The following is a 115,343-nucleotide window of genomic DNA, read 5'->3' on the forward strand; positions in this document are numbered from 1 at the left end:
CGCAGCCCCGGTTTTCTTGGCCTTGCGGATGGCGTTCAAGCTTTCGATGAACATCAACCCGCCGACGATGCCCAGGAACACGACGTAACACAATTTGACCAGCAGATCGACCTGACCCAGCGCCTTGAGATAGTTGAACACAACCACCCCGATGGCCGCGCCGATCAGACCTCCGACCTGTAGGACCAACCCCATCTTTATGTCGACCGTTCGTCGTTTGAAATGTGCCAGAACGCCGGAAAACGACGAAGCCACAATCTGGTTCGCTTCGGTTGCCACAGCCACAGCCGGGGGGATGCCGATAAAGAACAGCAACGGGGTCATCAGAAAGCCACCGCCAACACCAAACATGCCGGAAAGAACACCGACCATGCCGCCCAGACCGAGCAGCAGGAATGCGTTGACGGAAACTTCTGCAATGGGGAGGTATATCTGCATGACCCTTGTTAGACTGTTGGGCCGTGCAAAATCAATATGCTATGCCGCCGCGCAGCAAATGGACTGATGCGCGGCGAATAACTGGACTTAACCGTCAGCGTTCCTTGACATAAGGTTCGCCGCCGGCGCGGGGGGGAATGGCCTTGCCGACAAAGCCTGCCAGAATGACAACCGTCAGAATATAGGGCAGCGCATCCATCATCTGAACCGGAATGGTAAAACCGCCCAATTCGATGCTTTGGAACCGAAGGGCAACGGCCTGAAGCAGCCCGAACAGCAGACAGGCCGCCATGGCATGCCAGGGACGCCATTTTGCAAAGATCAGTGCTGCCAGCGCAATGAACCCGCGTCCCGCCGTCATGTCCTTGACAAACCCGGCCTGCAGCGCGGTGGCCAGATAGGCACCGGCAATGCCGCACAGGACCCCACAGATGGCCACAGCCGCATAGCGCAGCCCGACAACGGACACACCGGCCGTATCCACCGCCGCCGGGTTTTCCCCGACCGCCCGCAGGCGCAGCCCGAATCGCGTGCGATACAGCACCCACCAGGTGGCCGGGACTGCCAGAAACGCCAGGTAGACCAGGATCGAGTGCCCCGATAGCAATTCGGAATAGATCGGGCCGATCACCGGCACATCTGCCATGGCTTCGGCAAAAGGGAACTCAATCGGGGTGAACCGCCCTCCGGTCAACAGAGCGGGGGTGCGCCCCCCCTGTTTGAACCAGTCCTGGGCCACCAGCACGGTCATGCCCGCCGCGAGAAAATTGATGGCGACGCCTGAAATCAGCTGGTTGCCGCGAAAAGTGATCGATGCCAGCCCGTGCAGCCCGCTCAGCACCAGAGAGGATGCAATCCCGGCCAACAGGCCCAGCCAGACAGATCCGGTGGTGGCGGCGACGGCCGCCGAAAAGAAGGCCGCCATCAGCATCTTGCCTTCGAGCCCGATGTCAAAAATCCCGGCGCGTTCGGAATACAAACCCGCCAGACAGGCCAGCAACAACGGGGTCGCCAGACGGATAGTGCTGTCGAACACCTGGATGAGTGTCAGGAAATCCATCATGCTTTCCCCCGGCGCAGCATCAGGAACAGTTTTTCGATCGGCATCCGCACCATATTGTCCAAGGCACCGGTGAACAGGATAACCAGCGCCTGAATGACCACGATCAATTCGCGTGGGATCGACGTCCACAATGCCAATTCAGCGCCACCCTGATAGAGAAACCCAAACAGGATTGCCGCCAGGAACACGCCAAACGGATGAGATCGCCCCATCAGCGCCACGGCAATGCCGATGAACCCGGCCCCTTCGGTGGAATTCAGCACCAGCCGTTCGGCTTCGCCCATGACGTTGTTGGTGGCCATCATCCCGGCCAGCCCTCCGGAAATCAGCATGGCGATCATGGTGATCTTGACCGGGCTGATCCCGGCATAGAGCGCGCCGGTTTCCGAATGCCCATAGGCGCGGATTTCATATCCCAAGCGGGTGCGCCAGATCAGCAGCCAAACCGCGACACAGGCCGCAATGGCAACCAGAAAGCTGACGTTTGCTGGCGCGGCTTTGGAGAAGGCAATGCCAAAAGGGGCCAGAATGTCATGCAGGGTGGGCAGATGTACCGCTTCGGGGAACCGGGCGCTGGCCGGGTCCATGGACCCGACCGGGCGCAGCAGGTTGACCAGAACATAGTTCAGCAATGCGGCGGCAATGAAGTTGAACATGATCGTAGTGATCACGATGTGGCTGCCGCGTTTGGCCTGAAGATAGGCCGGGATCGCCGCCCAGGCGGCCCCGAATATGGCGGACCCCAGCGCCGCAAAGATCAGCGCCAGCGACCAATGTGGCCAGGGAATATACAGACAGACCAAAGCGACGCCCAACCCGCCCAGCATCGCCTGTCCTTCGCCGCCGATGTTGAACATGCGCGCGTGAAAGGCCACGGCCACGGCCAGCCCAGTAAACAGAAAATTGGTCGCGTAATAGAGCGTATAGCCCCACCCATAGGTGGATCCCAACGCCCCCGACACCATCAGTTTGACCGCGGCAACCGGGTCTTCGCCGATGCCCAGGATCACCAGCGCCGACAGGAGGGCGGCCAGGATCAGGCTGATCAGCGGAATCAGGACCACATCGGCCCATTTTGGCATTACGTCCATGGTCAGGCGGCCTCCCCGGATACACCGGCCATCAACAGGCCCAGCTCTTTTTCGTCGGTTTCATGAGGCAGGCGTTCGCCCATGACATGCCCGTCAAACATGACCGCGACGCGATCAGACAGCGCCAGGATCTCTTCCAGCTCGACCGAGACCAGCAGCACAGCCTTGCCCTGGTCGCGCAGATCCACGATCTGTTTGTGAATGAATTCGATGGCACCGATGTCGACGCCGCGCGTGGGTTGACCGACCAGAAGCAATTCGGGATTGCGTTCGATTTCCCGTGCCACGACAATCTTCTGCTGGTTGCCGCCGCTGAAATTCTTGGCCGCGAGCCAGGGATCGGGCGGGCGGACGTCGAATTTTTCCATCTTGTCAGCAGTGTCGTCGCGCAGGGCCGCGTTGTTCATCAGAATACCGTTCTGGTATTCGGGGGTATGGTGATAGCCAAAGGCCACATTTTCCCAGGCATGGAAATCCATGATCAGCCCTTCGCGTTGGCGATCCTCGGGCACATGCGCAACATGAGCGCTGCGCCGTGCCTGACCATCTGATCCCGGACCCGACAGGGGCAGGGGGTGACCGTTCAGCCGAATGGTCCCGGTGCCATGCTGCATGCCACCCAATACGTTCAACAGTTCGGACTGCCCGTTGCCGGCAACCCCGGCGATGCCCAGGATTTCTCCGGCGCGGACATTCAGGTTGATCCCTTTGACACGCTCGACACCGGCGTCATCCACCACGCGCAGGTTTTCAATCTCAAGTACGGGTTTGCCCGGTTTTGCGGGCACTTTGTCAACCCGCAGCAACACCTTGCGGCCCACCATCAGTTCGGCCAGATGTTCGGGGCTGGTGTCAGATGTTTTGACGGTGGCGGTCATTTCACCGCGTCGCATCACCGACACGGTGTCGGTGGTTTCCATGATCTCGCGCAGCTTGTGGGTAATCAGGATGATGGTTTTTCCCTCTTCGCGCAGCCGGTGCAGGATGCGAAACAGCTGATCGGCTTCGGCTGGGGTCAGAACCCCGGTGGGTTCGTCCAGGATCAGAATGTCGGCCTGCCGGTACAGCGCCTTGAGGATTTCGACCCGCTGTTGCATGCCAACGCCGATCTCTTCGATCAGCGCGTCGGGGTCGACGTTCAATTCGTATTCCGCGGCCAGCTCTTTGAGCGATTTGCGCGCCTTGGCCAGCGACGGGCGCAGCAGGCGGCCATCTTCGGCACCCAGGATGATGTTTTCCAGAACGGTGAAGTTTTCGACCAGCTTGAAATGCTGGAACACCATGCCGATGCCCGCGGCAATGGCGGCCTGGCTATCGGGGATTTCAGTGCGTTTGCCGTGGATCCAGACTTCGCCTTTGTCGGCTTTGTAGAACCCGTAGAGAATGCTCATCAGTGTGGATTTGCCGGCACCGTTTTCACCGATGATTCCGTGGATGGTTCCGGGGGCGACGCTGATAGAGATGTCCTTGTTGGCCTGAACCGGGCCAAAGGCCTTGGAAATGCCTTTCAGCTCAATGGCGGGGGCGGTCATATGATGTCCTCGATTGGCCAGCGGCCGGATGCAGCCCTGCCGCCCCGGAAATCCCTGTTTTGAAAGGGTTTGCAGGGGGCAAGGTTGCCAGGAAGTGCGAGGCGGACAGGTGCCCGCCTGCGCGATTCAGATCAGAATTTGATCGCCGGGCAGGTGTCGTTGTCGTAATAGCTGACAACATTCAGCTCGCCGTCGATGATCTTTTGACGGGCCGCGTCCACGGCTGCCTTCATCTCGGCCGAGACCAGAGGGGCGTTGTTGTCATCCAGCGCATAGCCCACACCTTCTTCGGCCAGACCCATGTTGAACACACCGGTTTCCAGATCCGCGCCCGCCTTCATCGCGTCATAGACGGCCACGTCGACGCGCTTCAGCATCGAGGTCAGGACCTTGCCCGGATGCAGATGGTTCTGGTTGCTGTCCACACCGATCGACAGGATGCCCTCATCCGCTGCGGTTTGCAGAACACCCACACCGGTGCCACCGGCGGCTGCATAAATCACGTCTGCGCCCTGGCTGATCTGTGCCTTGGTCAGCTCCGATCCCTTGACCGGGTCATTCCAGGCCGCCGGGGTGGTGCCGGTCATATTGGCGATGACGGTGGCGTCGGGGTTCACGGCCATTACGCCCTGGGCATAGCCACAGCCAAAGTGACGGATCAGCGGAATGTCCATGCCACCGACAAAGCCGACAGTGTTCGATTTCGACGCCATCGCCGCCATCATGCCAACCAGATACGATCCTTCGTGTTCGGCAAAGCCGATCTGGCGAATGTTGGGCGCATCCAGCCAGGTGACGTCAACGGCGACGAATTTGGTATCAGGATAATCTGCCGCAACCGCGCTGAGCGGATCAGCCATGGCAAAGCCCATGGTGATCACCGGGTTGGCGCCGACTTCGGCAAACCGGCGCAGGGCCTGTTCGCGCTGGGCTTCGGATTGCAGTTCGATTTCGCGGAAGGTGCCGCCGGTTTCTTCGGCCCAACGCTGCGCGCCGCCAAAGGCCGCTTCGTTGAAAGATTTGTCGAACTTGCCGCCAAGGTCAAAGATCAGCGCAGGTTCCGCCAGCGCGGCACCAGCAGTCAAGGCCAGCGTTGCAGCAGCTCCCATCAGGGATTTCATCAGGGTCATAAAGGGTACTCCCGGGTTTGTTCTTGTTTGGAGCGGATGCGTTTTCCGCCCATGTCAGGCCAATGCCTGATCGAGTGCGACAATTTAGGACGCAGCAACAAGACAGGGTCAACCGCTTTTTTGACCTTTTGGTCCGGGATTTAAGGTGGTTTTCCTAAGGTAAGGGTCGGCTCAGGACCAAAGCGTCCACAGCGGGGCCGGATTCACGCGGGTAATACCCGCGCCGGCATCCGACCTGTGCAAAGCCGAACGCGTCATACAATTGCACAGCAGCCAAATTGTCGGCACCGACTTCAAGAAACGCCGTGTTCCCCCCCAGATCAATCGCGCGACTCAGCCAACGCGACATCCTTTCACGGGCCAGCCCCTGACGTTGAACCTTTGGGTGAGTGGCAAGGGTCAGCAACTCAGCCTCTCCGACGATCACACGCCCAAGAGCAAAGCATTGGGCGTCGCCAACCAGAAAGGTGAACCGGTCGCTCAGGAGATCCCGGAATTCATCGCTGCTCCACGGGCGCGCGTTGGCAAAGGCCGCAGCGTGGGTGTGGGCCAGCGTGTCCGGAGTCATGCGTCCAACAGGGCCGGGGGCACATCGCGCGACGGCGCGGCATCTGCCGGGCGCAGGTACAACGGCGCAGGCGGTTCGGTTGTGGTCTGGTACTGGGCGGCAGCATGGCGCGCGATCGCCTCGGGCAGGCCGAGGGGACTGGGGTCGGCATTCAGGGTCAATCCCAGGCGATCCGCCGTTGCCCGCGCGTCGTCTTCGGTGGTCAGGCGGGCCGGGCCGTCGGGCGGGTCGATGTACATCTGGCCACGCGGCGCAGCAATCGCCGGGAGCGCTCCGGGCGCGCGGCGGGCGTCAAAACCATCAACCCCGACAGCTGGGATATCCAGCCCCAACACCAAACCGCGCGCAGCAGAGACAGCAATGCGAATTCCGGTGAAATTGCCGGGGCCAATGCCGACGCCGATCGCGGTCAGGTCACGCCAGGTTGCGCCACCTTCGACCAGAACGTCTTCCAGCAGCGGCATCAACCGTTCGGCCTGACCGCGCGCCATCTCTTCGGTGCGTGAAACCAGCACCCGATCACCGGACAACAAAGCGGCCGCGCAATGCGCGGCCGATGTGTCAAAGCCGAGGATCAGTGGTTCAGACGTCATCATGGGCGTGTGCCGTTGCTCAGACGGCAACAGGGCGGACCTCGGTCACTTCGGGAATATAGTGGCGCAGCAGGTTTTCGATGCCCATTTTCAGCGTCAGGGTCGATGACGGGCACCCGGCGCAGGCACCCTGCATGTGCAGATAAACAACGCCACGATCAAAACCGTGGAAGGTGATATCGCCGCCGTCCTGCGCCACAGCTGGACGCACGCGGCTGTCCAGCAGATCCTTGATCTGATCAACGATTTCCGAATTCTCGCCGGTGTGTTCGGCATGACCTGACGCGGCGGGGCCGTCGCCTTCGATGACCGGCTGTCCAGATTGGTAATGTTCCATCACCGCGCCCAGAACCGCCGGTTTGATGTGGTCCCAATCCACGTCTTCGGATTTGGTCACTGTCACAAAATCATTTCCCAGAAACACACCTGTGACGCCATTGACGGCAAAGACGCGGCGCGCCAGCGGTGATTTGTCAGCGGTGTCGGAGCTGGGGAAATCGGCAGTACCTGCCTCCAGAACGGTCTGCCCGGGCAGGAATTTCAGCGTCGCCGGGTTGGGCGTGGATTCGGTCTGAATGAACATGGCAGTTCTCCGTTTTCGGTTGCCCCTGATATGCGGTCCACAGCAGGGTAAGTCAAGGTTTGGAATGATTCTAAACCGTGACAGCGGCGGCCAAAGCCTGTTCCAGACGGTCGTCACCCCAAAACAGATCCCCATTGGCGACAAAGCTGGGCGCGCCAAAAATGTCCAGCGCCGACGCCCGGTCCACCTGTTGGCGCAGCCGGGCTTTGATCTCGTCAGAGCGTGCAAGGTCCAGCAAGGCCACGGGCAACCCCACCGCAATCAGGCACTGAGACAGGGTTTCCGGGGACGAAATGTCCTGTCGGTTCCCGAATTGGGCACCAAAGATGGCTCTGACCAATGCCCCGACCTGATCCGGCGACTGGGCACCCGCCTGTGCTGCCAGCACCAGACGCGCTGCGCCCACGCCATTCTGCGGGAAGGGATCAGGTTTGTGAAACGCCAGGCCGCGCCGGGCACAGATCCGTTCCATATCGCGCCACATATAGCGTCCCTTGGCCGGATACAGGTTGAACGGAGAAGTCTTCCATCCCTGGGCGTGAAAGATCGGCCCCAGTAGAAAGGGATGCCAGTCGATGGCCACGCCTGCGCGGGCAGCCATCTGTTCGATGCGCATGGTGCTGAGATAGGAATAGGTCGAGGCGAATTCGAACCAGAATGCGACACGCCCGCCCATGAGAGCCCTCAGGTGATCTCTTCGAGCTTTTCCTTGCTCAAATCGCCGGGGACGATGGTGATCGGAATCGGCAGGGATCCGGACGATTTGGTCAATTGGCTGACCAGCGGGCCGGGGCCCTTGCGGTCGGTTCCGGCTCCCAGAACCAGAACGCCGATTTCCGGGTCGGACCCGATATAGTCCAAGATCTCCGGCACGGCTTCGCCTTCGCGGATCACCAGTTCGGGATCCACGTTCTGACGGTCCCGCATCCACTTCGCAAAGACTTCGAAATGGGCATGAATCCGTTCCCGCGCCTCTTCACGCATCATCGTGCCAACGCCGATCCAATGGTTGAACTCATCTGGTGGGATGACCGACAGAATCGTCACCCCGGCCCCGGTATGCGCGGCGCGCATCGCGGCAAACCGCATGGCATTCAGGCATTCTCGGCTGTCATCCAGTACCACAAGGAATTTACGCATCTCAGTCTCTCTTTGGTCCGTCTGAGATCATGACGCAATGCGCCCGACCACGCAACAACAGCCTGTAGGTCCAGATGATTTCAGCGATTGGACGCGGCCCAGTCCCAATACATCTCGCGCACGCGCCGGGTGATCGGACCAACCTGGTATTGCGTGTCGTCAAAGGCGGTGACGGGGGTGACCTTGGACATGTTGCCAGACAAAAAGATCTCGTCGGCGTCCTGGAAATCTTGGAATGTCAGCACGGATTCGTGCACCATTGTCCCATCTGCCGCCAGATTCGAGATATGGCGCGCCCGCGTAATTCCGCTCAGGAACGTGCCATTGGCGATGGGGGTGAACACTTCGCCATCCTTGACCATAAAGACATTGGCGGTTGCGGTTTCGGCCACATTACCCATGGCGTCCGCAACCAGGGCATTTGCAAAGCCTTTGGACCGGGCTTCGACCAGCATCCGGGCATTGTTGGGATAGAGGCATCCGGCCTTGGCGTTGACCACGGCGCTTTCCAGAACGGGACGGCGGAACCGGGTGCGGGTCAGCGTGGTGCTGGCGGTCGAAGGGGCCATCGGGATCTCTTCCAGACAGATGGCAAACCCGGTCTCGTCCGGTTGCGGGACGATGGCGGTCGGATCGCCATGAATGCCCCAGTACATGGGGCGGATATAGACGGCAGCACCGGGGTCATACAGCTTTAGCCCCTCACGCACGATGTCGACCATCTCGTCTGCCGTGCAGGTCGGGGTCAGCATCAGCGAGGCCGCCGAGCGGTTGGTCCGGGCGCAATGGGCATCCAGATCCGGGGTCAGCCCGTCGAACATTCTGGCACCGTCAAAAACGGTGGATCCCAGCCAGGCACCATGATCGGCGGCATGGATGATCGGGGCATTGCCGTCGTGCCAGGTGCCGTTGAAATAGGTGCGGATATTCTTGCCGGTTGCCATCTCGGACCCTCCCAGGAACATAGTGATGGCAAAAGCCTAGGTCTGGACTGGGTCAGAAGTCCAGACCCTTTTACATCAAAGCGGAGGTGCCCCGCGCCGACCTGACGTCAGGTCTTGCGCTGTTTCAACGTGGCGAGGTTGGACAGGGCGAACAGCACGGCACCAACGCAAACGATGGTTGGGCCGGTCGGGGTGTCCTGAAGATAGGAGACATAGATGCCGCTGAGCGCGGAGAGCGCGGCCAACCCGGTTGCAATGAGCGCCATACGTTCGGGGGTTTGCGCCAAGGCCCGCGCGCTGGCGGCGGGAATGATCAACATTGCTCCGATCAGCAAGGCCCCCACGACTTTGATCGCGACAGCCACCACCAACGCCAAAGCCAGCGTCAGCACCAGCTGTTCGCGGCGCGGATCGATGCCGGCGGCATGGGCCAGATCCGGATTCAACGTCGCGGTCAGCAACGGCGACCAGCGCCAGGCGAGCAACCCGGTCACCACCAGCGCGGCACTCCAGATCACTGCCAGATCGGTTTTGCCCACCGCCAGTATGTCGCCAAACAGATAGCCATCCAGATCGACCCGTACCCCCTGCAGGTACGATACGGCCACCAGACCAAAGGCCAACGCCGAATGCGCCAGCACGCCCAGCAGCGTATCCATCGCATAGCCGCGCCCGCTCAGATGGGTGACGACCACTGCCATGGCCAGCGCGACCGCCAGAACACCGACAAAGATTGATGTCGAAAAGGCCAGCGACAACGCAACGCCCAGAATGGCGGCATGCGCGGTCGCGTCGCCAAAATAGGCCATCCGCCGCCAGACGACGAAACACCCCAAAGGTGCGGCCGCCAAAGCCACGCCGATTCCGGCCAGGGCCGCGCGGACCATAAAATTGTCGAGCAAGGTCATTGGGCTGCCGTTTCTGTCGTCTTGTGATCCAGACCGTGGTCATGGCCACAGCTATGATCGTGCCGGTGATTGTGTTCATGCCGATAAAGCGCCAGCGCCCCATCGGTGCCGGTGCCAAACAGGGCCCGGTATTCCGGGGCGCTGGCCACATGTTCGGGCTCGCCTTCGCAACAGACATGCCCGTTCAGACAGATCACCCGATCAGAGGCGGCCATGACGACATGCAATTCGTGGCTGACCATCAAAACACCACACCCCAGGTCGCGGCGGACCTCTTCGATCTGCCGATAAAAGGCTGCGGACCCGGGCTGATCCAATCCCTGGGTGGCTTCGTCCAGAATCAACAGTTCCGGTTTGCACAGCAATGCACGGGCCAGCAAAACCCGTTGGAACTGGCCCCCGGACAGGCCGGACATTTGCCGGGATTCCAGATGCCCGGCCCCCGCCTGTTCCAGCGCAGCCCCGGCTTCGGCGGTGCTTACCCGTCGGGGCAGGCTCAGAAACCGGCGGACTGTCAGCGGTAGGGTTGGATCAATGTGCAGTTTTTGCGGCACATATCCGATGCGCAGCCCGGGTTTGCGGCGGACCGATCCTGTGTTTGGCCGCACTGCGCCGATAATGGATTTCAGCAAGGTGGATTTGCCAGACCCATTGGGGCCAACGATGGTGACAATTTCCCCGGCCCGCAGCGTCAGATCCACATTTTGCAAGGCCGTCAGCCCACCATGGCGCACCGACATGCCCGAGATTTCGACGAGGCTCATTGTGTTTCTTTCTCGTGCGTGCGGCAGTTGGGGCAGATGCCTTCGGCTTCGACCACGATGCGTTCGATCGTGAACCCGGCCTCTTGTGCGGTCTGGGCCAACCGTCCCTTGTCCGGATTGGCCAGTGCTTCGGCCACCGAGCCACAGGCCCGACAGATCAGGAAGGCCGGGCTGTGATCCTCACCCGGATAGGTGCAGGCGGTAAAGGCGTTGAGCTTTTCGATCTTGTGGGCAAAGCCGTTCTTGACCAAGAAATCCAGCGCCCGATAGGCCACTGGCGGTTGCGAACCCAGCCCTTCTTGACGCAGCTGATCCAGGATTTCATAGGCTCCCATGGCGTTGTGCTGTTGCAGCAGGATTTCCAGAACCCGCCGGCGCACCGGAGTCAATTGCAGACCTTGTTGGCGACAATGATCGTCGACGGCTGCAACACCCGAAGAAATGCAGGCCGCGTGGTCGTGTTGTTCGAACCCGATGGGATCCATGAGCGAAGTCTCCGCATTGATGGAGTCAGAATATTTGGTCTTGATATGTGATACTGTCACATCTATCAAGCGCGGCAATGTTATAAGATTACACTGGAGAGATCCATGCGCTTGCCTACCTCTTTGATTGCCTGTGTCGCAGCGACCTGCAGTATTGTTTCAACCGCTGATGCGGAGGTGCCGCAGGTCGTGACCGATATTGCGCCGATCCAATCGCTGGTGGCCCGGGTGATGGTGGGAGTCGGGGAGCCCGAGGCATTGTTGCGCCCGGGCGAGTCGCCGCATGATTATGCGTTGCGCCCGTCTCGGGCCCGATTGCTGGCGGACGCGGACATGGTGGTCTGGACGGGCGAGGCGCTGACCCCCTGGTTGGAGCAACCGCTCGATACGCTCGCAGGTGATGCGACGCGGATCGAACTGATGGCGGTGGAGGGCACTGTGCTGTGGCCCGTACGGGATGTGGCTGTGTTTGACGACCATCACGACGATGATGGCCACGATGACGATGGCCACGATGAAGAGGGCCACGTTGACGAGGGCCACGACGGCGATGGCCACGATGAGGGTCATGCCGATGATCACGCCGATGATCACGACGGTGATGAACAGCACGGTGACGATCACGACAGCGATCATGAAGTCGACCACGCGGCGCATATGGGAATGGACGCCCATGTGTGGCTCGACCCGGTGAATGGTCAGCTGTGGTTGGGCGTCATCGCGGCCGAGCTATCCCGTCTCGATCCTGATAACTCCGAGACCTATGCCGCGAACGCCCAAGCTGGTCAGGCGGAGCTTCAGACGGCCATGCGGCAGATCGCCGAACAGCTGGCCCCGGTCAAGGATCGCCGCTTTATGGTGTTCCACGATGCGTATCAATATTTCGACCGTCGCTTTGATCTGAGTATTGCCGCCGCAGTGATGTCTGGCGATGCGGCAATGCCCGGTGCGGCCCGGGTCGCCGAAGTCCGAAACGCAGTGCTCGAACAGGGCATCACCTGTGCCTTTGCCGAACCACAGTTCAACCCCGGCCTGTTTTCTGCCGTCTTCAACGACGGACCGGCCAATATTGCAATCCTGGATCCGGTCGGGGCCGAGCTGGCCACAGGTGCAGGGCTGTATGAGGCGGTGTTGCGCGATCTGGCAGACAACATTGCAAAGTGTTGAGCCTGCAACGCATCCGTTGAGGGCGTGAGCCACAGGGCAGCGCGGTTGGACCGGAAGACGGGTCAGCCGCGCGTGATCCACTCCTGAAAGGCCAGGGCGGCGGGCGTGTCTGCCGCGCGTGGCGTGATACAGCAGAAGTAGCCGCGATCGGTGTGCCACGTGCGTGTGCAGGCCGGTACCAGCGACCCGCTGGCCAGAAGTTCGTCAATCAGGCGTCCCCACCCCAATCCGATCCCGTTGCCCATCTGGATGGCGCGTAGATAGACCATATAGCTGAGGATCCGCTCAAAGGACCGCGGTTCGGGCGGCATCAGGTTGGTTTCGGCAAAATACAGCCCCCAGTCGCCGCCATGATCCGGGCTGGACATATGCAGGAGATGCTGGTTGGCCAGATCGGCCAACGGCAAAGGGGTATCATTCCTCAGATAACCGGGTGCGCAGACCGGTATGAGTTCTTCGTTAAAGATCATCTTGGCCGACATGCCGGCCGGGCCCCGCGCCCCGAATACCACCGTGATGTCACATAGGGCAGGGTCGTAGTCAGGGTTTTGGTCGCGGGTCACGACTTCGAGCCTGACATCGGGAAACCGCGCCTGAAATTCCGCCATGCGCGGCAGAAGGTACAGCGATGTGAACCCGATTGCGGCATTCACCACGATCACATCGTCCCTCTGGGCCTGCTGGACAGAGCGCGCGCCGTTGCGAATGGCCTCCAACCCCGACGAAACAGCCGCAAACAGGGTTTCACCCTCCGGTGTCAGGGTCAGATTGGGTTTGCTGCGCAGAAACAGTTTGACACCCAGGGCGGCTTCCAACGCGCCGATCTGACGTGAGATCGCAGGTTGTTGCACGTTCAGTTCGATGGCCGACCGCGAAAAGCTGAGATGGCGCGCGGCCGCTTCAAAGGCCTGAAACTGACTGAGAGGAGGGAGAGTTTTCATCGTTGGATCATTCCCTGACTGAATGATGATTATTCATCATTTCCGCGTTTTTTTGCAAAAGCAAGGGGGCTAGGGTTTCAGTGTCGATACACTGTGGGACCACGGCGATGCAGAAACTGGACATATTGGCGCTGGGTGGCGACGGGATTGGTCCCGAAGTGCTCGAAGCCGGGTTGGCGGTGGCTGAAACAGTCGCCGGGCGGAATGATCTGCAGCTGAATGTGCAGCATGATCTGCTGCATGGGGCGGCCTGGGACCAGCACGGAACCTTTCTGCATGACGAAACTCTGGCACGGGCGACATCTGCGGATGCGGTTCTGGTGGGGGCTGTGGGTGGGCCGCAATGGGATGATATCCGGGTCGACGGCGGCCCCGAGATGCAGGACGGATTGATGCGTCTGCGTCACGCGCTGGACAGTTTTGCCGGACTGCGTCCGGCGCGGTTCTGGGCACCGTTGGCAGAGCGCACCCCCTTTCGGCCAGGGGTGGCCGAAGATGCCGACATCATGGTTCTGCGCGAGATGTGCGGGGGCGTGATGTTCGCGCAACCGCGGGGCCAGACCCTGAGGGACGGTGTGCGCTATGGCTATGACACCGCGGCCTATGACGACCGCGAAGTGAGCCGCATCATGCGTGCCGGGTTCGAACTGGCGCGTCAGCGGTCGGGCCGGATCGTATCGGCGGACAAAGCCAATGTGATGGAGAGCTACAAGCTGTGGCGACAGGTTGCAGACGAGGTGGCCGGGGAATTCCCGGACATGGCCCTGACCCATATGTATGCCGACAATTGCGCCTATCAGATGGCCCGTGACCCGGCCGCATTTGATGTGATCGTGGGGTGCAATCTGATTGGCGACTTCCTGAGCGACCTGGCCGCGGTCGTGTCCGGCAGCCTGGGCATGTTGCCCTCGGCCTGCCTGTGTGACGTGCCGGTTGCGGGCGCGCGGATCAAAGGGATCTACGAGCCGGTTCACGGCAGCGCACCCGATATAGCAGGACAGGGCATTGCCAACCCATTCGGCATGATCCTGAGCGTTGCGATGATGTTTCGCTATACCGCCGGGCGTCCGGATCTGCAGAGCCAGATTGAACAGGCCGTCGAGCGGGTTCTGAGCGCCGGAATCGGGACGCCTGATATTGGCGGGACGCATGCGACCCAGGATGTCGCCGACGCCGTGATCCGTGAGCTTGCACCATGAGCGACTGGGATTATGTCATTGCCGGGGCCGGATCGGCAGGCTGTGTTCTGGCCGCACGCTTGTGCGAAGATCCGACCACGCGGGTTCTGCTGATCGAAGCAGGAGGTCCGGCAAAAACAATCTTTGCCCGAATGCCCGCCGGGGTCGGCATGGTGCATTCGAACCCGAAGTATGACTGGGGGTATTTGAGCACGCCACAGCCAGGGTTGAACGGGCGGCAGATCTATTATCCGCGCGGCAAGGGGCTGGGCGGTTCGTCGTTGCTGAACGGGATGATCTATATCCGGGGCAATGCTGCTGACTATGACCGCTGGCGGCAAAAGGGGCTGGTGGGCTGGTCCTATGGCGATGTGCTGCCCTATTTTCGACGCTCGGCGGGTGCGCAGCACCGTGGCGGAGAGGCGCATCATGACACCACGGGTCCGCTCAAGGTGACACCGGCAGGGAACTACGACCGGATCAACCAGGTCTTTGTCGCGGCCTGCCAGCAGGCCGGGGCACCGGTGAACACGGATTTCAATGGCTCCAGCCAGACCGGTGTCGGACGGCTGGACGTCAAGGCCAGCGGCGGGCTGCGCCAAAGCACGGCAGAGGCCTATCTGAACCCCGTTCCAAAGAACCTGACCGTGATGACCGGCTGCCCGGTGTTGAAGGTGGTGACCAAAGACCGCCGCGCCGTTGCGATTCTGACTCCGCAGGGCGAAATGCGCGCGCGGCGTGAGGTGATCCTGTGTCTGGGGGCCTTTGAAACGCCCAAGGCGCTGATGCTTTCGGGCATCGGCCCCGGTGCGCATCTGGCCGGGCATGGGATCGACGTTGTGCGGGATCTGCCCGGGGTGGGGCAAACCCTGTTTGACCACCCCAATATGCCGATGCAATTCGGCCTGCGCGACGCAAGCCTGTCGATGGCCCGGTTTCAGCGGCTGGACCGGGCGATGGTGATGGGGGCACAATGGCTGTTTTCGCGGTCGGGGCCTGCGGCCTCTCCGTTCTGGGCGTCAGCCCTGTTTCACGCGATCCGCGATTCAGAGATGCCGGAACTGGAGGTGTTTTTCACCCCCATGGTTGTGCGCGAGGATTCGGCGGTGAACCAGAAGGGGTTCAGCCTGCAATCGCTCAGCCATCTGGGCAAGGCGATGATTGCGCGGGGCAAGATCGCCGAGCCGGGGTTGCAGTTCGACATCAACCTGCTGCGCCCGCGCAGCTGCGGGCAGGTGCGGCTTGCCTCGGCGGATCCCCTGCAGGTGCCGGTGATTGATGCCGGGTATTTCAGCGATGACAGCGACTTTTTTGATCTGGTTGAAGGAATGCGGCACCTGCGCCGGGTGATGGCCCAGCCCGCCTTTGACGGTGTTGGTGATGTCGAGCTGAGCCCCGGTGCGGCCTGTCAGACCGATGAGGATCTGCGCCAGTCGATCCGCGAGCTGGTCACCACCGGGCACCATCCGGCCTGCACCGCGCGGATCGGGGTCGAAGGCGACCCGGGCGCGGTTCTGGACGGGGAATTCCGGGTGCGGGGGGTGCAGGGGCTGCGGGTTGTTGATGCCTCGGCCCTGCCTGACATGGTGAGTGGAAATATCGGCGCGCCTGTGATCATGTTGGCCGAACGGGCGGCGGATATGATCCGGGGACGTCCGCAACTGACGGCAAACGATCCAAGGGAGACTGCAGCATGAGCATGACATGCGGCGAAGCAACAATGCGCCTGTTGGCGAACTATGGTGTGACCACGGTGTTCGGCATTCCTGGCGTTCATACGTTGGACATCTGTCGGGGGCTGACAGGGGGGGGCAATTCGGGTGCGCTGCGCCATGTTCAGACCCGCAACGAACAGGGTGCCGGGTTCATGGCCGAAGGTTGGGCCCGGGCCACGGGTGAGGTCGGCGTTGCCGTGGTGATTTCCGGCCCCGGCGTGACCAATGCGGCCACGGCGTTGGGACAATGTTATGCCGACAGCCTGCCGATGTTACTGATTTCGGCAGAACCGGACAGCCATACCATTGGCAAGGGCTGGGGTGTGCTGCATGAAATCACCGAACAGAAGAAGGTGACCGAGCCGCTGACCGCGTTGTCGGCCACGGCCCGGCGCGCGGCAGATGTCCCCGAGCTGTTGGCCCAGGCGTTTTCGATCTTTGCCAGCCAGAGACCGCGTCCGGTGCATATCTCGTTGCCGATGGATGTGCAGGCCGAGATGGTCGAAGGTGATTGGCAACCGGTGCGCCTGCCGGACCGCCCGGAACCGGCAGCGGGCAAGCTGCCGACGGCGGCGGCAATGCTCAAGGACGCACAGCGCCCGGTGATCATGGTTGGCGGCGGGGCGACCGAAGCCTCTGGTGGGTTGGCCAAGGCGGTCGAACGTTGTGGCGCGGTGGTGATTTCATCAACGGCGGGCAAGGGTATCTTGCCGGACGATCACCCGCTGCACCTGAGCGGGTCGACCGTGCGCCCCGAGGTGCGCGACTATCTGGCCACGGCGGATGTGATATTGGCAGTCGGCACCGAACTGGCCGAAACCGACAGCTTTGTCGAGCGGCTGGAGCTGAACGGAGATCTTATCCGACTCGACATTGATCCCCACAAGATCAATGACTTCTACCCGGCGACATTGGGAATTATCGGTGACGCAGGGCCATCTATGGACGATCTGGCGGCCTATTTGTCAGATCATGATTGTCGGGCGGTCAGGGCCGCGGGCACGGCGGCGGTGGCGTCGATCCGTGAACAGATCCGGGCCAATCTGACTGTGTCAGAGCGCAAGCATCTGAAGTTCCTGAATGTCCTGCGCGAGGTGGCACCAGAACGGACGGTGTTTTCTGGGGATGCCTGCCAGCTGGTCTATACCGGAGCCTTTGCCTTTGATGTGCAAAAGCCGCGCCAGTGGTTCTATCCGGCCGGGTTCTGTGCTTTGGGCAATGGGCTGCCCAATGCAGTGGGGGCCAAGATGGCCCGCCCCGAAACACCGGTTGTGGTGCTCGCCGGGGATGGTGGGTTCATGTTTACCATGCCCGAGCTGATGGTGGCCGCCGAACTGGGATTGTCGCTGCCTATCATCATCTGGGAAAATGGCGGGTTGAAACAGATCCAGGACGACATGGACCTGCGCAGTATCCAGCGCGTCGGGGTCGACGGGATGAACCCGGACTTTGTTGCATTGGCGCAGGCGTGCCAGTGCCATGCGCATCGGCCAGAGAGCGAAAAGGCGTTTCGAAATGCCTTTGGTGCCGCGCTGTCGGCTGATCGTCCCACCGTGATCGTCGTACAGGAGGAGGCCGAATGGTTGAGGTGATCGCCGTGTCCCGCCCCATGCAGCAATACGGTTTCAATCGCCTTGCCTGAGATCTTTGAGGATAATCAATGACTGACGTTCGAACCTTTGGGTACTTTGTCAACAACGCCTGGCATGAGCCGGCTTCGGGACAGTATTTCGATAGTGAAAATCCGGCCGACGGTCGCGTGTGGGCCAGGGTTCCCGATTGCCGGTCGCAAGATGTAAACCGGGCGGTGGCGGCTGCCAAATCCGCCTTTTACGACGGCCCCTGGGGGCGGATGATGCCCGCAGAACGGGGGCGGGTGCTGCGCCGGATTGGGGATGTGATCAGCACGCATGCCGACCGGCTGGGCGTCATGGAAACCCGCGACAATGGCAAGCTGCCCGGGGCCATCACTCCTGGTCTGCGTTCTGGCCAGTGGCAGGTGGACAGTTGGCATTATTATGCTGGCCTGTGTGACAAGTTCGAAGGCCGGGTTATCCCGGCCGAGGCCCCCAACATCCACAATTACGTCAAATGGGAACCCTTTGGCGTGGTCGGCCAGATCCTGCCCTGGAATTCGCCATTGGGAACCCTGATCTGGAAGCTCGCCCCCTGTCTGGCGGCTGGGAACACGGTGGTTCTGAAACCATCCGAACACTCTTCCTGTTCGACGCTCGAGTTGATGGATGTGTTGCTCGAGGCAGATCTGCCACCGGGGGTGTTAAATGTGGTGACCGGTTTTGGCCGCACCACGGGCGAGCCGCTGATCGATCATCCGGATGTCCGCATGGTCTCCTTTACCGGTGGCACCGCGGGGGGGCGGGCGGCGGCCAGCATCGCGGCCCGTCAGGTCAAACCCATCGTGATGGAGCTGGGCGGCAAATCTCCCCAAATCGTGCTGCCGGACGCCGACCTGGATCTGGCCGTGAATGGCGTGGCGGCGGGGATCTTTCCGGCAGGCGGTCAAAGCTGTATCTCGGGTTCGCGCCTGTTGGTGCATAAATCCGTGATCGACGCATTCACGGACAAGCTGGTCCAGGTTGTCAAAAAGGCCCGGGTGGGGGATCCGAATGATCCCGCGACCCAGATTGGCCCCATGGCCAACCGTCCGCATTACGAGTCCGTATTGCAGAAAATTGACGCGGCCGAGGCTGCCGGGCATCGGATGCTGCTGGATGGGCGCAGCGCCTGTCGCGATCAGGGGTATTACATTGGCCCGACAATCTTTGCCGATGTGCCAAACGGGTCGGATCTGGCTCAGACCGAAGTGTTCGGCCCGGTGGTGTCAACCGAAGCCTGGGAGGATGAGGTCGAGGTGATCCGCGCTGCCAATGACACGATCTTTGGTCTGGCTGCCGGGATCTGGTCGCGGGACGTGACCCGCGCCATGCGCATGGCCGACCGGATCGAAGCCGGGACCGTCTATATCAACAACTATTTCAACGCGGCCACCCAGTCCCCGGTAGGGGGGTACAAACAGTCTGGCTATGGGCGCGAAAACGGGTGGGAGGGGATGCGCTGTTTCCTACAGACCAAATCGGTCTGGCTCTCCACCGATCCGCATCAACCCGATCCTTTTGCAGACTGATCAAATCAGAGGGTACATCACATGACACCGGACCCCACGCCCAAGGCCGGCACCTGGAACCACCATCCGGATTTGCCGATTCCGGTGTCACCAATCCTCAGTTGGCCACCGCGCCCTGTCGCCTGGATCAAATGGATTGCGCAATATTGGCTGGCGCTCAGTTCGGTCACGATCGAGCTGGCCCTGGCGTGGGGTGTCTATGCCTGGTTCCAACCCGAGTGGACCCAGATGCAGACCCTGTCTCCTGGGTGGATCGCCCAGATCTGGCTGCGCAATATCGTGTTGCTGACATTGGTGGCAGGAGGGCTGCATCTGTGGCTGATCACGCTAAAGCGGCAGGGCAGAACGCTGAAGTTCGACGCCCGCGACCAGACCGCCAACAACGGGCATTTCACGTTTCGCAATCAGGTCTGGGACAATATGTTCTGGTCGCTGATCAGCGGCGTGGGGTTTTGGACCGCCTATGAGGTGCTGTATTTCTGGGCCGCAGCCAATGGCTATGCGCCGCAGATCAGTTTCGCCGGCAACCCGATCTGGTTCATTGCCTGGCTGGTGATCCTTCCGATCTGGTCCAGCTTTCATTTCTATTGGGTGCATCGCTGGCTGCATTGGCCGCCATTGTATAAACTGGCGCACGCGCTGCATCACCGGAACATCAATATCGGTCCCTGGGCCGGGATTTCGATGCATCCGGTGGAAACAGCCATCTATTTCTCGTCCTTGCTGATCCATCTGGTCGTGCCATCACACCCGGTTCACGTGCTGTTCCATGCCTATCTGAACGGGCTGAACCCGGCGGTGTCGCATTCCGGTTTCGAAGGTATCGTGTCGGGCGGGCGCAGGCGTTTTAGTGCGGGAGATTTCTTTCACCAGCTGCACCATCGGTATTTCGAATGCAATTATGGAACCGCCGAGATGCCCTGGGATGTGATGTTTGGATCCTTTCATGACGGCAGCGACACCGCCACCCGCGCCACCCGGGAGCGCAAGAAACAGATGTACAGGTGAAGGCAATATGGCGGACCAGAAATGATGATACTCACCTCTTGCGCTGAATTTGTCGCCACTGCCGATGCACCGGCTGATGTGCACCCGATGGTGACACGGGCTGTGGCCGATTGTTTCGGCTGTATTCTTGCAGGGACCGACAGCGAGGTCGCGACACGGGTGCGTTCTGTTCTGGCCGTGGTCGGGGCGGGCAATGCGCCGCTGTATGGTGCGGGGCAGCAGGTGGCCCCCGGCTATGCGGCGCTGGGCAATGCGGTGTCGGGACACGCCTATGATCTGGATGACTGGGAGGAGCCAGGCAATACCCATCCGACCATTGTGATCCTGCCCGCGGTATTGGCAGTGGCCGAAGTCGTGCCCCTGACCGGCGCACAGATGCTGAACGCCTATTGCGTCGGGTTTGAAATGATCTGTCGGTTGGGCGAGGCGGTAACGCTGGGTCACTATACCCGAGGCTTCCATTCGACAGCGACCCTGGGTGCGATCGGGGCAGCGGCGGCCTGTGCGCGGGCCTTGGGTTTGGACAGGGAGCAATCCGCTCATGCAATGGCAATCTCTGTGTCGCAGGCAACGGGCTATACCATACAGTTCGGCTCCAGCGTCAAACCGTTGCAGGCCGGACAAGCAGCCCGAGCAGGGTTTGAAGCGGCGATGCTGGCCCGTGCCGGAGCGACAGGCAAACCACAGGTGTTGGACAGCGACCGCGGGTTCAACGGGCTGATGGGGGCCGGGACGCCTGACAGCTTTGCCCATGCGATTGCCAAACTGGGACGGCCGTGGGCTCTGCAGGAATACGGGTTGCTGATAAAGCCCTGGCCGTCGTGTAGCTATATCCATCGGCTGATGACCGCTGCGCTGGAACTGCGTCGGCAGATGGCGCATGACGAGGTGGTGCAGGTGCGGGCAACCTTGCCGGATTTTCACAAGGCAATCCTGCCCTTTGACCAGCCCACAACCCAGACCGAAGCGTTGTTTTCCGTGCCAGCCTGTGTCGCACAGGTTCTGGTCAGCGGTGATTTGACCATGGCCGACAGCGCTGCCGGTTTCTGGCAGCGCCCCGAAGTTGCCCGCCTGATCGCGGTGACCGACGTCACCACCGAACCACCACGAAATCCCGCGCTGAACTATGATCCGGCGCAACCGGATGTGCTGGAGCTGGTCGGGCAGGGCGGGCGAGTGGTGCGAGGGCAATGTGACTATCCGTTGGGGTCGCGACAGACCCCGATGTCCGATGCGCAATATGCAGCCAAATACAGCTCTATCACTGGACGGGCGGCTGCGGAGTTCACCAGATTGCTTGGCTGGCGTGACACCCAGGACATAGCGGGATTCTTTAGAAAGGGAACGACATGAGCCGAACCCGGCGTAACGGTGGGCGTGCAGCCCGCCGGATTGACCGCGCGGATGGAGCCGGGTCAGGCCCCAGCACGGCCATCTGGCCAGGGATCGAAGGGGGGCGGTATACTCCGTTTACCCGGCGCGAGATCGAGAGGGTCAGCGACACCGCCCTGCGTATCCTGGAAGAGATCGGATTGAAGGGGGCCACGCCACATTGCGTGGAAACCGTTTGCAACAATGGCGGCTCGCTGACCGAGGATGGGCGATTGCTGATGCCCGCGGATCTGGTGCGGCGGATGCTCAAGGTGGCGGGGCGGGGTTTCAAGCTGTTTGGGCAAATGCCTGAGTATGACATCGATCCGTCGGGCACCCGGATCCATCTGGGGACCTCGGGAGCCGCAGTGCATATCGTCGACAGCCTGACAGGCACGATCCGCGACTCGGCGCTCAGGGATCTCTACGATATGGCGCGGCTGGCCCAGTCGCTGCCAAATATCCACATGTTTCAGCGCACTGTGGTCGCGCGGGATCTGAGCGATCCGTTCGAGATGGACCTGAACACGGCCTATGGCTGTCTCAAAGGGACGGCGAAACCGGTTGGTGGGTCATTCACCTCAGAGGAAAACATGGAAGCCGCCGTGCAGATGATGCAGATGATCGCGGGCGGCCCCGAGGCCTTGCGTGCGCGTCCGCCGTTCTGTGTTTCGACCTGTTTCATCGTGCCGCCGTTGACATTCGCCGAAGAGGCGCTGGGCGTGATCGAATGCGCTGCCCGTCACGGCATTCCCCTGAAGCTGGTCTCGGCCGGACAGGCGGGGGCCACCAGCCCGGCGCCGCTGGCCGGAGCAGTGGCGCAGCAAACGGCCGAAGTGCTGGCGGGGCTTGTCTATGTGAATCTGTTGAACCCGGGCCACTCGGCGACCTTTGGCGCGTTGCCGTTCGTGAGCGATCTTCGCACTGGTGCGATGTCGGGAGGCAGCGCCGAACAGGGGCTGCTGATGGCGGCCTGTGCCCAGATGGCACAGCATTTCGATATTCCCTGCGCGGTGTCGGCGGGCATGACCGACAGCAAGATGCCGGATTTTCAGGCGGGCTATGAAAAAGGCGTGACCGAACTTTTGTCGGCATTGTCCGGGGCCAATCTGATTTATGAGGCTGCGGGGATGTATGGGTCGCTTTTGGGTTGTTCGTTGGAGAGCTTTGTTCTGGACAATGACATGATCGGGTCGATCCTGCGGGCGACGCGCGGGTTCGAGGTCAGTGACGACACCCTGTCGTTGGAGGTCATCCGCGAGGTTTGTGTCGATGGGCCCGGGCATTTTCTGGGGCATGATCAGACGCTGAAGCGGATGGAAAGCGACTATTACTATCCGGCGCTGGCGGATCGGCGTACACCGCAGGAATGGGCAGCCGCTCCGGACCGCGACCTGTTGGAACAGGCGCGGGCCCGGACTGAGGCGTTATTGGGGGGACCGCGATCCGAACATATTCCTGCGGAGATCGACGCTGAAATCCGCGCAAGGTTCCCCATTCGGCTACCAAAGGCAGACCTATGACCGCCACCCGGAGCAAGCTGGACCTGCAAGAGGATCAACGGGTCAATGTGAGCAAGGCCGAGGCGGTGTCCTGTATGGTCGCGATCTTTGAGCGGTTGGGCAACACGCCAGAGGTCGCGCGGTGTGTGGCCGAGCACCTGGCAGAAACGTCCTTGTCGGGTATGGAAAGCCATGGTGTGATGCGCACCCTGCAATATGCAGAGCAGATGCAGAACGGGTATCTGTCTGTCGGCGTTGACACGCAGGTTATTCGTGCTCCGTCGGGGGCCACCCATGTGGACGGTGGGGGTGGTATCGGTATCCCTGCGATGGTGCAGGCCTATGAGACGGGTATGCAGATGGCAGTGCAAACGGGTGTGTCAGCGCTGGCGATCCGCAACGTGGGCCACACCGGACGCCATGGGGCGTTTGCCGACAAGGCGGGACAAGAGGGGTTTCTGACCATCTGTGTTGGTGGGGGAAATCGAAAAAACTGGCCGCAGGTCGCACCGCATGGCGGAGCGAAGGGGCTGTTGCCAACCAACCCCTGGTGCATTGGAATTCCCGGTGGAGCACGCGGCCCGGTGGTGCTGGACTTTGCCACCTCCAAGATTGCCGGAGGCTGGATCTATGCGGCGCGCTCGGCCGGGGCGCAACTGCCGGACGGCTGCCTGATTGATCGAGATGGAAACCCGAGCCGGGACCCGGAAGCGTATTTTTCCGGAGGTGCCATTCTGCCTGCGGGTGGGCACAAGGGGTATGGATTGGCGTTGATGGGGGAGATGATTGGGGAAGCGATGCTGGGGCCGTCGTCGACCGAATGCAATTGGCTGTTGGTCACCCTTCGCTGCGACCATTTTCGCGAGACCTCTGCCATGGAAGTTGCGGCCGAGGCGGTTCTTTCGGACATGCGCAACTGTCCACCGGCACCGGGGTTTGATTGTGTCGAAGTGCCAGGCGAACGCGAACGCGACCAATATGTGAAATCTGGTGATCGGATCGCAATTCCAAAAGCAACCTGGCGGCAAATACAGGAGTTGGAAGCAGGTCTGAAAGCCTGATCCGGTCTCTGAAAGCCAAGCGCTCCCGCCCGGGAACCCAGCATCAAAGATGCAGGGCTCCCCGTTGGGCGTGGCCCCCCGCAGGCTGGCCTGCGAGGGGCGGTCGCGCGTCGATCCAGGCGCTGAGGGTCCTGTGCCGACAGGGGTTTTTCCCAATGATGCCGGGGTCCGGTCTTGGCGGACGGGGGGCGGCGCGTCATTGTGAACGCAAAACCAGAATGAGGATACAGATGACCAAATCTTTCCCCGAACAGGGTCATGATGGCCCCTATGCTGCGCCGCTGATCGTTCGTGATCAGATCGTGCGCCCGGAATGGATCGACTATAATGGGCACATGAATGTCGGCTATTACGGGATCGCCTTTGATCAGGCCATCGACAAAGTGTTTGACCACGAACTGGGGATCGGCACCGAGTTCATCAAATCAGAGGGTCAGGGGCCTTACGTGCTGCAGTCGCACATGCAATTTTTGCAGGAACTGCTGGAAGGGCAGAAATTCGACGTGCAGTTCCGTTTGATCGACCACGATCACAAACGGCTGCATTTCTTTGGTGAGATGATGCGCCAGCCTGACGGGGTGGTGTGTGCCACACAAGAAATCGTTGCGATGAATGTCGATCACGAGACAGCACGATCGACGGCCTATCCGGATTGGGCGCAGCGCCGGTTTTCGCGGATGCTATCGGACCATAAAGCCATGGCGCGTCCCCGCCAATTGGGGGCGAGCCTGGGATTGCGCCGGTAGGGAAGCACGGTGCCTGCTCTGCTCAGTTGAACTTTCAGGTGTTGACCGGATTGAAAACGGCCACAGGGACGGGCAAGCCCGTCCCTGTGGATGTCATTGATTTGCGGAGTCAGAGGAACCCGAGATCATCATCGTCGCCCTCGTCATCGGGTTCATGTGCAGACGGGTCGTCGTCCTGAGACTGCGTCATCAGCGCCATGATGTCATATAGCTCGGTGTTGCCAGCAGTTCCGGAGGACCCTCCGGTTCCACCGCTACCAGACCCACCAGAGGCGCTGGCATAGACCACGTCGTCATCCGTGCCACCGCTTGACACCGGTTCGCCCTCAAAGTCGGGCAGACCGTGGGTCGCAGCGATGCTGAAGGTTCCGCCTGTGCCCGAGCCTGAGCCCTTGGTGCCGCCCGAGCCGGAGCCCTTGGTACCGCCTGAGCCTGAGCCTTTGGTGCCACCGGAGCCTGAGCCTTTGGTGCCACCGGAGCCTGAGCCTTTGGTGCCACCGGAGCCTGAGCCCTTGGTGCCGCCCGAGCCTGAGCCCTTGGTGCCGCCCGAGCCTGAGCCATTGGTGCCACCGGAGCCTGAGCCTTTGGTGCCACCGGATCCTGAGCCCTTGGTACCACCAGAGCCGGATCCCTTGGTACCACCTGAGCCGGAGCCCTTGGTACCACCTGAGCCGGAGCCTTTGGTGCCACCGGAGCCTGAGCCCTTGGTGCCGCCAGAGCCTGAGCCTTTGGTGCCGCCAGAGCCGGAGCCTTTGGTACCACCTGAGCCGGAGCCCTTGGTACCACCCGAGCCTGAGCCTTTGGTGCCACCGGAGCCTGAGCCTTTGGTGCCGCCGGATCCTGAGCCTTTAGTGCCGCCGGATCCTGAGCCTTTGGTGCCACCGGAGCCGGAACCCTTGGTACCGCCTGAGCCGGAGCCTTTAGTGCCGCCGGATCCTGAGCCCTTGGTGCCGCCGGATCCTGAGCCTTTGGTGCCACCGGAGCCGGAGCCCTTGGTACCGCCTGAGCCTTTGGTGCCGCCTGAGCCTTTGGTGCCGCCTGAGCCGGAGCCTTTGGTGCCGCCGGAGCCTGAGCCTTTGGTACCGCCCGAGCCGGAGCCTTTGGTACCGCCCGAGCCGGAGCCTTTGGTGCCACCTGAGCCGGAGCCTTTGGTGCCACCTGAGCCTGAGCCTTTGGTGCCGCCGGATCCTGAGCCTTTGGTGCCGCCAGAGCCTGAGCCCTTGGTACCGCCGGAGCCGGAGCCCTTGGTCCCACCGGAGCCTGAGCCCTGGGGGCTGGACTCCGAAAATTCGTCAGCGAGCTTGTCGTCATACCACTGATCCAGGGTGTCTCCTTCGACGCCTCCATTGTGGTATGCGTCGCTGGAGCTCGCCGATGCGCTGGTGTCATGAGACAGGACATGCGGGTTTGCAGTGTCCGAATTCAAGACAATTGTCAGGCTGTTGAGGTCAAGATCATCCAGAGTGAGCCCGCTGCCCCACAACGTAAAGTTGATGTTTTGGGTGTTCCCAGCGGTTGAATCATCCTCAGTCCCGAATTGGATCATGCCATCAAAGTTGGATCCAACGTCAAAGCCGTTGTTCAACTGGGATACGGAATTTGCATCGAACTGGCTACCTGTGACCCCCAAGGTGTTGATATCCGGGTACAAGTTGACATCATCAAGAACGCTGTCATCCGTGAAGTTGAAAAAGATGCCATCAAGGTCGCCGACCTCTGTCAGATAGTTCGGTTGAACTTGGAAGAATAGACCTCCGCCCTGTGTGTCCAGGACCGAAATGACAACTTGCGGATCTGTCCCAACATTGATCTCTACGGGCTCTTTGGCCGGTGTTTCGCCGCCGCCACCGCCGCCACCGCCGCCAGTGGGTGGCGCTTCGCTGCTTCCGCCGGAGCCTGAACCTTTGGTGCCACCTGAGCCTGAGCCCTTGGTACCGCCGGATCCTGAGCCCTTGGTGCCGCCAGAGCCGGAGCCCTTGGTGCCGCCCGAGCCTGAGCCTTTGGTACCGCCTGAGCCTGAGCCCTTGGTGCCACCGGAGCCTGAGCCTTTGGTACCGCCCGAGCCCGAACCCTTGGTGCCACCGGAGCCTGAGCCTTTGGTGCCGCCTGAACCGGAGCCCTTGGTCCCACCTGAGCCGGAGCCTTTGGTACCGCCCGAGCCTGAGCCTTTGGTGCCGCCAGAGCCGGAGCCTTTGGTGCCACCGGAGCCTGAGCCCTTGGTGCCACCGGAGCCGGAGCCCTTGGTGCCGCCCGAGCCTGAGCCTGAGCCCTTGGTGCCACCGGAGCCTGAGCCTTTGGTACCGCCCGAGCCCGAACCCTTGGTGCCACCGGAGCCTGAGCCTTTGGTGCCGCCTGAACCGGAGCCCTTGGTCCCACCTGAGCCGGAGCCTTTGGTACCGCCGGAGCCTGAGCCTTTGGTGCCGCCAGAGCCGGAGCCTTTGGTGCCACCGGAGCCTGAGCCCTTGGTGCCACCGGAGCCGGAGCCCTTGGTGCCGCCCGAGCCGGAGCCCTTGGTGCCGCCCGAGCCCGAGCCCTTGGTGCCGCCGGAGCCTGAGCCTTTGGTGCCGCCTGAGCCGGAGCCCTTGGTCCCACCTGAGCCGGAGCCTTTGGTACCGCCCGAGCCTGAGCCTTTGGTGCCGCCTGAGCCGGAGCCTTCGGAGGGCTCGTCCTCAGAGCCGTATTTGCTCAAAAGGTGTTCCTTGTACCATTGGTACAGGCTGTCCCCTTCGACACCCCCATTGTGGTACGATTTTGTACCGGAACCGTAGGAACTCCAACTCATCGCGCACACCCTCCAAAAAACGTCCATTGCCTGCAACCTGGCAAACAATTCCAACAGCGGCCAAAGTTTGGCCCTCGTGTTTGCAGGGCTCATTTGACCAGCCTCGACGCTACAAAGCGGGCACGTTTGAGGCAATTTTTCGCCACATTTGTCGGGAAACATGCTGCAATACCGGCGAGTTAGCGAAACAGTGTTTGAGAAATCGGGGATATTGGTTCGGGGCTGACATCAATGGGGCCGAATTTCTTGACCTACGTAAAAGCTGAGCGATTCGACGAGGGCCGCAGATCTGTCCAATTCGATCCCGAAAAATGTCTCAATTCCGATATACTCATTGCTGGGTAAGGGGTGCTGCGCCTGATCGTCTGCGCGGTCATTAGAGATCAATTGTGTGAAAGGGTATGCCGTGTCCGAGAGTTCCAACAGCAAACGCATTGCGCGCATTGTGGAATGTGCCGAAGAGCATTTTGGCAAGGAAGTCGAACGCGTAACGGCGCCCGGTGGCGAGGGGAGATCTTCGTTTCGATTGCATTTTGACGACCGGGACGTGATTGCGACGCTGCGCCCAAATTTTCGCAGAACCCACCTGGAAGCGCATGTTCTGAACAGTTTGAACACATACAGTTCGGATTTGCCCCGCGTGCTGGGAGTCGTCGGGGAAATCTTGTTCCAATCCGATGTGGGTCGGCGCCGCTTGAATCAGGAAATCGTGCGTTGCCCGGCCGGGAGCCAGAAGGACCTGGCGGCAGAGGCGGTGGCCGGGATCTTTCGGATCCACGCGGCGGCGCGCAAGACTGATCTGCACAAAATGATGCCGCATCTGGGCAATAATGCCGAATGGATCAGCAATCTCGTGGATGCTGTGGATGCATTGCAACCCTATTCCCAGGGGATTTCGGGCGATTATGATCGCGCCGCGGTGGGAAATGCGATTGCCTACCCTGGCAAACAGTTCGTCAAATGGGATTGCCGGTCCGGCAATGCCGCAATTGGTCAGGATGAACGGCTACGCTGGTTCGATTTTGAGTATTCCGGTTTGCGTCATGGTGCCGAAGACTTTGCCTGGCTGATTGGGGACGAAGCCTGGCCAATTGCGCCGGACGTTATGGTCGACATCATGATTGATGCCTATGATCATGAATGCGGCCATGAAATCTCGGACTATCTGGAATATATGTCGGTTTACCTGACACTTCACGCGGTGCAGCGGTTCAAGCTGATCGTTAAGGAAGCCAAAAAACGTGGCTGGCTCTCCAAGGAGAGAGTGCGAAAATATGATGATGCGGGGGTTCATCCCGAGTTTGCCGTGCAAATTTGCAAAGTTGGACAGTATTTTGCAGCGCAATCTCCGCTCACAGCCCCCTTGTCCCGCAATTTTGAGGGAGCAGCGCGCGCGTTCAAAGAGATCCTGCGCGACGGCTCTTCGTTGAAGTCGGCCTGAACCATGAATGCAGCGGCAAAAACCCCATTGGCAGGCGCAAGCGACGACAGCTTGCGTGTGTTCAGCTTTGATACTTTGGATCGGATGAAACGCATTCGCGAGGATTGGCAGCTTCTGGAGCGGCGCGATCCAGAGGCGACGATCTTTTTGTCCTGGCGTTGGATGGCGGCCGCGTTTGCGGCAAACCCAGGCAGGTGGCGCGTTATCGCCGTGTATCACGCCGGGCGGCTGGTCGCGGTTCTGCCGCTCAAGTTGCGGGTGCATTGGAGTCAGACCCGCGCCCGCTTGCAAACCGAGATAGAGGCCGGAGGCAAGCTGGTCGGATCGGAATACACGGGATTTTTGTGCGACCCCGAATGGCAGGATCTGGCGCTGCGGGAAATGGCGCAGCATGTTCAGACAATGCCCTGGTCTGAACTGTCGATCCGTTACGTGGAATCCCAGGACCGTGCCAGCACGTTCATGACGGCGTTCCCCAGAGCCGCATTCAGCACCCGGTGGCGAGAATACAAGATCAACCAAGGCCAGATTGATAACTTGCTGTGCCCGCGAATTGATCTGCCGCCGACACATAATCTGTTTCTGGCGATGTTAAAAAGAAACACACGACGGCAAATCCGATTGGCCACCAAAAGGGGTCTCGAGACGGGCGAAATGCGTGTCACCTGGCCCGAGGGCGGAGAGTTGAAAGAGGCGATCCGCATATTGTTGCGGTTGTGGATGCAGCAGTGGGAACCGTCAAAAGGACGAGAGGCTGCATTTGTGACATCGCGCAACTATCTGCATGGTTTGGGAACTGCCTATCGGATGGGGACCTTGCGTATGCCGGTGCTGTGGAAGGGCGACCGTCCGATCGCGACATTGGGCAATGTTCTGGACCCGGCGCGCAAACGGATGCACGTGTTGGTCACAGGGCGGGATGTCACGATCCAAGACAATTTTGTCGGACTTCTGCTGCATTCCGAGAATATCAGGTGGGCCATCGAAAACGGGATCAAAGTCTATGATTTTGGCCATGGGAACGAGCCGTACAAACATCGCTTTGCCGCCCAGGATGTGCCGGTGCATTTCTTGTCTGTTCGCCGCCGGGATGTTGCGCAGGTGACGGACACTTTGGACCCGGCCTGTGTGCCGATGGGGCTGGAACGTGTGGTTGCCTATCTGGAAAATGACAAGATCGAACGCGGCCTGGAGATCAGTCGGCAACTGGCCGAAGTCGCCCAGAAACGGGGCAGGTGACACGTTGGCCGGCTGACATGAGCGTCACAATCCCATCTGGCGGACGGCCAGATCACGCATGATCTCTTCGGAGCCGCCGCCAATGGCCATGACTTTTACTTCGCGATAGATCCGTTCGATCCGGTTGCCCCGCAAATAACCAGCACCACCCAGGATCTGCATCGCCTCGGAGGCGCAGAATTCGCAGGCCTTGGAGGTGAAGAATTTGGCTTTGCAGATTTCGGCCACGGGCATGGGCCCCGTGTTTACCTTCCAACAGATCATGTTCAACCAGGCTTCGACCGCGTCGATGCGGGCCGAGATCTCGGCGATCTTGTGGCGGATGACCTGATGTCGGATCAGGGGCTTGCCAAAGGTTTCGCGCTCCTGCGCCCAGGCAATGCTGTCTTCGAGACAGGTTTTCATCATCCCCAACATTCCGGCGATCAACCCGACCCGCTCCAGATTGAAATTCTCCATGATGGCTAGAAACCCGCTATTTTCTGCGCCCATCATATTGGTGGCGGGCACCCGCATGTCGTCAAAGAACAGCGTCGCCTGATCCGAACACCACCAACCCATCTTGCGGGGCAGGGCGCTGCGCGAGAACCCGATCGTGTCCGATTCGACAAAGAACAGCGAAATACCGGTCAAACCGTCGCCCCCGGTGCGCGCGGCAACGACAAAGTAATCCGACGTCATGCCACCAGTGATAAAGGTCTTGGAGCCGTTTAGAACCCAATGGTTGCCGTCGCGGTGCGCCCGTGTCGTCAGATTGGCCACATCCGACCCCCCGCCCGGTTCGGTCACGCCCAGGCTGGATCCTTTGCGGCCTGCGATAATGTCGGGCAGAACCCGGTCCTGGATATCGGAATTGGCCAGCCGGGCAATGGGCTCGATCGAGATCATCCGCCCGTTGATTGCCGCGGCGACCCCGCCGGCCCCACAGCGGGCCAACTCTTCGCTGTAGGTTGCGCGCATGAAACAATCATCGAACCCCAGCCCGCCATGTCTTTCGTCTATGCCGAACCCCCAGATCCCCAACGCGCCCGCCTTTTGATGGAGCGCCCAGGGGACCGCGCCTGCCTCGTCCCAGGTATCGCAATGGGGGGTAATCTCCTGCGCGACAAAGCTTTGCATGGTGTCGCGAAAGGCCGAGCGTTCCGGTGTGTCAAAGGGCGAGGTCATCCGGTTTCCTTTTGTATGGCCAGCAAATGCGGTGCCATGATCCGGGCAAAGCGGTGCACCATCTTGTTGATCACGGTCGGGTCGGCTTCGTATGGGGCATGTGTATGCAGCCCGCGCATGAAACTGCGGCAGATCGACCACAACAGCGTCAGGTCTTCGGCCTCGCCCGTCGCCGCCTTGTACAGGTGGGCGATGTTGCGGTTGAAGTCGGTGTTATAGGCCTGCAACGCCGGGGTGATCCGCTGACGTAGAGCATCATCGGTGCGCGACGCGACCAGGATCTCCATCAGCGCACGCCCTGGGCGGGTGTTGATGACTTCGGACCAAAGACGGAGCAGGTCCTCGGAAATGTCCTGATCCGGGCCTTGGTGGTGGATCAGCCCAAGGTCTCCAGTCTCAGTCTCAGGTCCACGCACCGGAGCCAACAGGCGCTCAAGGGTCTGCGCCATCATCTCTTCCTTTGATGGGAAATGATGCGTCAATGCCCCGCGCGACACCTGCGCCTGGGATTGCACGCGATTGATCGAGGTTTCGGAATACCCGACTTCGTCCAGGCATTGCACCACAGCCGAAAAGATCCGCCCGCGCGTGCGCGCAGTGCGGTCGGGATTGGCGGTGCGTGTGACGTTGGGTTCGGCTCGGGTTTTCATTTGCGTACGCCTATTCTTTGGATCAGATATAAAACAGAACGATCAGTCTGTTCAATCACTCAGACGCAGCGGAACGACCACCGTCAAACCAGGAGACGCAAATGCAACAAGCCGAAGATTTCCGCGCCGAAAGCCGGGCCCTGGCGGCGATTCTGAACCCTCTGTCTGCGGATGACCTGCGCCAGCCGACCCTGTTCAAAGGGTGGACAATCGAGGATGTCCTGGGTCATTTGCATCTGTTCAATGTCGCGGCCGAAACATCGTTGTCCGGTGCCGAAGCATTTGACGTCTTCATCGCGCCGATTGTTCGGGACATGCAGGCGGGCAAGACGATTTTGGAATGTCAGTTTCCCTGGCTGGGTGGTCTGGACGGGCGTGATCTGTTTGACGCCTGGATGGCCGGAGCGGAAAGCTGCGCGGATGCATTCGCCAAGGTAAATCCCAAAGAGCGGGTGAAATGGGTGGGGCCGGACATGAGCGCGCTCAGCTCGATCACGGCGCGCCAGATGGAAACCTGGTCGCACGGACATGAAGTCTTTGACGTGTTGGGGCTGGATCGCTCTGAACAGGACCGGATCCGAAATATCTGTCATCTGGGTGTATCGACCTTTGGCTGGACCTTTATCAACCGCAAGGAGCCGGTGCCCGAGCCCATTCCATATGTGCGCCTGACCGGGCCATCGGGCGCGGTGTGGGAATGGAATACCCCGCAGTCGGACAACGCGGTTGTCGGATCTGCTGTGGCGTTTGCCCAGGTGGTCACCCAAGTGCGCAGTATTCAGGACACCGAATTGCGGACCACGGGCGCAGTCGCTGAACACTGGATGTCAGTTGCACAGTGTTTTGCCGGCCCTCCGGTCACCCCTCCGGTCAAGGGCGCGCGCCACAAGGCCGGATGACTCAGGTGCCCAAACGGTGCCACGCAGCGGTCAACCCGGCCAATGTCATGCGTTGGGCATCTGCAATGGTCGCGGCCACCCCCTGTTGGCCCAATGCGGCGGCATAAGGCGCGCTTTGGGTGTCATCGCCGATGACGGCCAGATTCTGGCCCAGCCAATAGGGCCGCGCGGCGGCCAGCTCGGCCCCGATCAGAAGCCCCATCAACCGGGCATGTGAGTGCGCCGGCGCAGGAGCATTCAGGGCCATGTTCGCCTGAACTTCGGCCATCCGCGCGGCCAGCCGTTCGGGCTTGGACATTGCATCCGATACGGCGTCGGCCAGGGTGTCACGATCCCAGTCAGCGTCAGAAAACGCCGCTTCCAGTCCGGGCAGTTCAGCCAGCGCACCAAGCGTCGACAGGGTCAGGAAACTTTGAAAGCTGACAACTTCGCCGGCGCTGATCTGGGCCCAGTGGGTCTGTGCACCGGGAAGGCAGATCACCCCATCCCAATCCGTGTTCAGCGACAGGAAACCGGCGACGCGGATCGCTGCATTGTGCATGATCGCGCAAGGCGCGTTTTGGCTCAGCCCCGGGAGCGCATGTAAAACAATCCGTGTGTGCCGATCCGTATCGGTTCGGGGAAGCAGATCCAAAGGTTTGCATGGCACCTGGATTGGCCGAATTTCGGTATCGCCGCTCAGGACGACTGGCAGGGGGGCTGGCGTCAGCCAGCTGGAGGTCAGCGATACCAGATCTGCGACCACACCGGCAGGCCCCGACGGGCAGGACAACATTTGCAATGGATCGCCACCCTGCATGGGCCAGGCTCTGAGCTGGCACCCATCAAAGGAGGCGGCAATCCAATCGGCCCGAAATGTGTCTTGGCTCATGTGAGTTTCCCTTTTGGCAGAGCTTTCCCGTGCCCCGTTCTATGGCTCGCCCGGTGCGAGGGCAATTGCGTGATTCCGCCCGTTGACCGGTGCTGTTCCTTGCTCCGAGGTGCCCAATTTTGACGACTTTGCCAAAATTCACGGGTGTTGGTGTGAGGGATGTCCCACAATTTCACGCGGATTGTGTCCATTTTCTGCCTGCCTTCCAGCTCTGTGGCAGACGCGACTCAGCATCGGTGACAGCTGATTCTGTGTCGGGTTCGTTTAAAATACAGGAACAATACGTGTATAAATCTTTGAATGTTTCGTTAACCATCTCGTATAAAGGGAAGAAAACAAGGATATTCCCACTGGAAACAAACTGTTTCTGTGCAATTTCTTATAAATGCTCCGGGGACTGATAAATTCAACTTAGGCAATTTTGGGGCGGAAACCCGGCTCAAATGCGCAGGGATCAAAATTTCGGACACATGGGGGTGTCGTTCGGGAATTGGCCCAAAAGTTCGAATGTCGCGTTTCCAGTCCGCTTTTGCACTCTGGGGGCATTTTGGTTTTCTTGTCGTGCCGAAAGGCATCTCTCCAGCCGGGTAACCGGCTGCTGCTTGGGGAGCGTCATGAGTAGTTTGATTCGCACGAATGCTGTTGTGTGGGCTGCCGGGTTGAAACGCGATGGCGCGCGCCGGATCAGTGCATCGCTGACCATGTTCCTGCCCTTGCATAGGCGGGAATTGTCGTTGGAAGCAGCCAATATCAATGGTTCTGTCCCCCTGTACAATCCGGGTGAGCCCGAGCCGGCATCGACAATCGGCAACCACGGGATCTATGCCCAGCATGGCAAACGCATTTTGGACCTGGTGCTCATCCTTCTGGCGCTGCCAGCAGTGTTGTTGGTCACCGGATTGTGTGCGCTGGCGTTGTGGATCGAAGGGGGGCAGCCCTTCTATCGACAGGACCGGTTGGGGCGCGATGGGAAACGGTTCAAGATCTTCAAATTGCGGACCATGGTACGGGACGCTGATGCCAAACTGGCAGACTTGCTGGCCAAGGATCCGGAATTGCGCCGTGAATGGGAAACGACCCAAAAGCTGAAAACTGACCCGCGGATCACCCGAATTGGCGGTTTGCTGCGCCGGACATCTTTGGATGAATTGCCACAATTGTGGAATGTTGTGCGCGGTGAAATGAGCCTGGTTGGGCCACGACCCATGCTGCCGGAACAGCTGCCGTTGTATGGCAACCATGCCTATTATTATGATCTTGAACCCGGAATCACCGGAATCTGGCAGGTGTCGGCCCGAAATGAGAGCTGTTTTGCCCATCGGTTCGAAACCGACGCGCAATACCACCGAGATCTGTCGCTGTCGTTGGACATAAAGCTATTGTGCAAGACAGTCGGCGTTGTGCTCCGGGGGACCGGATATTGAGAAACCGGATATTGAGAAAGAAGAGCGGATCAATTCCCGTTCAAACAATGGTTTGTGTGCGCCTGGGGGCTGGCCATGCTAGAATATGCAAAGGATGCTGGCGATGAGAGATTTCGAATCTAGCGATCTGGAAGACTATTTTGCTGAGGCAGCCCATCTGGAAGACACGGAGGCCATGACAGAACAAGGTTTCAAACGGTTTCGACGCAAGAACCGCCCCCGTCCCATGCCGGACGCGCGGGTGAGCAAGGATATTCGGGACCCCCAGGCCAACCTTAGCCCTGTTGTAGACGAGGAACCTGAATTCAGGATCCAGTTGCCTGCCCCGACTCCGGAACCTTGGGAGCTGTTGCGGCAGGTGCCTTTGGGGGTGCGTCGCCATATTTTGCGCCGGTCATCGCTGATCAGCTTTTTCCGGGAGGATCCCGCTGCAAAACAGTTTGATCTGCTGCGTACCAGGTTGTTGAAAACGCTCAAGGAACGCGGCTGGAGCCGGGTCGCCGTGGTGTCGCCGACCAGCGGATGCGGGACCACATTTGCTGCGACCAATCTGGCACTCAGCCTGTCGCGTGTTCCTGAAATTCGGACTGTTCTGATGGATCTGAACCAGCGCGATCCCGGTATCGGTGACGCCCTGGATATTCAGGCGTTGGGGGACATGCCCGGTTTCTTGATGGGCGAGGTGCCGTTGCAGCATCATCTGGTACGGTGCAGTGAAACACTGGCCGTCGGTATTGCTGGCGCAGCGGATCGAAATGCTGCGGAAATTCTGCATGATCCGCAGACAGCCGAAACGCTGGACCATATGCGCGACGCGCTAAAGGCCGATGTCGTCCTGTACGATTTGCCCCCCTTGTTGGAGCACGACGATCTGATGGCGTTTCTGCCGCAGGTGGACGGTGTTTTGCTGGTTGCGGATGGTCAGACAACCACTGCGGCTGATCTGGAAGCATGCGAGAGAGTGCTCGACAACCAGACACAATTGCTGGGCGTCCTGCTCAATCGGGGACGTTGACGGGTTGATTGGGCACGATCTCTTTCCCATGTTCTCCTTGCATATGTCATAGTTTTGCCGGGATGCTGTGGTGAAACCCAAGACGTACCTGGGGCATGTTGTGCATCCGGGATGTAGGAAAGAGCAGTATGGGTCCGTTTCAGTCTATTCATGATGTCTATGATATGCTCCGTCGTCGCGCGGTGCTGATTGCTGTCGTGTCGATTGTCGGAACCGTAGCCGCGCTGTTTGTCGCGCTGAGCCAGCAACACATGTACCGTTCGGCCGAAGTGATTCAGATCGCGCAGCCCCAGATTGCTGATGAATTGGCAAAATCAACGGTCGATGGATCGTCTGCGCGCCGGTTGCAGTTGATTGAACAGCGGCTGATGGCACGCAGCAATGTGCTCGACGTTATCGAGAAATACGGGCTGTTCAAGGATGTCGGGGACCAAAGACCCAACCATCTGGCCTTTCTTCTGCGCAGCTCGGTTCGGATCGAAGGGGTTGCTGCGGCGCGGGAAGGATATTCGGATGATGGCACGATTTCCATTCTGACGGTGTCCGCCGAAATGCCAACGGCGCTTCAGGCCCAACAGATTGCCCATGAATTCGCTCAACGCACCATCGAACTGAGCCAACAGGCCCGGATCGACCAGGCCAAGGCAACTCTGACCTTTGTTGCCCGACAGGAAGGGGCATTGTTTCAGGAACTTGCCGCGCTCGAGGAGGAAATCTCTGAATTTCGCAAGGCCAACAATGCGTCCTCTTCGACAAATGTCGAATTGCGGGCCGGCGAAGTGCAAACCCTGAACGAAGGCTTGCTGGATATCGCCCGTGAAGTGATCGAAATCCAGCGCGCTGCCGATATGGCAACCAAGACAGAGCGCCCTGCCACAGCCAAGCGGTTGTTGGCGGAATACGAAGAACGTCTGGCCACATTGGCTGAGCAACGCGATTTGATGCGTGATCGCAAGGAGGCGCTGGAGAAGGTGCTGCAGACGTCTCCTCAGGTGCAAAGCCAATTGGAGTCCTTCGAACGCCAGGCCGAACAGCTGCGGGATCAACTGGGCGCGATGCGCAGCCGCCGGACAGAGGCCGAAATCGGGTTCCGGCTGGAAACCGCCAGGCAATCCGAACGTCTGATGGTTCTAGAACCGGCAAATCTGCCGGAGTACCCGTTCACAGGCAGCCGCAAGATGTTGGCGTTGGCCGGGATGATGGCAAGCATTCTGGCCGGGTTGGGTTTGGCCGTCCTTCTGGAATTTCGTGATCCGGTGTTGCGGACTGCCCATCGGATGGAACAGAAAACCGGTTTGAAACCCGTGGTGACCATACCGGTGATCAACAAGGGCACCGGGTCGCGGGGACTTTTGTCCCGGCTGTTCGGACGCAGACCACGTGGACCTGCCTGACCCGTTGTTTCGGACGTCTAGTGACTGACTTTTTGCCCCAGGGCCTGGACCATGTCGGGGATCATTCCGGCGTGGTACGACAGGATCAATCCCGCGATCCCGCCAGCGAGAACCAGACATAACAGGTCATGCACCGGATCCCAGACCTTGTGTTTTGTGGCCAGCCAGATCAGCACAGGATAGGCCAGGAGCATCGACACCCCCAATGCGGCGATCCCTCCCAGAACCCCGAACCAGCTGAGCCCCAGCAAGAACAGGATGGTCTGAATGATTGCCCGGCTGGCGGTGAAAACAAAGAACCCGCGACTGTCACCAGCGGCCAGCGCCGCCGGATCATAGGTCAGCCCAATGACGGCCGGGATCATGGCAATGGCAATCAGGCTGACCATAGGGCCGGACAACATGTATCGTTCGTCATACAGAAGATCGACCAACCACGGGCCCGCAAAGGCAACGACAAGCAGCAACGACAGGATGGCACCGCTCAGGCCAAACCTAAGCCATCGTTGATTGCGCCAGTTGTCGCGGGATTCGGTCGCCGGTTTTTCGCGGTACACCGGGATCAGCAGCCGTTGGTTGATGGCATAACCCAGCAGCATGGGAAAACTGGCAAGAAAAAAACCGATATTGTACAGACCCAACACTTCGAGCGTCACAAATTTCCCCAAGAACAGCCGGTCGCCCTGGCTGGTAAAGAACCAGCACGCTGTCGACAGGAAGATCCATTTGCCAAAATGCAGCTGTTCGTGCACGGCCTTGGCCTCCCAACGGAAACGGTTCTTCATGCCTGGCAAAAAGGCTTGGGTGAGAGCCAGCGTCACAAAGGCCTGGAACACGCCACCCAACACCAGCGCGATCACCGATTGCGTGATCACCGCCAAAACCACCATCGACAGAATGCCGAGCGCCTGGCTGATCAGATCCAACGCCGTGACACGACCCACCAGAAGGTGACGGTGGGCGGTTTCAACCCGCGTCGGCATGAACCCGTTGATTGCAAGGCCAACGCCGGCAATCGGCAGGTACACCATCAGATCCGGCTCGTTGTAAAACTGTGACACGGGCCAGGCGAGCAAGGCGGTTGTGGCCCATAGGATCAACCCGCGCACCACCTGAATGCTGAAGGCGGTGTTCAGGAAATCCGGATCGTCGCCCCGATCGCTTTGGGCGATCGCGGCATTGATTCCGGTATCGGAAAACAGGGTCAAACCCAGTATCACGACGTTGACCAGAGCCATCAGACCAAAGGCTTCGGGGAACAGTAGCCGTGCCAGAACCAGGTTGGCCGCCAGCCGCAGGGCCTGGCTGCCGCCATATCCGATCATCAACCAGGACGCGCTGCGCAGGACGCGGGCCATCAGGCTGCCACCTTTGAATGCTGTGGTCACTCGGTTCATGTTTGCCTTTTCTGCCCGGCCTTGGTCTGGCACGAATCTTACGCGCCTTGGGGCTTTGGTACAGCCCGAAAACCGGGAAATTCGAGTTCGACGGGCAAATAATCTGAAACAAATTCCGCCAGAGGCGCTGATTGGCGCTGTCTGCTGCGTTCGAACCGGGCGTCTGTGTGTTAATCTTGGACTGCAGGCTGGCGTCGGGTTAGTCTGCGCAGAACCCTTTGATCTGGTGTACGCTTTTGAAACTTGGCTATATCCTCAATACCTATCCGCAACCTTCACACAGTTTTATCCGGCGCGAAATTCAGGCGCTGGAGCGTCAGGGGTTTGTGATCGACCGCTTGGCAATGCGCCGTGCGTCCGTTGGGTTGGTGGATCCGCAGGATCAGGCCGAGGCAGACCGGACCCAATATGTGCTGGATGCCGGGTCGGTGGGATTGCTGATGGCGTTGCTGGGCGTTCTGTTGCGCGGCCCTGTCCGGGGGATTTCGGCGCTGGTATTGACCTGGCGGATGGGGCGGGTTTCGCATGTGGGGGTGTTGCGGCACGTGATCTATCTGGCCGAAGCGGCCTGGGTTCTACGGCAGTGCCAAAGGGCTGGAATAGCACATTGTCATGCGCATTTTGGCACCAATGCCGCCGCCGTGGCCCTGTTGTGCCGAACCTTGGGCGGGCCGCCGTTCAGCTTTACGACCCATGGACCCGAAGAATTTGATGCACCAAGGGCATTGTCTTTGGGAGCCAAACTGGATCATGCGGCGTTTGCAGTCGGGGTCAGCCAGTTTGGACGCAGCCAGTTGAGCCGTTGGGCGGGTTTCACCACCTGGGAGCGGCTGCATGTGGTGCATTGTGGGATCGAGCCGACCAAGTTCGTGGAGCCGGTCGCGATGCCCGAGGGGCCGGTGCAATTGGTGTCAATCGGCCGGTTTGTGGAGCAAAAAGGGCAAATGGTCCTGGTCGAGGCCATGGCGCGGGTGCGCGACAGCCATCCCAACGTGCATCTGACCCTGGTTGGTGACGGTGAAATGCGCGCTGAACTGGAAACGGCAATAGACCGACATGGGTTGACTGATCGGATCACGTTGACCGGCTGGGTGTCGGAGGCCGAGGTAACCGCACGGCTACAAGGCTGCCATGCGCTGGTGATGCCCAGCTTTGCCGAGGGGTTGCCGATGGTGGTGATGGAGGCAATGGCTGCACAACGCCCGGTCATTGCCACCTATGTGGCGGGGACGCCTGAGTTGGTGCGCGATGGCGAAACCGGATGGTTGGTCCCCGCAGGCGATTGTACGGCGCTGGCTGCGGCAATCGTACGGGTGGCTGACACGGGCATCACCCGGTTGAGCACCATGGGACGGGCTGGATATGCCCGGGTGATGCAGCGCCATGACGTGGATACCCAAGCGGCAAAGCTGGCCGGTCTGTTTCGCCAGTCCGGCCCCTGAGACGGTCAGGGCCCACAGGTAACTTGCTATACGCACGGTGCAAAACTGGGCACGCAGAGCTCCCGCCCGTCGGTGACGCATCAAAGATGCGCCGCCTCCCGTTGGGCAGGGCACCGGCGGCAAAGCCTCCGGTGCGGGCGCAGACCAGACGTCAGTTCCGTGCCGGACCCGCCCGGGTCCGACGATGGACGTGGTCATCGCCCGCGAACCCATCGGGTTTGTGAGGCAAACAAGGGGGTTTTCACGGCCACTGCCACCAGTGCGTAAATGATGAACCCCAGGGGATCACCCAGCGCCAGTGGCGCGATCTGACCCGTTGTGGCAGGGGCAGGCGTCTGGTTCGGGATCAGCATCGGGTAGCGTTCTGCGATCTCTTCGACCCCCTTGTTCTGACGGCGTCGTACCCGGGTCAGCCGGGCAAACCCTTCGACCATGGGCCAGTCGTAGCCGGCGGGTACGCCGATCCGTTCGGACGGCGTGAACTGCAGCCGGGCAAAGGTGTCGTCGGATATGATATCCGGCCATTGTTTCCACCGCGCGCGCCCCGCTGCATTCATCGCAAACACCCCGAACCCGGGGGCGGTTTCATTCAGGAACGGCAGCTTTTGCCAAAACCGCGCATAGGTGCGCGTCACCCAGCTTTGCGCTGGCGAAACTCGGGGATGTCCGCTGGCGTAACATGGCACCGTGGTATCGAGCGCCGTGGCCAGCTGGGGCAGGAGGTCCGGGTCTACGGTCACATCCGCATCCAGATACACACGTATCTGCCCCGTTGCTGCCCGGTCCCCACAGTTCAGCGCATTGAGTTTCCCCCCCTGCTCGAGGTCCAGCACCCGCAAGGTCCATCCTTGTGCTCTGGCCTGATCCTGAAAGGTCTGTGCTGTTTGGACTGTTGCATCGGTACAGCCGTTGGCGAGGACCAGTACCTCGCAGGTCGTCTCACTGCAAAATGGCTCTGACGCCAAAAGCGCGCTGAGGCAGGGACCAATATAGGCAGCTTCGTTATGGGCCGGGATCAGCACACTCAGGTTCACTTGGCCGCCTCCAGCGCATCCCATCGCGCCGTGGTGTCATCGAGATGACGCAAGGCCCCCCAACTGCCCCATTTTGTTGGGGCCATCACATCATTGAATGCGGTGAACACACCGTCAGACAGGGTCGCCCAGCCCGCCAGAAGTTCTTCGTACAAGAGCCCCATCTCGGGGCTGTAATTCAGATGGATGAAAAACGCGGTCAATTCGGGGTCATCGACCATTGGCCCGACACCGACCACATGCGACCCCGCTTCGTACAGAACAAGCTGCATACCGTTTTTTTCTGCCACGTCAGCCTGATACGGAAGGGTCGTGTTCAACAGCTCAGCCAGGGACGTGCGTAGATCACCGCTGGAAGAGCCATCAAGCAAGTCGTCCCAAGCCAGTGAAACAGCCGCATCAAAACGATGCGCCGCGACATACTCCTGTTGTTCCTGCGCGCTCAACCCCTGATCCTGAGCCTGCTTTTGTGCCCGTGCGAGACTGTCGGCAATCCACCCTTTGACCAATTCATAATGTTCCTGGGTGCCGAGCATGTACCCAAAATATCCTGTCATCGCGTAGGCGTCGAACAGATCGGCCGGGCGCGGGCGACCTGGCTCTTCGGCGCGCCACAGAGGGGCTTCCAGCACCTGCTCTTCGAGCCCCATCCATCCGGTTTGGCTGGACAGGACACGAACCAGACTGTCGGATGCTTCGGGGCCAAAAACCTCGGTCCAGATGGCCGCAATTTCGATGGCACGGGCGGCGTAATACTGTAACCAGGCATCCGGTGTGTTCCATCGGGCCCGGGCCTGTTCATCAGCCCAAATGGCCTGTTGAAACTGCCAGTTCCAGACTTCGTTCGAATACTCCAGATAAACGCGCCGACCGTTTGACAAGGTGGGTTTTACGATTTCGGCCCAGTTTCTGGCATATTCGTCATCGGCCAGATGAGGCATGGTGATCCACAGATCGGTATCCACCTGATTGGCCAGGGCCACGATAATTTCGGCAGGCACACCGATGTGAGCCCAGGTGTAATCATCCGGGCGCGGGCGATCTTTCCAATGGCGCTGGGTGGAATTATTGGTGTGCATCCAATCCATGAACCGCAACAGCGCAAATCCCTCGAGGCGCTTGAGCCAGAGAGGGTTGAATATTTCTCCGGCCTCGTAGGCGGCGATGTTGTCCAGTTTGACAACGGTAATGTTGCGCACGTAATCGCCCTTGCGGGCGCGATCAGTGCGTTGAATGCGGATGTCGACGGATCCCGGACCGGGGGTAAAGTCGAATGTCACTTCGTTCTTGCCATAGCGCACTTTGCTGGCGCGCCCTCCGACTTCGACGATGCCATTGCCATCGAACCCCAACCGATAGCGCCCGGCGGCAGAGCTGGCTTCGGGGGGTAGTCCGGTCAGGATGACGGTTCCGATCGAACCCAGTTCGGGCGGGATTGCAACCGGCCAGCCATTGGCATCCAGATAATCAGCCGCTTTCAGGTCTTCATGAGAGGCACCGCCCCATTGCCGCGGCAGATGCCCGATCCACGAACGCGCGGTCTTGAACACGTCGATAAACGGTTGCTGGGTGCCCCAATCGGTGACGCCAGCCAGATTGACGGCCATTTGACCGCGGTCGGTTTGGGGTGTTTGTGCTGTTGCAACAGTCGCCAGCATCAGGCCGATGGCGATTATCAGGCGGGTGAGAAATTTCATCGGGCCACCCCGGTCTTGGGCAGCGAGGTGACAACGTCCCAGACAACCTGTTGCATCAGCGCGGCAGCCTCGGCCAAGGGCGCATCGGCACGGGTGCCATCAGCGCGGGACAATTGATGTGGCAGACCAACGGGCGACCTTTGGTAAAGTACGGCGAAATGGGTCAGGGCGATCAGATATGCCCCCTTGTCGTTCAGGTGAATGGTATCAAGCGTGCCATCGTCATTGCGCGCAAACAGATCCTCGGGACCGCTCAGGTCGCCGATGCCTCCCTGTTCTGTCACGATCCGGGCAAAACGGGCCATGACCTGCCCAGCGGGGATCAAACGGGCCGGGCGGTTCCCGGCCTGGGGCAGATCTGCCAGCAGGATCTGATCCTCCCAATGGCGGCTCAAGTCGTCGTCCAACCGGTTGAGCCACCCCTGAGGGTCGTCCAGACGGTGCCAGGTTTCATAGAGGTAAACCCGTGTATTGGGGTTGGAGAGACGGGCCAGGTCAGCCCACAGGGAGAAGTATTTGCCGCTGCTGTGGTATTTGATGGCGTCACGGATTTCGACCATCTCAGTCAGCACCACGGCGTCATAGTCGCCAGAAGCAATCGCGTCGCGTGCAGGGCGAAAACGGGGGTGCGCATTTTCCGTTTCGAACCCGTTGATCGGCAATTCGGGTTCCCAATGTTCGCGCAGCGAGGTGCCCCATCCCAATTGGCTGCCATAGGCGTGGTCCGCGCCCGCCAGTTGTGCCAGCATGGCGGGCATGTCGCGCCCCACCAGCGAGTGACCCAGATGATAAACCGCCATAGGCCCCTTTGGGGCAGGCAGCGCGGTATAGGCCTGTTCGATTTGGGCGGGGGAGGGTTTGCGACCTACGCTGAACCACCACCAGGTCACGCCAGCCAACGCCAGCAACACCAGAACTATTCCAAGACGGAACATGTCAGACGGCCTCCATTTCAACGCCAGTCACCAGAATCCCCTGTCCCATGGCAAAGCGCCCGTTGAACCGATGCCCAGTGGCAAAAGGGGCGACATCGCGCTGTAACCGTGCAGTAAAACGGCACTGCGCCAAATCCCATTCGGTTTCCATCCCGGAAAAGCCGAACACTGTGCGGCTGTAGGGATATTGCGCTTTATAGGCTGCCTCCTTGGCGGAAAAAATCAGTTTGGCCAGACGCAGCGGGTCCGCCTGACTCGCCAGCCAGACCTGTTCCCGAGGCAGGCAGATTTCTGACAGCAGTTTTTCCTTCAGCGGTGTGTCCTCTTCGACATCAACGCCAATACTGTGAACCGGCGCACGCCGGCCCACAACGGCAATGGCACAGGTGGTCGTATGGGTCAGACCGCCTACAATTCCGTCGGGCCAGATGGGCGCACGATCAGATCCGACACGCACCGGGGCGGCAGGCACGCCGATCTGGGCCATGGCAATGCGCACTGCATGGCGCCCGGCGGCAAATTCACGGCGGCGTTTGTCGACGGCGCGCGGTGACAGACCCGCGATCTCCTCGGCCATTGGCGCGGGGGCCTGGGCCTGGGGGTCGGTCACCGCCACGCCAAGCGAGGCAGAGAAAAGCGGCCGGACAAGGTCCAGCCGCGCTTTGGTTCTGTCTGTCACGTCTGTGATCATCCGGTCTTGGTCCGCCGTCCTGCCCGCATCGCGCGGCGCTTCGACATGGTCTGGGACTTGTCGATCGTGTTTTGCGGATCTGCTGTTTCCGGTTCTACCGGGCCTCCGGTCAGCTTGTCCACATGTGCTGACAGGGCACCCAGCACCGGAAAGCGGAAAATGTCCGTGATCGACAGTTTCACCGCGCCCAGATCATCGCGAATTTCCCGATGTGCCTGTACGGCGAGCAGCGAATGCCCCCCCAGATCAAAGAAATTGTCGTCGTCGCGAATATCCGTCAGGCCCAGGATCTTGGCCCATATACCACCAATTCTTGCCGCAGTGCCTTGGATCGGCGCGCTGACTGTGGTCTCGGTTGGTTTGCGGATCGGTTGCGGATCTGGCAGCGCCTTTCGGTCTATTTTCTTGTTGGGCGTCAAGGGCATGGCATCCAACGTCACGATGGTCGAAGGCACCATGATGTCCGTTAGAGTTGCCGACAGATGTGCCCGCAGCGCGTTTTCGGAAACCGGTGCGTTGGTCGTTACATACCCCACCAGCCGTTCGTCTCCGCCCGCCATCTGCCGCGCCAGCACCACGGCAGAGGTCACCCCTGCAAAACGGCTCATGGCGGTTTCGATCTCGCCCAGTTCGATCCGGTGGCCGCGGATTTTGACCTGGTGGTCCGTGCGCCCAAGATAGGCCAGACGCCCATCAACCCGCCAGCGCACCAGGTCTCCGGTGCGATACATGCGTGCCGATCCCTGGGCAAAGGGGTCGGAGACATATCGGTCTTTGGTCAGATCGGGACGTTGCCAGTACCCGGCGGTCACGCCCGCGCCACCGATATACAGCTCGCCCGGTGCTCCGGTCGGCACGGGATGGCCCGTTTCGTCCAGCACATAGACGGCCGTGTTGCCAACGGGTTTGCCGATGTCCGCAATACCGCGCGGTGCCGCCCCCAAGGTCTGTGTGGTGGACCAAATTGTCGTTTCGGTCGGCCCGTACATATTATGAATCTGCGCGCTGGTACAGGCGTGCAGCTCGGCCACCAGATCACCGGACAGGGCTTCGCCCCCGATCAGCAGGTGTTGCAGATGCCCCAAGGCAACCCGTGCCTGATCATCGGCAGCAATCATGCGGGCCATCGACGGGGTGCATTGCATATGGGTTACGGTGTGGCGCTGGATCTGTGCCGCCAGGGAATGGTCGTCCATTGCCAATTCGCTTGGCGCGTTGGCCAGTCGCAGCACTTCGGCCAATGGCTTCAGCCCTTCCAGAACCACATCCGGCGCGATGCCATAGTCGATCAGACAGGCAATTTCATCCACCCCGATGCGTTTGAGATCCTCCGCGCGGCGCACACCATCGTCGATCGTGCCAAACAATCCGGAATCCTCGAAATAGCGTTCAAAGGCGAAGTCCAGAATGGCCTCGAGTTCCGCGTCGCTGAGAATGCCCAGGTCCATTTCATAGGGGTTGTTCACACCCTTGGGTTTTTTGAACGCGGGAAACGCCCAGGCGTATTGTTTGATCAGTCCGGCGGCGGCGCGCAGATAATCCTTCATCGGCTCGCGCGCCACATCGCGCGCCTGTTCGCGGGTGTCGGCCAGATAGGTATGCAGCATCAGTGTGACGGTGAAATCGTCCGGGTTGTGTCCGGATTCGCGCAGCGCCTCGTGATAGATGCGGATCTTGCCCGCGACTTCGTCAATGCTTTGGCCCAGCAGGTGGGTCAGCACATTGGCACCGATCTGCCCGGCCTCGCGCCAGGTGTCAGGGTTGCCGGCGGTGGTGACCCACAGCGGCAATTCCTTGGAGACCGGGCGCGGCTGGGTGACAACGGTGTGCATGCTGCCGTCCTTGCGCGGGAAATCCACGGCTTCGCCCCGCCACAATTTTCGCAGGACGTCGATGGTTTCAAACATCGCCGGTTTGTTCTGCGGAGGGGTGTTTTCGGGGCGCAGGACAAAATCATCCGGCTGCCAGCCCGACGCAATGCCCAGAGCGGCGCGGCCATTGGTCAGATTGTCGATCACGGCCCATTCTTCGGCAATGCGGGCCGGGTGGTGCAGCGGGGCAACGCAAGAGCCTGCGCGGACACTCAGGTTTTGGGTGACGGCGGCCACGGCTGCCCCGGTGACCGAAGGGTTCGGATAGGGGCCGCCAAAGGCGTGAAAATGCCGTTCCGGGGTCCAGACCGCATTGAACCCATGCGCGTCGGCAAATTTGGCACCTTCCAGCAGCAGTTCGTATTTCTTGGGACCGGGACCGTCGTCATTGCCCCAATACATCAGGTTAAAGTCCATCCGCCGGTCTGACACAGTGGGGGCACCGTTGGACAGGGTCAGGCGGCTTTCGTCGCTGGACAGCACCACGCGCAACCCCCGCGCCAGAGTCCAGAACAGTTCGAGCACCGAAATGTCAAAGCTGAGGCTGGTGACAGCGAGCCAGGTGTCACCGATCGCATGGGGAATGCGCGTGTCCATCGCGGCAAAGAAGTTCGACACATTGGAATGACGAACCATGACGCCCTTTGGCGTGCCGGTCGAGCCGGAGGTATAGATTAGATAGGCCAGATCCGCGCCTGTGGCACCGCCATCCAGATTGTCTGCGCTGGCGTCCGCCGGGGCGGCATCCAGGATCAGACATTGGGCCTGATGTGGTGGGAGCGTGTCCTCCAGATCGGCCTGCGTCACGATCACCTGTGCGCGGCTGTCCGTGATGTAATGGGCGATCCGGTCCGCCGGATAGGATGGGTCCAGCGGAACATAGGCACCGCCAGCCTTGAGAATGGCCAAAGCGCCGATCAACAGATCTGGGGAGCGCCGTGTGTAAAGGCCAACATGCGATCCGGGTTTGACGCCCATCGACTGAAGCCGCTTGGCAGTCGCGTTTGCACGCGCATTCAGAGCTGCATATGTCAGGGCGTCTCCCTCGAAAATCAACGCGGTGGCATCAGGTGTGCGCTGTGCCTGAGCCTCAAAGGCGGCGTGAATGGTCAGGTTGGCGTCAAATTCGGACGCTGTTGCATTCCAGTCGCGCAACAGACGGGCGCGTTCTGTGTCAGGAAGGATCGGCAGTTCGGCCAACGTCTTGTCGCCGACGCCATCTGCGATCGCATTCAACAGCAGCTCCAGCCGGGCGGCCAACAGGGCCAGCGCCGTTTGATCCATGTGCGCGCCATCCGCATACAGCCGGGCGGTGTCTCGGGTGATCGCAAGGGTCAGGACGCTGCCGGGCAGTGGGGCGTCGTAGTTCAGAGAAAGGGCAATGGCGGGCTGGGAAAATCCGGCAAGATTTGGATCTCGCGCGACCAGATCACAGGGCCAGCCACCGTCATCCAATGCGACTGACAGAGCCGTGTCGAGCGCGATCGTCAGATCCGTGAACCGCTGATCGCGCCGGGCCTGAAGCGGGCGCCATCCCGTGACATAACCCGGGCGGGTCTGGTGTTGCATTTTGTCCGTGGTAAGGGCGATGTCGGTGATGTCTTCGCCTGTGTTGCGCAACGCCCAAGCGAGCGTCGCCGCGGCGATCTGGCCCGTGCCCAGCGTACCTGGCAACAGCAGTTCCCGAGCTAGCGTTCCGGTCTTTCCCGTGTCGTGGGTCAGGGGGGCTGTGGTCGGGCGCATCTGTTGCAGGGCCGCGCGCGCGCGGGTTTCACCGGGCAAACAGCGGGTCAGCCCGTCTTCCAAGGCAGCGGCCAGGGCTGCATCGGGCGAGGGCAGGGCTTGCCCGACCTGGGTTTTTCCGGACAGGTCAAAACTCTGACCAAAGGCATCGCGCAATTCCGATAGACGGACAGCACCATCGCCGGTTGCAATGGTCAGGCTGTCGCCTGTGCCTTCGATCACGCTGCCCGGCGCGCCGTGTCCCAGCGCATGGGCGGCCTGAGATACCAGAACGACCTCGCCCGCGATTTCGATCTTGGGACAGGTGAGCGGGTTCCAATAAGGTCCTGTGTCCAGCGCATTGACCAACGCCAGAATATCAGTCGTATGATCGGTGAAATCAATCCGCCCAGCGGCACGGGGGCGGTCATTTCGACCGTGATAGCTGCGCTGGCTCAGATCCTGAGACGTGCGATCGAGCCCCCCCGATTCAAGTTGCGTAATTACAGCACCAAAGCTGTCAAGCCCGGCGGCGTAGCATTTGGAATTGAGTGAAAATGCGGTTTCACCTTCGGCAATGTCGAACATCCGCTGTTCGACGATGTCGCCGGTGTCGATGCCCGGTTCCAGCATGTGCCATGTGATGCCAAAGCGGTCATCGCCGTCAATCAGCGCCCAGACAGGTGCATTCAACCCCGCCCGCCGTGGCAAAGGGCCGTCGTGAAAGTTCAAAGCACCCCGCGCCGGCAGCGCCAGGATGTCGTCGGACAGCAGGCTGAGATTGGCGATTGAAAACAACCAGTCAAATGGCCCCGCCTGAGCCAAATCCGAAATCTGGTCCAACACCGGCAATCCCTTGCCGCTGGCCCAATTGCGGATGTCCGCGTCCTGAGACACCACCGCGCGTATCCTGTGGCCCTTGTCCAGCAGCGCATCGCTGCAGCCGATCAGCAGGGATTCATTTCCGATGACGACACAGGAAAAAGCGGTCATTTGGGGTCCTCCGAAACAAGGGTGGAGTGGGAAGGCTCACGACGGGTGGTGGGATGGCGTCGTGCTGTCGCGCGTATGGAATGGGTGATCAAATCGCCCAGAAAGCCCGGAGGGTCGGCCTGGGGTTTGGATTGGATCAGGCACCGTGTCTTCCAGATCAGGGTGCCGCTGATCCGGGCCAGGGTCGCCAACGTCGCATAAAGACGTCCGTGGGTCTTGGTGAAATAATGCAGGCGCGAATCGAACCAGTATTGCGGCGTACGTGCCCAAGTCTTCATTCCAGTCGAAGCCGAGCCGATATGGATCACTTCGCTGGCTGGCAAGTAATGCGTGGACCACCCGGCACGGGCGGCACGGTGGCACAGATCGGTTTCCTCGTAATACAGGAAAAACGTCTCATCAAAGCCGCCGACCTCTTCGATCACTTCGCGACGGATCATCAGGCTGGCTCCTGCTGTCCAATCGACGCGGGTTTCCTGTGTCGGGATGCCCATCGGCACAACAGCGTTCTTCAACAGGCGCGAAAACACCCCGGTGCGTGCCGCGCCTTCGAATTCACCTGCAATTGTGGGATAGCGAAACGCAGTGCAATGGGGTTCCCCATCGACGCCCTGTAAATAAGAGCCGACCATACCAGCGCCGGTATTGGCCATCAGGAAGTCCCGCAACAGCCGCATGGCACCGGGTTGCGGGAAAGCATCGGAGTTCAACAGGTAGAAATAGTCGGGATCTGCCCCATTCGACAGCGGGGTGGCAAAGCCGATGTTCATCCCGGCCCCAAAGCCGCCGTTGTGGTCCGATGCGATCACCCGCAACCGTCCATCGTCAAACCAGCCGTGTTCCTGTGCCGTGTCGCGGATCAGCTCATAGCTGCCATCGCCTGAATCATTGTCGATCACCAATACTTCGCCCGGCACCGTACGAATGTCGCGCAGAGCGGTCTCCATACATCTGAGCGTCATGTCCGGAGTGCGGAAATTCAGGATGATGATTTGGATTGTCGGCTCTTTCATGCCATCACTCCGCAGCTGCGGCGACCGGCGACGCCAAAGGCGACGGCGGAGCCGGGTCGGCGGCATCCAGAACCGTGCGCACATGGCTGGCCAGCACACTGACATTGGGCACCAGAACCATGCTGTCATGATTACCGGGGACTTCGATCACCTTGGTTTCTGGGGCCCAACGGGTCCAGCCGTTGTCGTCAAAAACATATTCCCGCGCGGCGGAAACCCATTTCTGGTCCGAAACCTTCCACTTGCGATCCAGCGGCGGGCGGAACAGGGTCAGGGGTCCAGCCCAATCAGCCATCGCATAGGTCGACAGGGCCTGACGAAAGGCCAGCTCGATCTTGCGGTTGTTGAATTCAGGCTGGGTGCCGTCTTGCGGCGCAACGCTTCGGCGTTTTTCGATCTCCCAACGGATCCGATTGCCCAGCCATTCCGAAAGATATCCGATCCCCTTGTTGCGCAGTTCCTGCAGTTTGATCATCGCCTTGTCGCGCCGCGTCAGATCCGGGCGCATCGGCAAAGGCGTGTCCAGCAACACCAGAGAGGCGACCGCTTCGTCGGTTGCCTTCAATTGGCGCGCCATTTCAAAGGCAGTGATGCCGCCGCCAGAAAAACCACCCAGATGATAGGGGCCGCTGGGTTGAATCTGGCGGACTTCCAAAAGGTAATCCTGAGCGGCCCTGCACATGTCAGTATGCGGTTCGTCGTCGCCGATCAACCCGCGGGCTTGAAGGCCATAAACTGGGCGGTCATGCCCGACAAGCAATGCCAGCTGGCGCAGGTTCAACACATTGCCGAACATGCCAGCCACCAGGAAGAACGGGCGTTTGCCGGTGCCATCGCCGGGGTGGAGTTTAACCAGATGCGAGAACTGTGGTTTGGTCGCAGGGGTCTCGTCGGTTCCCTGGGGATCTTCGCTGACCGTGATGCCGCCGCCGGTCTGCTGGATCACCAGATCGGCGAGCCCGGCCACGGTGGGGGCCTCGAACAGGATCGAGATGGGGAATTCCACATCAAAGCCGCGCTTGATCTGGGCAAAGAGCCGCACCGCGATCAATGAATGCCCGCCAAGATCAAAGAAGCTGTCGTGGATGCCGACTTCGGTCACCCCAAGCAACGCGGTGAAAAAACCGGCAAGGGTTTCTTCGACCGGATTGGTGGGTGCCTTGTAATCATTGTCCAACTGGGGGCGTTCAAAGCTTTGGTTTTCGGACGTGTCGGTCTGTCCGGATTGAGCGGCCTGTTTGATGAGCGCGGGCAAGTCCAGAGAGGAAACCACCACCTGCGGCTGCGCAACGGCGATGGCCCGGGCCAGAGCCTCGGCACCTTCGGATTGGTTGATGCCATTGGCGATATTGTGGTGCAGGCGTTGTTCTTCGGGCGACAGCGGCTGGGCGTTGGCATGTACTTCCAGCCCCAGGTCGGCGGCTGTGGCATCTGGACGTGCCGGTTGCGCCAGTTCCAATCCCTCATCGAGCCGTTTCATCTGGAAACCCGTGATGGCCACACACACAGTTCCCTGAGTGTCGCTGATCGTGATGTCGAAAGTGGCGAACCCGTCGCCTGAGGATGGCCCCAGGCGCACATGGCTGAGGCACTCTTGTGGCAAGGGAGAGAACACCTGGATTGCGCCATAAGACACCGGTACCCACAGCATCCGTCCCTGATAGCCGGGGATCAATTCCATTGCCCAACCTGTGGCCAGATCCATCACTCCGGGGTGCAACAGGCACCCGTCATTTCGGGCGGCATCGGGGAGGGACAGGCGGGCCAGACCCTCACCTTCGCCCAGGGCGGTTTCAGTCAACACATGCCACCGCGGTCCGAATTTCAGGTGCGCCTCCTGTGGCGAGCGCAACCGGTCCCCCCGGGGCTGCACCGGAGCCGCACAGCGCGCGGCAATGTCCTGTGGGTTCAGCGTGGGCTGTTCACCGCCTTCCAGCAGCAAAGATCCCTGGGCATTCAACGCGTATCCGCCATTGGGTAGGGCCGCGTGCACAGAAAAGCCAAAGCCCGATTCTGTCGGTTCGAGCCGTATGACGGTTTCCCGCGCGTGTGCATCCTCGACATTCAGCGGACGGAAAAAATACAGATCCCGCAAGGTGAACCCGGCGTCTATGCCACGGGCCCGCAGGGCCTCGGCTGCCAGTTCGATATAGCCGGTACCGGGCATCAGCGCGGTACCATCTTTCAGCCGGTGATCATTCATTACCCAATCGGATGCGCCGGAAAACTGCGAGACAAAGATCGGCTGGCCCTTGGCGTCAAATCCGGCGCTGTCCAACAGGGGTGCATCGCATGGGGTATGCGCGCTTGGGGCGGTTGGATTCTGGCGCGCGGTCTTGGCCTCGGCGGCCATGCCAACGTCGCTCCAGACGCCCCAGTCAATGGCCAGGACCCGCGTCCGCCCACCTGTGCGATGTTTGGCATAGGCGTTGAGATATTCATTGGCGGCCACGTAATCCACCTGACCCGCAGGACGCGTGACAGTCGAAGAGGACGAAAACAGCACCATCAGGTCGATTGAGCCGTCCGGGAACAGATCATCCAACACGCGCAGGCCGCTGACCTTGGGGGCAAAAACCTGGGCAATTGCGGCGTCTGTTTTGGTCAGGATCGGGCCGTCGTCAATCTGACCCGCGCCATGCAAGACGCCGGTGACCGCGCCGAATGCGCGGGCGACCTGATCCAACGCATCCTGCATCTGGTCGCTGTTGCAGACGTCAGCGGCCAATGGCAGAACCCGGCCGGATCCGATCTGTTCCAGCTTTTGTATGGCCTGGATGCGGCGGGCCGTCCGGTGCGCCGGACTATGTGAGCGCAGGAACTGGTCCCATTGATCGCGTGGCGGCAACCCGTCACGGGACAGGAGAATGACATTGGCATCAAAGTCCTGCATCAGATGCGCGGCAATGGTCAGACCGATGCCGCCATAGCCCCCCGTGATCAGATACGTTCCGTTGCGCTGGAAGGCGGGTGTTTCGGGGACGGGCAGGGGCACCGGGTGCCAATCCTGCACCAACCTTTTGTCGTCGCGCCAGGCGACGGTTTCATTGGCGGGCTCTCCCATCAACTCTTCGAGCAGCCGGGGTGTCATGTCCGGCGGTGTGTGCCCGCGCATCCGGGCCAAAAGACCGGTTTCGATCTGCGCCGTTTCGATATCCACCCAAGCGCAGGTGAACCCAGGAAATTCGCGCGGTATGACGCCAACAGGACCGGAGATCATCGCCTTTTCGGGATAGGGCAGCGCTTCTGCCCGCACCTGAGCGGCACCCGTGGTAAACACCTGCAGGTGTGTCCCCCCAGGCATATCCACCCCAGCGAGGGCCTGAGCCAGATGTGTCAGGCTGTGAAATCCCATTTCGAGATTCCGGTCAAAGAACGACGATCCGGGACGAAAGCTCTCGTCTTCGGTCACCAACCAGAAATGGGCAATCCGATGCGGCAGCTGGTTTGCGGCGGCAAGATCTTGCAGCAGCGCTTCATATCCTGGCAATCCCTGTTCGGGTGCCAGAACATAACGGGTGTCGGACAAGCGGGCAAAAGTGTCACCAGAGTGGACCCGGATCACGTGATGGCCAGCCTGGTCCAGTCGGTCTGCGGCAGCGGCCGCGACACCGGCATCATCCATGAACATCAGCCAGGTCATCTGGCTCTGTGACAGGTCGGACACCACGTCCAACGTGCAATCCGCAAACCGAGGGCGCCAAACCGGGCGGTGCCCCCAATCTGTCAGGTCGGTGACCCGTGCGGGCAGGGCTGCGGCCTCGGCGTCGATCTGCTTGCCGGGTTCGATGAAATAACGGCTGCGTTGGAAGGCGTAGGTCGGCAAAGGCAGACGGTGGCGTTTCGCCTCGCCCCAAATCTGATCCCAATCAGCTTCGATCCCACAGGCCCAGAACCGCCCGATCACCTCCAGAAAATAACTATCGTCGCCAATGTCCTGATCCGGGTGACGAAGCGCGCTGAGCACCTGCCCCGGGGCCACAGCCGGATGCATCTGTGCCAGAGTGCTGAGCGCCTTGCCGGGCCCCACTTCCAGGAACACCCGATCCGCGCGCGAAGCCAGGGTTTCAATGCAATCCGCATACATAACGGTATTGCGCAATTGGCCGACCCAATAGGAGGGATCCCTTGCCTGTTCCGGTGTAAGCGCAATTCCTGTTCGGTTCGAGATGATTGCAATATTGGGCGTATTCAGGCGCAATTTTGACAAAAAGTCGCCATATTTCTGCAAAATGGGATCCAGCATTCGCGAATGGGCGGCAATGTCGATCTGAATGCGTTGGTGGTCGATGTCTTCTGCGGTCAGGCGATCGGACAGACGCTCCAATGCCTCCTGTGGGCCACTGACAGCCGTCAGGTCGGGAGCGTTGACGCTGGCAATATCCAGATCGTCACCGATCCGTGCCTGCACGTCTTTCAATGGCAGGGAAATCGACAACATCCCGCCTGCGGGAACCGTGTCAAACAGACGCCCGCGCAACAGAACCAGGTCTATGCAGTCCTCAAAATCCATGACCCCGGCCAGACAGGCCGCGGTGTTTTCGCCCATGGAATGGCCAACCAACGCCGTCGGGTGAACACCCCAGCTGATCCATAGCTGTGCCAGCGCGTATTCGACGATCATGATCAGGGGCAATTGCACTGATGGCTGTTTCAGCCGCTGGTTTGCGGTCCCTTCGTCCCCCGGTTCGGGCAACCATATGGCGCGAATGTCATAGTCGAGTTGAGTCTGCAGGTGTTCCAGCCCGCGATCCATCCAATCGGCGAATACTGGTTCAGTTTCATACAGGTCCCGTGCCATACCGGCATATTGGGCACCGCCACCCGGGAACATGAACACCACATCCGGGTTGCTGCCCAGGCGGTCATGGGTATGGAGGCTGCGCGGATCGCCAGCCTTGAGAATGTCGGCCGCTTGGGTTGCCGTCTCGGCCACAAGCACCCTACGTTTGTCAAACCCGCGCCGACCCTGTTTCAGGGTCCAGGCCACATCGGCCAGATCAACGTCCGGGTTGGCACGCAGCCAATCCTCCAGCCGCTGTGCGTTGCCATCCAGAGCGGCTTTGGATTGGGCTGACAGGCACAGAATGTGAAACGGGAAATCACTGTCTTCTGATGCGCCCCGGTCGGGCGCTTCTTCGATGACCGCATGGGCATTGGTCCCACCAACCCCCAAGGCATTTACAGCCGCCCGACGCGGTCCCTTGTGCGACGTCCAATCCGTCAACCTGTCATTCACCCGGAACGGCGAGTGGTCAAAATCAATGGCCGGGTTCGGAGCTTCGTATCCCAAAGATGGGGGGATCTGTTTGTGGTGCAGCCCCAGCGTGGTTTTCACCAGGCCGGCAACGCCCGCTGCGGTGTCCAGATGGCCGATGTTGGTTTTGACCGATCCAATCCGGCAGAACCCGGTTTCCTCCGTGGTGTCGCGATAGGCCTCGGTCAGGGCGGAAACTTCGATCGGGTCGCCCAAATAGGTGCCGGTGCCATGGCATTCGACGTAATCGACCGTGTCAGCCGGGATATTGGCATTGGCCAAAGCCTGGCGCACGGCGGTAGCCTGACCATCAACCGAGGGGGCCAGATAACCCGCCTTGGCTGCGCCATCGTTGTTCACGGCAGAGCCTTTGATTACCGCCCAGATGTGATCGCCATCTGCTATGGCATCTTCCAGCCGGCGCAGCGCAACCGCGCCCGCGCCAGACCCGAACACCGTGCCCTGAGCCCGGTGATCAAAGGCGTGACAATGGCCATCCGGCGACAGGATTTCGTTTTCCTTGTACAGGTAACCGCGCCCCTGTGGCAGTTCGATGGTCACCCCCCCCGCGAGCGCCATGTCACAGTCGCCATCCCTCAGCGCCTGACAGGCGTAGTGCACCGCGACCAAAGACGTGGAGCATGCGGTCTGGATGTTGATGGAGGGCCCTTTGAGGTCAAAGACGTGGCTGACGCGTGTGGTCAGGAAATCCTTGTCATTGCCGGTATGGCGCAGCAGGAACATGCCGACATCATCGACCAGATTGCGGTTTGAACAGATGTTGAAATAGAAATAACTGCCCATGCCGCAGCCGGCATAGACACCGATGGGACCGTCCAGGCTTTCCGGTGGATGGCCTGCGCTCTCCATGGCTTCCCAGGCGACTTCCAGAAACTTGCGATGCTGGGGGTCCAGGATTGCAGCCTCCTTGGGCGAAAACCCAAAGAAATCGGCGTCAAATTGATCGAACGCATCGAGCAGGGCCGCCGAGGGTACATAATTGGGATCTGACAGGTTTTCGGGGCGCTCACCAGCAGCCAGCAGCGCGTCTTCGTCCATCACTTGGATCGATTCCACGCCGTTTTTCAGGTTGTCCCAGAATTGCGCCGCTGATTGGGCACCTGGAACACAGACCGACAATCCGACGATTGCGATATCGCCGAGCGCTTTGGTCCTGATGTCTTCATTTGCCATCATTCACCCAATTCATCATCAGATCATTGTCTCTTTGCAGGCCATGTCCCGATGATATCGGGGAGCATAGCCGGGAAACAACGGTTTCAAAACGTCCCGTACAACCGGGGCACACAGGAACCTGAAATCAATGTAAAAATATCAGGTACATTGAATGTGTGTCCTTTCGGGTTGTCAACAAATCTAAAAATCTCAGGGCATTGAGGCCTGAGTGTGGACAATATATGGTCATTTTTGCCCCATTTCATCCTGCCAGATTTGTTACAACAGGTTGCGTGGACGAGAGGGGTCACGGGGCCCACCCATGATCGGGCCATCGCCAAACAGGGACGGGCGGTCCTTGGAAACACCTGATTTCAATCGTTCGACATAGCCCAAGATTGCACCGACGCACATCCAGGTATAGGTCGTTAGCGTCGCGTTCAACAGCATGTCGACCATGGTGACAGCAACGATCAGCGAGATGGCCGAGACCTCGGGGCTGGGCGGGGTGCGGGCGTCAGTACGCAACCACAACAGCCAGACAGGCAAAGCCAAAAGCCCCATTTCGGCCACATACCCGACCCAGCCAACAGTTCCAAAGACAATGATCCAACGCCCGTCGGGAATGGTAACGGATTCCCGAGAACGGATGTCCACGATCAGGTTTCGACTCCATCCTCCCCAACCAAACCAGGGCTTTTCATGGGCCCGATTCATCAGGATTTCTTCGTTCAGCGCGCGATACGCCAGCGACTCGGCCCGGTCTGGGTTGAACTCCTGGGCCTGGGCAATGATGGCATCCATCGGCACCATGCCCAAGTTGCGCAGCATAGGATATGCAACCCCCATCAGCACGAGAAACACTGCCAACCGCAGCTGCCATTGGGGCGACAGGAACAGGATGACCGGAACAAAGCACAGGCCATACAATTGCGATGCCAAGCTTTTGCACAGGATCAAGGTCATGAAAAGCCACACAAGCGCGACAAGCCAACGGGTTTTTTCGTCCTGATCCAATACAGACCGGGCCAATGCGGCACAGGCCATCGCGGCTGTAGTCATGAAAAAGGCAACCCACAGGCCATGTTGCAGAAAGACAATGGGCCGGAACCCGCTGCCTCGGATCATCTGCGTGAAATCATGCTGAAAAAACCCATAGACCCAGATGTTGATCTGCGGGCTGAACCGGATTTCAAATAGCGCTGGAACAGAGTAAATCAGCGCGCCAACCACAAGGGCAAGCAGCAATTCGCGCAGCCCGTGATCAGACGACAAATAGGCGCGTCCCAGGAAAAACGGCAACAGGACAATGAACTGATTGATCGTGACCGATCCCAGGTCCCGCCAGGTCAGGCCAGGCAGATGGGTCATGATGATCTGGATCGGATAACTGTTTTCGATGACATCGGCCAACAGAGGGTCGGTATTGGTGAACACCGTAGCAATGGTGCTGAGCAGAAACACGATAATCAATACGCGGGCACCACGGGACGAAGACCACATCGGCACCGGCTTTTTCATCATAAAGACGCACAGGACAAAGGCTGAAATCGCCGAAATCGTGTGTTTGTCCATATCCGGGACCAGGGGCAGATCGAATTCAGCGACCGGTGGCAGGATCAGGTACCCCCCCAGGATAGTCCAAATGATCGCCCGTTCCAGCGGGAGCCGCCGGAACAGAACGACCGCAATCAGCGGCCATATTAGGAGCATGGTAAAGGCCAACGCGTTGGGCATGTGGCTGCTTTCGTGAATTCGGGTCCCTGAAGAGCATAAGTTGCCTGCGCATCTGGGCAACCCTGTGGCTGGAACATGACAATATGGCAACGGCTGGCGGCAACCCCCGTCACGAGGTTTGCGCCAGTCGGGCAGAGGCCCTAAACCGCTAGGGGAATGGGTGTGAGGTAATCCGAAAGTGCAGTTCCGGTTCGACGGTGAAGTGATCGAAGTGAATATGGGGGATTGGACCATGCTGTCTGCGGCCATCCAACAGCGGTTCGCGGCGCGGCGCGGTTTTGCACTTGCAACGATCAATCTGGACCATCTGGTGAAGCTCAGGGCCGACGCGGCGTTTCGCAGTGCCTATGCCGGGCAGGATCTGGTGGTTGCGGATGGCCATCCAATTGCCTGGTTGTCGAAAATTGCGGGCGACCCGGTGTCGGTGTTGCCAGGATCGGACCTGGTGTTGCCCCTGTGCCGTTTGGCTGCTGCACAGGGTGTATCGCTGGCTTTGGTGGGCAGCACGCAAGCCGCCTTGCAGGATGCGCGCGCGTATTTGACGGCAAAAGTGCCGGGCTTGCACGTGGTTCTGTGCCTGTCGCCCAGCCAGGGTTTTGATCCGCAAAGCGACGAAGCGGATCGCGTGTTACAGGCCGTTGCCGACAGCGGAGCCCGGTTGTGTTTTCTGGCGCTGGGTGCCCCCAGGCAGGAACGGCTGGCCTTTCGGGGCCGGGCCATTGTACCGGATGTCGGGTTTGCCTCTGTTGGAGCGGGACTGGACTTTTTGGGCGGTCATCAACAGCGCGCCCCTTCCTGGGCCCGTCGGTTTGCGTTGGAATGGCTTTGGCGGGCACTGAACAATCCGCTGCGTCTGGGGCCGCGGTATCTGCGCTGTATTGCGATCCTGCCAGGGCAGGTGTTTCAGGCGCTCAAACTGCGGATGCAGTAACTGGCCGTGGTCGTGTCATTTGTATTCGATCAGACCGCGTTTTGAGGCCCGACGTTTATGCCACAGGAATTCCAGCGCGCCCTGCGCCTCGGGGAATTTGGCAACCACGGTAAAAAAGGCGGTCTCCAGCCCGAGGCGTCTGCTCAGGCGCAGCACTTGCGTTGGATAAAGCAGCAAGAGCGCCCAGCCCATCGGATGCAATACAGCAGACACAACAGCCGCAACCGGTAGGGCTACGCCCCAGACCAGAGCGCGTTGCGTTTCGCGGACCCAATGGCGTTCTGGTGGTGCCCCATGCAATGCCGCGCCTTCAGCAAAGGCAAACCCGGCTCTCCGGCTGCGTTGCCACCATTGAGAAAACCGCAGAATCCGGGCGTCATGGCGGGTCATTTCGGCGTTGATCCTCTGAATGGTCCACCCCTCCTGACGCAGCCGCACACAAAGTTCGGGTTCTTCGCCAGCGATCAGGTCATCGCGGTATCCGCCAACCTGGCGCAACGCCTCGCGGCGCATCATGGCGTCGCCACCACAGGCCAGGGTCTCGCCCACCGGCGTGTCCCATTCCCGATCACAAAGCCGGTTGTAGACCGAATCTTGCGGGGCCTGTTCGCGTCGCCGCCCGCAAACCACGGCGACTTTGGGCTGGTCACTTAGGACGGTGGCTGCGGTTGCGACCCAACCTGGGTCGACCGTACAGTCTCCGTCCACCAATTGCACAAAATCGCCCGGTGGCAGCTGCGCGATCCCGGCGTTGCGGGCCCGTGCAGCGGTAAAGGGGCGCGTCAGATCCAGCTCGACCACCGTTGCCCCCAGATCGCGTGCGTGTTCGACGCTGCCGTCTGTTGACCCGCTGTCCACATAGACGATCTCGCGCACCTGTCCGGTCAGGGACCGCAGGCAGGCCAGCAACCTGTCTCCTTCATTGCGACCGATGACGACCGCGTCGATCCTTGCTTTGTCCGTCATCGTCCAACCGCATAGGCTTGCATCAGGCGTGGCGTTGCTGCGGCATGCAACTGCCCGTTGGTCGTGCGCGAGGCGGCGGTCAAACGCCCCAGCGACCAGGCATCGGCCACGTCGACCCGATGGCCGCGGTCTCGCAATGCGTCAATCACCATCGGTCCAAATCCGGGCTCGATCAGCAGCGCGCCGGGATTGGCAATTCGGGGGTAGAACGAACTTTGGGCGTGATCAATGTGAAACAAAGGTTCATCTATGGTGGATTGCAAACCCATCCTGCCATGTACCAATCGCAACAGATAGATCAATTGCCATTGGTCCTGTTGGTCGCCGCCCGGAGTACCAAAGGCCAGCATACGCCCATCAGGATCACGGGCCATCGACGGGGACAGGGTTGTGCGAGGGCGCCGCCCGGGTGCAAGAGATGAAGGCAGCCCGTCTTCGAGCCAGAACATCTGGGCCCGACTGTTCAATGGCATCCCCAGCCCCGGCACCACTGGCGAGCTTTGCAGCCAACCACCCGAGGGGGTCGCCGACACCATGTTGCCCCAGCGGTCGACCACGTCCAGATGGCAGGTGTCGCCGCGTCGTTCGCCCAGATGTGCCATGGTCGGCTCCCCCGATCCGATGGTTTCGCCCGGATCAAAGGGTTGGGCCGCGCGGGCAATGGCGGCTCGGGCCCAGGCTTCAAACCCGTGCAGTTCGCCGGGACGCTGTTCGTTGCTGGCCGTCTGTGCCATCAACGTGCGGCGCTGATTGGCATAGGCGGGCGACAAGAGCTGGGCCAGGGGGATATCCGTATGTGCCGGGTCGCCGTAGTACGCTTCGCGATCGGCAAACGCCAGTTTCATCGCCTCGCTCACCACATGGGTAAAATCGGCCCCTGTCAGGTTCATGCGGTCCAGCGGTAAACCCGACAGCAGGTTGAGCGACTGCAACAGAAGTGGCCCTTGGCTCCAGACCCCACATTTCCAGACATCCCAGCCGTGATAAGTGGTCGAAGTCGGCTGTTCATAGGTGGCCGACCAATCGGCCATGTCCTGTCCTGTCAGCACGCCCCTGCGTCGGGCCCCGCCACCGTCCATCAAACAGGCCGTGCGGACAAATTGGTCAATTCTGTCTGCGACAAAGCCCTGATAGAAGGCGCGTCGGGCGGCATCAATCTGGGACGTGCGGCCCTGGGCCGATCCTGCCTCGGCCAGCAATCGTTCCCAGGTGTCGGCCAAATCGGGGTTGGCAAACAGAGATCCGGGCGCTGGGGGACGGTCGCCAGGCAGCCAAGTGACAGCAGAACTGGGCCATTCGGTGCGGAAAAAATCGGCCAGTTCGGTAATCTCTGTCGAGACCCGGTGCAAAACAGGATGGCCGGTGCGGGCGTAATGAATGGCGGGTTCCAGAACGTCCGCCAAGGGCAACCGACCATGGTCACGCAACATCACCATCCAGGCGTCAAACGCACCTGGAACCACCGTGGCCAACAGGCCGGAACCGGGGATTCGGTCCAGCCCCTGATCACGGTAATGGGCAATGGTTGCCGCCGCAGGCGCAACCCCTTGTCCACAAATGACCGTCGGGCTGTCTTCGCCTGCCGGCCAGATCAATACGGGCATGTCCCCCAGCGGTCCATTCAGATGTGGTTCCACCACCTGCAGAACAAACCCCATTGCGGCCGCGGCATCAAAGGCATTGCCGCCGATTTCAAGCATCCGCATTCCGACAGTCGATGCGATCCAATGGGTCGACGTGGCCACCCCGAACGTGCCCGCGATTTCCGGGCGAGTGGTAAAGGGTGGCGCTGACTGCATTCAATAATCCCGTTCGAAAAAGAGCCCGATACTGGATTCCCCTATCGAGTTTACAGACCCTTTTGCCGTCACGTTGTCGGTAATATCAAGGTTCAGCTTCAGCTCGGTTTCCCCGCGCGTGTTGACCGTGAAATTGGTGTACAGCCCGTCCGCCAGATAAGCGCCGGCGCCAAATTGGGCTGCGCCGCTGCTGTCGGTACCGACATCGACGGTATCGGCACCCAATTCTTCGCGAACCTTTTTGCCGCCAGCATCTCCACGGCCGCTGAGCCGCGCCACCGAAGTCGCCAGCTGCGCCAGCGCCAGGGGCGACATATCTTCGATATTGGTTCCGAAAAGCAAAAGGGCCAGCACCTCTTCGGTGGGGCGTGGAGGATCCGATGTTGCCGTGACCTCGGGGGCCGAGATTGGCCCTGAAATATCCAATGTGGCGGTGCCGCTGTCGGTATTGGTGCTGGATTCAAATTCCAGATACGGCGTCAGATCGCCTTGCAGCGTCACGAGACCCTTGGTCAAATCCAACCGTCTCCCCAGGAAGTCAAACGTGCCGCGGATCAATTCGATCTGGCCTGATGGAACCAGATTTGCAGCTGTGCCGCCGATCTTGATTTCACCGCCCAATTCAGCCTGCAAGCCACGTCCGCGGGCAAAAACCTTGTTGGGGGCGCTCAGCAACAGGTCCAACCCGATATCCGGCCCGCTGCCAGACGATGCCGTTTCAATCAACCCGGCGCGGCTGCGGGTGCGCCGGGCAGAGGCCGGTTCGTTCACGTGACGGATCGGCGGAATCGGTGCCGTTGTTACCGACCCTGAGACGTTGGCCAGATTGATTTCGGTATCAGAAAAAGTAACCGTTCCGGCCAGATCGCTGCGACCGGTCAGGGCACCGCGATAGGACAGGCGTCCGTTGGCGGTGGTGGTGAACACCAGATTGTCGGTCACGATCCAGTCATTCAGCGCAATATCCAACCCGGACTGAAACGGAGCCTGGAGTGCCACGGGGCCAGACACCTGAAAATTGCCACCGTTGCGCGAGACACCGCTGACTTGAACTGTCGCGGTGGACGCTGCCAGCCGAACGTCGGCGGCCAGATCGTTGATGCTTTGTTTGGCACCTGGCAGGGCCAGCGACGTCCCGCCGGTTGTGATCGTTCCGCTCAGTGCATCAAGCGACGGTGTCCCCTTGAGCGCGAGATCGAATTCGGCAATGCCTTTGACAGTATTGGGTTTGATGAACAGGTTGGCAGCATCCAGCCGCAGCTGGCCCTTGGCTGTCATGTCGGCGGTGCCGGTGGGTTCATCCCAGCTGCCAGCGATTTCTGTTGCGATGCCGGCCGGGCCAGTGGCCTTGGTGTCGATTTGCCAGACACCATCGCGGCGACTTGCGGTGCCCTGGGCCGTCAATGTTCCCGCGATTTCCGGGAAGAACCTCTGCAACTCCGAAAGTGTCGCGTCAAAGTTGAAGTCGGCCTGACCGTCAAAGGTCGCAGAGCCATCCAATGCGGCATAGGAGGTGTGCGGCCCATCCAACCGCATGGTCCCGGTCAGGGTATTGTCCTCGCGTGTGACATCGCCCCCCAGCGTCAGGGGACCGGATACCCCCGGCACGAGCGGGGCCAGATCGAACAGCCGGGCATCCAGCCGCAACTGGCCGTCCCGGCTGGAAAGCGTGCCATTGGCCGTGGCCTCGAACCCGGTGGCCGAGAGCGCAAATTGGTCGATGGAGATACCATCTGCCCCCCGCTCAGCCTTGAGCTTTAGGGTGCTGACCCCGCTGAGCATCGGGTCAACCTGTTCGATATTGGCGCTCAGATCCTGGGCCAGCATGTTCAGCTCAACCCCATAGGTCCCCGACAGCGGTGCGCCGGTTGCGTCGATGTCGGCGGTGATCCGGCCGCCCAGATCCTGCCCGGCAACCCCGGAGAACCGCGACAGATCCGAGGCGACCAGACGCAGCGCTGTGTCGAATTCCAACCCGCTGTCCAACCCTTTGAGTCCGAAATCACCCTGTGCTCCATAGCCGTCGCCGCGCAAAGTCATCTGACGCAGGCGGAACGCCTCGCCATCGGTCAAAAGGCGGGTATCCAGTGTAATATCGCGTCCCACGGCCTGGTTCAGGTCCTGATCCGTGAATGTCAGCCCCTCCAGCGCAGCAGTCAACTGTGCGTCCAAGGCAAGTCCGGCGCTTTGGTCCAACGTGCCGCTGAGCGTGATGTCGGCCGCGTTCAATGAGGTGTCCGGGCGGGAAAGATCCCGCAGGGCGGCGACCAGTTCGAAGGCATTGCCGCTGTTTTTGTCTTTGATCAGGTTCAGCGACGCCCCGGTGATCCGCGTCGGTGGCCCCGACAGCGGCAGCAAAACAGTGGTAGCGCTGGGGACCGGCCGGACCTCTGCTTTTAGACGGGCCTCGTTCAGCTTGCCACCAGGGGCCATGGACATCTGTCCTGACAGATCCAGCGCAGCCGAGCGCAGGTCAAGCCGATCCAGCCGGATTGATCCGTCGGGGTCACTTTGACCTTTGACGTCCAGCCGGGTGTCGGTTCCAAAGAAGGGGCGATACTCTTCGGGCATCAACGCGGTGACGTCGCCGCCCAGATCGGCGGAAAAGCCAATACTGTTTGCCGCTTCGGGATCATCCGAGGGCAGGGCCTTGAGCGCGACCTGACCTGCGAGACGGTCCTGCCCGTTGGTCGCCAATGTGATGTCCGAGGTGAAATCCGCGACCGGACCGCTGCCTTTGGCCGTCAGCGCAATTGCCGGTTTTCCGGGGAGCGAGATGAGTGAGGAGGCCAACCCACCGGCCCCTTCGATCAGGGCCAGATCCAGTGTCAGTTGGCTGGTTTCATTGGCAAATCCGGCGATCAGATCAAACCGGTCCCCTTGTCTGTCCAGACGTTTGACCGCCAAAGACGTGTCCAATGTGCCATCGGCCAGCTGCAACGCGCCTTTGAGCGACAGCAGAGCAGGTTCACCAATCAGAGCTTTGCCCAAAATGACCGACTCCACCCGCAATTCTCCCAGCTCGATGGCAACGGGCAGTTCAGGCAGCTGAAACGGTTGTGCTTCGGGGCTGGGCAGATCGGCCGGGGCATCCACCGGATTGGGCGCGCGGGTTACTTCGATCTTGTCGGCCCCCAGCGAATTGACCGAAAACCGGCCCCGCAGCAAAGCCAACCGATTCCAGTCCAGTTCGGCACCGTGCAGGGTCAGCCAGATTCCATCGTCGTCCGCCACGGTGATCTGTTCGATCGTGGCACGCGAGCTAAAGGTACCCTCAAGCCCCTTGACCTTGATCGTGCGGCTGTCACTGGACAAGGTGTTCTGCAGGAAATCGACCAGCAGCCCACCGGCTTCGTCTTCCTCCTCGGCAGCGAGATCCATCGGAACAAGGCTGAGGGCGGCGCAGAAGCTATATGAAAGAATACGTTTCAAAATGCCTGTCCGATCCCAATGTAAAATTGCAACCCGTCGCTGGTTGGTCCGCTGGTCGGATACGCGAGATCCAATCGCAGTGGCCCAAAGCCCCCCAGATCATAGCGCACACCGATACCGGCCCCGGAATGTTGGGTCGAGCCCCCCGTGACAAAGGCATCCCGACCGATCAGCCCCACGTCATAAAACCCGACGAGCGAGATTTTTTCGCTTACGTAGCCACGGATTTCGGCAGAGCCTGCCAGATAGGACCGTCCCCCCGCACTTCCCGTGCCCACCGGAATACCCAGCGATTGATAGGGTTGCCCTCTGACGCTGCCCGCCCCGCCTGAAAAGAACGACATCGTCGGAGAGACGTCTTGCAGCGAGGGACCAATGATTGACCCAAGCTGAAGCCGTCCCGCAATCACCAGCCGTCCGTCGTTGCCGCCCAACCGCCGGTACATCCGACCGTCGGCCGTCAGGCGCAATCCGGATGCGGTGCCGTCATACCCGGCATAAGGCATAGCTGTCGCATTCAGGAAATAGCCCTTGGTGGCGCTGACCTTGCTGTCCCGTTTGTCCATTTCCAGACGCAGAGGAACGCCAAAGAATTTGAACCTGCGATTGGTGCCGAACGCGTCGTCGGCCAGAATGGTCGATCCGATCAACGCGGCCTCGCCAAACACGCCTTTGGAGAACTCGCGCCGTACCCCCATCCCCAGCAGACCCTGGACCGCCGAATAGTGCAATTCGTCCAGACTTTCGACTTCGGCCAGGTAATAGGTGTTGTCATCCGGGCCCAAAGTGTCGGGACGATCCAGGCGCAGGCCTATGCGCCCGCCAATGTCGGTATTGCCACCGATATTGGTGATCCGTGATTCAAATCGTAGCTTCTCGGCCCCGCCAAACAGATTGCGGTGCATCCAATTGGCCGTCAGATCCAACCCCTCGTTCGAGCTGAGCTCGGCTCCGAATGTCAGACGACGCTGCGGCAAATCTGCGAACTCGGCGGTAAAGTCGAGCGAGCCATCGGGGTTCGGGGTTTCTGCTTCACGCAAGGCCACCGACGCAAAGGTGCCGGTGCGCCGCAGTCGGGTGCCAACCAGCTGTGCCTGGTCCGGGGAAAAAACCTGGCCCGTCGGGAAACCGGCAATCCGCTGGATCGCATCGGGGCGAACCCGGGTTTCGCCGGTCAGGTTCAAGTTGCCAAAGGTCAACTGTGGTCCCGGAGACAGTTGAATGTCGGCGTCTATGGTGTCCGTTGCGTGGTTGGCAGTGATCCTCTGAGCGCCGACACGGGCCTTGGCGTGACCGGCGTTGCGCCAGGCCTGTTGCCCGGTGACCGCCGCGTCACGAATGGCACCAGTCCCAGCCGTCTGCCCAGTTGCAAAGGTAGTCGGCAATTTGGTGTCGGGTGGCAATGGGGCGACGCGGGTCAGACCAAAGGTAAAAAGGCGTCCGGGATCAACCGTGATGGCGATCTTGTTGACTGCGCCGGGCGGATTCAATGGCGGAATTGTCGCCGCTTCGCGCCCGTCCAATCGGATGTTGACCGTGGGGCTGAAATATCCGGCGTTGTACAGCACCTGAACAAGCGTTCTGTAATCCGAGAGTGACGCGGCCAGCAATTCCTGAACCGTGTCCAATCCCTGGGTCTCGGCACCCATGATTGCTGATGACCCAATCAGCTGTTCTCGCAGTTCGTCAGTCGATTGCGGCGCGCTCAATGTGGTTTCGACAGCGTCTGACGGCGGGGCCGATACGCACAGAATGGCTGACGAAATTGCCAGCATCAGGGCGCGAGAACGAACGCGCACAGGTAACAACACCATGAATTTGGCTCCAGGCTGCCCACAGATAGCGTGCCCTCCTGTGGTGGGAGAGACTCACTTCAGGATCATGGGTAGCACACAAGATACGGGGGCAGAAGCAGGCAAAAAGGCGATCTGGCCTCAATACCTTGTAGTGTGAATTTTCGGCAAGAGATTGCCGAAAGATGAAAACTTCGGGGTTCGTGCAGGCGATGCAAGGCGAGGGCGTCTGTAAATCGGCGTGCTGCATCAGCATAGGGCTCGTTTGAGGGAAGTCGGATCATGCGGGCCATGATCCGATCAACGCCGGGAGCGATGCTCCCGGCGTTTCCTGCAAGTCGGAAGGCAATCCGTTGTGACAAGGAAAAAGGCAAGCGCAGAGGCAACGGCAGAGGCAGGGGCAGAGGCAGGGGCGCGTGCAAGGGCTGGGCGCCGGCAGGACGTTTCAGTTTCTGTACCACCTTGGAACAATTTGCAGTGGCGGTTGGTGGCGGATAGCGCGGATAGTGACGGAAACTGGCCGATACAGCATGACGCTGGGTTGGATGCGCCCTGGCGTAAGGGGCAGGCCTGTCAGTGCCCCAGATGTCTGCAGGCGATCAAGGATTTTCGGATCGCGCCTTGCGGCGCAATCCGACGAGCGCCGCGCGCAAAGCGCGCGGCGCTTGGCCCAACGGAAGGATGTCTCCGCAGGAGACGGACGACGGGCGGGAGAACTGCAATGCTGGTTTGTTTTTGCCTGACCAGGGGCTCGATCGTCAGGTCAGGACCCGGCCTGTTCGTACCAGCGACGAATGGTCAGACGATCTTCGGGTTCCATATAGGTGACGTTTGCAGGTGGCATTGCGTGAGTAGCCCCCGCCTGGAGATAAATGGCGCGTCCCTGGCGGGCAACGTCGGTCTCGGTTTCCAGCAGAACCCCTTTGGGGGCTTGGCGAATGCCCTCCCAGAATGGTTCGCGTGCGTGGCACATGGAACAATTGCCCTGCACCAATTCGTGTACTTCTTCGAAGCCGTCTGCCGCCAGCAGGATAGAGGCCGGACCGCTCAGAGCTGCCTCTTCCTCGTCCCCATACTCCATAGGTGCCGAGGACAGGGCGATGATACCCAAGAAGAGCAGGGCGGTCAGCCCCCATGTCCAGACCGGGTTCCCGGCGCGGGCGTGGCGGGTGTTGAAATAATGGCGAATGGTGACACCCATCAGAAATACCAGCGCAGCGATCAGCCAATTGTATTGCGTGGCAAAGGCCAGCGGATAATGGTTCGACAGCATCAGGAATATCACAGGGAGGGTCAGATAATTGTTATGCGTCGACCGCAGTTTCGCGATTTTGCCATACTTTGGATCCGGGGAACGCCCCGCCTGCAGGTCGGCCACGACGATCTTTTGGTTGGGAATGATGATGAAAAAGACATTGGCGCTCATGATCGTGGCAGTAAAGGCTCCCAGATGCAGCATCATAGCACGGCCGGTGAACACCTGGTTCAACCCGTAACCCATCGCCACCAGTAGCAAAAACAGCAAGACCATCAACAGGGTGGGCTGTTCGGCCAGTCCAGATTTGCACAACCGATCATAAACCAGCCAGCCGATTGACAGCGTTGCCGCTGAAATCAGAATGCCTTGCCACAGCGCCAGTTCGGCTTTGGATTGATCAATCAGATACAGCTCTCCGCCCACCCAATAGACCACCATCAACAACGCAAACCCGCTCAGCCAGGTGCCATAGCTTTCCCATTTGAACCAGGTCAGATGGTCCGGCATGTCTTCGGGGGCCACCAGAAACTTGCGGATGTGATAAAACCCGCCACCGTGGACCTGCCATTCTTCGCCATGGGCCCCAACGGGCAGGTTGGGGGCCTTGCGCAGACCCAGGTCCAGCGCAATGAAATAAAAGGATGAGCCAATCCAGGCGATGGCGGTGATCACGTGAAGCCAGCGGATTGCAAATCCCAGCCAGTCCCAAACCAAGGTCAATTCAAACATTGAGCCCTCTTTTTCGATTTCTGTTTTGCCGTCAGCCTAGGCAATCGTGGCTTTATTCGGTATTCCATGATAGTCTCTAACTGTATCAAAAAATCCAGAACAATGTCATATCTCGATAACATCCGAACTTTTGTCCGCGTTTACGAACTGGGCAGCATGTCAGCCGCAGGGCGCGACCTGCGCATTTCACCTGCGGTCACATCGGCGCGGATCTCTCAGCTCGAGGATTATCTGGGCGTTCGGCTGTTTCAACGCACAACCCGGAACCTGACGCCAACGGAACAGGGGCAGGCGTTTTATGGCGGCGCAGTGGCAGTGCTCGAATCTGTGGACGAAGCCGAAGCCAAGGTGATGAACCTGACGGATGCCCCGCGTGGGTCGCTGTTTGTGGCGGCTCCTTTGGGCGTCGGGCGACGGCTTGTCGCGCCACAGGCCCCTGCGTTTCTGAGCGAATATCCCGAAATTTCCCTGCGTCTGCGATTGTCCGACCGGGTGGTGGATCTGACCACCGAAGGTTTGGATCTGGCGTTCTTTTTGGGGCAACCCGAAGACAGCACGCTGCGCATTCGAAAAATTGCCGATTGCCGTCGGGTTTTGGTCGCGGCACCCGATTATGTGAAACGCCGGGGAATGCCTGAGTCCGGTGAGGATCTGGTGCGCCAGAAACATGATTGTCTCAGCCTGCGGTATCCGGGCGCGAGCGAGTTTCAATGGATGCTGGACACGTCGGACGGACCCAAACGGTTTGCGGTGACCGGGCGGTGTGAATGTGATGATGGTGATGTGCTGACGGATTGGGCGCTGGCTGGCCAGGGGGTGGCGCTGAAACCGGTGTTCGAAGTTGCCGACCACCTGACGGCAGGTCGTTTGATACCCGTTGCCCAGGCAACGCCGCCTGTGTCGGTGCAGATGGCGTGTCTGTATACCCATCGCAGGCATCAGGACCCCAAGACCCGATTGTTCATGGATTTTATGACCGAACGAATGGCCCGCACGGTCAAGGACGCCGAAGCCATGACCGAAACACTGCTTTCGCACCCCTGAGCCCACGCGCGGCTTGCACCTGTCGGGAAGGGCCGCGGTTTGAGAGCCGGCGATGCGTCTGGACCCGCGCAACCCAAACAGCCGTGTATCCGAGTGAGCCTGAACCTGCGCCGCGGTAACCGTGCCGGGGTTCCGAACCGTCTGGATGGAGCACAGCTATAACGTCAGGGACGCAAGGACTGGTTTTGCCTTTGTGCTGACAAGGTGGCAGAAGGGACCACGGCGCAATCCGACCATATCCCAACAGCTTCATCGGACCAGGAGTTCTGATCTGGCCGGATTGGGAAGCGCAGAGTTCGGCCCGGGCGGTTTTCTTTCCCTCGCTTTTGCGGGCTGGCGCGGGTCCGGTCGGTTGTCAGGATTTCTCATATCGGACCCAACCGAGCCTTTGGGGCTCCGAGGGAGCGGCGGCGAATTTCGTAGTTGTCGGGGGGCGGGCTGCACCGAGTTTCGAATTGCGCCTGACGGCACCATCCGACCCGCACCGCGTGCACCGCACGCGGTGCCCGGCCCAACGCAGCCTGCGGCCTCTTTGATGCTGCATGATGGGGCGGGAGCCCCCCGGGATCAGCTGCCGCGATAGGTTGAGTATCCATAAGGAGAGAGCAGCAGCGGCACATGGTAGTGGGCGGTTGCATCGTTCATGCCAAACCGGATTGGAACAATGTCCAGAAACATGGGCTCGGCCGCAGCCTGGCCACTTTCCCGCAGATAGTCACCGGCGTGAAAAACCAGTTCATACTGCCCGGTTTCAAAGCTGGCGACGTCCAAAATAGGCGCGTTTGTCCGGCCATCGTCATTGGTGTCCATTTCACCCATCTTGACCCGCGTCTCGCCGGTCCAGCGGTACAATTCAATGCGCAGCCCATTGGCCGGGCAGCCCCGCGCCGTGTCCAGAACATGCGTGGTCAGATATCCGCTCATCCGTTTTCCTTTCCTGACCCAATGTGGGTTTTGTCTATTGGTGTGCCTGAACCGGATCATCATCACAAACCCATGTTGCACGACAGTGTTTTTCGGAATTTTTGAAAAACCTCGGTGATCTTCTGTCATATTAAGGTTTGGAACTTCGGAGAACAGTATGACCAGATACCCGCGTGACATGATCGGCTATGGAGCCACCCCTCCCCAGGCAAGCTGGCCGGGAGGCGCAAAAATTGCTGTCCAGATTGTGCTGAACTACGAAGAAGGCGGTGAAAACTGCCTCTTGCACGGAGACGCGGCGTCCGAAGCATTCCTGTCCGAGATCGTGGGAGCCCAGCCCTGGCCCAACCAGCGCCATTGGAACATGGAATCGATCTATGAATACGGATCACGGGCCGGGTTCTGGCGGCTGCACCGGCTGCTCAGGAACCTGCCGGTCACGGTTTATGGTGTGGCAACAGCATTGGCGCGGTCCCCGGATCAGGTGAATGCGATGAAGGAGGCGGGTTGGGAAATCGCCTCTCATGGTCTCAAATGGATTGACTACCGCGATACGCCAGCCGAGGAAGAGGCAGACCACATACGGGAAGCCATTCGCCTGCATACCGAAGTGGTGGGCGAGGCACCGCGCGGCTGGTACACGGGCCGGTGTTCGGATCAGACGGTGCGTCTGGCGGCCGAAACCGGGCAATTTGACTATGTGGCCGATACCTATGCAGATGATCTGCCCTATTGGATGGAGGTCGGGGACCGCCAGCAATTGATCGTTCCCTATACGCTGGACACCAACGATATGCGCTTTGCTGCACCGCAGGGGTTCAATTCGGGTGACCAATTCTATTCCTACCTCAAGGACAGCTTTGACGCGCTGTATCAGGAAGGCTCCGAAGGGGCCCCTAAGATGCTGTCCATCGGTCTGCACTGTCGGCTGGTCGGGCGCCCGGGTCGTGTCATGGCGCTCAAACGGTTCTTGGAGTACGCGCAATCGCATGCGGATGTGTGGTTTGCGACACGTCTGGACATCGCCGAACATTGGGCCGCATTGCACCCTCCGATCGAACGGGTACGACCCAGCCAGATGAACCAGGAGAGCTTTGTCGCCAACTATGGCGGGGTATTTGAACATTCCGCCTGGATTGCCGAGCGGGCCTTTGAATTGGAATTGGGACCGGCACATGACACGGCAGGGGGATTGCACAATGCGCTGTGCCGCATGTTCCGTTCTGCCACCCAAGCCGAACGGCTGGGTGTTCTGAATGCGCATCCGGATCTTGCGGGTAAGCTGGCTCAGGCCAAACGGTTGACCGCAGAAAGCACGTCCGAGCAGGCCTCGGCCGGGCTGGATGCGCTGACAGATGCAGAACGCCACTCATTCACCGAACTTAATCAAGAGTATGTGAGTAAGTTCGGCTTTCCCTTTATCATCGCCGTTCGCGATCATGACAAGGCATCGATTCAATCGGCATTTCAACGCCGGATCAACCAAACACGAGAGACCGAATTTGCCGAGGCCTGCCGTCAAGTCGAGCGGATCGCCGAAGTCCGGCTGCGGGATATCTTGCCATCATGAGCCAGCACATTCGGATCCAACCGATTTCAGCACAGGCCTTCGCCCCGTTTGGCGACTTGATAGAGTGTACAGGCCCGCCGGATAAGCTGATCAATCAGGGGCAATGTGGCCGGTATCATGATCGGGCCGGGCTGGATTTTGTCGATGGGCGGGCCGGGTTGAGCCTGTTTCACGCCAACCCGCGGGCGCTGCCCTATGAATTGGAACTGGTCGAGCGTCACCCGGAGGGGTCTCAGGCCTTTATCCCGATGTCGCAGCACCCGTTTCTGGTTATTGTTGCCCCCGATTGTGACGGGCACCCTGGCACGCCGCTGGCGTTCGAGACCGAGCCGGGGCAGGCGATCAATTTCCACCGGGGCACCTGGCATGGGGTGCTGACCCCATTGCACGCTCCCGGACTGTTTGCCGTTGTGGACCGGATCGGTCCCGGCGAAAATCTTCAGGAGCATTGGTTCGACGCACCCTATGTCGTTGTGCGCTCCTGAAGTTCGAGGCCGCCAATACAAAATCAAAAAGAAGCGGCAAGACCCCCATGGACCAACAGGGAGATGTGAACCATGGCCGATACTTCGATTGGGACGCCGGATCAGCTGCGTGATCCCAACTATACACCTGCCTTGCACAAGGCAATTCCATTGGGCATCCAGCATGTACTGGCCATGTTCGTCTCCAATGTCACCCCTGCCATCATTGTGGCAGGAGCCGCCGGCTTTGGCTTTGGGTCCAACTCTCCGGATTTTCCGGAGCTTTTGTACCTGATCCAGATGTCGATGCTGTTTGCCGGGGTTGCGACCCTTTTGCAGACCTTGACGGTCGGGCCGGTCGGAGCCGCGCTGCCGATTGTCCAGGGAACCAGCTTTGCGTTTTTGCCGATCATGATCCCGCTGGTGGCGGGCAAGGGCGTTGATGCACTGGCTGCGCTGTTTGGTGGGGTCGTTATTGGCGGGCTCTTTCACGCGCTTTTGGGGTTGGTGATCGGAAAGGTTCGATTTGCACTTCCTCCGCTGGTGACCGGGCTGGTGGTGACAATGATCGGCTTGGCGCTGGTGAAGGTCGGTATTCAATATGCCGCCGGAGGTGTTCCCGCGATTGGTACACCCGAATACGGGTCGCTGCTCAACTGGTCTGCGGCTTTGGTCGTGATCGTGGTGACCTTGGGGCTCAAGTTCTTTACCCGTGGCATGTTGTCTGTTTCGGCTGTGCTGCTGGGTCTGATCGCTGGCTATATCTACGCGCTGTTGGTGGGCATGGTCACGTTTGAAGCCATCGGAACAAGCTGGAGCCGCGCCGCGTCCTTTGCGTTGCCCGTTCCGTTCAAATACGGGTTTGAATTCTCGGCAGCTGCCATCATTGGATTCTGTCTGATGGCCTTTGTCTCGGCGGTGGAGACCGTCGGGGATGTCTCGGGGATCACCAAAGGTGGCGCTGGGCGCGAAGCCACGGACCGCGAAATCGAAGGCGCAACCTATGCCGATGGTGTGGGGTCGGCGGTGGCAGGTCTGTTCGGCGCTTTTCCCAATACATCCTTCAGCCAGAACGTCGGGTTGATCGCGATGACGGGCGTGATGAGCCGGCACGTGGTGACATTCGGAGCGCTGTTTCTGATCCTGTGCGGGCTGGTGCCCAAAGTCGGCTCGATCATCCGTACGATCCCCATCGAAGTTCTGGGGGGCGGGGTGATCGTGATGTTTGGCATGGTGGTTGCGGCCGGGATCTCCATGTTGTCCGACGTCGATTGGAACCGACGAAACATGGTTGTCTTTGCGATTTCCCTGTCGATCGGGCTGGGACTGCAACTGGAGCCGGGCGCGGTTCAGCATCTGCCGGATACGTTGCGGATCCTGATGACCAGCGGCCTGTTGCCTGCCTCTGTGATCGCCATCGTATTGAACCTGATCCTGCCAGATGAATTGGCTGGAGAATCCACGGAAGAAGTTTCGGGGGGAATGGCCGGTCGCGGAACAGGCAGTTTGCCTCGGGACTAGGTCGTCGATCAGCAACGGTGGGCTCCCGCCCGCCGGGATTGTTTTTCAAACAAACCCGGCCGTTGGGCCAGGCAGCGCATGGGAGTCCCCATGCGCTGTGGCGCTGTGATCACCGCGGGTCGATTGTCATCGGAAAGCGGAACGCATTTGGATAGCGGGTGGTTCTGTCTTCCGTTATCGCACCCGTGATGCGGGGATGGCTTTGACATTGGCTTGGGAGTTTGGGTGGGGCATTCTGTGGCGGCCAACCACCATGTCGCCAGCTTTAGTTGGCAGCCATATGTCTGGCGACGTCCAACATGCGGGCAGAAAACCCCCATTCATTGTCGTACCAGCCAAACACCCGCATTTGCCGATCCCCCACGAGACGGGTTTCAGGGCCTGCAATGACCAAAGATTCCGGTCTTGCACGCAGGTCCGAGGACACCAATGGCTGATCGGTCCACCCCAGAACATCAGAGGCGGCAACACCGGATTGCAGGGCGTGCATCAGTTCCGGTTCTTGGACTGGCTGGTTGACCCGGACAATCAGATCCACCGCAGAGACGCTGGCCGTGGGCACCCGCAAGGCGGCGCCGCTGATGCGGCCCTTGAGGTGGGGGAGCACCTCGTCGATCAGATGGGTGGCCGAGGTGGTGGTCGGCACCATCGATAGCGCTCCGCCACGGGAGCGGGCAAAATCGCCGCGCGGAGCATCCACCATCGGTTGCGAATTGGTGTAACAGTGGATCGTCGTCATATGGGCACTGTCGATTCCGGCGATCTCGTCGATCAATCGGACCAGCGGTGCCAGCGCATTGGTGGTGCAAGAGGCGTTCGACACGATCCGCGCGCCATTCAGGCGTTCATGGTTCGCGCCCAGAACCACGGTTATCTCGGCCGCCGGTGACGGCCCCGAAATCAGCACCTTGCGTGCCCCCGCAGAGATGCCGCGTTCTGCGACGTCGGATGTGCGTGCGATGCCGGTGCATTCCAGAACCACGTCCACGCTGCTCAAATCAACATTGGTCAGGTCTGGTTCGTGGCTCATTGCGATGGTGCGACCCAAAACGCGCAGGGCATTGTCCCCATGGTCGACCGGGTGCGGGAAGGGACCAAATGTGCTGTCATATTGGAACAGATAGGCACACATGTCCAAAGGTGCGATATCGTTGATACGCACCACCTCTATGCCGTCACCGCGGGGCGTGGTCAGGATCTGGCGCAAGATGGCGCGACCGATCCGTCCGAATCCATTGATAGCCAGTTTCATGTGCGAAACTATGGCAGGGGTTCTGACGGACCTCAATGAAAAGCGACCCGCTGATACGCTGGCTGAATTGTACCAAATCTCCACCGCCCAGGCGGCCCGTTGTACAGGCCGTCAGGTGTGGATCAGGTCACCTGAGGCAGACGAGCTTTGCCATAAAGACACCGCTGATCAGCTGATACATGGAGGGGAAATCCACCTTGCACCCGGTGGCCCCCTTGTAGGCGCGCATCGCCTGATGTGTGCGTGTACGTGCTGGCGGGCCATAAGGGTTCAGCCCATCAACGCCATAGGGCGCGCGGGTGGCGCTGTAATAGTCGGGCATGTCGTCGACCGCCGCGACGGTCCAGGTGCGACCCCAGACATTGACGCTGATGCCGTCGTCCTTCAGGTTTTGAAACAATTCCCCAGCAGACACGCTGCTGCAGGCCAGTGACATAGCCAGAGCCATACCGATTATACGCATGTGTCACCTCGTTTTTTTCAGCAATGACAGCAGTATAACCGGATGCAATGGAAACGCAATTTTTCAGGTCACATCGTTTTCAACCACAGGGTGTGGGTCAACGTGCCAAACCCAGCGGCATGTGGCGGTTGACGTCCTTGTACAGCAAATAGCGGAAACGACCGGGCCCACCCGCATAACAGGCCTGTGGGCAAAAGGCGCGCAGCCACATGAAATCGCCGGCCTCGACCTCGACCCAATCACCATTCAGCCGGTAAACCGCCTTGCCTTCCAGCACGAACAGACCGTGTTCCATAACATGGGTTTCCAGGAACGGGATCACACCGCCCGGTTCGAAGGTGACCACCGTCACATGCATGTCATGGCGCAGGTCGTCAGGGTCCATGAACCGGGTTGTGGCCCAGACGCCATTGGTATCGGGCATTGCGTTCGGGGCAATGTCACGTTCATTGGCAAAGAAGGCTTCGGGTTTGTCGATCCCAGGCGCTTCTTGCCAGATCTTGCGGATCCAATGGAAACCGGCGGCCTCGGGGCCGGAATTCCGGATCTGCCAGGTGCTGCCTGCCGGGAGATAGGCAAAGCCGCCGGGGTCCAACGTCGTCTGACCCCCATCAACGGTCAGGACAATCTGGCCCGCAGTCACGAACACCGCACCCTGCGCGGCTGGGTCTGTTTCAGGATGCTCGGACCCGCCACCCGGTTGCAATTCGACTATGTACTGGGAGAAGGTCTCGGCAAACCCGGTCATCGGGCGGGCGATCACCCACATGCGCATTCCCGTCCACCCTGGCAGAAAAGACGTCACAATGTCCCGCATTGTGCCCCGAGGGATCACCGCATAGGCGTCAGTAAAAATGGCACGATCGGTCAAAAGCTGGGTCTGACCGGGCAAACCGCCGGTTGGGGTATGGTACTGGCTCACGCAGGTTCTCCGGGTATTTCGAGTTGCGTGATCATGCTGGGAAACACAGGTGGGATCCAAGGCGGTTTGGCGCGATAGCATTCTTCGCAATTTTTTGAAGATCAGCCAGGTGGCCGAGTTTTAGCCGAGTATTAGCCAAGCGCAGACCTCGGGGAGGGACGGTTTTGGGCATGGACATTGCCGCCAACACCATGGCACCTTGGGCTGGAATTATTGTTTCGTGATTGGAGTTTGGAAATGAAACGCTTGGCCGTAGCGATGATCATGTCTTTGGCGGTGTTTGGTCTGCCCGAAGCTGGAACAGCCAAATCCCTGTCTCGGATGTTGGCCACAAGCGGCCTGTCACCCGAGGATCTTGATGCCATGGGGGGTGCGTCCCGATCTTTGTACGCCGCTGCGGGCACAGCCATTGGCGCGACGGCGACATGGAACAATCCAAAAACCGGCTCGCATGGGGTGGTCAAGCTGGAGAAGCGTTCGGGCTCTTGCGCGACCTTGCTGCACAGCACCTATCCCAATGGGCGCGAACAGGGGCTGCCGCTGCGCACACGTCAGTGCCAGGGCGCCGATGGAACCTGGCAACTGCAACCCTGACGTTTTGGTCTCAGGGTCTGTGCGGCACACCCGCATGTTTCAGATCCGCCGCACAGGTGTGCAACAGATCACAGATCGCTTGGTGGCTGGCGCGATCCATCGTGCTATCGGGGCTTGAACTGCCCACGACCAAAGGTGTTGGGCCTCGACTTGCCACTGGAACGGCGAATCCGGTAATGCCGGGTTCGAATTCTCCGCAGGTGATACATTGGGCGGTTTGTGCCGCTGTGTGAATTTGGGCGCGAATGGCATTCGGATCGCGCAGTGATTGGGAGGTGTGGGTGACCTGCGCCCCAGCTATCAGCGTTGCGTCAACCAGCCAGTCGGGCGCGCTGGCCAGCAACATTCGTCCCAGGCTGGTATGCAGCACCGGCAAATGCGATCCAACAGTAAACCCATAGGACACAGGCCCGTCGCTGACTGTCGATTGCGCCAATAACAACACCCGATCCTGATCCAATGTTGCCAGAGTGATCTCGGCCCCCAAGTGCCGCGCATGGTGGTTCAGAACCGGCTGGACCAAGCGGCCGAATTGGTTGGCCTGCAGGAATCCTCCCGCCAAGGCCAACACCCGGGGGGCCAATGAAAACGCCCGCCCGTCCTGACGCAGATATCCCTGGGCGACCAACGTCAAAGCTCCACGCCGCGTCGTGGCCCGATCCTGTCCAGTCAAACGGGCCAGATCAGCCAGGGTCAATGACGGAGCCCCCCCATCAAAGCAGGCCAGTACAGCCAACCCTTTGGCAAAGCTGGCAGAAATATTCCGGTCTTGGGGTGTGGTCGGCATAAGTGTCTCCACCACCAGTGCCGACTCGCTTGACAGGGCAAGGGCGCGGTGGTCAATGTGGTCGTATATGGATCACATTGTGCGCAATACGAACATTTGTCAATCCGGGGGGCAGCCATGATCAGCCAGAAACTCAACGACAGCCTGACACGTGTCGGAGCGGGGACGGACGCGGGCGAAGTCCTGCGCCGCTATTGGCAACCTGCCGCATTGGTTGATGAACTGGACCAGGGTCGACCGGTTGTACCTGTGCGGCTGTTGGGCGAAGACCTTGTGCTGTTCCGGGACAGCGCCGGGGAACTGGGGCTGATCGGGCGGCGGTGTCCGCATCGTGGTGTGGACCTGTGTTACGGTCGGCTCGAAGACAATGGTTTGCGCTGCCCGTTTCACGGCTGGCATTTTAACCGCACGGGCCAATGCGTGGAACAACCCGGCGAGCCCGAAGGTTCGCGCATGCATGAACAGATCACCACCCCCGCCTATCCGGTGGTTGAAAAGAACGGCATCATCTGGGCCTATATGGGGCCGGGCACGCCGCCTGATTTCCCGAATTTCGATTGTTTTCGCGCGCCGACAACCCATGTGTTCGCGTTCAAGGGGCTATGGGAGTGCAATTGGCTGCAGGCGCTGGAAGTTGGCATTGATCCGGCACACGCGTCCTTTTTGCATCGGTTCCTGCAGGACGAAGATCCGGCCGACAGCTATGGCAAACAATTCCGCGACAAGGCGGCCAATACCGATATCCCGATGACCCGGTTGCTGCGCGAATACCCGCGCCCGGATATCGAGGTTGAGGACACAGACTATGGTCTGAAGCTGACCGCGCTGCGCCACCTGGACGATGGGCGCACCCATGTCCGGGTCACAAACCAGATTTTCCCTGAAGCGATCTGTATTCCGATGTCGCGCGAAATGACGATTACGCAATGGCATGTGCCGATCGACGACGAAAATTGTTACTGGTATTCGATGTTCACCAGCTTTGACAAACCCGTGGACAAGGATCTGATGCGGCAACAGCGGCTCAAGGAGCATGAGCTGCCCAGCTATGCGCCCCGCAAGAATGCCCGCAACAATTATGGATATGACGCCAGCGAACAGGCGACAGAAACCTATACCGGCATGGGGTTGGACATCAACGTGCACGATCAATGGGCGGTGGAAAGCATGGGTGCCATTCAGGACCGAACCGCAGAACATCTGGGCAAGACCGATGTGGGCATCATCCGCAATCGCCGCCGGCTGCGCGCAGCCATTGCTGCGGTCCAGGAGGGGCGCGATGCAGATCTGCCGATGCGTGGCGATGTGACGGCCATTGTCGGCCCGGTTTCCAACGATGCTTTGGCCGATAATGGCGACCTGGAGCAGGCGACGTGCGAGAGCGATGCCGCGCGCCGGAACGCCTGTCCGTGGGACGCGCAAATCTGATCGAACCACGCTATAACAACAGCACAAGTAGGGGGACTGCGGGATGAAGGACGATCAGGCATCGGGTGCGTTGGCCCGCATGGGGCTGTGTTCGCAACACAGACGCGCGGCCATTGACGAGGTTCTTTCGCGTCTCGAACAGGACGGCATTGAAACCGTTCGGGTGCTTTTTGCCGATCAACACGGGATCTTGCGGGGCAAGACGCTGGTGGCAGGTGCCATGGCCAGCACATTCGCCAATGGCATGAAGGTGCCTTCGACACTGCTGCTCAAGGATACGTCGCACCGCACCGCCTTTCCAGTCTGGTCCGAGGATGCCGGTGTGGGCGGAGGCATGATGCAGGGGGCCAGTGATGTGTTGTTGGTACCGGATCCGGCAACATTTCGGACGCTTCCCTGGTCTTTGCATTCGGCCTGGGTGCTGTGTGATGTGGTGTATCCGGATGGTCGCCCTGTGCCCTTTGCCAGCCGTACGATCCTGTCCCGCGCTGTGGACCGGTTGGCGGATCAGGGGCTGGGGGCCACAATCGGGTTGGAGGTTGAATTTCACATCTTCCAGCGGGTGGATGATGCCTGTGATCATGCGTCTTCGACCATGCCTGGCGCGCCAGTGCAGACGCGCAATCTGACCCAAGGCTATCAGTTTCTGACCGATGCCCGCTATGGCGAGGCCGAGGCCATCCTGGACGATCTGCGACGTGCGGCCCAAGGGATTGGGCTGGCGGTGCGATCTGTCGAGATCGAGATGGGCCCCAGCCAGTTTGAGTTCACCTTTGAGCCTTCGGACCCGATAACCCAGGCGGATGCCATGGTGATGTTCCGCAGCCTGGTCAAACAGGTCTGTGCCTCACAGGGGCTGCATGCCAGCTTTATGCCCAAACCCAAGCTGGAGAATTCCGCCGCCAACGGCTGGCACGTGCATCAATCGTTGCGGGATCTTGCGTCGGGGCGCAATCTGTTCATGCCCGAATCCGGAGATGAGCTGAGCGTTCATGCAAGCGCCTGGATCTCCGGGTTGCTGGCCCATGCCCAGCAGGCTTCGGTGCTGATCGCTCCCACGGTGAACAGCTACAAGCGCTATCAACCCTTTCAGCTGGCCCCCAATCGGGTGCAATGGGGGCGGGACAACCGGGGCACCATGCTGCGGGCATTGATGGATGCCGGGAACCCGGCCAGCCGGATCGAAAACCGTGCACCCGACAGTGCCGTCAATCCCCATCTGGCGATTGCAGCGCAATTGATTGCCGGGCTGGATGGGGTGACCAAGGGATGGGTCGCCCCCGCACCGACGGTGACACCATATGACGATGGGGCCGACCGGCTGCCTACCAGTTTGGGTGCCGCGATTGCCGCATTCGACCAGTCCGAGCTGTTCCGCACGACCCTGGGTGATCACTGTGTCGATTATCTGGTGCAATTGAAACGGTTCGAATGGGACCGCTATCTGGCCACGGTCAGCGAGTGGGAGCAGGCAGAGTATTTCAACCTTCTTTGACCGGCGCTTCGGGCCTGTGCAAAGCGCTGTGCGACGATTGCATTTGCTCTTGTGAGGTTGAGAACGTGACACTACCGTATGCCTGTGCATACGGGGGGGTGGCGGCTCCTGAAATTTACCATATGCCCCGGAACTTTATCATTTGCAGGTCTGGCCTGCACGAGACAAAAGACCCCACGCCTCCCGGTTCTTTGCGGGACGGCGCAGGAAACAGGAAGGATCTCCTAATCATGAAATACACCGAAGAACACGAATGGCTGCTGCCCGAAGGCGATCTGATGGTAGTGGGCATTTCGGCCCATGCGGCAGAGCAGCTGGGCGATGTGGTATTCATCGAATTGCCAGAGGCGGGAACCGAAGTAACCAAAGACGAAGAAATCGTGGTGATCGAAAGCGTCAAGGCGGCCTCTGATATTCTGGCACCTCTGGATGGTGAAATCGTCGAAGTGAACGAGGCATTGATTGATAGCCCGGGCAAGGTCAATGAAGACCCAACCGGGGACGCGTGGTTTTTCAAGATGAAGGTTTCGGATATGTCGCCGATGGATGATTACATGGACGAAGCGGCCTATAACGATTTCATCGCCTGAACCGCAGCGATTTCAGGAATACGGAGACGGGCCCTGCGGGGCCCGTCGCTGTTTTGAGTTTTCCGTCTCTCTGCAAGAGACGAAAAACCGTGGGCGCGTGGGGTGACATTTGCGCTTCCACTGTGCGGAATAACGTTCCGTCACGCGGGTAGACAGCCCGGACCGGGATGCGCCATCGTGCAGACAGCACAGGCGAGCGCGGGTTCGCAGTTTTGGTTGGAGGCATTGCGGTCACATGGATATGAATTTTGGGATGCGCGCGGAAAATCGCGCTTTGTTGGATCGCGTGGCCGTCATGGTGCGGGATGAAATCATGCCGCTGGAAGAAGAATATCAAGCGGAAATCGCCAAGGGCGACCGCTGGCAGTACACTGCCCGCCAGACTGAGATCCTGGAAGGATTGAAGGCGAAGGCCAAGGCTGAAGGGTTGTGGAACTTCTGGTTGACGGACAGTGACCGCGGCTTTGGGTTGAGCACTGTGGAATATGCCTATTTCGCCGAGGAAATGGGGAAGACGCCCTTGGGTGCTGAAGTGTTCAACTGTTCAGCGCCCGACACCGGCAATATGGAAGTGTTCGAGAGATACAGCAGTGACGGGCTGAAAAAACAGTGGCTGGAGCCATTGCTGGACGGGCAGATCAGGTCGGCCTATCTGATGACGGAACCGGATGTGGCCAGTTCCGACGCAACCAATATTTCGATGTCCTGTGTGCGCGATGGTGATCACTATGTGCTGAATGGCGAAAAATGGTGGGCGTCGGGCGCTGGGGATCCGCGCTGCAAGGTGTATATCGTCATGGTCAAGACCGGCGGCGACGATTTGCCAGTGCACAAACGCCAGTCGATGATTGTTGTGGCAGCCGACAGCCCCGGCATCGAGACGCTGCGGCCAATGGAAGTCTATGGCCATGACGATGCACCTCACGGTCACATGCACATGCGGTTTACGAATGTGCGGGTGCCAGCGGAGAACATCCTCTTGGGCGAAGGACGGGGTTTTGAGATTGCACAGGGACGTTTGGGGCCCGGCCGCATCCACCATTGCATGCGCGCCATCGGACAGGCCGAGTCAGCGTTGGAGCGGCTGTGTCGCCGATCGCTGCAGCGCGAGGCCTTTGGCAAGAAGCTGGCCCATCTTGGCGCGAATTACGACATCATCGCCGAATGCCGGATGGAAATCGAAATGGCCCGTCTGCTGTGTCTCAAAGCGGCCTGGTATATGGATCAGGGCGATGCGCGTGCGGCGGCCCCCTGGATCAGTCAGATCAAGGTCGTGGCACCCCGGGTTGCATTGAAAGTGATTGATGAGGCGGTGCAGATGCATGGCGGGCAGGGCATATCCCAGGACACGCCGCTGGGCATTGCCTGGACACATGTGCGCACCTTGCGGCTGGCCGATGGGCCGGATGCGGTGCATCGCCGTCAAGTGGCCCGCGGTGAATTGAGAAAATACACCCAGGAAAAAGTCTGACATGGGCATTTTTGTTCCCGAAATGTTCTGATCTATGTTAAGGGTCCTCTGAGTAGATCAGGAGGCCCTTATGCGTACGCAAACCGAAAAATTCGATCGTTTCAAAGCCCTGCATTTCGCCGACACGGCCTTTGTCATGCCCAACCCGTGGGATGCGGGGTCGGCGCGGATATTGGATGCTCTGGGGTTCGATGCTCTGGCCACCACCAGCGCGGGGTATGCATTCTCTACAGGCAAGCGAGATTCCTTTGCCGGGTTGGGACGCGACGAAATCCTGATAAATGCCGCTGGGATCGTTGCGGCCACTGATCTGCCGGTATCGGCTGATCTGGAGGATGGGTTTGGCGCATCTCCACAGGCCTGTGCAGACACGATAGCACTGGCCTGTGATATCGGGCTGGTAGGGGGATCAATCGAGGATGCCACGGGCGATGAAACGGCCCCGATTTATGGGTTGTCCGAGGCCACAGACCGGGTTGCTGCGGCAGTAGAGGCGGCGAAAGGACGCCCGTTCCTGCTAACCGCGCGGGCCGAAAATTTTTTGTGGGGGCGTCCCGACTTGGACGATACGATCCGACGGCTTCAGGCGTTTTGTGACGTCGGCGCGGATGTGCTTTATGCTCCCGGTCTGCCGGATCTGGATGCGATCCGGACCGTTTGCAACGCTGTGGACAAGCCGGTGAATGTCGTGATGGGGTTGCAAGGGCCAACCTATAGCGTGGAGGAGCTGTCCAAGGTCGGTGTCAAGCGGATCAGCGTTGGCGGCTCCATGGCGCGGGCCGCATTGGGCGCGCTGCGCCGCGCCGCGCTGGAAGTGCGTGAGACAGGGACATTCTCTTATGCTGCCGACGGATACCCGGGTGCAGAACTGGCGCAACTGATGGAGCAGGGCAAAGCCCCGGACCGCCAGTAGATCATCAATCCATTGCTTCGATGATGGCGATGTCGGCGTCACATGCCCCGGCGCGTTGGGACCGCGCGGCCCTGTATTCGGCCGAGTCATAACATGCACGGGCCTGATCAATGCTGTCGAATTCGATGATCACCCGGCGGTGCCAGTCCCGCCCTTCCAGCGCCACCGCCGCGCCACGGGCCAGAAACCGCGCTCCGAATTTGGCAAAGGCCTCGGGCGCGATGGCCTGGTATCCGGCGTAGGCGTCTGGGTCGGTGACCGAGACATTGGCGATCCAATAGGCTTTGGGCATTGTTCAGCTTTCTTTCGGGGCGTTGGCCAGCAGGCGTTCAGCCACGGCGGTGGCGTCGTCCAGGTGGTTGTTGACGGCGGTCTGCGCAGCATCCGCGTCACCCGACAGGATCGCATCACAGATCGCCCGCATGTGCGCCGGACCGGGTTGGCTGCGGTCCTGTGTGGATAGGGTCATCATTCGCAACCGGCTGATCCGCCCATTCAGACGTTGGACGATTTCCCAAGCCACATTGTGACCGGCACCGTCAAAGATTACCGCATAAAACCCGGCTGTGGCCCGGAACAACGCGCCGGGGGTTTGTTCGTCAAATCCGGCTTTGAGCTGGTCCAGCGCCTGTTCCAATCGCCTGCCCAGTTCCGGCGTCATCCGTTTGGCACAGGTGCGCGCGGCGGCGGTCTCCAACATGCGTCGGATGTCATAGATCTGGCGGGCGTCGTCCCAACTCATCCTGGCGACGATCGGGCCGCGACCGGGCAGGATTTCGACCAGCCCTTCGGCTTCGAGGTACCGGATGGTTTCGCGGATCACCGTGCGACTGACCCCCAATTGATCACACAGGGGGCGTTCCACCAGCCGATCACCGGGCTTGAAATGGCCATCAATGATCGCCTCGCGCATCCGGTCCTGCACGATGTCGCGCAGGGTGGCGGGGGGGTGTTCGATCTTGGTCAGGGGCGGGTTTGACATAGGAACGGGATAGCAGCGGGGTCAGGGTGGGACAAGTTGATATTGACATATGGTATGATGGTATACCATCTTACGTCAACAGAATCACGTTTCTCAAAAAGGTGCCGAAATGCCCGCCGAAATCCGCAAGACGCTGCTCCATGTCGAAGAAACCCTGATCGAAGGGGGCAAGGCCGCGCCAGTGCCGTTGAAGATGATTGCAGCGGTGGCGGTGATCCGGAACCCTTGGGCGGGGCAGGGGTTTGTTGACGACCTAAAACCGGCGATCCACGATTGTGCGCCCGGTTTGGGCGAGTTGTTGACCGGTATGGTCATTGAGGCCGCCGGGGGCGGCGACAAGGTCGAAGGTTACGGCAAGTCCGCCATCGTCGGAGTGAATGGCGAGGTTGAACATGGCTCGGCCCTGATCCACACTCTGCGGTTTGGCAATTTCTATCGCGAGGCGGTGGGTGCAAAATCTTATCTGTCGTTCACCAACACACGTGGCCCGGCCAACGCGCCACTGCACATCCCGCTGATGGACAAAAATGACGGGGGGCGACGCAGCCATTACCTGACCATTCAACTGTCAGTCGCTGATGCGCCGGGTCCGGATGAAATCGTGGTGGCGCTGGGCGCATCGATTGGCGGACGCCCGCATCACCGCATCGGAGACCGCTATCAGGATCTCAAGGATCTGGGCCATGACGTCGACAATCCTGCAGCTGTCTGAACCCTTTGGTCGGGTCGCCTATCGGGTGGCCGGGCAGGGCGCGCCGGTCGTGCTGATCCACGGGGTCGGCATGCAATCGGCGGCCTGGGGGCCACAGATGGACGCCCTGTCGGCAACCCATCGGGTGATTGCGCTGGACATGCCGGGGCATGGGGGCAGTGACCCTGTGGCCGCAGACGCGGATCTGCCCGTCTTTGTGGCCTGGCTGGATGCGGTCTTGACCGCCCTGGGTCTTGGGCCTGTCAATCTGGCTGGTCATTCCATGGGCGCGATGATCGCGGGTGGCTATGCAGCGTGTCACCCTGACAAGGTCGCGCGGGTGGCGTTGCTGAACGGGGTTTTCTGCCGGTCGACCGAGGCGCGACAGGCCGTCGTCGCGCGCGCCGAGGATATTCGCAAAGGTCGGTTTGACTTGCAAACTCCGCTCAAACGCTGGTTTGGCGACAGTCCGATCGAGCAAGCCGCCCTGGACAAGGTGGCAGGGTGGTTGTCGTCCGTCGATATTGACGGATATGCCACTGCATATGCAGCCTTTGCCGCTGGTGACAGCACCTATGCCGACCGGTTTTCTTCCATTGCCTGCCCGCTGTTGGCGCTGACCGGGGATGGGGATCCGAATTCGACACCCGCGATGGCCCACGCCATGGCCGAGGCCGCGCAAAACGGGCGGGCGGTTGTTTTGGCCGGACATCGGCATATGGTCAATCTGACGGACCCTGATGCCGTGACGGATGCCCTGCGGGAGTGGCTGGAAACGCCCGCGACCGGAAAGGACGCAGCATGACCGACAAAGAAGCCTGTTTCGATCCCCGCGCTTTGCGCAATGCCTATGGTGCCTTCATGACCGGAGTTACCGTGGTGACGACCCGCGACGGTGACGGCAATCCGTTGGGGTTTACGGCCAATTCGTTCTCTTCGGTTTCGCTGGACCCGCCATTGGTGTCGATCTGTTTGGCAAACACGTCGCGTAACTATGCGGCTTTTTCCACGGCGAATGGGTTTGCCGTCAACATCCTGTCCGAGGGGCAAAAGGAAGTCTCCAACACCTTTGCCCGCCCGGTTGACGATCGTTTTGCCGCAGTCGACTGGCAGTTTGGTCCGCAGGGGTCACCAGTGTTTGATGGCGTGTCGGCCTGGTTTGACTGTTCGATGTTCAAAACGGTCGAAGCCGGGGACCATCTGATCCTGATCGGTCAGGTTCAGGCGTTCGAAACATCGACTGCGCCGGGGCTGGGATACGCCCAAGGGGCTTATGTGACACCGGCGGCTGAGGCCAAAGCGGTGAACAACAAGGCCGATCTGCTGATTTCGGCCCTGATCGAACGCGACGGTAAAATCCTGTTGACCGACAATGGACATGGGCGTCTGACCTTGCCCGAAATGCCCGTGGGCAAGGCCGGGGCCACCGCCACATTGAAACAGCTGATCGACGGGATCGGCATCACGGCCCAGCCCGGGTTCATCTATTCCGTTTACGAAGACGAAGCGCGCGAACACCAACATATCTCGTTTCTATGCCAGGCCGCCGAGGGTTCGCCCTCGCGCGGGGTTTTTACCGACCTGACCGAAACCACGCTGATGGACATTGCTGACCCGGCCATGTGCACCATGCTGGAACGGTTTGCCCGGGAAAGCCGCATGGGCAATTTCGGGGTATATTATGGCAACCAGATCCGCGGCGAGGTCCGCCCGATCGTCTCTGACAAGTGAGCAAGACCAATGAAGTTTTCCCTGTTCGCGCATATGGAGCGCATATCTCCGGAAGATGACCAGAAGCGTCTGTATGACGAATTCGTCGAATTGTGCAAAATCGCTGATGCAGGCGGGATGCATGCGGTTTGGACCGGGGAACATCATGGGATGAACTTCACCATCTCTCCCAATCCATTCCTGAATCTGGTGGATCTGGCCAACAAAACCCAAAACGTCCGCTTGGGGACTGGCACTGTGATTGCGCCATTCTGGCACCCGATCCGTCTGGCCGGCGAGGCGGCGCTGACCGATATCATCACCCAAGGCCGCCTGGACCTGGGCATTGCGCGGGGCGCCTACAGCTTTGAATACGAACGCATGATGCCAGGCATGGATGCCTGGGAAGCAGGCCAGCGCATGCGCGAGCTGATCCCGGCCGTTCAAAACCTGTGGAAGGGGGATTATGCACAGGAGGGTGAATTCCACAGTTTCCCGAAAACCACGTCATCGCCCAAACCGGTGCAAGCGGATGGCCCGCCGATCTGGGTCGCGGCGCGTGACCCCAACAGCCATGATTTTGCCGTGGCCAATGGCTGCAACGTCCAGGTGACGCCGCTGTGGAAAGGGGACGGTGAAATCGCCGAGCTGATTGAGAAGTTCAACGATGCCTGCGCCAAACACCCGAATGTGAAACGGCCCAAGATCATGTTGCTGCAACATACCTATGTGGCCGACAGCCCCGAGGATGTTGAGTTGGGCGCGGTCGAGCTTAACCGGTTTTACAACTATTTTGGTGCCTGGTTCATGAACAAGCGCGAGATCTCGCAGGGTTTGATTGATCCGCTGTCGGACGAGGACATCGCCGCACATCCATTCTATTCCCCCGAGGCGATGAAACGCGATTTGGTGATTGGCGAAGCGGGCACGGTGATCGACCGGCTCAAAGGGTACGAAGCGTTGGGCTATGATGAATATTCGTTCTGGATCGACAGCTCGATGAGCTTTGAGCGCAAAAAAGCTTCGTTGGAACGCTTTATCAGCGATGTGATGCCAGCCTTTGACTAAGGACAGATGATGCAACAGTTTCAGCAGTATATCGGCGGTGTGTTCTCGGCGGGGATCTTTCAGTTTCCCAGCATTGATCCGGCTGACGGCCAGACCTGGGCCATGATGCCCGAGGCGGGTGTGGAAGGGGTGAATGCCGCTGTCGAGGCCGCGCAGAATGCGTTTGTCTCGCCCGAATGGGCGGGAATGACGGCGTCTGCGCGGGGCAAACTGTTATTGCGACTGGCCGATTTAGTGGCTGAAAATGCGCTGCGGTTGGCTGAGCTGGAAACCCGCGACACAGGCAAGATCATCCGTGAAACCCGCGCCCAGATCGCCTATGTCGCGGAGTATTACCGCTATTACGCAGGGCTCGCCGACAAGATCGAAGGCGCGCATCTGCCGATCGACAAACCGGACATGGAGGTCTGGTTGCGCCGGGAGCCTTTGGGGGTGGTCGCGGCGATCGTTCCGTGGAATTCACAGCTGTTTCTATCAGCGGTCAAGATTGGTCCTGCGCTGGCCGCGGGTTGTACTGTGGTGCTCAAGGCGTCCGAGGATGGCCCGGCCCCGATGCTGGAGTTTGCCCGCATCTTTGATCAGGCCGGATTTCCAGCGGGTGTGTTGAACATTATCACAGGGGGCCCCGAAGTGGGTGCTGCCCTGTCGAGCCACCCAAAGGTCGCCCATGTGGCATTCACCGGTGGGCCGTCGACAGCGCGCCACATCGTGCGCAATTCGGCGGAGAACCTGGCTTCCACCTCGCTGGAGCTGGGCGGAAAATCCCCGTTTATCGTGTTCGAGGATGCCGATTTGGACAGCGCTGTGAATGCGCAGGTGTCGGGGATTTTTGCCGCCACTGGCCAAAGTTGTGTCGCCGGCTCGCGGCTGGTTGTCCAGAATTCGATCAAGGACGAATTCCTCGCGCGTTTGTGCGAAAAGGCGCAAAAGGTGGTCATTGGGGCCCCTGATGATATGGCAACCGAGGTCGGGCCGCTGTGTACCGCGCGACAGCGGGACAACGCAGTCGCGTTGATCGCGCAATCGGTGGAGCAGGGTGCCCGTCTGGTCACGGGCGGGGCCGCGATTGACGGACCGGGGTTTTATTTTCCGCCTACCATTCTGGATTGTGCTGACGCGCCGGATGCGGCCTGTATCACCAATGAATTCTTTGGTCCGGTACTGTCGGTTCTGGGCTTCGAGGACGAAACCGAAGCGTTGGAAATTGCCAATACCACCGAATTCGGCCTGGCCTCGGGGGTGTTTACCCGCGATCTGACCCGCGCGCATCGGATGATCCGGGGCATTCAGGCCGGGATTGTCTGGGTCAACACCTATCGCGCGGTCAGCCCGATCGCGCCCTTTGGCGGTCACGGCCTGTCCGGTCACGGACGCGAAGGCGGGCTGCAGGCGGCGCTGGATTACACCAAGATGAAGGCGGTGTGGCTGCGCACCAGCGACGATCCGATCCCGGACCCTTTTGTGATGCGCTGAGCCATCACATCAGACGCTGCCGGCCTGTTCAATGACCAACACCCGCGCGACCCCGCGCGGGTGCGCCATATGTGCGTCCCCGTCCCGCGCGTGAAAGATATCGCCTACGTTCAACTGCACAATCTGCTCCTGCCCGTTCTGGCGGGTGTGCATGTCTACCTGGCCGTCCAGAACGACAAAAACCTCGGGCCCGTCATTGATGTGCCAGATATATGGCGCATCGGTCCAATGCAGCCGAATGCTGGCATCATTAATCCGTTCAATATCACAAGCGCCCCAGGCGACATTGGCGGAAAACTCGGTTGGAACAATTTTTCGCATTGGATTATCCTGCTGCTGATCTGTCTGCGCAACCTATCAGGAATTTCTGCTGCCCCCAGATTGCGAACCGACGGAACAGGCCTGCGAAACGGGGGAAATGGTGTATGCAACCTGATCGGACAGACAAACGCATTCTCGCCGTGCTGGAACGCGACGCCCGCACCAGCGCCGCAGCCATCGGTCGGGCCATCGGGCTGTCCCGCACGGCGGTTCAGGACCGAATTTCCCGGATGGAAACTGCCGGTCTTTTGCTGGGATACAGACCTGTCATAGCTCCGGACACGGTGACCGGAATTCGGGTGGTGATATTTGTTCAGATTGCAGAACGCCCGTGTGATCCGGCGTTGGATTGGCTGTCATCCCTGGTGGGGGTGACAGATGTGTTTTCGATTTCCGGGGAAATTGACGCCATTGTGCATGCCATACTGGCCTCTCCCGAGGAGCTGACGCGGTTGAACGACCGGATCGGTGCCAACCCGATGATTGGGGCGGCGCAGTCTCAGATGGTGTTGCAAAGCCGCTAGGGGCCAGTGATCAGGCGAAGGGATCTGACGGATAGCCGACCCGCGCCAGATACAGCCCATGTCCCGGACACACCGGTCCGCAGGCAGCGCGATCCCGGGCCTTGAGCGCTGTTTTGACATCACTCGGAGCCCAGGCTCCGGCCCCAACCCGTTCCAGCGTTCCTACGAAACTGCGCACCTGGTTGTGCAGGAACGACCGGGCGCGAACATGAAACCGGACTTCGGGTCCAGAAAACCCCTGCACGCGTTCAACCGACAGTTCGTCCAATGTCTTGAGCGGGCTGGCCGCCTGACAGATTGATGAGCGGAACGTGGTGAAATCATGTTTGCCAATCAGGTGGTTGGCACCCTCCTGCATGGCATCAACATCCAGATCATGGCCCAATTGCCAGACCTGCCCCCGGTCATGGGTGGCGGGCGCACGACGGATCAGAATGCGGAATAGGTATTGCCGTTCAATGGCAGAAAACCGGGCGTGCCAATCATCGTCAACGCGGACACAGGCCACGATGGCAACCGGGGCGGGCTTCAGATGATAGTTCAGCGCCTCGGACAGGCGGAACGGGTCCCAGTCCTTGGTCATGTCGCAATGGGCCACCTGGCCCAACCCATGTACGCCTGTATCGGTGCGCCCTGCGGCAGCAATCGTATGGTCGCGCGGTTCCAGACGGGCCAGGGCAGCTTCTATGGCACCCTGCACCGACGGCTGGTCCTTTTGGCGCTGCCATCCGGCAAAAGGCGCCCCCTGATATTCTACTTTCATCGCGTAACGTGGCATGATTGGGCCTTAGCCTGCGCGGACGTGCCGGGCAACCCCGAAGGCAGATCGCAAGGGCGCGCCGCCCCCCTTTGCGTTGTGCTAGGACTGGTAACTGGGGCCGGTGCGCCCTATCTTGGGCGCATTGGATTTTGGACGGGACACGACATTGGTCATCACATCGCTTGCCGACAACGTCATGCGCGGGGTGGAAACGCTGGGCGATACCGTATCCGAGACCTTTTTCGAACCGACCATCCGATTGGGTGTGACCGGATTGGCGCGCTCGGGCAAGACCGTGTTCATTACTTCGCTGGTGGCCAACCTTTTGAAGCGGGGGCGGATGCAGCAGCTGATAGCCGCGCGTCAGGGTCGGATCGAAGCTGCCTTTCTGCAACCTCAGCCGGATGTCACAGTGCCCCGGTTCGATTATGAAACACATCTGGGGGCGTTGACGTCACACACGCCGCAATGGCCAGACAGCACAAGGGCCATTTCGGAACTGCGTCTCAGCCTGAGGGTGCAGCCCTCTGGGCTGTTGTCGGGATTGCAAGGCCCGCGCACCATCCATCTGGATATCATTGATTACCCGGGTGAATGGCTGCTGGATTTGGGGCTGCTAGAGCGCAGCTATGACGCGTGGTCCACAGATGTCCTGACCCGGATCGACAAACGCGACTGTGCGCAGGATTATATCGGGCTGGCCCGCCAGATCGACCCGAGCGCCGAACATGAGGAGCCAACAGCACAAACGCTTGCCCGCCAGTTCACCCAGTATCTGACACAGGCGCGACAGGAAGGCTTTTATGACTGCACCCCTGGTCGGTTTCTGTTGCCTGGCGATCTGGCGGGATCTCCGGCGCTGACATTTGCGCCGTTGCCGGTCACCACGGGGTCTGTCCGAAAGTCGCTGCACCGCGAGATGGAACGCCGCTTCGAAGCTTATAAATCCCGTGTGGTAAAGCCCTTTTTTCGCGATCATTTTGCCCGGATTGATCGCCAGATCGTTTTGGTCGACGCGTTGGGTGCCATCCACTCCGGCCCGCAGGCCGTCGAAGACATGCGTCGGGCCATGGCCGATATACTGGGTGCGTTTCGCCCGGGGCGAAATGCCTTTCTCACCCGGCTCGTGCGCGGCAAACGGGTCGAGAAGATCCTGTTCGCAGCCACCAAGGCAGACCATCTGCACCACAGTCAGCATCCACAGCTGACGGCCATTATCGAAGCCCTGACCCAGGAGGCCCGCGAACGGGCGCGATTTGCCGGGGCGGCCACGTCGGCTATGGCACTTGCCGCTCTGCGTGCCACGACCGAAGAAATGCGCCCCCACAACGGTCACGATCTGGGCTGTGTGCGGGGAACGCTGTTGGACAGTGGAAAACAGGCGGCCTTTTACCCCGGCGCTTTGCCCGATGATCCCACACATCTGCTGGGACCGGCGCGCGAAGGCGCCCAAGGCTGGCTTGACAATGACTTTCAGGCGATGCGGTTTGCTCCCGCCAGATTGACGCTGAAACCGGGTGACGGGCCGCCGCATATTCGGTTGGACCGAGCCGCCGAGTTCCTGATCGGAGACCGGTTATGAGCCTGCATATCCGCGCAGCCTTTCCCACGGATGCGGGGGAGACCGGAGATATCCTGTACCGGTTCCAGGAATCCACGGCCTGGATGCCAAAACTGTATACATCGGCGGAGATCATTGCCTTTTGTGGTGCCATGATTGACCGCGGGTGGGTCACAGTGGCCGAAGACGACGGGCAGGTGATCGGATTTCTGGCTCGGGACGGCGAAGAAATTTGTGGCCTCTATACCTTGCGCGATGGACGGCGCAAGGGTGTGGGAAAGCTATTGCTGGATCATGCCAAGACGCAGAGCAAACGCCTGACGCTGCGGGCGTTTCAGGCCAACATCGGGGCACAGCGGTTTTATCGGCGCGAAGGGTTTGTGGTCACGGGGCAAAGCGACGGGAGCGCCAATGACGAAGGCCTGCCGGATCTTGCCTTTGTTTGGCCCGCGCCGATGGTTTTGGCACCGGAGATCCGGTTGGACGCCCGTTCGAAGCCCAAGGCCGAGGCCGACACCAGAACCAGGGAGAAAAAGCCGTGAGCAAGGGGCCTGTTCTGTTCGATTTGGACGAGAGCGACGACACGCCGGAGGTGGATGTGGCAGCGGCTCCTCCCGTGCCTGACTTGAACCTGTCCGGGCGGCCTGATCGTGCGGGCGCAACAACCGTGGCGATGCAGATGGCCGGCACCAGACCATCGCGGCTGGCACGTTGGTTCTGGGGACTTCTGGTTTCGATCATCCTGGCCGCCGTCGGGGTTGCGGCCTGGGATTTCGCTGTCGGCCTGTTGGACCGCTGGCCGGTTCTGGGATGGGCCGTGGCAGGGGCGATCGGGGTTCTTTTGGGTCTGGCCGTGGCCATTTCTGTGCGCGAATTGGCGGCGCTGGCACGTCTGCGTCGGGTGGAGACGTTACGAACCCTGGCTGATGCTGCCGTGGGAGATGTCGCGGCTGCCCGGGCTTTTGGCACCCGTTTGTCGGCGTTCTATCAGGGGCGGAGTGATCAGGATTGGGGGCGGGCACGGTGGCGGGAACATGCGGATCAGGTGTTGGACGCCGACGCCTTGCTGGACCTGGCGGAAACCGAGCTTTTGGCACCATTGGACCGTGCAGCTCTGATCGAGATCGAACGTGCCGCCCGACAGGTGGCCACGGTCACCGCCTTGGTGCCTTTGGCTTTGGCGGATGTTGTGGCTGTGCTGTTGAATGCCTTGCGGATGACCCGCGCGATTGCTCAGATCTATGGTGGGCGGTCAGGCCTGTTTGGCTCTTGGCGTCTGCTGCGCGCAGTTCTGGCGCATCTGGCGGCAACCGGCGCAGTGGCGATAGGCGATGACCTGCTTGAATCGGTGCTGGGCGGGTCCGTTCTGGCCAAGCTGTCGCGCCGGTTCGGCGAAGGTGTAGTCAACGGAGCCCTGACCGCGCGCGTTGGCATTGCAGCGATGGAAGTTTGCCGTCCGATGCCGTTTTCCAAACCGCACCGGCCCAAAGTCAAATCGGTGATCAAACGGGCGTTGGTGGGGCTGTTCGATCGCAGCCCATCCTGATCAGAACAGGGTGGGAGGGGCGTCTTTGGGTTGGCGCATGGACACCACCCCCATGCGAAACCCTTCGCCGATCCGGCGCGCCAACGCATCCCAACGGACCGCGATTTCGGCAGGCAGCTCGGCGTTTAACACCTCACAGAACAGGTCCAGCCACATCGGAAAATGACTGGCCTGAATCTCGGGGGTGGACACATGAACCCGCATCGGATTGCCGTTATAGCTGCCTTCGCGCAGGATCGCATTGCGCCAGAACCCGGCGATCTTGGCCTCGTGGCTGGGCCAATCGCCGATATGGGCCGCAAAGACGGGACCCAGGGTCGGATGTGTTCGGATGCGGGCGTAAAATACGCCCACCACCCGTTCGATCTCATCACCAGTGATGTCGAATTTTCGCAATGGATTGGGCGGCGTGTCAGTGGCGGGATGTGTCATGACGCGGTCCTGTTTTGTGTCCTGATGACATAAGCCTCGCAGGGGCGGTTGAAAAGCCGCTTTGACCTGACGCAAGGCCGCAGGTTCGGCGTTGGCGCAGGATAACGGCACCGCCAGCCGCCCTCCAGGAGCCAGCCATGCCCGAACACAGCCATGATCCCCAGTCGATCGCCGCCCGTATCGGATCACCACCCGGTCGGGGCGTGTTGCGCGACCTGGTCTATGGCGGGATCGACGGGTCGGTCACCACCTTTGCCATTGTGGCAGGGGTGGCGGGGGCCGGGTTGTCCCCGTTCATAATCGTGGCCTTGGGGTTGGCGAATGTTTTGGCCGACGGTTTTTCCATGGCAGCAGGCAATTACTCTGGCACCAAGGCCGAACTGGACAATATCCGCCGCCTGCGCCAGGTGGAAGACCGCCACATAACCCGCTATCCCGAAGGTGAACGCCAGGAAGTCCGCGAAATCCTGACGCGCAAGGGGCTGACCGGGGACGTGTTGGAAGACGCGACGCGTGCAATCACCGCCGACCGGGATCGCTGGATCGACCTGATGATGGAAGGCGAATATGGGATGGGGGGTGTCGACCCGCACCCGTTGCGGGCGGCTTTGGCGACCTTCGCAGCCTTTCTGGTGGCCGGGATGATCCCGCTTTTGCCGTTTCTTCTGGGGCTACCAGGGGCATTTGCCCTGTCGGCCTGGATGACAGGGGCAGTGTTCTTTGCCATTGGTGCGATGAAGAGCGTCTGGTCATTGGCACCCTGGTGGCGATCCGGTCTGGAAACACTGGCAATTGGCGGCGCGGCAGCGGCGATGGCCTATGGGGTTGGTACCCTGTTTCACGGATAGATCCGGGCTGGACGCCCGGCTATTTCCGCCTAGTGTTAGGCGCGTTACAGCAGTCAGGAAGCGGCGAGATGCAGCAACGGGTATTGGTGCTCGGATCCTATGGGTTCATCGGTGCGGCTGTGGTGCGTGCCTTGCGGGGTGCAGGATGCATCGTGACCGGGTTGGGGCGCGCGCCGCGTCGGGTGGATCCGGGTTATACGGTCCTGACAGGTGATTTAAGCCGGATGTTGGAGCCGGCGGATTGGCAGCCGGTTCTGAAGGACATCGACCTGGTGGTCAATTGCGCCGGTGCCCTCCAGGATCAGCGTCCCGGAGAGTTGGAGGCCGTGCATCACCTGGCCATTGCCGCGCTGGCCAAAGCTGCGGGCGCACGCGCTATTGAGATCGTTCAGATCTCGGCTGTGGGAGCCTCCCGGCACGCCAGCACAGAATTCATGCGCTCCAAGGCGCGCGGGGACGCGGCGCTAAGGGCTTCTGACGCGCGTGTCTGGGTGTTGCGCCCGGGGCTGGTTTTGGGTCCAACGGCTTTTGGGGGAACGCTGTTGTTGCGGACGCTGGCAGCGGTGCCGGTGGTGCAACCCATTGCGATGGCGGATGCCCGGATACAATCCGTTGCGTTGGACGATGTCGCGCGGGCGGTTGTCGAGGCCGCCACCGGATCCTTGCCACCCGGGCAATATGATCTGGTCGAAGAGGCGGCGCAGCCATTGAACGTGGTGGTTCGCGAAACCCGAAGGTGGTTGGGATTTGCCCCAGCGCGCTGGACCTTGAACATGCCGGGCTGGATCACGATTGGTATCAGCACAGCCGCCGATCTGTTGGGGCGGTTGGGGTGGCGCTCGCCTTTGCGCAGTACGGCAATCCATGTGCTCCGGGATGGCGTCTTGGGGGACCCGGGGCCCTATCTGGCGGTAACCGGTCGCCCCATGACTGCGTTGGCGGCGACCTATTCGGGGTTTGATGCGCACCGCGAAGACCGTTTGGCGGCGCGGATGGCTGTCTTGATGCCCGTCGCCGTGACAATGCTGAGCTTGTTTTGGTTGGTCTCCGGGGTGATCGGCCTGTGGCAGATCGAACGGGCTGCCGAAACATTGGTTCAGGTTGGCTGGCCCGGCTGGGTGGCAAGGGTGAGTGTCGCAGGTTGGGCGGTGGTGGACATGATGCTGGGGCTGGCCATTCTGTATCGGCCCTGGGCTGGGCTGGCTTGTCTGGGGATGGCGGCGGTGTCGGTTTTCTATCTGGTCAGCAGCGCGGTTTTGACGCCCGCCCTGTGGTCGGATCCACTGGGCCCGATGGTCAAGGTGGGGCCGGGTCTCATTCTGGCGCTGATCACCCATCAATTGCTGGAGGACCGTTGAATGGACCCAGAGCTGATCCTGCGGTGGTTGCATGTTATCGGGGCCTGTGTGCTGCTGGGCACTGGTGCGGGCATCGCGTTCTTTATGCTGATGGCCCATCGCAGTCGCGATCCGCATGTCATCGCCCATACCGCAGGTGTCGTGGTGCTGGCGGATCTGCTGTTCACGACAACGGCGGTGATCGCGCAACCGGTGACCGGCATTTTGTTGGCCTGGCAGTTGGGTTGGAGCCTGGGTGAGGCGTGGATCACGCTGTCACTGGGTCTTTATGTGGTGACGGGGGTGTTCTGGCTGCCGGTGATCTGGATTCAGATCCGTCTGCGCAATCTGGCGCGTCACGCCCTGGCCACGGGTACCGATCTGACGCCGCGCTATGATCGGCTGTTTGCCATCTGGTTTGCCTGCGGGTTTCCTGCTTTTGCCGCGGTGATGGCCATTGTTTGGCTGATGCTGGCGCGCCCGGATATTGGCTGGCCGATCTAAGGGGGCAATGACACGTCCGAACTGTCGCAACCGCGCCCTCTGGACGCTGCCTGGAACTGCGCCTATAACGCGGACCAAGATGTTAGGCATGGCCATCATTATTCGAATTATATCCCCGGCTCTCTGATCATACGAGACGCCGGGCAAAGGTGTTTGAGACCTCGCACCGACCGAACCCAATTCCCACCGACACGATCATCCAAAGGACGCCACACATGTGCGCCGACACGCCTGAAACGCCCGAATACAAATCTACGCTGAACCTGCCTAAAACCGATTTTCCAATGCGCGCAGGTCTGCCCAAGCGCGAACCCGCATGGCTGGACCGGTGGGAACAGATTGGCGTCTATGACCGCTTGCGCGAAAAAACGGACCGCACACCGTTTATCCTGCATGATGGCCCTCCCTATGCCAACGGCAACCTGCACATCGGTCACGCGCTGAACAAGACGATCAAGGACATGATCGTACGTTCGCATCAGATGATGGGATTTGACGCGCGTTACGTGCCGGGTTGGGACTGCCACGGTTTGCCGATCGAATGGAAGATCGAAGAGCAATACCGCAACAAAGGCAAGGACAAGGACGAAGTTCCGGTCATCGACTTCCGTCAGGAATGCCGCAAGTTTGCCGAAGGATGGGTCGACATCCAGCGCGAGGAATTCAAACGTTTGGGGATCACCGGCAATTGGGTCAATCCCTATCTGACGATGGATTACCACGCCGAGGCGGTGATCGCTGGCGAATTCCAGAAGTTCCTGATGAACGGCACTCTGTATCAGGGGTCAAAACCCGTGATGTGGTCGCCAGTGGAAAAAACCGCATTGGCCGAGGCCGAGATCGAATATCACGATCACAAAAGCCACACCATCTGGGTCAAATTCCCGATCGCTCAGGCGATTGGGCCGACCGGCGCAGACGTGGGCCTGCAAGGTGTCGATGTCGTGATCTGGACCACCACCGCCTGGACCATCCCATCGAACCGCGCCATCGCGTTTAACCCGGCGCTGTCTTATGGCCTGTACAAGGTCACGGCAGCCCCCGATGGCAATTGGGCGAAAAAGGGCGATCATTACCTGCTGGCTGACAATCTGGCCGCAGATGTGATGAAATCCGCCAAGGTCGACGAATTTGTGCGCAAACGCGATATTCCGGCGGAACAGCTGGACCTGATTTCCTGTGCGCACCCGTTCAAAGGGGTCGATGGGGGCGAAGGGGAGTGGGACTATAAGGTTCCGATGCTGCCCGGCGATCACGTCACCGACGAGGCAGGGACCGGATTCGTGCACACTGCGCCCAGCCATGGTGCAGATGACTATGTTCTGGGGGTCAAACATGGCCTGCAGATGACTTATAACGTGATCGAAGATGGGTCATTCCGTGCCGACCTGCCGCTGTTCGGTGGCGAAGTCATCATCACGCCCAAGGGCAAGGAAGGCGGAGCTAACACCGCAATCATCAACAAGCTGGCCGAAATCAGCGCCCTGATCGCCCGCGGACGGGTGACGCATTCCTATCCGCATTCCTGGCGTTCCAAAGCGCCGGTGATTTTCCGCAATACGCCACAGTGGTTTGCTGCCGTGGACCGCGAGATCGCAGACGGCATGGACCAATATGGCGGTACCATCCGCCAGCGGGCGCTGACCTCGATCGACGAGCTGGTGAAATGGACGCCCCAGACCGGGCGCAACCGCCTGTTCTCGATGATCGAAGCGCGCCCGGATTGGGTGCTGTCGCGCCAACGCGCCTGGGGCGTGCCGCTGACCTGCTTTGTCAAGAAGGACACGCTGCCGACGGCACCGGACTTTCTGTTGCGCGACGAGGCCGTGAACGCCCGTGTGATTGAAGCTTTTGAGGCCGAAGGCGCTGATGCGTGGTATGTCGAAGGCGCCAAGGAACGGTTCCTGGGCTCCGACTACAATGCGGAGGAGTGGGAGCAGGTCTTTGACGTGCTGGATGTATGGTTCGATTCCGGATCGACCCATGCGTTTGTGTTGCGTGACCGCGAAGACGGTGCCCCCGATGGCATCGCTGATGTCTATATGGAAGGCACCGACCAGCACCGGGGATGGTTCCATTCGTCGCTGTTGCAGGCCTGTGGCACCAAGGGGCGTGCGCCCTATCGCAATGTGGTGACCCACGGGTTTACGCTGGATGCCAAGGGCAACAAGATGTCCAAATCGCTGGGCAATACCATCGTGCCGGAAAAGATCGTCCAGCAGTATGGTGCGGACATCCTGCGTCTGTGGGTGGCCCAGACGGACTATACCGCGGACCAACGGATCGGGCCGGAGATCCTGAAAGGGGTGGCGGACAGCTATCGCCGCCTGCGCAATACGATGCGGTTCATGCTGGGCGCGCTGTCCGATTTTACCGAAGCCGATCGGATCGAAGACCCGGCTGATATGCCGCCGCTGGAACGCTGGGTGATGAGCCGCATGGCGGAATTGGACGAGGTCGTGCGCAAAGGTTACGCCGAATTCGACTTCCAGGGCGTATTCAGCGCGGTGTTCAACTTTGCCACTGTGGATCTGTCGTCCTTCTATTTCGATATCCGCAAGGACGTTCTGTATTGCGATGGCGACAGCACCCGTCGCCGTGCCGCGCGCACGGTGCTGGATCTGTTGTTCCACCGTCTGACCACCTGGTTGGCACCGGTTCTGGTGTTCACCATGGAAGAGGTCTGGCTGGAACGCTTCCCGGGCGCGCAAAGTTCGGTGCATCTGGTCGACTTCCCTGAAACTCCGGCCAGCTGGCGCAATTCACAGAACGAGGAAAATGTGGCTCGGGTGCGTCGTGTGCGCCGTGTGGTGACGTCGGCTCTGGAAATCCAGCGGCGTGACAAGGTGATTGGCTCCAGCCTGGAGGCGGCACCTATGGTCCATGTGGAAGACGCCGAAACCCGCCGTTTGATGGCATTGGTGGATATGGATGATGTTTGCATCACCTCAGGCCTGACGGTCAGCGCGGATCCGGCACCGGATGAAGCGTTTCGCATGCCGGATATCACCGGGGTCGCGGTTGTGTTCGAAAAGGCCGAGGGCGAAAAGTGTCAGCGATGCTGGAAGATCCTGCCCGATGTGGGGCAGCACGCACATGTGGGTGTCTGTGGCCGGTGCAATGACGCGTTGAACTGAGCGTTCCAGAGCGTCTGTCGCCCGATCTGTGAAGCTCTCGATGGGTGAAACAGATCGCACTTGTTTCCGCAACACGGGCCGGGACCCCCATCGAGGGGGTCCCGGCCCGTGTTCTTTGATCCCGAAGGATCAAAGAACCGCTCTTGTCCGATTGCACAACATGCGACAGGGTAGGGGAATGCCTATAGCGTCCTTAGATACCCCCATCGGCCCGCTGAGCGTTGAAGAACGCGACGGAGAAATCATACGGGTTGGCTGGTCGTGGGAAGGTGCCGACAGCACATCGGTTCTGAACAAGGCCCTTGCGCAGTTGCGGGCCTATTTTGCCGGTACGCTTGAGCAGTTTGATTTGCCCTTGCAGGTGCAGGGGTCCGATTTTCAGCGGGCAGTTTGTGATGCGATGCTGGCGATCCCGTTTGGTGACACCCGTACCTATGGCGAGATCGCCAAAGAGCTGGGCGCGCCGCCGCAGCCTGTGGGCAATGCCTGTGGCGCAAATCCGATCCCGGTGATCATCCCGTGCCATCGGGTTCTGGCGGCCAACAGCCTGGGTGGGTTTTCCGGCATGGGCGGGGTCGAAACCAAGGTGGCCTTGCTGCGCCACGAAAAGGCGGCGGGATTGCTGATCTGAGCGTCGAGCGCCCCGGCCCTGTGGCCAAATTGCCGTTTTGACCAAGATGTCCGGACATTTGATCCAGAACAAGGCGGCTTGACGTGCAAACGTCTGAAATCGCACTATTCCACATCCAAGCACGCAGATTGAACGGGAGAACCGCCCATGACTTCGGACCGGGTCGCGCTGAAACAGGCCATCCAAGACAGGATTATGTCATTGGAAGAGGCCGAATTGGCCTCTGCCATCGCGCATTACGAGGCGTTCCTGAAGGACTCCCTGTTGGATGACCGCGAAGGTCATGACAAGGACGATTTGGTCGGTGCCCGCGAGAATGCCGATCTGGCCGCTGCCTTTGACCATCCGGTCCAGGCGCATCATGCCAAGATCGACGTGCTGGAAAATCTGGATTTTTCGATGACCGACAGCGTGCGCCCCGGTGCGGTTGTCCGGTTCAATGGTCGCAGTTTTGTTGTTGCGGTATCGACGACGCGTTTCGAAGTCGACGGTCAAACCTATATGGGCATTTCTCAGCAAAGCCCGATCTACAAAGCCATGGCCGGGTTGGAAGCCGGTGATACCTTTGTGTTCAACGGCAAAGACGTCGAGATCGAAGACGTTTTTTGAGAGCCCGTTCGCGGCAGATGGAAACGGTTCTGTCTGGGTATGCCAAGGATGCAGCAACGCTGATCTCGGCCTATGAAACGCTGTCGTCGCGGCAATTGTATGAACCTGTTGAGACCTGGCTGCCCGATCGGCCTGCGACGGTACTGGATCTGGGGGCAGGCACTGGGCGGGATGCTGCTTGGTTGTGTCAGCAGGGGCACCAGGTCTGGGCGGTCGAACCTGTGTCGGCCTTTCGCCAGGCGGGGCAGATTCTGCACAGCGCTCAGCGGATCACCTGGGTCGACGATCAATTGCCAAGCTTGAGTCGTACATTGTGTTTGGGACAACGGTTTGATCTGATTGTCGCCAATGCGGTTCTTCACCATCTCCGCCCCATGGATCGCAACGCCGCCATGCAGGTGGCCTATGATCTGATGGCACCCAAGGGGCGTTTGATCTGTTCGCTGCGTCACGGGCCAACGCCTAGTGCCCGTCCGGGATATCCTGTTTCAACACCGGATTTGGTCTGCCATGCCACGACATGTGGTCTGAAGCTGTGCGCTCATCAGGCAAACCTCGAATCGCATCAGCCCAACAATCGAATGTCCGGTGTCAGTTGGGATTGGCTGGTGTTTGTTCGGGAATGATCTGTTGGGCGATGCCGGCGAACAACAGGTAGATCGATGTCACGACCAGCCCCCAATGGGCCCAGCTCTCGGGATGGAAATCCACCCAGGCAGCCCAGCCGGCAAAGAAAGTCCAGGCCAGAGCCATTGGTAATGTTATCTTTCGCCAGCGTTCTGTGCGCACGGGATGGACGAATTTTAATGGCAGGAACATGGCGATGGCCACCAAGGCTACCAACACCAGGCTGACCCAGAAATTCGGCTCGAGCGCAAAAATCACCAGCACAACCATGTTCCAGCAGCCTGGAAATCCCAAAAATGAATTGTCCTTGGTCTTCATCCGGGTGTCGGCAAAATACATCGCGCTGGCAAAGGTGATGACGATAATCGCAAACCACCCGGTCCACCCGTCCATTAAACCGGACTTGAACAGGGCAAAGGCCGGAATGAACACATAGGTGAGATAGTCGATGATCAGGTCCAACAACACCCCGTCGAATTCGGGTGCGTATTTCTTGACATGGTAATGGCGGGCCAATGGACCGTCAAATCCGTCCACAACAAAGGCCACGACGAGCCACAGGAACATCAGGCTCCATTTTTCATCGACGGCTGCCAGCATGGCGAGCATGGCAAAAACAGCGCCGGTTGCAGTAAAAAGATGGACGGAGAGGGCACGCAATTCAGGGGTCATGTCCCCGTCATGGCCCATGCTGCGCCGGGATGCAAAGCAAAAAACCCGGAAAAATGCCCGGGTTTTTCATGTGAGCGCAAAAAATTCAATTCGAAGAGACGCGAACCTCTTCCAGCGGATAGGCCAGGCTGTCCTGGTCGGCCCAACCGATGTGGCAGTCATGGCAAAAGCTCTGTTTGAACTTCATCGGTTTGCCATTGGGTTGGATGCCACCATACAGCCAGTCATCTGTTTCAGGCGCGCCGCCGGCGGCCAGTTTGGTCATCAGAAATAGGGGGCCGATGCGCGCCGCCTTTTTCTTCTTGGAGATGGTAATGCTTTCTTTGGCCAGAACAGATCCAGCAGGCATTTTGACGCCTTGCTCTTCGAACTTCAGATATTGTTCGGCTGCGATCGGGTTGGCAAATGTCTGCAACAATCGGTTGCCATGTGGTCCCGCCACGGCGGGGCGCGTGCTGCTGATCGTCCAGTTGCGATAATTTTGTGCGACCTTGTTGCCCTGTTTGGAATAGCCGGTGACCATGGCGTCCTTCATGCAATCATACAGTGCCACCACCTGCGCCTCTTCCAGATCAAAGGCAGATTCGACGTCCACCGGACAATCGGCCGCTTGGGCAGCAGCACCACCCAGCAGAACAACAAAGGTAGCTGCGGAAAACGTGGTTGCGTGGTTCATTTCTGGACCCTCCCGTGGGATGTGTTGCGCCTGATGCCTCAGCGTTGGCGCAAACGGCGATCATATCAATCCGCAGAGAGGACACGATTTTACACTTGAGGGTGACGGGTGCGTGAGACCAGCGAAACCTGACGGACGGAGAGGGGGGCTACACCATCGGCATCATGCCTTGGGGTGCGTGCGTTGATAGACTTCCATCAGATGGGCCGTGTCGACGGCTGTATAGGTCTGGGTGGTCGACAGAGAGGCGTGTCCCAGCAGTTCCTGTATGGCGCGCAGGTCGCCGCCTGCTTCGAGCAGATGCGTTGCAAAACTGTGCCTTAGCGCATGTGGGGTGGCTGTTGACGGCAATCCCAGCTGCGCCCGTGTCCGGGCCATAACGCCCTGAATTATGCGAGGATTGAGCGCACCACCGCGAATGCCGCGAAACAACGGGTCCTCGGGTTTCATGGGATGCGGGCACAGACGCAGGTATTTGTCCACAGCGTCACGCGCGGCTGGGAGCACCGGCATGATCCGTTCTTTGTCGCCCTTGCCGATGATGCGCAGCACGGGTGGCAATGGGGCGTCCTGACCTTTCAGGCCCAGGGCTTCGGAGATGCGCAGCCCACAACCATAGAGAAGAGTGATCACCGCAAGATCCCGAGCCGCAACCCAAGGACGTTCAGACTGAAGCTCGACGGTGTCCAGAACCGCGCGGGCGGCGTCCTGTGCCAATGGCCGGGGCAGTTTTTTGGTGAATTTGGGGGCGCGGGTCGACAGCACGGCGGTGGGTTCGAACCCTTCCCGCTCAGCGAGCCAGCGGTAGAAGGTCTTGACCGCGGACAGCTTGCGGGCCAGTGATCGTGCGCTCAGACCATCGGCGCGGGACCGGGCCATCCAGGCCCGCATATCAGATACGGATATGCGCGAGATCGCAGCCAGCCCCTGTTGGCCGCCGTGGTGATTGGTCATGAACCCCAGAAAATCGATCACATCGCTGTTGTAGGCCGCAATCGTGTTTTCAGACGCGTCGTTCAGCGCGGCCTGTCCAGTCAGCCATGATTGTAGTGCATCCCGGCACGCCGGGGAAATGAGAGGGGGAGGTGTTTGGCTCACGACAGCCAGTGGCGCATCGACCGTTCGAAGACGCCAGCAAAGAAGGTGAGAAGATCCGTGCCCTGTTGCGGAGAGAAGTGGTGGGGGTCTTCGGCACCCATTACCAGCAGGCCGGGCAAACGCCCGTTGCCCAGATCCAATTTGAGGCAGGCTTCGGACCGGATCCAACCGGCTTTGGGTCCATAAATTCGCTCAGCACCGCTTTGGATCTGGCGCAGGGTGACCTGGCGGGACCGACCATTGCGATCCTGGGTCAGAAACCCGTCGATGAAACCTGGGGCGGCAACGCGCAAAACCCCGTCAAGCCGCTGAACGGCAGGGTCCTGATCATTCTGGACGGATTCCAGCACCAGCGATATGGCGTCAACCCGCAGAGTTTCGGCAACTTCGCCGCCGAGATCCCGTAGGAAGGTTTCGAACTCCATCGGATCCAGCATGCGCAGTATGGCACGGTGGATCTGATTGGTGCCGGCCAGGTTTTCATAGGCCGCAGCAATGACCGAACGATGGGTGTCTTCGAGCCGGTCCAACCGCGCTTCGAGACGGTCCATTGCGATGCCGCGCAGGTCAATGATGTTGCCGCCCATGATGCGTTCATTGGCAGCAATCAACGCGTGCATGATCGCCTTGTCATCCAGAACAGCGTCTGGTTTGGCAATGATCGCATCGCGCAATGTATCTTCCAGTTTCGGGCTACTGCTCATGTCTGCCTCTGTTCGTCTTTTTTCTGGTTTATAGCACGAGTTTCGGGCTTGGCTGCCGGAAAATTCCCGCGGAATGGTAAATTTTGGGTAAATCTGGGCTCTGATGACCAGGGTTTCACCTGCGACCGCGGCGCTCCCGCCCGGTTTTGCTGGATCAGAGATCCATCAGGCCCGGTTGGGCCGGGCGCATCGCACCAGGGCGCGATGCGTGCGCTGAATGGGGAGGCCGGGAGTTCGATCCGACAAGGGGGACAGCGCGGCAAGCCGCGCTGCCAGGCCCAAGGCCCGAGTAAGCCCGGCGAAGCCGAGGTTGCGAGGGGCACGGGAGGCCCCCGTTCTTGTATCGCGCGTCAAACCTCGCGCGACGAACTCCAAGCGCCTTTGGTTCAGAGGATCTTGATATCGGCCGCTTTGATGTCCGCCAAAAAGGCGTCCAGCCCCTTGTCGGTCAGCGGGTGGTTGATCATAGATTTGATGACCCCAGGAGGTGCAGTCATCACATCCGCGCCCAAACGTGCGCTGTCCAGAACGTGGTTCACGCTGCGGATCGACGCAGCCAGGATTTCGGTGTCAAACCCGTAGTTGTCATAGATGGTGCGGATGTCGGCAATCAGCTCCATACCGTCCAGGTTGATGTCATCCAGACGTCCGATGAACGGCGAAATAAATGTCGCGCCTGCCTTGGCTGCCAGCAGCGCCTGGTTGGCGGAAAAACACAGAGTGACATTCACCATGTGACCATCGTCGGTCAGAGTTTTGCAGGCCTTGAGCCCGTCCCAGGTCAGTGGCACCTTGACAGCAATGTTGTCCGCGATCTCGAGCAGTTTGCGCCCTTCGGCGATCATGGTCGCGGAATCGGTGGCTGTTACTTCGGCGGACACAGGCCCTTCAACCAGATCACAGATCTCCTTGGTGACTTCGATGATGTCACGGCCGGATTTCTTGATCAGCGACGGGTTGGTGGTCACGCCGTCCACCATGCCCAGATCGTTCAGCTCGGCGATTGCGTCGATCTCGGCGGTATCTACGAAGAATTTCATGTGGCAGTCCTCTGAATGGGTTGGCCTTGGTCGCGCCAGCCTTTACCTCATGTAGGTGAACGGGACAACAAGGCGGATAACGTGAGCGGGCAGGCGGCCACACAAGAGTTCTTTCATCAAGGTGAACGGGTTGGCGTTCTGACGACGCAACCCCTTGATCGGCTGTTGGATTACCGTGCACCCGAAGGCGGCTGCTTCCTGGGGGCCTATGTCGAGGTGCCGTTGGGTCCGCGCAAGGTGATCGGGGTGGTTTGGGGCGCAGGTGCCGGAGATTTCGATTCGGCCAAATTGCGGTCCGTGATCCGGGTGCTGGATGTGGCCCCCATGCGTCAGGAAATGCGCCAATTCCTGGGGCGGGCTGCCGATTACACGCTGACCCCGATGCCTGCGATGCTGCGGCTGGCGACCCGCGCCCCTGGATTGAGCGACCCTCCTTCGATGCGCAAGATCCTGCGGCGGGGCGACAAAGACCCGGATCGGCTGACGGATGCGCGCACCCGGGTGCTGGAGGCCATCGAACACTATGGCGGCCTGGCCTTTACCACTGGCGAGCTGGCCGAGATGGCCGGGGTGACACCTTCGGTGGTCAAGGGTTTGGTCAAACTGGGGGCCCTGCGCGAAGAGGATACCCCGCGCGACGTTCCTTACCCCACCCTGGACCCGCAGCTGCCGGGCAAAGAGCTGACGCAGGATCAGGCCGATGCCGCAGGCCAGTTGGCCGAAGGCGTGGCGTCCGGGGCCTACGGCACCACGCTGCTCAAAGGGGTGACGGGATCGGGCAAGACCGAAGTCTACCTCGAGGCCGTGGCGGCCTGTCTGCGCAAAGGGCGGCAGGCGTTGGTGTTGTTGCCCGAAATCGCGTTGACCGCCGAGTTTCTGACACGGGTCGAGGCCCGATTTGGCGCACGCCCCGCCGAATGGCATTCTGGTGCCACCATGACCGAACGACGCAGGGTCTGGCGTATGGTCGGACAGGGGGGCGCGCAGCTGGTTGTCGGCGCGCGCTCGGCGCTGTTCCTTCCGTTTCGGGATCTGGGTTTGATCATTGTCGACGAAGAACATGACACCTCCTACAAACAAGACGATGGGGTTTTGTACAACGCCCGCGACATGTCGGTGCTGCGCGCGGCGATGTGTTCGGCACAGGTGGTGCTGGCGTCGGCCACGCCATCGCTGGAAAGCTGGACCAACGCCGAGGCCGGAAAATACACCCGCCTAGATCTCAAATCCCGGTTTGGCGTGGCCGTCATGCCAGAGATGCGCGCGGTCGATATGCGCAATGAACAGATGCAACCCGCGACCTGGATTTCACCGACCCTGCGTCAGGCGATGCGCAGCCGGTTGGAGAAGGGTGAACAATCCCTGCTGTTCCTGAACCGGCGCGGTTTTGCGCCTGTAACCCTGTGTCGGGCCTGTGGCCAGCAGGTGGCCTGTGATCACTGTGATGCGCGCATGGTTGAGCATCGCTTCTTGAAGCGCCTCATGTGCCATCAGTGCGGCGAGACCAAACCGCTGCCCGAAGAATGCCCGTCCTGCCATGTTGCTGGCAAGATGGCAGCCGTCGGGCCCGGCATCGAACGTCTGGGAGAAGAGGCCGCCGGGGTGTTCCCCGAGGCACGGATCGCGGTGTTGAGTTCGGATCTGTTCGGATCGGCAAGGGCGCTGAAACAACGGATCGAAGAGATAGCTGCTGGAGAGGCCGACATCATCCTGGGCACCCAACTGGTGGCCAAGGGACACAATTTCCCTTTGCTCACGCTGGTCGGGGTGATTGATGCGGATCTGGGTCTGCAGGGGTCGGACCTGCGCGCCGCCGAGCGCACGTTTCAGCTGATGCGCCAAGTGGCGGGTCGCGCTGGCCGGGCAGAACGCCCCGGTCAGGCGTTGCTCCAAAGCTTTCAACCCGAACATCCGGTGATCCGTGCAATCCTGTCCGGTGATGAGGAGAATTTTTGGCGCGCGGAGGCCGCCGAACGTCATGCCGCCGGGGTGCCGCCATTTGGACGAATGGCCGGGATCATCCTGTCCGGTGGTGATGTGGCGCAAGTGTTCGATCTGGGGAATACGCTGGCACGCAACGACGGCCCCCTGCGTCAGATTGGGGCGCAGCTTTTTGGCCCGGCCCCGGCCCCGATTGCCCGTATTCGTGGGCGTCATCGGGTGAGATTACTGGTCAAGGCGGCCAAAGGCGCGCCGATTCAGGACGCGGTGTCGCGCTGGCTGGCCCCTATTCGGCTTCGTGGGGATTTGCGGTTGAATGTCGACATCGACCCGCAAAACTTCTTTTGAGAAGAAAAGGCGGGGGCGCTGCCCCCATCGCCTTTGGCGATTCCCCCGGGATATTTAGGGCCAGATGAACAAAGGATCCCTTCTTCATCTGGCTGGAAATATCCCGGAGCGCGAGGCAGAGCCTCGCCAATCTCTTAGGCCGCCACAGGCTCACCGCGCTGGTCGACCAGAAAATCGGTGATCATGGCACCGACCCACATAAAGAACAGCGCGGCCCAGGCGGTGCCCACAAAAATCGACCCACCGGTTACGCCCGCACCGATGGCGCAGCCGCCAGCCAACATGCCACCGAATCCCATCAAAGCGGCACCGATCATTGCCTTGCGCATGGTGACTGGGCCGTCAAAGGCCTGGATCTTCATTTCTCCGGCCAGCCCCGCCGAAATCATCGCGCCAATGAACACACCTGGTACCAGGCCCACGTCGAATTCCAAGATGGCGTTGCGGTCGAGGAAATACATCAGCGTGTGGGCTGAGGGGCCGGTAAACGTGGCGCTTTCGATTTGAACCGGGTCAAAGGCCACCTGGGACAGCCCGTAGGTCAGAACCCACCCCAGAGCCACGGCAAAGCCGACGCCAGAGGCAAAGATCAGCCGCGACGCGCCGATTTGATGTTTGCGGGCCAGAATCAAGGCCAGAACGGCAAAACCGGCCCCGATCAACAGCCCGGCATAGGAGGGCAGGCCAACCGTAGCGAGCAAGTCCATGTTGCGCCCGCCGTCTGTCACCCAAAGCATGGCCAGCCTGTCACGAACAGGTGAAAGTATTCCAGTGAGGCTCATCTGTGCCACGACGGCAAAAATCATGCCCGAGACCACCGAGCGCAGGTTGCCGGTCGCTGCCAGTACCAGCAATCGCCCGGAACAGCCCCGCGCCAGAACCATGCCAGCACCAAACAGCAAACCTCCGATCACCGCGCCGGACCAGCTGCCGGGAACCGCCATCATGCGGGCATCGGCGCTTTCCATCAGCCCCAGCAGCTGCGCGCCCTGCACCCAGACCATTGCAGTCGAGAAGGTGAGGAACCAGACTGCGACCTTGTCCTCCATCTTGCCACGGGCAAATTCGACGGTGGCGGCGCGCAGACAGAACCGCGACCGTTGCGCCGCGATGCCGAACACGATGCCGGTGATCAGCCCGAACAGCGCAGCCGTCGGCGCTTCGCCGATGCGTTCGACCAAGGTCACGAGATCCATGGGTCCCTCCATACATGCATTGATCGCAATGTATTTGTGTGAAGGGGATGTCTCCTTGATCCAGATCAGGTCAGGCGAGGTCAAGGCAGGGCAGGGGCGACAGGCGCGCCACAGCGGGCAAGGTCATGCCTCGTGCTGATTTTCTGAGCAAAGATCCGGTCGTCGTGTGAGGTCAACGTCTATTGACGTTCTTGCTTGTGGCGAGAGCCCTACTTTGGAGATGGCGCATGGAGAACCTGCGTCTGGCGTTCGTGATCAAGGCTGTACCGTCTCGGAGCCTGCGGCGATCAGCGCCGCCATGCCGCCATCTATGAAGGAGACATTCTCGAAACCCATCGTGGTCAAGACGTTGGCCGCCGCAGCGCCCCGATAGCTTGGAGCGCCACCACAGGTCGTGAAAATGCGCCTTGAGCGATCTTGCAACTCTGGAGATCTGTAGTCACTTTCCAGGTCCGCCATCCAGGCAACAGCGCGACCGGGCGCAGGAAGCGCGCGTGGGTTGATCCCCGTTGTTTCCATTTCAGCCGTATCTCTGACGTCGACGATCAATATGTTGGAGTCCGCTTCCATTGCAGACAATGCGTTGGCTGGTGAAATCGGTTGAGCGTTGGAAATCTCTTGGGTCTCCATTTGCGCAAATGTCAGTGCCATCTTGCGGTCCCCCCTATCGGTTTCTGCTCAAACACTAACACTTTATGACTGAGCGACAAAATTTTACCCTCCCAGGGACCTGCCGGCCCAGATGCCCAGACATCGAAATGTACGGGTTTGATGTGGCAACACCCTTGCTCCCGCCCGGACTTTTAAGCGGCTTCCCGCAAAATTGCTGCTGAGGGGCACAGGCGGGGCAGAGCCCCGGTATCTAGCCGGTCCAAACACGCTCCTGTTTACGCACGGGTGCCGATTTCGTGTAGTGTAGGGCACCGTCAGGTCAGGAGATGCACATATGAAACGCTTGTTCCCCTCTCTGCAAGAGACTGCGACTTTGGGCAGTGTCTTTCGCAGATTTCCCGCAAAGCTTGGGCCATTGGTGGCACAGTTGAATCTGGTTATGCGCGGTGAAAGTGACCTGACCATTGCGCAGCGTGAATTGATCGCGGCCTATGTTTCGGGATTGAATGCCTGTGCATTTTGCCATGGGGCGCACAGTGTTCATGCTCAGGCATTCGGGGTTGATGTGGGCGTGATCGAGGCCGTAATCCAAGACCCCCTGTCAGCGCCTGTAGACCCGAAGCTCAGACCGATCCTGTCCTATGTGTCCAAACTCACACGGACTCCGGCTATGATGATCGAAGAGGACGCCAAGGCGGTATATGATGCAGGTTGGTCCGAGGACGCCTTGTTCGATGCAGTTCAGGTTTGCGGGTTGTTCAACATGATGAACCGTATTCTGGAAGGAACCGGTATAACCGAATACTATCTCGATCCCGAGAACGTCGAAGAGCATCAGCTCGCGCCGTTGCGAAGCGAGGAGTGTTATACGGAATTCGGGCGTCAGAACGGCGTAACCGACTGAATGCACTGGTGGGATATGCACATCGACCGTGCACCGCAAAAGGCGCGCAGGTCCGTGTGGTGGGGATCTGGGCCCGATCATGGAGTTCTCCGGGCGGTGTCGCAAATATCTCTGCGCATGGGTGCAGACCGGCTGTGCGTCGCCTGATTTCCCCTATCCAACTTCCCGGGACAGGCGTATGTGCGAAGGATGACCCAGTTCGTTCCTCTTGCCCAAGCCAAGGACCTGCCGCTGTGGCGCAGGCCAGTAGCTCTGTTGTTTGTGACAGCCATGGCCATGCCAATTGCGTTTTACGCCTGGTATGCCCTGCTGAACAATTTTGTCATCGAAGCTGCAAATTTCGATGGGGCCGATATCGGCCTGTTGCATACGGTACGCGAAATCCCCGGCTTTGCCGCTATTGGGGTGATCGCCATTCTGTTGTTTGTACGCGAACAGGTGTTGGGGCTGGTGTCGCTGGCGCTGTTGGGAGTCGCCACGGCCTTTACCGCCTGGTTTCCGCATCTGACCGGCATTCTGACGCTGACATTCCTTAGTTCGCTGGGGTTTCATTATTTTGAGACGGTAAATCAGTCGTTGCAGCTGCAATGGTTGCCCAAGAACAAGGCCCCGCAGATGATGGGCTGGCTGATGGGGGCAGCATCGGCGATGACGTTGGTGGTGTTCGTGCTGATCGTGCTGATGTGGGAAACACTGAACCTGTCTTATAACATCGTGTTCATGGTGGCGGGCGGCGTAACTGCGTTGATCGCGCTGGGCAGTCTGGTCGTCTATCCCCAGTTTGAGGCCGAGGTGGTCCAGAACAAGACGATGGTGCTGCGCAAGCGCTATTGGCTGTATTATGCGCTGCAGTTCATGTCCGGGGCGCGGCGTCAGATATTTATGGTATTTGCCGGGTTCATGATGGTCGAGCGCTTTGGCTTCGAAGTCCATGAACTAACCAGCCTGTATCTGATCAATCTGGTGATCAACATGATTGCCGCACCGTTTCTGGGCAAAATGGTCGGTCATTTCGGTGAACGCCGTGCGCTGATCCTGGAATATGTCGGGCTGACCATCGTGTTCCTGGCCTATGGCGGGGTGTATTGGTTTGGATGGGGCGTCATGCTGGCAGCGTTTCTGTATGTGGTCGACCACATACTGTTTGGCTTTGCACTGGCGTTGAAGACCTATTTCCAGAAGATCGCGGATCCTGCGGATATTGCTCCTACGGCGGCCGTGGCTTTTACGATCAACCATATTGCGGCAGTGTTTCTGCCAGTGGCGTTGGGGTTGTTATGGGTTGTGTCTCCGGCGGCGGTGTTCGGGTTGGCGGCCTGTATGGCGCTGACCTCGCTGGGGTTGTCGATGCTGATCCCGCGCCATCCTGAGGCAGGCAATGAAACGGTGCTGACCAAATACGCACCGGCACCGGCGGAATAATGGCCGCCGTGCAGGAACAGCAGGGGCGGTTCCTAACCGGATCGACCATGGGGCATGTGGTGCGCATGACCTTGGCCGGGGCGATGGGGATCACCTTTGTGTTTCTGGTGGATGCGGCGAACCTGTTCTGGATTGCCAAGCTGGATCAGCCGCGTCTGATGGCCGCCATTGGGTTTTCCTTTGCCATTCAGTTTTTGTCGGTCAGTTCGGGGATCGGGTTGATGATCGCGGCCACGGCGTTGATCTCGCGCGGGATTGGCGCGGGCAAGCGCGGGTTGGCGCGACGACAGGCGACCAGCGTCGTAATTCTGGCGTTTGTTGTGCAAAGCCTGGTTGGTCTGGTAATTCTGGTCTTTCGTCATCAAATCCTGGCGCTGTCGGGGGCGACCGGGGAAACCGCCGCGCTGGCAGCGCGGTATCTGGCCATGACCGTTCCGACGCTGGGGGTTATGGCGGCGGGGATGATTGCCAGCGCCGCCCTGCGGGCCGAAGGCGATGCGATGCGGTCGATGTCGGTGACGCTGGCCTCGGGTGGGGTGGCAATGATTATCGACCCGATCATGATCTATGGGCTGGGCATGGGGCTGGATGGTGCGGCCATTGGCGTCGTGGTGTCCCGGTTCATCATGCTGGGCGTGGCGATCTATTTTGCAACTGTCAGCCACGATCTGCTGGCCCGCCCGCGCAGGCGGGACTGTTGGGG

The 115,343-nt window shown here is 60.1% G+C and carries 98 protein-coding genes (2 of these 98 running past the window's edge); 48 read left to right on the forward strand and 50 right to left on the reverse strand.

Annotated elements, in window-relative coordinates; translation table 11 throughout:
- The 14 genes from K3727_05270 to K3727_05335 all read right to left on the reverse strand — a co-directional run.
- On the reverse strand, window positions 1–438 hold the 5' end (the start) of the coding sequence (locus K3727_05270; GenBank protein UWQ92212.1) for a sulfite exporter TauE/SafE family protein. Its footprint begins 483 nt before the window's first position; 438 of the gene's 921 nt are visible here — the first part of the coding sequence; its start codon is at window positions 436–438; its stop codon lies off the left edge, out of view.
- 94 nt (window positions 439–532) lie between these two features.
- A complete protein-coding gene (locus tag K3727_05275) occupies window positions 533–1,498 on the reverse strand; it encodes an ABC transporter permease (GenBank protein UWQ93273.1) in 966 nt (321 codons plus the stop codon).
- The gene (locus tag K3727_05280) at window positions 1,498–2,592 is read right to left on the reverse strand and encodes an ABC transporter permease (GenBank protein ID UWQ92213.1); all 1,095 of its coding nucleotides are present in this window, start codon (window positions 2,590–2,592) and stop codon (window positions 1,498–1,500) included. Before K3727_05280 ends, K3727_05275 begins: the two co-directional genes overlap by 1 nt.
- 2 nt (window positions 2,593–2,594) lie before the next feature.
- Window positions 2,595–4,124, reverse strand: a complete 1,530-nt coding sequence (locus K3727_05285; protein ID UWQ92214.1) for an ABC transporter ATP-binding protein — start codon at window positions 4,122–4,124, stop codon at window positions 2,595–2,597.
- 131 nt (window positions 4,125–4,255) lie between these two features.
- Window positions 4,256–5,254, reverse strand: coding sequence for a BMP family ABC transporter substrate-binding protein (locus K3727_05290; protein ID UWQ92215.1), 999 nt, complete (start codon window positions 5,252–5,254; stop codon window positions 4,256–4,258).
- Between the two features lie 154 nt (window positions 5,255–5,408).
- Window positions 5,409–5,822 carry a GNAT family N-acetyltransferase gene (locus K3727_05295; protein ID UWQ92216.1) on the reverse strand — a complete coding sequence of 138 codons (414 nt, stop codon included), beginning with the start codon at window positions 5,820–5,822 and terminating at the stop codon, window positions 5,409–5,411.
- Complete coding sequence (gene tsaB, locus K3727_05300) at window positions 5,819–6,415, reverse strand: tRNA (adenosine(37)-N6)-threonylcarbamoyltransferase complex dimerization subunit type 1 TsaB (GenBank protein UWQ93274.1); 597 nt, start codon at window positions 6,413–6,415, stop codon at window positions 5,819–5,821. The genes K3727_05295 and tsaB overlap by 4 nt, the downstream gene beginning before the upstream one ends.
- A 19-nt stretch (window positions 6,416–6,434) precedes the next feature.
- Window positions 6,435–6,998: a NifU family protein gene (locus K3727_05305; GenBank protein ID UWQ92217.1), complete on the reverse strand. Its 564-nt coding sequence runs from the start codon at window positions 6,996–6,998 to the stop codon at window positions 6,435–6,437.
- 70 nt (window positions 6,999–7,068) lie between these two features.
- Entirely contained in the window at window positions 7,069–7,674 is a 606-nt protein-coding gene (locus tag K3727_05310) for a 2-hydroxychromene-2-carboxylate isomerase (GenBank protein UWQ92218.1), read from the reverse strand.
- A gap of 8 nt (window positions 7,675–7,682) precedes the next feature.
- Window positions 7,683–8,138, reverse strand: a complete 456-nt coding sequence (locus K3727_05315; protein UWQ92219.1) for a universal stress protein — start codon at window positions 8,136–8,138, stop codon at window positions 7,683–7,685.
- Window positions 8,139–8,218: 80 nt separating this feature from the next.
- On the reverse strand, window positions 8,219–9,082 hold the full coding sequence (locus tag K3727_05320; protein UWQ92220.1) for a branched-chain amino acid aminotransferase: 864 nt from the start codon (window positions 9,080–9,082) through the stop codon (window positions 8,219–8,221).
- Window positions 9,083–9,189: 107 nt separating this feature from the next.
- Entirely contained in the window at window positions 9,190–9,990 is an 801-nt protein-coding gene (locus K3727_05325; protein UWQ92221.1) for a metal ABC transporter permease, read from the reverse strand.
- The gene (locus K3727_05330) at window positions 9,987–10,754 is read right to left on the reverse strand and encodes a metal ABC transporter ATP-binding protein (GenBank protein ID UWQ92222.1); all 768 of its coding nucleotides are present in this window, start codon (window positions 10,752–10,754) and stop codon (window positions 9,987–9,989) included. The genes K3727_05325 and K3727_05330 overlap by 4 nt, the downstream gene beginning before the upstream one ends.
- Entirely contained in the window at window positions 10,751–11,239 is a 489-nt protein-coding gene (locus tag K3727_05335) for a transcriptional repressor (GenBank protein ID UWQ92223.1), read from the reverse strand. The genes K3727_05330 and K3727_05335 overlap by 4 nt, the downstream gene beginning before the upstream one ends.
- A 105-nt stretch (window positions 11,240–11,344) precedes the next feature.
- On the opposite strand from K3727_05335, the gene K3727_05340 reads away from it, so the two are divergent.
- A complete protein-coding gene (locus tag K3727_05340) occupies window positions 11,345–12,406 on the forward strand; it encodes a zinc ABC transporter substrate-binding protein (protein UWQ92224.1) in 1,062 nt (353 codons plus the stop codon).
- Between the two features lie 62 nt (window positions 12,407–12,468).
- On the opposite strand, the gene K3727_05345 is transcribed toward K3727_05340, so the two are convergent.
- Window positions 12,469–13,347, reverse strand: coding sequence for a LysR family transcriptional regulator (locus K3727_05345; GenBank protein UWQ92225.1), 879 nt, complete (start codon window positions 13,345–13,347; stop codon window positions 12,469–12,471).
- Window positions 13,348–13,454: 107 nt separating this feature from the next.
- Here K3727_05345 and leuB point away from each other — a divergent pair, with 107 nt between their 5' ends.
- From leuB to K3727_05390, 9 genes are all read left to right on the forward strand, one after another.
- Window positions 13,455–14,546: a 3-isopropylmalate dehydrogenase gene (gene leuB, locus K3727_05350; GenBank protein UWQ92226.1), complete on the forward strand. Its 1,092-nt coding sequence runs from the start codon at window positions 13,455–13,457 to the stop codon at window positions 14,544–14,546.
- Entirely contained in the window at window positions 14,543–16,222 is a 1,680-nt protein-coding gene (locus K3727_05355; protein UWQ92227.1) for a GMC family oxidoreductase N-terminal domain-containing protein, read from the forward strand. The genes leuB and K3727_05355 overlap by 4 nt, the downstream gene beginning before the upstream one ends.
- Window positions 16,219–17,832 carry a 5-guanidino-2-oxopentanoate decarboxylase gene (locus K3727_05360; protein ID UWQ92228.1) on the forward strand — a complete coding sequence of 538 codons (1,614 nt, stop codon included), beginning with the start codon at window positions 16,219–16,221 and terminating at the stop codon, window positions 17,830–17,832. The genes K3727_05355 and K3727_05360 overlap by 4 nt, the downstream gene beginning before the upstream one ends.
- A 68-nt stretch (window positions 17,833–17,900) precedes the next feature.
- The gene (locus tag K3727_05365) at window positions 17,901–19,385 is read left to right on the forward strand and encodes an aldehyde dehydrogenase (GenBank protein ID UWQ92229.1); all 1,485 of its coding nucleotides are present in this window, start codon (window positions 17,901–17,903) and stop codon (window positions 19,383–19,385) included.
- A gap of 21 nt (window positions 19,386–19,406) precedes the next feature.
- Window positions 19,407–20,393: a sterol desaturase family protein gene (locus K3727_05370; protein UWQ92230.1), complete on the forward strand. Its 987-nt coding sequence runs from the start codon at window positions 19,407–19,409 to the stop codon at window positions 20,391–20,393.
- A 21-nt stretch (window positions 20,394–20,414) separates the two neighbouring features.
- On the forward strand, window positions 20,415–21,746 hold the full coding sequence (locus K3727_05375; protein ID UWQ92231.1) for an MmgE/PrpD family protein: 1,332 nt from the start codon (window positions 20,415–20,417) through the stop codon (window positions 21,744–21,746).
- Window positions 21,743–23,287 (forward strand): trimethylamine methyltransferase family protein, encoded by a 1,545-nt coding sequence (locus tag K3727_05380; protein UWQ92232.1) that lies wholly within the window; start codon window positions 21,743–21,745, stop codon window positions 23,285–23,287. Before K3727_05375 ends, K3727_05380 begins: the two co-directional genes overlap by 4 nt.
- A complete protein-coding gene (locus K3727_05385; protein ID UWQ92233.1) occupies window positions 23,284–24,327 on the forward strand; it encodes an Ldh family oxidoreductase in 1,044 nt (347 codons plus the stop codon). Before K3727_05380 ends, K3727_05385 begins: the two co-directional genes overlap by 4 nt.
- Before the next feature lie 230 nt (window positions 24,328–24,557).
- Window positions 24,558–25,073, forward strand: a complete 516-nt coding sequence (locus tag K3727_05390) for a thioesterase family protein (protein UWQ92234.1) — start codon at window positions 24,558–24,560, stop codon at window positions 25,071–25,073.
- Between the two features lie 109 nt (window positions 25,074–25,182).
- On the opposite strand, the gene K3727_05395 is transcribed toward K3727_05390, so the two are convergent.
- Entirely contained in the window at window positions 25,183–27,855 is a 2,673-nt protein-coding gene (locus K3727_05395; GenBank protein UWQ92235.1) for a hypothetical protein, read from the reverse strand.
- Window positions 27,856–28,261: 406 nt separating this feature from the next.
- Between K3727_05395 and K3727_05400 the strand changes: the two genes are divergently transcribed.
- Both K3727_05400 and K3727_05405 read left to right on the forward strand, forming a co-directional pair.
- Entirely contained in the window at window positions 28,262–29,296 is a 1,035-nt protein-coding gene (locus K3727_05400) for a hypothetical protein (protein UWQ92236.1), read from the forward strand.
- A gap of 3 nt (window positions 29,297–29,299) precedes the next feature.
- Window positions 29,300–30,535, forward strand: coding sequence for a GNAT family N-acetyltransferase (locus K3727_05405; protein UWQ92237.1), 1,236 nt, complete (start codon window positions 29,300–29,302; stop codon window positions 30,533–30,535).
- A gap of 24 nt (window positions 30,536–30,559) precedes the next feature.
- On the opposite strand, the gene K3727_05410 is transcribed toward K3727_05405, so the two are convergent.
- The gene (locus K3727_05410; protein ID UWQ92238.1) at window positions 30,560–31,702 is read right to left on the reverse strand and encodes an acyl-CoA dehydrogenase family protein; all 1,143 of its coding nucleotides are present in this window, start codon (window positions 31,700–31,702) and stop codon (window positions 30,560–30,562) included.
- Window positions 31,699–32,352, reverse strand: a complete 654-nt coding sequence (locus tag K3727_05415; GenBank protein ID UWQ92239.1) for a TetR/AcrR family transcriptional regulator — start codon at window positions 32,350–32,352, stop codon at window positions 31,699–31,701. Before K3727_05415 ends, K3727_05410 begins: the two co-directional genes overlap by 4 nt.
- A 101-nt stretch (window positions 32,353–32,453) precedes the next feature.
- Between K3727_05415 and K3727_05420 the strand changes: the two genes are divergently transcribed.
- Window positions 32,454–33,251: a TIGR03084 family protein gene (locus tag K3727_05420; protein UWQ92240.1), complete on the forward strand. Its 798-nt coding sequence runs from the start codon at window positions 32,454–32,456 to the stop codon at window positions 33,249–33,251.
- 1 nt (window position 33,252) lies between these two features.
- On the opposite strand, the gene K3727_05425 is transcribed toward K3727_05420, so the two are convergent.
- On the reverse strand, window positions 33,253–34,122 hold the full coding sequence (locus K3727_05425) for a 2-dehydro-3-deoxygalactonokinase (GenBank protein UWQ92241.1): 870 nt from the start codon (window positions 34,120–34,122) through the stop codon (window positions 33,253–33,255).
- A gap of 701 nt (window positions 34,123–34,823) precedes the next feature.
- Between K3727_05425 and K3727_05430 the strand changes: the two genes are divergently transcribed.
- The 3 genes from K3727_05430 (at window position 34,824) to K3727_05440 (ending at window position 37,955) form a co-directional block, all read left to right on the forward strand.
- The gene (locus K3727_05430; protein UWQ93275.1) at window positions 34,824–35,546 is read left to right on the forward strand and encodes a sugar transferase; all 723 of its coding nucleotides are present in this window, start codon (window positions 34,824–34,826) and stop codon (window positions 35,544–35,546) included.
- Between the two features lie 103 nt (window positions 35,547–35,649).
- Window positions 35,650–36,561 carry an exopolysaccharide biosynthesis protein gene (locus tag K3727_05435; protein UWQ92242.1) on the forward strand — a complete coding sequence of 304 codons (912 nt, stop codon included), beginning with the start codon at window positions 35,650–35,652 and terminating at the stop codon, window positions 36,559–36,561.
- 128 nt (window positions 36,562–36,689) lie between these two features.
- Window positions 36,690–37,955 carry a DUF874 domain-containing protein gene (locus K3727_05440; protein ID UWQ92243.1) on the forward strand — a complete coding sequence of 422 codons (1,266 nt, stop codon included), beginning with the start codon at window positions 36,690–36,692 and terminating at the stop codon, window positions 37,953–37,955.
- A 17-nt stretch (window positions 37,956–37,972) separates the two neighbouring features.
- On the opposite strand, the gene K3727_05445 is transcribed toward K3727_05440, so the two are convergent.
- Entirely contained in the window at window positions 37,973–39,352 is a 1,380-nt protein-coding gene (locus K3727_05445) for an oligosaccharide flippase family protein (GenBank protein UWQ92244.1), read from the reverse strand.
- 236 nt (window positions 39,353–39,588) lie between these two features.
- Between K3727_05445 and K3727_05450 the strand changes: the two genes are divergently transcribed.
- Window positions 39,589–40,794: a glycosyltransferase family 4 protein gene (locus tag K3727_05450; GenBank protein UWQ92245.1), complete on the forward strand. Its 1,206-nt coding sequence runs from the start codon at window positions 39,589–39,591 to the stop codon at window positions 40,792–40,794.
- A gap of 194 nt (window positions 40,795–40,988) precedes the next feature.
- Here K3727_05450 and K3727_05455 read toward each other — a convergent pair whose 3' ends face one another.
- The 8 genes from K3727_05455 to K3727_05490 all read right to left on the reverse strand — a co-directional run bounded on the left by K3727_05455 (window position 40,989) and on the right by K3727_05490 (window position 58,920).
- Window positions 40,989–41,852, reverse strand: coding sequence for a glycosyltransferase family 2 protein (locus tag K3727_05455; protein UWQ92246.1), 864 nt, complete (start codon window positions 41,850–41,852; stop codon window positions 40,989–40,991).
- Window positions 41,825–43,525 carry a hypothetical protein gene (locus tag K3727_05460; protein ID UWQ92247.1) on the reverse strand — a complete coding sequence of 567 codons (1,701 nt, stop codon included), beginning with the start codon at window positions 43,523–43,525 and terminating at the stop codon, window positions 41,825–41,827. Before K3727_05460 ends, K3727_05455 begins: the two co-directional genes overlap by 28 nt.
- Window positions 43,522–44,460, reverse strand: a complete 939-nt coding sequence (locus tag K3727_05465; protein UWQ92248.1) for a hypothetical protein — start codon at window positions 44,458–44,460, stop codon at window positions 43,522–43,524. The genes K3727_05460 and K3727_05465 overlap by 4 nt, the downstream gene beginning before the upstream one ends.
- Before the next feature lies 1 nt (window position 44,461).
- Window positions 44,462–45,151: a 4'-phosphopantetheinyl transferase superfamily protein gene (locus K3727_05470; protein UWQ92249.1), complete on the reverse strand. Its 690-nt coding sequence runs from the start codon at window positions 45,149–45,151 to the stop codon at window positions 44,462–44,464.
- Window positions 45,148–49,737, reverse strand: coding sequence for an LLM class flavin-dependent oxidoreductase (locus K3727_05475; GenBank protein UWQ92250.1), 4,590 nt, complete (start codon window positions 49,735–49,737; stop codon window positions 45,148–45,150). The genes K3727_05470 and K3727_05475 overlap by 4 nt, the downstream gene beginning before the upstream one ends.
- Window positions 49,734–50,750, reverse strand: coding sequence for a glycosyltransferase family 2 protein (locus K3727_05480; protein ID UWQ92251.1), 1,017 nt, complete (start codon window positions 50,748–50,750; stop codon window positions 49,734–49,736). The genes K3727_05475 and K3727_05480 overlap by 4 nt, the downstream gene beginning before the upstream one ends.
- A gap of 4 nt (window positions 50,751–50,754) precedes the next feature.
- Complete coding sequence (locus K3727_05485) at window positions 50,755–57,204, reverse strand: SDR family NAD(P)-dependent oxidoreductase (protein UWQ92252.1); 6,450 nt, start codon at window positions 57,202–57,204, stop codon at window positions 50,755–50,757.
- A gap of 258 nt (window positions 57,205–57,462) precedes the next feature.
- Entirely contained in the window at window positions 57,463–58,920 is a 1,458-nt protein-coding gene (locus tag K3727_05490) for a hypothetical protein (protein ID UWQ92253.1), read from the reverse strand.
- Between the two features lie 217 nt (window positions 58,921–59,137).
- Here K3727_05490 and K3727_05495 point away from each other — a divergent pair, with 217 nt between their 5' ends.
- On the forward strand, window positions 59,138–59,851 hold the full coding sequence (locus K3727_05495; protein ID UWQ93276.1) for a WecB/TagA/CpsF family glycosyltransferase: 714 nt from the start codon (window positions 59,138–59,140) through the stop codon (window positions 59,849–59,851).
- Window positions 59,852–59,866: 15 nt separating this feature from the next.
- Here the strand turns inward: K3727_05495 and K3727_05500 are convergent, their stop codons facing one another.
- The 5 genes from K3727_05500 to K3727_05520 form a co-directional block, all read right to left on the reverse strand.
- Window positions 59,867–60,817, reverse strand: coding sequence for a glycosyltransferase (locus K3727_05500; GenBank protein ID UWQ92254.1), 951 nt, complete (start codon window positions 60,815–60,817; stop codon window positions 59,867–59,869).
- Window positions 60,814–62,616 (reverse strand): gamma-glutamyltransferase family protein, encoded by a 1,803-nt coding sequence (locus K3727_05505; protein ID UWQ92255.1) that lies wholly within the window; start codon window positions 62,614–62,616, stop codon window positions 60,814–60,816. The genes K3727_05500 and K3727_05505 overlap by 4 nt, the downstream gene beginning before the upstream one ends.
- Window positions 62,617–66,048: a translocation/assembly module TamB domain-containing protein gene (locus tag K3727_05510; GenBank protein ID UWQ92256.1), complete on the reverse strand. Its 3,432-nt coding sequence runs from the start codon at window positions 66,046–66,048 to the stop codon at window positions 62,617–62,619. It lies immediately after the preceding gene.
- Entirely contained in the window at window positions 66,045–67,862 is a 1,818-nt protein-coding gene (locus tag K3727_05515) for an autotransporter assembly complex protein TamA (GenBank protein ID UWQ92257.1), read from the reverse strand. Before K3727_05515 ends, K3727_05510 begins: the two co-directional genes overlap by 4 nt.
- Window positions 67,863–68,604: 742 nt before the next feature.
- The gene (locus K3727_05520; GenBank protein ID UWQ92258.1) at window positions 68,605–69,828 is read right to left on the reverse strand and encodes a urate hydroxylase PuuD; all 1,224 of its coding nucleotides are present in this window, start codon (window positions 69,826–69,828) and stop codon (window positions 68,605–68,607) included.
- A 102-nt stretch (window positions 69,829–69,930) separates the two neighbouring features.
- Between K3727_05520 and K3727_05525 the strand changes: the two genes are divergently transcribed.
- A complete protein-coding gene (locus tag K3727_05525; GenBank protein ID UWQ92259.1) occupies window positions 69,931–70,872 on the forward strand; it encodes a LysR family transcriptional regulator in 942 nt (313 codons plus the stop codon).
- A gap of 567 nt (window positions 70,873–71,439) precedes the next feature.
- On the opposite strand, the gene uraH is transcribed toward K3727_05525, so the two are convergent.
- Complete coding sequence (gene uraH, locus K3727_05530; GenBank protein UWQ92260.1) at window positions 71,440–71,796, reverse strand: hydroxyisourate hydrolase; 357 nt, start codon at window positions 71,794–71,796, stop codon at window positions 71,440–71,442.
- 157 nt (window positions 71,797–71,953) lie between these two features.
- Here uraH and puuE point away from each other — a divergent pair, with 157 nt between their 5' ends.
- From puuE to K3727_05545, 3 genes are all read left to right on the forward strand, one after another.
- Window positions 71,954–73,366, forward strand: coding sequence for an allantoinase PuuE (gene puuE, locus K3727_05535; protein UWQ92261.1), 1,413 nt, complete (start codon window positions 71,954–71,956; stop codon window positions 73,364–73,366).
- The gene (locus tag K3727_05540) at window positions 73,363–73,851 is read left to right on the forward strand and encodes an ureidoglycolate lyase (GenBank protein UWQ92262.1); all 489 of its coding nucleotides are present in this window, start codon (window positions 73,363–73,365) and stop codon (window positions 73,849–73,851) included. Before puuE ends, K3727_05540 begins: the two co-directional genes overlap by 4 nt.
- Before the next feature lie 72 nt (window positions 73,852–73,923).
- Window positions 73,924–75,351 (forward strand): purine permease, encoded by a 1,428-nt coding sequence (locus K3727_05545; GenBank protein UWQ92263.1) that lies wholly within the window; start codon window positions 73,924–73,926, stop codon window positions 75,349–75,351.
- Window positions 75,352–75,616: 265 nt separating this feature from the next.
- Here K3727_05545 and K3727_05550 read toward each other — a convergent pair whose 3' ends face one another.
- The 3 genes from K3727_05550 to K3727_05560 form a co-directional block, all read right to left on the reverse strand.
- On the reverse strand, window positions 75,617–76,603 hold the full coding sequence (locus K3727_05550; GenBank protein UWQ92264.1) for a glyceraldehyde-3-phosphate dehydrogenase: 987 nt from the start codon (window positions 76,601–76,603) through the stop codon (window positions 75,617–75,619).
- A 127-nt stretch (window positions 76,604–76,730) separates the two neighbouring features.
- The gene (locus K3727_05555; protein ID UWQ92265.1) at window positions 76,731–77,066 is read right to left on the reverse strand and encodes a hypothetical protein; all 336 of its coding nucleotides are present in this window, start codon (window positions 77,064–77,066) and stop codon (window positions 76,731–76,733) included.
- Window positions 77,067–77,163: 97 nt separating this feature from the next.
- A complete protein-coding gene (locus K3727_05560) occupies window positions 77,164–78,069 on the reverse strand; it encodes a (S)-ureidoglycine aminohydrolase (protein ID UWQ92266.1) in 906 nt (301 codons plus the stop codon).
- Window positions 78,070–78,225: 156 nt separating this feature from the next.
- On the opposite strand from K3727_05560, the gene K3727_05565 reads away from it, so the two are divergent.
- Entirely contained in the window at window positions 78,226–78,582 is a 357-nt protein-coding gene (locus tag K3727_05565) for a hypothetical protein (protein ID UWQ92267.1), read from the forward strand.
- 10 nt (window positions 78,583–78,592) lie between these two features.
- Here K3727_05565 and K3727_05570 read toward each other — a convergent pair whose 3' ends face one another.
- The gene (locus K3727_05570; GenBank protein ID UWQ92268.1) at window positions 78,593–79,369 is read right to left on the reverse strand and encodes a helix-turn-helix domain-containing protein; all 777 of its coding nucleotides are present in this window, start codon (window positions 79,367–79,369) and stop codon (window positions 78,593–78,595) included.
- Between the two features lie 117 nt (window positions 79,370–79,486).
- Here K3727_05570 and K3727_05575 point away from each other — a divergent pair, with 117 nt between their 5' ends.
- From K3727_05575 to K3727_05595, 5 genes are all read left to right on the forward strand, one after another.
- Entirely contained in the window at window positions 79,487–80,797 is a 1,311-nt protein-coding gene (locus tag K3727_05575; GenBank protein ID UWQ92269.1) for an aromatic ring-hydroxylating dioxygenase subunit alpha, read from the forward strand.
- Window positions 80,798–80,840: 43 nt separating this feature from the next.
- A complete protein-coding gene (locus K3727_05580; GenBank protein UWQ92270.1) occupies window positions 80,841–82,292 on the forward strand; it encodes a glutamine synthetase family protein in 1,452 nt (483 codons plus the stop codon).
- A gap of 230 nt (window positions 82,293–82,522) precedes the next feature.
- A complete protein-coding gene (gene gcvH / locus K3727_05585; GenBank protein UWQ92271.1) occupies window positions 82,523–82,882 on the forward strand; it encodes a glycine cleavage system protein GcvH in 360 nt (119 codons plus the stop codon).
- Window positions 82,883–83,117: 235 nt separating this feature from the next.
- Complete coding sequence (locus K3727_05590) at window positions 83,118–84,353, forward strand: acyl-CoA dehydrogenase family protein (GenBank protein ID UWQ92272.1); 1,236 nt, start codon at window positions 83,118–83,120, stop codon at window positions 84,351–84,353.
- Between the two features lie 70 nt (window positions 84,354–84,423).
- Window positions 84,424–85,266 carry an isocitrate lyase/phosphoenolpyruvate mutase family protein gene (locus K3727_05595; GenBank protein UWQ92273.1) on the forward strand — a complete coding sequence of 281 codons (843 nt, stop codon included), beginning with the start codon at window positions 84,424–84,426 and terminating at the stop codon, window positions 85,264–85,266.
- A 4-nt stretch (window positions 85,267–85,270) separates the two neighbouring features.
- Here the strand turns inward: K3727_05595 and K3727_05600 are convergent, their stop codons facing one another.
- A complete protein-coding gene (locus K3727_05600; GenBank protein ID UWQ92274.1) occupies window positions 85,271–85,558 on the reverse strand; it encodes a DUF1330 domain-containing protein in 288 nt (95 codons plus the stop codon).
- A 3-nt stretch (window positions 85,559–85,561) separates the two neighbouring features.
- The gene (locus tag K3727_05605; GenBank protein ID UWQ92275.1) at window positions 85,562–86,248 is read right to left on the reverse strand and encodes a GntR family transcriptional regulator; all 687 of its coding nucleotides are present in this window, start codon (window positions 86,246–86,248) and stop codon (window positions 85,562–85,564) included.
- Window positions 86,249–86,357: 109 nt separating this feature from the next.
- On the opposite strand from K3727_05605, the gene K3727_05610 reads away from it, so the two are divergent.
- The 5 genes from K3727_05610 to K3727_05630 are packed head-to-tail and all read left to right on the forward strand — an operon-like array spanning window position 86,358 to window position 91,190.
- Window positions 86,358–86,960 (forward strand): amino acid synthesis family protein, encoded by a 603-nt coding sequence (locus tag K3727_05610; GenBank protein ID UWQ92276.1) that lies wholly within the window; start codon window positions 86,358–86,360, stop codon window positions 86,958–86,960.
- On the forward strand, window positions 86,932–87,744 hold the full coding sequence (locus K3727_05615) for an alpha/beta hydrolase (protein ID UWQ92277.1): 813 nt from the start codon (window positions 86,932–86,934) through the stop codon (window positions 87,742–87,744). The genes K3727_05610 and K3727_05615 overlap by 29 nt, the downstream gene beginning before the upstream one ends.
- Window positions 87,741–88,670 carry a flavin reductase family protein gene (locus K3727_05620; protein ID UWQ92278.1) on the forward strand — a complete coding sequence of 310 codons (930 nt, stop codon included), beginning with the start codon at window positions 87,741–87,743 and terminating at the stop codon, window positions 88,668–88,670. The genes K3727_05615 and K3727_05620 overlap by 4 nt, the downstream gene beginning before the upstream one ends.
- Before the next feature lie 9 nt (window positions 88,671–88,679).
- Window positions 88,680–89,717 carry an LLM class flavin-dependent oxidoreductase gene (locus K3727_05625; protein ID UWQ92279.1) on the forward strand — a complete coding sequence of 346 codons (1,038 nt, stop codon included), beginning with the start codon at window positions 88,680–88,682 and terminating at the stop codon, window positions 89,715–89,717.
- A gap of 9 nt (window positions 89,718–89,726) precedes the next feature.
- The gene (locus K3727_05630) at window positions 89,727–91,190 is read left to right on the forward strand and encodes an aldehyde dehydrogenase (protein ID UWQ93277.1); all 1,464 of its coding nucleotides are present in this window, start codon (window positions 89,727–89,729) and stop codon (window positions 91,188–91,190) included.
- A gap of 9 nt (window positions 91,191–91,199) precedes the next feature.
- Here the strand turns inward: K3727_05630 and K3727_05635 are convergent, their stop codons facing one another.
- Window positions 91,200–91,511, reverse strand: coding sequence for a cupin (locus K3727_05635; protein ID UWQ92280.1), 312 nt, complete (start codon window positions 91,509–91,511; stop codon window positions 91,200–91,202).
- A 104-nt stretch (window positions 91,512–91,615) separates the two neighbouring features.
- Here K3727_05635 and K3727_05640 point away from each other — a divergent pair, with 104 nt between their 5' ends.
- The gene (locus K3727_05640) at window positions 91,616–92,035 is read left to right on the forward strand and encodes an Lrp/AsnC family transcriptional regulator (GenBank protein UWQ92281.1); all 420 of its coding nucleotides are present in this window, start codon (window positions 91,616–91,618) and stop codon (window positions 92,033–92,035) included.
- A 10-nt stretch (window positions 92,036–92,045) separates the two neighbouring features.
- On the opposite strand, the gene truA is transcribed toward K3727_05640, so the two are convergent.
- Window positions 92,046–92,813 (reverse strand): tRNA pseudouridine(38-40) synthase TruA, encoded by a 768-nt coding sequence (gene truA, locus K3727_05645; protein UWQ92282.1) that lies wholly within the window; start codon window positions 92,811–92,813, stop codon window positions 92,046–92,048.
- A gap of 148 nt (window positions 92,814–92,961) precedes the next feature.
- On the opposite strand from truA, the gene K3727_05650 reads away from it, so the two are divergent.
- From K3727_05650 to K3727_05660, 3 genes are read left to right on the forward strand one after another with little or no spacing between them, the layout of a single operon-like run.
- Entirely contained in the window at window positions 92,962–94,377 is a 1,416-nt protein-coding gene (locus tag K3727_05650) for a YcjX family protein (protein UWQ93278.1), read from the forward strand.
- A complete protein-coding gene (locus K3727_05655; protein ID UWQ92283.1) occupies window positions 94,374–94,898 on the forward strand; it encodes a GNAT family N-acetyltransferase in 525 nt (174 codons plus the stop codon). Before K3727_05650 ends, K3727_05655 begins: the two co-directional genes overlap by 4 nt.
- A complete protein-coding gene (locus tag K3727_05660) occupies window positions 94,895–95,902 on the forward strand; it encodes a TIGR01620 family protein (GenBank protein ID UWQ92284.1) in 1,008 nt (335 codons plus the stop codon). The genes K3727_05655 and K3727_05660 overlap by 4 nt, the downstream gene beginning before the upstream one ends.
- Here the strand turns inward: K3727_05660 and K3727_05665 are convergent, their stop codons facing one another.
- Window positions 95,903–96,334, reverse strand: coding sequence for a group III truncated hemoglobin (locus tag K3727_05665; GenBank protein UWQ92285.1), 432 nt, complete (start codon window positions 96,332–96,334; stop codon window positions 95,903–95,905).
- A 137-nt stretch (window positions 96,335–96,471) separates the two neighbouring features.
- Between K3727_05665 and K3727_05670 the strand changes: the two genes are divergently transcribed.
- The 7 genes from K3727_05670 to K3727_05700 all read left to right on the forward strand — a co-directional run bounded on the left by K3727_05670 (window position 96,472) and on the right by K3727_05700 (window position 104,026).
- Complete coding sequence (locus K3727_05670; protein UWQ92286.1) at window positions 96,472–97,182, forward strand: VIT1/CCC1 transporter family protein; 711 nt, start codon at window positions 96,472–96,474, stop codon at window positions 97,180–97,182.
- A 68-nt stretch (window positions 97,183–97,250) separates the two neighbouring features.
- Window positions 97,251–98,540 carry an SDR family oxidoreductase gene (locus tag K3727_05675; GenBank protein UWQ92287.1) on the forward strand — a complete coding sequence of 430 codons (1,290 nt, stop codon included), beginning with the start codon at window positions 97,251–97,253 and terminating at the stop codon, window positions 98,538–98,540.
- Window positions 98,541–99,023 carry a DUF2269 domain-containing protein gene (locus tag K3727_05680; GenBank protein UWQ92288.1) on the forward strand — a complete coding sequence of 161 codons (483 nt, stop codon included), beginning with the start codon at window positions 98,541–98,543 and terminating at the stop codon, window positions 99,021–99,023. It begins immediately after the preceding gene.
- A 215-nt stretch (window positions 99,024–99,238) separates the two neighbouring features.
- Window positions 99,239–102,160 carry an isoleucine--tRNA ligase gene (gene ileS, locus K3727_05685; GenBank protein ID UWQ92289.1) on the forward strand — a complete coding sequence of 974 codons (2,922 nt, stop codon included), beginning with the start codon at window positions 99,239–99,241 and terminating at the stop codon, window positions 102,158–102,160.
- Window positions 102,161–102,338: 178 nt separating this feature from the next.
- Window positions 102,339–102,791, forward strand: coding sequence for a methylated-DNA--[protein]-cysteine S-methyltransferase (locus K3727_05690; protein ID UWQ92290.1), 453 nt, complete (start codon window positions 102,339–102,341; stop codon window positions 102,789–102,791).
- A gap of 147 nt (window positions 102,792–102,938) precedes the next feature.
- Entirely contained in the window at window positions 102,939–103,400 is a 462-nt protein-coding gene (locus tag K3727_05695; GenBank protein UWQ92291.1) for a GreA/GreB family elongation factor, read from the forward strand.
- Window positions 103,397–104,026: a methyltransferase domain-containing protein gene (locus tag K3727_05700; protein ID UWQ92292.1), complete on the forward strand. Its 630-nt coding sequence runs from the start codon at window positions 103,397–103,399 to the stop codon at window positions 104,024–104,026. Before K3727_05695 ends, K3727_05700 begins: the two co-directional genes overlap by 4 nt.
- On the opposite strand, the gene K3727_05705 is transcribed toward K3727_05700, so the two are convergent.
- The 5 genes from K3727_05705 to fsa all read right to left on the reverse strand — a co-directional run bounded on the left by K3727_05705 (window position 103,992) and on the right by fsa (window position 108,217).
- The gene (locus tag K3727_05705; GenBank protein UWQ92293.1) at window positions 103,992–104,699 is read right to left on the reverse strand and encodes a CDP-alcohol phosphatidyltransferase family protein; all 708 of its coding nucleotides are present in this window, start codon (window positions 104,697–104,699) and stop codon (window positions 103,992–103,994) included. The two genes, K3727_05700 and K3727_05705, sit on opposite strands and share 35 nt — an antisense overlap.
- 85 nt (window positions 104,700–104,784) lie before the next feature.
- A complete protein-coding gene (locus tag K3727_05710) occupies window positions 104,785–105,375 on the reverse strand; it encodes a cytochrome P460 family protein (protein ID UWQ92294.1) in 591 nt (196 codons plus the stop codon).
- A 162-nt stretch (window positions 105,376–105,537) separates the two neighbouring features.
- Window positions 105,538–106,473, reverse strand: coding sequence for a tyrosine recombinase XerC (locus K3727_05715; protein UWQ92295.1), 936 nt, complete (start codon window positions 106,471–106,473; stop codon window positions 105,538–105,540).
- Window positions 106,470–107,177 (reverse strand): DUF484 family protein, encoded by a 708-nt coding sequence (locus K3727_05720; protein ID UWQ92296.1) that lies wholly within the window; start codon window positions 107,175–107,177, stop codon window positions 106,470–106,472. Before K3727_05720 ends, K3727_05715 begins: the two co-directional genes overlap by 4 nt.
- Window positions 107,178–107,563: 386 nt before the next feature.
- The gene (gene fsa / locus K3727_05725) at window positions 107,564–108,217 is read right to left on the reverse strand and encodes a fructose-6-phosphate aldolase (protein UWQ92297.1); all 654 of its coding nucleotides are present in this window, start codon (window positions 108,215–108,217) and stop codon (window positions 107,564–107,566) included.
- Window positions 108,218–108,232: 15 nt separating this feature from the next.
- On the opposite strand from fsa, the gene K3727_05730 reads away from it, so the two are divergent.
- Window positions 108,233–110,506, forward strand: coding sequence for a primosomal protein N' (locus tag K3727_05730; protein UWQ92298.1), 2,274 nt, complete (start codon window positions 108,233–108,235; stop codon window positions 110,504–110,506).
- Window positions 110,507–110,640: 134 nt separating this feature from the next.
- Here K3727_05730 and K3727_05735 read toward each other — a convergent pair whose 3' ends face one another.
- Together K3727_05735 and K3727_05740 are read right to left on the reverse strand one after the other, a co-directional pair.
- Window positions 110,641–111,702: a YeeE/YedE family protein gene (locus K3727_05735; protein UWQ92299.1), complete on the reverse strand. Its 1,062-nt coding sequence runs from the start codon at window positions 111,700–111,702 to the stop codon at window positions 110,641–110,643.
- A 255-nt stretch (window positions 111,703–111,957) separates the two neighbouring features.
- Window positions 111,958–112,353, reverse strand: coding sequence for a hypothetical protein (locus K3727_05740; protein UWQ92300.1), 396 nt, complete (start codon window positions 112,351–112,353; stop codon window positions 111,958–111,960).
- A 295-nt stretch (window positions 112,354–112,648) separates the two neighbouring features.
- Between K3727_05740 and K3727_05745 the strand changes: the two genes are divergently transcribed.
- From K3727_05745 to K3727_05755, 3 genes are all read left to right on the forward strand, one after another.
- Window positions 112,649–113,218 carry a peroxidase-related enzyme gene (locus K3727_05745; GenBank protein UWQ92301.1) on the forward strand — a complete coding sequence of 190 codons (570 nt, stop codon included), beginning with the start codon at window positions 112,649–112,651 and terminating at the stop codon, window positions 113,216–113,218.
- Window positions 113,219–113,407: 189 nt separating this feature from the next.
- Complete coding sequence (locus K3727_05750; protein UWQ92302.1) at window positions 113,408–114,640, forward strand: MFS transporter; 1,233 nt, start codon at window positions 113,408–113,410, stop codon at window positions 114,638–114,640.
- Between the two features lie 47 nt (window positions 114,641–114,687).
- Window positions 114,688–115,343 carry the beginning of an MATE family efflux transporter gene (locus tag K3727_05755; protein UWQ93279.1) on the forward strand. The gene runs 703 nt beyond the window's last position, so only the first 656 of its 1,359 coding nucleotides appear in the window; its start codon is at window positions 114,688–114,690; its stop codon lies off the right edge, out of view.

This window comes from Rhodobacteraceae bacterium M382, from assembly GCA_025141015.1.
GTDB classification, from domain to species: Bacteria; Pseudomonadota; Alphaproteobacteria; order Rhodobacterales; family Rhodobacteraceae; genus Aliisedimentitalea; species Aliisedimentitalea scapharcae.

Excerpts from the sequence above, each read along its gene's own strand:
- K3727_05275 (UWQ93273.1), bottom strand. The coding sequence starts at position 1,498 with ATGGATTTCCTGACACTCATCCAGGTGTTCGACAGCACTATCCGTCTG.
- K3727_05280 (UWQ92213.1), bottom strand. The coding sequence starts at position 2,592 with ATGGACGTAATGCCAAAATGGGCCGATGTGGTCCTGATTCCGCTGATC.
- K3727_05285 (UWQ92214.1), bottom strand. The coding sequence starts at position 4,124 with ATGACCGCCCCCGCCATTGAGCTGAAAGGCATTTCCAAGGCCTTTGGC.
- K3727_05290 (UWQ92215.1), bottom strand. The coding sequence starts at position 5,254 with ATGACCCTGATGAAATCCCTGATGGGAGCTGCTGCAACGCTGGCCTTG.
- K3727_05295 (UWQ92216.1), bottom strand. The coding sequence starts at position 5,822 with ATGACTCCGGACACGCTGGCCCACACCCACGCTGCGGCCTTTGCCAAC.
- tsaB (UWQ93274.1), bottom strand. The coding sequence starts at position 6,415 with ATGACGTCTGAACCACTGATCCTCGGCTTTGACACATCGGCCGCGCAT.
- K3727_05305 (UWQ92217.1), bottom strand. The coding sequence starts at position 6,998 with ATGTTCATTCAGACCGAATCCACGCCCAACCCGGCGACGCTGAAATTC.
- K3727_05310 (UWQ92218.1), bottom strand. The coding sequence starts at position 7,674 with ATGGGCGGGCGTGTCGCATTCTGGTTCGAATTCGCCTCGACCTATTCC.
- K3727_05315 (UWQ92219.1), bottom strand. The coding sequence starts at position 8,138 with ATGCGTAAATTCCTTGTGGTACTGGATGACAGCCGAGAATGCCTGAAT.
- K3727_05320 (UWQ92220.1), bottom strand. The coding sequence starts at position 9,082 with ATGGCAACCGGCAAGAATATCCGCACCTATTTCAACGGCACCTGGCAC.
- K3727_05325 (UWQ92221.1), bottom strand. The coding sequence starts at position 9,990 with ATGACCTTGCTCGACAATTTTATGGTCCGCGCGGCCCTGGCCGGAATC.
- K3727_05330 (UWQ92222.1), bottom strand. The coding sequence starts at position 10,754 with ATGAGCCTCGTCGAAATCTCGGGCATGTCGGTGCGCCATGGTGGGCTG.
- K3727_05335 (UWQ92223.1), bottom strand. The coding sequence starts at position 11,239 with ATGGATCCCATCGGGTTCGAACAACACGACCACGCGGCCTGCATTTCT.
- K3727_05340 (UWQ92224.1), top strand. The coding sequence starts at position 11,345 with ATGCGCTTGCCTACCTCTTTGATTGCCTGTGTCGCAGCGACCTGCAGT.
- K3727_05345 (UWQ92225.1), bottom strand. The coding sequence starts at position 13,347 with ATGAAAACTCTCCCTCCTCTCAGTCAGTTTCAGGCCTTTGAAGCGGCC.
- leuB (UWQ92226.1), top strand. The coding sequence starts at position 13,455 with ATGCAGAAACTGGACATATTGGCGCTGGGTGGCGACGGGATTGGTCCC.
- K3727_05355 (UWQ92227.1), top strand. The coding sequence starts at position 14,543 with ATGAGCGACTGGGATTATGTCATTGCCGGGGCCGGATCGGCAGGCTGT.
- K3727_05360 (UWQ92228.1), top strand. The coding sequence starts at position 16,219 with ATGAGCATGACATGCGGCGAAGCAACAATGCGCCTGTTGGCGAACTAT.
- K3727_05365 (UWQ92229.1), top strand. The coding sequence starts at position 17,901 with ATGACTGACGTTCGAACCTTTGGGTACTTTGTCAACAACGCCTGGCAT.
- K3727_05370 (UWQ92230.1), top strand. The coding sequence starts at position 19,407 with ATGACACCGGACCCCACGCCCAAGGCCGGCACCTGGAACCACCATCCG.
- K3727_05375 (UWQ92231.1), top strand. The coding sequence starts at position 20,415 with ATGATGATACTCACCTCTTGCGCTGAATTTGTCGCCACTGCCGATGCA.
- K3727_05380 (UWQ92232.1), top strand. The coding sequence starts at position 21,743 with ATGAGCCGAACCCGGCGTAACGGTGGGCGTGCAGCCCGCCGGATTGAC.
- K3727_05385 (UWQ92233.1), top strand. The coding sequence starts at position 23,284 with ATGACCGCCACCCGGAGCAAGCTGGACCTGCAAGAGGATCAACGGGTC.
- K3727_05390 (UWQ92234.1), top strand. The coding sequence starts at position 24,558 with ATGACCAAATCTTTCCCCGAACAGGGTCATGATGGCCCCTATGCTGCG.
- K3727_05395 (UWQ92235.1), bottom strand. The coding sequence starts at position 27,855 with ATGAGTTGGAGTTCCTACGGTTCCGGTACAAAATCGTACCACAATGGG.
- K3727_05405 (UWQ92237.1), top strand. The coding sequence starts at position 29,300 with ATGAATGCAGCGGCAAAAACCCCATTGGCAGGCGCAAGCGACGACAGC.
- K3727_05410 (UWQ92238.1), bottom strand. The coding sequence starts at position 31,702 with ATGACCTCGCCCTTTGACACACCGGAACGCTCGGCCTTTCGCGACACC.
- K3727_05415 (UWQ92239.1), bottom strand. The coding sequence starts at position 32,352 with ATGAAAACCCGAGCCGAACCCAACGTCACACGCACCGCCAATCCCGAC.
- K3727_05420 (UWQ92240.1), top strand. The coding sequence starts at position 32,454 with ATGCAACAAGCCGAAGATTTCCGCGCCGAAAGCCGGGCCCTGGCGGCG.
- K3727_05425 (UWQ92241.1), bottom strand. The coding sequence starts at position 34,122 with ATGAGCCAAGACACATTTCGGGCCGATTGGATTGCCGCCTCCTTTGAT.
- K3727_05430 (UWQ93275.1), top strand. The coding sequence starts at position 34,824 with ATGTTCCTGCCCTTGCATAGGCGGGAATTGTCGTTGGAAGCAGCCAAT.
- K3727_05435 (UWQ92242.1), top strand. The coding sequence starts at position 35,650 with ATGAGAGATTTCGAATCTAGCGATCTGGAAGACTATTTTGCTGAGGCA.
- K3727_05440 (UWQ92243.1), top strand. The coding sequence starts at position 36,690 with ATGGGTCCGTTTCAGTCTATTCATGATGTCTATGATATGCTCCGTCGT.
- K3727_05445 (UWQ92244.1), bottom strand. The coding sequence starts at position 39,352 with ATGAACCGAGTGACCACAGCATTCAAAGGTGGCAGCCTGATGGCCCGC.
- K3727_05455 (UWQ92246.1), bottom strand. The coding sequence starts at position 41,852 with ATGGGATGCGCTGGAGGCGGCCAAGTGAACCTGAGTGTGCTGATCCCG.
- K3727_05460 (UWQ92247.1), bottom strand. The coding sequence starts at position 43,525 with ATGAAATTTCTCACCCGCCTGATAATCGCCATCGGCCTGATGCTGGCG.
- K3727_05465 (UWQ92248.1), bottom strand. The coding sequence starts at position 44,460 with ATGTTCCGTCTTGGAATAGTTCTGGTGTTGCTGGCGTTGGCTGGCGTG.
- K3727_05470 (UWQ92249.1), bottom strand. The coding sequence starts at position 45,151 with ATGATCACAGACGTGACAGACAGAACCAAAGCGCGGCTGGACCTTGTC.
- K3727_05475 (UWQ92250.1), bottom strand. The coding sequence starts at position 49,737 with ATGACCGCTTTTTCCTGTGTCGTCATCGGAAATGAATCCCTGCTGATC.
- K3727_05480 (UWQ92251.1), bottom strand. The coding sequence starts at position 50,750 with ATGAAAGAGCCGACAATCCAAATCATCATCCTGAATTTCCGCACTCCG.
- K3727_05485 (UWQ92252.1), bottom strand. The coding sequence starts at position 57,204 with ATGATGGCAAATGAAGACATCAGGACCAAAGCGCTCGGCGATATCGCA.
- K3727_05490 (UWQ92253.1), bottom strand. The coding sequence starts at position 58,920 with ATGCCCAACGCGTTGGCCTTTACCATGCTCCTAATATGGCCGCTGATT.
- K3727_05495 (UWQ93276.1), top strand. The coding sequence starts at position 59,138 with ATGGGGGATTGGACCATGCTGTCTGCGGCCATCCAACAGCGGTTCGCG.
- K3727_05500 (UWQ92254.1), bottom strand. The coding sequence starts at position 60,817 with ATGACGGACAAAGCAAGGATCGACGCGGTCGTCATCGGTCGCAATGAA.
- K3727_05505 (UWQ92255.1), bottom strand. The coding sequence starts at position 62,616 with ATGCAGTCAGCGCCACCCTTTACCACTCGCCCGGAAATCGCGGGCACG.
- K3727_05515 (UWQ92257.1), bottom strand. The coding sequence starts at position 67,862 with ATGGTGTTGTTACCTGTGCGCGTTCGTTCTCGCGCCCTGATGCTGGCA.
- K3727_05520 (UWQ92258.1), bottom strand. The coding sequence starts at position 69,828 with ATGTTTGAATTGACCTTGGTTTGGGACTGGCTGGGATTTGCAATCCGC.
- K3727_05525 (UWQ92259.1), top strand. The coding sequence starts at position 69,931 with ATGTCATATCTCGATAACATCCGAACTTTTGTCCGCGTTTACGAACTG.
- uraH (UWQ92260.1), bottom strand. The coding sequence starts at position 71,796 with ATGAGCGGATATCTGACCACGCATGTTCTGGACACGGCGCGGGGCTGC.
- puuE (UWQ92261.1), top strand. The coding sequence starts at position 71,954 with ATGACCAGATACCCGCGTGACATGATCGGCTATGGAGCCACCCCTCCC.
- K3727_05540 (UWQ92262.1), top strand. The coding sequence starts at position 73,363 with ATGAGCCAGCACATTCGGATCCAACCGATTTCAGCACAGGCCTTCGCC.
- K3727_05545 (UWQ92263.1), top strand. The coding sequence starts at position 73,924 with ATGGCCGATACTTCGATTGGGACGCCGGATCAGCTGCGTGATCCCAAC.
- K3727_05550 (UWQ92264.1), bottom strand. The coding sequence starts at position 76,603 with ATGAAACTGGCTATCAATGGATTCGGACGGATCGGTCGCGCCATCTTG.
- K3727_05555 (UWQ92265.1), bottom strand. The coding sequence starts at position 77,066 with ATGCGTATAATCGGTATGGCTCTGGCTATGTCACTGGCCTGCAGCAGC.
- K3727_05560 (UWQ92266.1), bottom strand. The coding sequence starts at position 78,069 with ATGCTATCGCGCCAAACCGCCTTGGATCCCACCTGTGTTTCCCAGCAT.
- K3727_05565 (UWQ92267.1), top strand. The coding sequence starts at position 78,226 with ATGAAACGCTTGGCCGTAGCGATGATCATGTCTTTGGCGGTGTTTGGT.
- K3727_05570 (UWQ92268.1), bottom strand. The coding sequence starts at position 79,369 with ATGCCGACCACACCCCAAGACCGGAATATTTCTGCCAGCTTTGCCAAA.
- K3727_05575 (UWQ92269.1), top strand. The coding sequence starts at position 79,487 with ATGATCAGCCAGAAACTCAACGACAGCCTGACACGTGTCGGAGCGGGG.
- K3727_05580 (UWQ92270.1), top strand. The coding sequence starts at position 80,841 with ATGAAGGACGATCAGGCATCGGGTGCGTTGGCCCGCATGGGGCTGTGT.
- gcvH (UWQ92271.1), top strand. The coding sequence starts at position 82,523 with ATGAAATACACCGAAGAACACGAATGGCTGCTGCCCGAAGGCGATCTG.
- K3727_05590 (UWQ92272.1), top strand. The coding sequence starts at position 83,118 with ATGGATATGAATTTTGGGATGCGCGCGGAAAATCGCGCTTTGTTGGAT.
- K3727_05595 (UWQ92273.1), top strand. The coding sequence starts at position 84,424 with ATGCGTACGCAAACCGAAAAATTCGATCGTTTCAAAGCCCTGCATTTC.
- K3727_05600 (UWQ92274.1), bottom strand. The coding sequence starts at position 85,558 with ATGCCCAAAGCCTATTGGATCGCCAATGTCTCGGTCACCGACCCAGAC.
- K3727_05605 (UWQ92275.1), bottom strand. The coding sequence starts at position 86,248 with ATGTCAAACCCGCCCCTGACCAAGATCGAACACCCCCCCGCCACCCTG.
- K3727_05610 (UWQ92276.1), top strand. The coding sequence starts at position 86,358 with ATGCCCGCCGAAATCCGCAAGACGCTGCTCCATGTCGAAGAAACCCTG.
- K3727_05615 (UWQ92277.1), top strand. The coding sequence starts at position 86,932 with ATGACGTCGACAATCCTGCAGCTGTCTGAACCCTTTGGTCGGGTCGCC.
- K3727_05620 (UWQ92278.1), top strand. The coding sequence starts at position 87,741 with ATGACCGACAAAGAAGCCTGTTTCGATCCCCGCGCTTTGCGCAATGCC.
- K3727_05625 (UWQ92279.1), top strand. The coding sequence starts at position 88,680 with ATGAAGTTTTCCCTGTTCGCGCATATGGAGCGCATATCTCCGGAAGAT.
- K3727_05630 (UWQ93277.1), top strand. The coding sequence starts at position 89,727 with ATGCAACAGTTTCAGCAGTATATCGGCGGTGTGTTCTCGGCGGGGATC.
- K3727_05635 (UWQ92280.1), bottom strand. The coding sequence starts at position 91,511 with ATGCGAAAAATTGTTCCAACCGAGTTTTCCGCCAATGTCGCCTGGGGC.
- K3727_05640 (UWQ92281.1), top strand. The coding sequence starts at position 91,616 with ATGCAACCTGATCGGACAGACAAACGCATTCTCGCCGTGCTGGAACGC.
- truA (UWQ92282.1), bottom strand. The coding sequence starts at position 92,813 with ATGCCACGTTACGCGATGAAAGTAGAATATCAGGGGGCGCCTTTTGCC.
- K3727_05655 (UWQ92283.1), top strand. The coding sequence starts at position 94,374 with ATGAGCCTGCATATCCGCGCAGCCTTTCCCACGGATGCGGGGGAGACC.
- K3727_05665 (UWQ92285.1), bottom strand. The coding sequence starts at position 96,334 with ATGACACATCCCGCCACTGACACGCCGCCCAATCCATTGCGAAAATTC.
- K3727_05670 (UWQ92286.1), top strand. The coding sequence starts at position 96,472 with ATGCCCGAACACAGCCATGATCCCCAGTCGATCGCCGCCCGTATCGGA.
- K3727_05675 (UWQ92287.1), top strand. The coding sequence starts at position 97,251 with ATGCAGCAACGGGTATTGGTGCTCGGATCCTATGGGTTCATCGGTGCG.
- K3727_05680 (UWQ92288.1), top strand. The coding sequence starts at position 98,541 with ATGGACCCAGAGCTGATCCTGCGGTGGTTGCATGTTATCGGGGCCTGT.
- ileS (UWQ92289.1), top strand. The coding sequence starts at position 99,239 with ATGTGCGCCGACACGCCTGAAACGCCCGAATACAAATCTACGCTGAAC.
- K3727_05690 (UWQ92290.1), top strand. The coding sequence starts at position 102,339 with ATGCCTATAGCGTCCTTAGATACCCCCATCGGCCCGCTGAGCGTTGAA.
- K3727_05695 (UWQ92291.1), top strand. The coding sequence starts at position 102,939 with ATGACTTCGGACCGGGTCGCGCTGAAACAGGCCATCCAAGACAGGATT.
- K3727_05705 (UWQ92293.1), bottom strand. The coding sequence starts at position 104,699 with ATGACCCCTGAATTGCGTGCCCTCTCCGTCCATCTTTTTACTGCAACC.
- K3727_05710 (UWQ92294.1), bottom strand. The coding sequence starts at position 105,375 with ATGAACCACGCAACCACGTTTTCCGCAGCTACCTTTGTTGTTCTGCTG.
- K3727_05720 (UWQ92296.1), bottom strand. The coding sequence starts at position 107,177 with ATGAGCAGTAGCCCGAAACTGGAAGATACATTGCGCGATGCGATCATT.
- fsa (UWQ92297.1), bottom strand. The coding sequence starts at position 108,217 with ATGAAATTCTTCGTAGATACCGCCGAGATCGACGCAATCGCCGAGCTG.
- K3727_05730 (UWQ92298.1), top strand. The coding sequence starts at position 108,233 with ATGGGTTGGCCTTGGTCGCGCCAGCCTTTACCTCATGTAGGTGAACGG.
- K3727_05735 (UWQ92299.1), bottom strand. The coding sequence starts at position 111,702 with ATGGATCTCGTGACCTTGGTCGAACGCATCGGCGAAGCGCCGACGGCT.
- K3727_05740 (UWQ92300.1), bottom strand. The coding sequence starts at position 112,353 with ATGGCACTGACATTTGCGCAAATGGAGACCCAAGAGATTTCCAACGCT.
- K3727_05745 (UWQ92301.1), top strand. The coding sequence starts at position 112,649 with ATGAAACGCTTGTTCCCCTCTCTGCAAGAGACTGCGACTTTGGGCAGT.
- K3727_05750 (UWQ92302.1), top strand. The coding sequence starts at position 113,408 with ATGACCCAGTTCGTTCCTCTTGCCCAAGCCAAGGACCTGCCGCTGTGG.